We start from the raw sequence: 113656 nt of genomic DNA on the forward strand, positions 1-113656 counted from the left end.
GCCCACTCGTCCACGGCGGGCGCCGAGGGGGTGTCGGCGACGGCGACGAGCTCGATCTCGCCCTCGCGGTAGATCGCGAAGTAGACGGGGACCCCGATCTCGTCGCGCCAGTGCGCGAGGGAGTCTTCGATCTTGGTGCGACGATTCTGCAGAACTCCGCCACCGGCGAGACGCCCGGCTGCGTCGCCGAGGACGAACACACCCTTCTCACGGCGCAGATAGCCCTCGTGCGTCAGGGTGCGGAGCAGGTGGTACGCGGTGGGCAGCGGGAGTCCGGCCTCACGCGCCAGTTGCTTGGCAGGGGCCCCGTCCTCGTGGGAGCCCACGGCCTCCAATAGTCTCAGCGCTCGCTGTACCGAGCCGATCAGCGTAGGAACGGCGGACTGCGTAGCCGTGGCCAAAGGTCACCCCCAGGCGTGACGACGGGTGTCGTACACCCGCCCGCGGGGGCCGCCCCCGCGCCCGCCGCGACCTGGGAAACCGGTGGGGTCCGATGGCGGACCCGCCCGGGACAGGTGGGACATCCACGGATCAGCGCGGAAGGCTGGCCGGTTTTCCCCGGGGCGGCAGAGATTTTCCACCCTAATGGCAGCTCCCAGGCCTGACCGTGGTTTCCAGCGCCGCGTCCCTCGGCCGGGCTAACGCCCGGCCGCCCGGCCCATACCGGTCGGTAGTACGTGCTACCAGTCCTCGCGCGAGGTCGAGGAGGACATGAACTTCCGTACGACGTAGACCAGTCCACCGACGAGGGCGACGAAGACCAGCACCTTGAAGAGCAGTCCGATCACGAGCGTCGCGATGCTGGTGATCAGTCCACCGAAGACGAACAGGGCGATGACGGGTATAGCGACCCATTTCACCCACCAGGGCATCCCCGCGAGAATCTCTCGTACCGCCATCGCGCTTACCTCATCTCCGAAGAGTCCGTCCCGCGCACTCTGCGCCGGACACCTTCGATGCTAGGTGCGGCACCTGTGCCACGGGGGCTTCGGAGCCCTTGCTCTCCCCTGATCCACCCCCTAGGGGAATTCAGGCCTCCGGCGGCGAGAAGACCACCATGACTCGCAGGTCCTCGGTGATGTGGTGGAACTTGTGGGCCACCCCGGCCGGCACGTAGACGACACTGCCCCGCGCCACCTGCGTCGTCTCCATCCCCACCGTGATCGCGGCCCGCCCGCTGACGACGAAGTACACCTCGTCCTGACCGTGCGGCTGTTGGGGGTCGAGCGAGCCGGCGTCGAGCGCGTACAGACCGACGGACATGTTCCGCTCCCGCAGGAACTGAAGGTACGCGCCGTCGTTGGCGGCGCGCTCCGCCTCGAGTTCGTCCAGCCGGAATGCCTTCATCGTGCGTTCGCCCCTGCCCTTGGCCCGATCGTGTCTGCCACGATCAGACACATGATGAATTTTGTAGTCAAGACACTCGCGAACGCGGGCGCCCTGGGAGTGGCCATCTGGCTGGTCCAGGACATCACCCTGACCGGTGACAGCACCGCCAACAAGGCCTGGACGCTGATCCTCGTCGCCCTGGTTTTCGGGCTGGTGAACGTCGTGGTGAAGCCGATCGTCAAGCTGATCTCGCTTCCGCTGTTCATCCTCACCCTCGGCCTGATCACGCTGGTGATCAACGCCCTGATGCTGATGCTCACCTCCTGGCTGGCCGACAAGCTCGACCTGAGCTTCCATGTCGAGGGCTTCTGGACCGCCGTCCTCGGCGGCCTGATCATCTCCGTCGTCTCCTGGGCGCTCAACGTCGTGCTCCCCGACAGGGACTGAGTGCGCACGATGACCTACCGCGTCTGTTTCGTCTGCACCGGCAACATCTGCCGCTCGCCGATGGCCGAGTCCGTCTTCCGCGCCCGCGTGGAGGAGGCCGGCCTGGCGGACACCGTCGAGGTGGACAGCGCGGGCACGGGCGGCTGGCACGAGGGCGACGCCGCCGACCCGCGTACCGTCGCCGTCCTGGAGGACCACGGCTACGCCTCGGGGCACTCCGCACGCCAGTTCCGTGCCTCCTGGTTCCCCGCGCTCGACCTGGTCGTCGCCCTCGACGAGGGGCACCTGCGGGCGCTACGGCGGCTCGCCCCGACGCCCGAGGACGCGGCGAAGGTGCGGCTGCTGCGCTCGTACGACCCGGCGGCCGAGGACCTCGACGTGCCGGACCCGTACTACGGCGGGACGGACGGCTTCGAGGAGTGCCTTGAGATGGTGGAGGCGGCGAGCGAAGGACTGCTGGCCGCCGTACGCGAGAGTGTGGAGGAACGGGCGGTATGAGCACGGACACGTTCGACGGCGCCGATGACCTCGGCGCCGTCGGCGACGGGACACGGACGGTGCGGGCGGGACTTCCCGAGCCCGTGAAGTACGAACCGACGCTGCCGGGGCCGGTCTTCGCCGCCCACTTCCATCTGCCGGGCGACCCCACCGGCCCCTATACGTACGGGCGGGACGAGAACCCCACCTGGACCCATCTGGAACGTGCCATCGGCGAGCTGGAGGCGCCGGGGGAGCCGGGCGTCGAGACCCTCGTCTTCGCCTCGGGCATGGCCGCCATCTCCGCCGTCCTCTTCTCCCAGTTGAAGTCCGGCGACGCGGTCGTCATGCCGGAGGACGGCTACCAGGCGCTGCCGCTGCTCCACGAGCAGCTCCGGGCGTACGGGATCGAGGTCCGCACCGCGCCGACCGGCGGCGATGCCCAACTGTCCGTACTGGAGGGCGCGCGGCTGCTGTGGATCGAGACGCCCTCCAACCCGGGGCTCGACGTCTGCGACATCCGCCGTCTGGTGCGGGCGGCGCACGAGGGCGGGGCGCTGGTCGCCGTCGACAACACCCTGGCCACACCGCTCGGTCAGCGCCCCCTGGAGCTCGGCGCGGACTTCTCCGTCGCCAGCGACACCAAGGGCATGACCGGGCACGGCGACATCCTCCTCGGCCATGTCAGCTGCCGTGATCCGCTGCGCGCGGCGGAGGTACGGCGCTGGCGCAAGGTCGTCGGCGCGATCCCCGGCCCCATGGAGGCCTGGCTCGCCCACCGCTCCCTGGCCACGCTCCAGCTCCGCATCGACCGGCAGTGCTCCTCCGCACTGGCTCTCGCGGAGGCCCTGGGCAAGCGGGGTGAGGTGACCGGGCTGCGGTATCCCGGGCTGCCGGACGACCCTTCGCACACGGTGGCGGCGGCCCAGATGCGGCGCTTCGGGCCCGTGGTGTCCTTCGTGCTCCCCGACCGGGACCGGGCCGAGCGGTTCCTGGGCGGGCTGCGCCTGGTGGACGACGCGACGAGCTTCGGCGGGGTGCGCTCGACGGCCGAGCGGCGCGGGCGGTGGGGCGGCGACGCCGTTCCTGAGGGTTTCATCCGCTTCTCCGTCGGGGCGGAGGACCCCGAGGATCTGATCGCGGATGTGCTGCGCGCCCTCGACGCGGCGGAGAGGGGCGCGGTCCGCTGAGCAGGCGGCTTCCGATTCACTGAGCACGCAACCTCGGTCCGCTGAGCGCGCACGCGGAGTCGGGGCGCTCCGAGCCTCCCCCCTCGTGGCTCGGAACGCCCCGTCTTCCTTGCGCGGAGAACCGCCTGAACAAGGCTAGTTGACTCTGCGTCAGTGTCCAATCACGGTAGCGACAGAGACCTATCGACTTATTTATAGTTGGACGGTCCTGAGGCGCCGTCAGCCGACCGCCTGAGTCGAACGGCCGCACCGGCCGGGAGGGGGCGGACATGGATCTCGCCCTGCTGCGCACCTTCGTCACGGTGCACCGGGCCGGCTCCTTCACCCGCGCTGCGGCGCTTCTCGGACTCTCCCAGCCCGCTGTCACCAGCCAGATCCGCACCCTGGAGCGGCAGCTGGGCCGGCCGCTCTTCCTCAGACAGGCCCGTGGGGTCACCCCCACCACCATCGGCGACGAGCTCGCCCACCGCGCAGCCCCGCATCTGGACGCGCTCGTGGAGATCGCCGAGACCGGGCTCGACGAGGACAACGGGGTCCGCACCCTCCATCTCGCCGGGCCTCCCGAGTTCACCTCGGCGCGCGCCCTGCCCGCCCTCACCCCGCTGGTCTCCCAAGGGCTCGCCGTACGGGCCTCCTTCCCCGCCACGACGGAGGAGATCCTCGACGGTCTCGCCGCCGGCCACCACGATCTCGCCATCGCCACCGCCCGCCCGCGCGGGGGTTTCTTCGGCTCCACGCCCCTCTGCGACGAGGAGCACGTGCTGGTCGCCGCGCCGCGCTGGGCGGCCCGGCTGGCACCCGACATGCTGCTGCGCAAGGGCGCCGTGGTCCTGGAACAGCTGCCGGTGGTGGAGGTGCACGAGTCGCTGCCCTTCGTCTCCCGCTACTGGGCGGCCGTCTTCGAGACCAAGCCGGCCGCGGCCGCCACCGTCGTGGCACCCGACCTGCGGGCCGTCCTTGAATCCACCGCCGCCGGGGCGGGCCTCGCCGTCCTGCCCCGCTATCTGTGCGAAGAGGCGCTGGAGCAGGGCCGCCTGGTGGCGCTGCTCGATCCGCCGGTGCCGCCGCTGCGGACCTACTTCCTGGTCGTCCGCGCGGGGACGCTCGCCCTCCCGCACCTCGCGAGGGCCCACGAGTGGCTCCTGCGAGCCTCTGCGGACTGGTGAGTTTCAGGACACCCGCGGCGGGCCATTTTCTTCCCATGACCGAACGTCCTGTGGTCAAGCGCACCGCACGCGCCATTCTGCTCGATGGAAACGACCTCATCCTCATCAAGCGCACGAAGCCGGGGGTCGATCCCTACTGGCTGACGCCCGGTGGCGGGGTCGAGCCCTCCGACACGACCGTCGTCGAAGCCCTGCACCGCGAGGTGCACGAGGAGCTCGGCGCCAAGGTCACCGATGTGGTCCCCTGCTTCGTCGACACCGTCGAGCACATCGTCGACGGCGGTGTCTCGGGAGTGAAGGTCCAGCACTTCTTCGTCTGCCGACTCGAATCGATGGACCTCTCGCTCCGGCACGGCCCCGAGATCGACGAACCTGTGGGCGAGTACGAGATCGTCCGGGTGCCGTTCACCCGCGTGGGCATCGCGGCCGTCCACCTCGTGCCGCTCTCCCTGCGTCACTACCTGGACGGCAACATCGAGGGCGTCCGCGCCATGCACGCCCCTGACCTGGGCTAGGAGGGCGAGGTCCGCGAAACTCGGTTAAGAGGCCAGGTCCGTTGAAGCCCGGCTGGAGGCGAGGTCCGCCAGGAAGTCATGGCGGATCCGCTCCGCCGGGATGCCGATCCCCCGCAGGGTGTCCACCCCGCGCCGGATCATGCCGAGCGGGCCCGACAGATAGGCCTCGTACTCGTTCCACGGGCCGTACCGACGCACGGCGTCGGGCAGCTGCCCCTGGTCCTCGGTGACCGGCCGCACCGACAGCCAGGGGTACGTCTTCTGAAGCCGCATCATCGTGTCGATGTCGTACAGGTCGTGGTCATTGCGCGCCCCGTAGAACACCTCCACGGGGCGCCGGTCCCCGTGCTCGGCGACGTCCTCGACCAGCGCCTTGATGGGGGCTATGCCGGTGCCGCCGCCCAGGCAGAGCAGCCCGTTGTCCGTGGAGTGGTCGACGGTCATCGAGCCGGCGGGCGGCCCGAGGCGCAGGACGTCGCCGGGTCGCGCGTGGTGCACCAGGGCGTTCGAGACCCAGCCGGCCGGGACCGCCTTGACGTGCAGGGAGAGCAGTCCGTCGGGCCGTGGCGCAGAGGCGAAGGAGTAGTGCCGCCATATGCGCGGCCACCAGGGGGTCTCCAGCGTCGTGTACTGCCCGGCCAGGAAGGAGTACGGCTGGTCGGGGCGGAGGGTGATCACCGCGATGTCCGGGGTCCGCAGATCGTGGGAGACGACCTCGGCCTGCCACCAGGCGGGCGCGTGGAGCTCGTTCTCGGCCGCCGCGTCGATCATGATCTGCGAGATCGTCGTGTACGTCCGCACCCAGGCGGCCTCGGTCTCCTCGTTCCAGGTCAGGGTTGCGTACCGGACCAGCGCGCCGATCAGTGCCTCGCCGACGGCCGGATAGTGGGTCGAGTGGGTCCCGTACTTGCGGTGTCCACGGCCCAGGTTCTGGAGGTACTCGGTGAGGACCGGGACGTTGTCCATGTGCTCGGCCGCCGTCAGCAGCGCCTTGAGGAGGCGGTCGCGCTGGGTATTCATGGCCGCGGGGAACATCGCGCGCAGCTCGGGGTGGCGGACGAAGAGCAAGGCGTAGAAGTAGGAGGTCACCTTGTCGGCGACGGGGGCGATCTCGGCCAGGGTGCGGCGAACGAGGATCGCGTCGGCGGAGGGTCCTGGAGCTATCCGGGGCGGTGCCTCGCCGTCGTCGTGCACGGCCTCTTCCATCGTCTGCCTCGCCTCACGCCTGCGGCTCTTGTCGTCGCAGCTTGACAGCTTCGACCACCGGTTCGGACAGAAAGTGGAATTCTCGGGCATTACCCCGCGACTGCGGCTAGGCTGCGCTCTTTCGGACCAGGTCGTAGGCCTCCCGCAGGTCGCCCCCGGTGTAGGAGTGGCGCGAAAGACCCTCCAGGTGCCGGTCGGCGTTGACGGCCACGGCGACCGGAACGGCGGCGAAGAGCTGCGCGTCGGACATCGAGTCGCCGTAGGCCACACAGTCGGCCAGGCCCAGCCCGTACTCCGCGCAGAGTCGACGCGTGATGCTCACCTTCGCCGCCGCGTCGAGAATGCCCGGCCGGTGGATGGGCGCGGTGAACGGTACCGACGGCCAGCGGGAGCCATGGGCGGCATCGGCCCCCCAGTCGAGGAGCCGCTCGACGAAGAAGTCCGGCGACAGTGAGATGACGGCGCAGCGCCCGCCCTCGGCGTGGATGTCCGCCCAGACCTCGCGAATGCCCGCCAGCCAGGGAGCACCCTCGAAGGCGGCCGTGACCTGCTCCGGCGTGAGGGCGGACCAGAGCCCGTGGGCCTGGACCGCGAACTCGTCGGGCGTCATGCCGTCCACCAGGAAACCCCGCTCCAGGGCGGCGATCTCCTCGGTGAGACCGAGCTGGCGCGAGATCTCGATCGCGGCCGCCGACCCACGGATCAGCGTGCCGTCGAGATCGAAGAGATGGAGCCTGCCTCTGCCCGTGGAACTCGTCATGTACGCCGAGGCTAGTACGTGGGGTTACTCCCGCGGTCAGACGCGGAGCGAAGGGGCGGGACGGCACGGTGTTTCACGTGAAACATCTCCAGCGGCCCGCTCGGCGGGCACTCCTCGTCGTCCATGTCTCCGTCTCCGTGGCGTGGCTCGGGCTCAGCGTGGGACTGCTGACGCTCGGCATCACGGCCTACACGACGGGCGACCCCTCGCTCACCGAAGCCGCCTACCGGGCGATGAAGGTCTTCGCGGACTGGCTGCTCGCGCCTGTCGCCGTGGTGACGCTGGTGAGCGGACTGGTGCTCTCCCTGGGCACTCCCTGGGGACTGGCCCGGCACCGCTGGGTCTGGATCAAGTTCTGGGTCACCCTGGCCACCGCGGCCGCGACCGTCTTCGCCCTGCGTCCGGAGATCGCGCAAGCGGCGGCAGCAGGCGTGCCCGACGCGAGCCTGGTGGCGGCGCCGACGGTGTCGACGGCGGCCTATCTCTTCATGACCGCGATCTCGGTCCTGAAGCCCTGGGGGCTGACGCGCCGGGGGCGTCGGCTGCGGGTATCGGTCAGTTCCCGTAAAGCGGTGGACGGACGATCACTGCGTGAGACAGCCTGAGCGCCATGCCGACGTCGCTCCCCCCGCTCGACCAGCTCCCCATCCGGGCCCTCACCGCCGAGGACCTCACCGCCTGCGCCGATCTCTCGGCGGACCGGGGGTGGCAGCGCGAGGAGCACAAGTGGAACCTCCTGCTGACCGCGGGGACCGGCTACGGCATCGACGACCCGGACGGCAAGGGGCTCGTCGCGGCCTCGGTGGTCACCTCGTACGGCCCCGAGCTCTCCGCGATCGGCATGGTGCTGGTCGCCGAGCGCTACGCCCGCCAGGGCGTGGGGCGCCGGCTGATGCGCCATGTGATCGCGGAGGCCGGAGACACCCCGCTCACGCTCCACGCGACCCCGAACGGGCAGCCGCTCTACGAGCAGCTGGGCTTCGTCCAGACAGGCCGCGCCGAAATGCTCAGCGGCCACTTCACGGCCGCGGAGCCGGCCCCGGAGATTCCGACCCGCGCCGCCACCGCCGAGGACCTCCAGACGATCCTCCGCCTGGACACCGAGATCTTCGGCTTGGACCGCACCCACATGCTCACCCGCCTGCCTGCCTTCGCGGACCAGATCCGCGTCGCCGAGGAAGGTGGCGAGATCATCGGCTTCGCGGCGGCCTGGCCGAACATGAGCACCCATGTCGTCGGACCCCTGATCGCCCGTGACACGGCCACCGCGCAGGCCCTCGTCGCCTCCCTTGCCGCCGCCACGGACCGCCCGCTCCGCACGGACATCGACGTACGTCACACGGCCCTGGTGAGCTGGCTCAAGGCGAACGGGCTCGCGCCGATCATGTTCAACGCGGTGATGGTGCGCTCCAGGCCCGACCTTCCGGGTGACTGGAGCCGCCGGTTCGCCCCTCTGACCGTGGCAGCGGGATAAAGCCGGGGTAATTGCACACGCGGGCTTTTGCGTTCTTCGTCTACTCTGGGAGAAGCCGCTCCGGACCGAGGAGAGACCATGACCGCGACCGACCCCGCCCTCACCGCCCTCTCCCAGGGCTGGTGCGCCCTCTCGCTGCTGCACGGCAGGATCGAATCCCACATCGAGCGCGCCCTGGAGTCCCAGCACGGACTGAGCGTGCGCGAGTACTCCCTGCTCGATGTGCTCAGCCGCCAGCACAGCGGTCCGGGCGGGCACCTCCAGATGAAGCAGGTCGCGGACGCCGTCGTCCTCAGCCAGAGCGCCACCACGCGCCTGGTGACCCGCCTGGAGGACCGAGGTCTCCTCACCCGCTACCTGTGCGCCACGGACCGGCGCGGCATCTACACGGATGTCACCGAGCCCGGCATGAAGCTGCTCGCGGAGGCCCGTCCCACCAATGACGGGGCCCTGCGCGAGGCCCTCGACGAAGCGGCGAAGAACCCGGAGCTGGCCCCCCTGGTCCGCGTCGTCGAAGGCCTTCACGTTCCCGCCTGACCGGCTCGTCCGACCGGCTCCCGTCGGGGCCGGTCGGGCGAGCGGCGAGGCGTACGCTGCGCCTCATGAGCGATCTTGAGATACGGCCCGCCACCACGGGCGACCTGCCGGACATCGTCGCGATGCTCGCCGACGACCCGCTGGGCGCCCAGCGGGAGTCCCCCGACGACCTCACTCCGTACACCGCCGCCTTCGAGCGGCTGGCCCGGGACCCCCACCAGCATCTGGTGGTGGCCGTGCGGGGCGCCACGGTGGTCGGCACCCTCCAGCTCACGATCATTCCGGGGCTCTCCCGCCGTGGATCCACCCGGTCGATCATCGAAGGCGTCCGCATCCACGCGCAGGAGCGGGGCAGCGGCCTGGGAACGCAGCTCATCGAGTGGGCCGTCGAGGAGTCCCTCCGTCAGAACTGCCAACTCCTCCAGCTGACCTCCGACGCCACGCGCACGGACGCCCACCGCTTCTACGAGCGGCTCGGGTTCGAGGCCACCCATCTGGGCTTCAAGATGAACCTCTGATCGCGGGAGCGGTGGAAGGCTGCGGAGGGCCGTGGCCGAGAACGCGGCCTCGACCACGGCGTTTCACGTGAAACATCCGGGCTCAGAGCCCGCGCCACCCGGCTTCGTCCACTCCGCCCGGGACTGCGTCGCCCTGCTCGTACGGCTCCCGGGTGAAGACGAAGGACCCCAGATCGAGATGGCTCACCGAGCCGTCGGGGCGCCGCACGGCCCGGAGTGTCTCCCCCAGGTAGTAGCCGTTGAGACCGACCCACCCGCCGTCGGGCAAGGCCCGGAACGTCGCCCGCCGGCCGGGACCGCGCAGCGGTTCGAGCGTCACACTCCGATCCGCACCGAGGCGCAGCCCGAACATGTACGTCCCCCAGTACCAGGGTCCGGTCAGCTCCAGCAGCTCCTGGTCCACCTCGGCCTCAGGGAGCGGGCGCCACGGCTCGGGGAAGCGGGGCTCGGCCTCCGCCACGATCTGTACGAGTTCGCCGGCCACGGCCGCCATCTGCGGCCCTGAGGTGGCATTGGCGAGCGCGACCGCCGCGACCCCGTCCTCGACACTCACCCAGAGGCAGGCGACGAAGCCCGGCAACGATCCCGTGTGGCCGATCAACATCCGGTCGTCCCAGCGCAGCAGCTGAACGCCAAGACCGTAACCGCCCTCCCGGTCACCGGCGCCAGGCGCCACCGCCGGCGTACGCATCTCCTCGACCGAAGCCGCGCCGAGGACCCGGTCGTCGCCCTGGGCGAGGAAGCCGGCGAAGCGGCAGAGGTCCTCGGCCGTCGACCAGAGCTGACCGGCCGGCGCCATCAGCCCCAGGTCCTCGGAGGGCTCGGGCAGCATCACATCGGCCCACGGGTGCACGGCCCAGCCGCCGGCGTGCGGAGCGACCGGTCGGACGCTCGTCCGCGTCAGGCCCAGCGGTTCCAGGATCTCGATGCGCAGCGCCTCCTCCCAGGAGACCCCACGCACCGCCTCGATCAGTGAACCGAGCAGGGTGTACCCGGGGTTGGAGTAGTGGTGGCGGCGTCCCACCGGGTGGCGGAACGGCTCGCCACCGAGCACATCGGCCAACTCGGGCCGTACGGTCCCGGGCGTCCGCTCCCACCACGGCGCGGGGGCCTCCGCCGCGAGTCCGGCGCTGTGCCCGAGGAGTTGAGCGATGGTCACCTCTCCGACGCCCGTTCCCGAAAGGTGCTTGTCCAGCGGGTCGTTCAGATCGAGCAGTCCCTCGTCGCGAAGGCGCATCACCAGGACGGCGGTGAACACCTTGGTGAGGGACCCGATCCGGTACTGCGTGTCGGCGTCAGGGGCGTGCCCGTCGACACAAGTACGGGCTCCGCTCCACACCATCTTCCCGTCGCGGGCCACGGCCGCGACGAGCGAGGGCGAGCGCCCCTCGGACTGGGCGACGGCCACGCGGTGGAGCAGGGCCCGCTCGGTACTGGGCAGCAGAGCTTCGAAGGGTGAGGTCATGGACCGATCCAACGCCGCGAGCGCGCGCGAGTCGACCACATTTCCCGTCGGATACCCGCGCGGCGAGAAGCGAGTTCAGCACCGAAGCAGCCCCCTCGCTCACCGTCTCAGGGCGCGGAAGTCCGCCGACGTGTCCCACCACCGCATCCCAGGCGATGGCGTTCCCGCAGGTCAGACTCGTCTCGGCATCCCAGCATCCCTGATGCCTCGCGCCTCCTTGCCCCCGCCGTCCTGGAACGGATTGTCTGTTGCCGAGCCGGACGGAACGCCGACCGGCCGCGCATCTCCATCAGTCTCAGTACGGGGGACCCCATGAAGCTCACGCACGCCACCAAGTCGCTCCTCGCCGGCCTCACACTGGTCAGCACCCTCTCCCTGACCGCCTGCAACGGCGACACCACCGGTGCGAACGGCACGTCCTCCGCATCCCCGTCCAGCGCCACGACGGGCGGCAACGGCGGCTCGGACAAGCCCTCCAGCGGCAGCAGCACCGCAGGCACCACCGCGGGCAACAGCTCCGACGGGAGCGGCAAGAGCAGCGGCGAGGGCACCACCGCGGGCACGGGCTCCAACACCGGGAAGCCGACCGGCATCTGCCGCAGCGACGAGCTGGAGATCAGCGCCGTCGACAACACGATCGACACGTCGGAGGGCATCGTCACCGTCCAGTTCAAGAACGGCGGCGGCCGTGACTGCACCATCAACGGCTTCGCCGGCGTGGACCTGAAGACGGCGGCGGGCGACACCCTGTCCGTCGCCCGCAACGGCGACAAGCCCGTGCGCGCCGTCATCAAGGACGGCGAGTCCGCCGCCTTCAACATCACGTTCCCGGTCAACAACTCCGGCGGCTCCGGTGTGCGCGTGGCCAAGATCCTCGTCACCCCGCCCAACGAGACGAAGACCGTCACCCTCACCTGGCCCGCCGGCACCCTCCCGGTCGACAACCCGGACTCCCCCAACCGCCCGCTCCAGATCAGCCCGGTCGGCAAGGTCGGCTAGGGCCACGCCTGCCCCCTGCGTCCGGGATCGCCCGGACGCAGGGGGCACCGTCACGTCTGCGCCATGTCGACGAAGCGGGAGTAGTGGCCCTGGAAGGCCACCGTGATCGTCGCCGTCGGGCCGTTACGGTGCTTGCCCACGATGATGTCCGCCTCGCCCGCGCGCGGTGACTCCTTCTCGTAGGCGTCCTCGCGGTGCAGCAGGATGACCATGTCCGCGTCCTGCTCGATCGAGCCGGATTCACGCAGGTCGGAGACCATCGGCTTCTTGTCGGTGCGCTGCTCGGGGCCACGGTTCAGCTGGGAGAGCGCGATCACCGGCAGTTCGAGCTCCTTGGCCAGGAGCTTGAGGTTTCGCGACATGTCCGAGACTTCCTGCTGCCGGCTCTCGGACCGTTTGCCGCCGGACTGCATCAGCTGGAGATAGTCGATGACCACGAGCTTGAGCCCGGCGCGCTGCTTGAGCCGACGGCACTTGGCGCGGATCTCCATCATCGACAGGTTCGGGGAGTCGTCGATGTAGAGCGGGGCCTGGGAGACGTCCGGCATCCGTCGCGCCAGCCGGGTCCAGTCCTCGTCGGTCATGGTGCCGGAGCGCATGTGGTGCAGCGCGACCCGGGCCTCCGCCGAGAGCAGGCGCATCGCGATCTCGTTGCGGCCCATTTCGAGGGAGAAGATGACGCTGGGGAGGTTGTGCTTGATGGAGCAGGCCCGCGCGAAGTCCAGCGCGAGCGTCGACTTACCCATGGCGGGTCGGGCCGCGATGATGATCATCTGACCCGGGTGCAGACCGTTGGTGAGCTGGTCGAGATCGGTGAAGCCGGTCGGCACACCGGTCATCTCGCCACTGCGCGAGCCGATCGCCTCGATCTCGTCGAGCGCGCCCTCCATGATGTCGCCGAGCGGCAGGTAGTCCTCGGTCGTGCGCTGCTCGGTGACCGCGTAGATCTCGGCCTGTGCCGAGTTCACGATCTCGTCGACATCGCCGTCGGCCGCGTATCCCATCTGCGTGATCTTGGTGCCGGCCTCGACGAGGCGGCGCAGCACGGCGCGCTCATGGACGATCTCCGCGTAGTACGCCGCGTTGGCCGCGGTCGGTACCGACTGGACGAGCGTGTGGAGGTACGAGGCACCGCCGACGCGCGTGATCTCACCGCGTTTGGTGAGCTCCGCGCCGACCGTGATCGGGTCGGCAGGCTCGCCCTTCGCGTACAGGTCGAGGATGGCCGCGTAGACCGTCTCGTGGGCCGGCTTGTAGAAGTCGTGGCCCTTGATGATCTCCACGACGTCCGCGATGGCGTCCTTGGAGAGCAGCATGCCTCCGAGGACGGACTGCTCGGCGTCGAGGTCCTGCGGGGGTACCCGCTCGAAGCCGGACAGGCCGCCGTCCCACGGGCCGCTGTCGCTGCCGCGGTCGTGCTGGTCGTCACGGCCCCGACCCCGCCCACGGCCTTCGCCGCGGGGTCGCGCGACGGGCAGCCGGTCGCTCGGTCCGCTGTCGGCCCAGGGGTCGTCCAAGGGCTCGGGAATGCTCACCAAGCCACCTCCTCCCGTCCGCTCCGCGGACCTAGCCGTGCCACTCTTTCTTACGCCACGGCTCGGACAAACAAGAGGCTTTGACTCCGCTTCTGGCGCGTCGGGCGCCGGACCACGGTAGGCCCGCGGGCACCGTCAGCCAATCTGGTTATCCACAGGGCCTGTGGGTGAAGGACCAGATGCTGTGGAGAACCCCGCCGAACCTGTGCACGGACCGGGGGACAGCCATGTGGACAAACTCATAGCGCACCCCACAGCACCGCCCTGACCTGCACGTCTTCCGTCCACGGGCTGTGGGGGAGAAAAACTTTCCCCTCCGGACCAAGATCAGAACAAACGGCGCACACCCCAGGCTCCACGCCGAGCTTAAGTAAGGATCACTACTGCATTGCATCTCTTACCTGTGGAAGATTAGATTTGATCCCATGACCCAGGCTCCCCCGACCCTCAAGGCCGTCCGTCGGCAGCATGACCGCGAGATCGTCTCCCTCGCGCTGCCGGCCTTCGGCGCCCTCGTCGCCGAGCCACTCTTCCTGATGGTCGACAGTGCCATTGTCGGCCACCTCGGAACCCCTCAACTCGCCGGTCTCGCCATCGCCGCCGCCCTGCTCACCACTGCCGTCAGCGTCTTCGTCTTCCTCGCCTACGCGACCACGGCCGCCGTCGCCCGCCGCGTAGGAGCCGGTGACGTCAAGGCTGCCATCCGGCAGGGCATGGACGGCATCTGGCTCGCCCTCCTCCTGGGAGCAGCGGTCGTCGCGGCCACGCTGCCCACGGCCCCCTGGCTGGTCGACATCTTCGGAGCCTCCGACACGGCCGCCCCGTACGCCACCACGTATCTGCGGATCTCCATCCTGGGCATCCCCGCCATGCTTGTGGTCCTGGCCGCCACCGGTGTCCTGCGAGGCCTCCAGGACACCCGTACACCGCTGTACGTCGCCATCGGTGGCTTCACGGTCAACGCGCTGCTCAACGTGGGCCTTGTGTACGGCGCCGGGATGGGCATCGCCGGCTCGGCCTGGGGCACGGTCATCGCCCAGTGCGCCATGGCCGCCGTGTACCTCGTCGTGGTCGTACGGGGAGCAAGGCGCCACGGCGCCTCCCTGCGCCCCGACGCTGCCGGTATCCGCGCCAGCGCCCAGGCGGGCGTCCCCCTCCTCGTCCGCACGCTCTCGCTGCGTGCGGTCCTGATGATCGCCACCGCCGTCGCGGCCCGGATGGGCGATGCGGAGGTCGCCGCCCACCAGATCATCCTGTCCCTGTGGAGCCTGATGGCCTTCGCCCTCGACGCGATCGCGATCGCAGGCCAGGCCATCATCGGGCGCTACCTCGGCGCCGACGACGCCGACGGCGCCAGACAGGTCTGCCGTCGCATGGTCCAGTGGGGTGTGGTCTCCGGAGTCGTTCTGGGCGCACTCCTCGTCATCGCCCGCCCGCTCTTCATCCCGCTCTTCACCGGCGATACGACAGTTCAGGACACCCTGCTCCCGGCTCTGCTGGTCGTCGCCGTCTCCCAGCCGATCGCCGGAGTGGTCTTTGTCCTCGACGGCGTCCTGATGGGTGCGGGTGACGGCCCGTATCTGGCCTGGGCCATGCTGGTCACCCTGGCCATCTTCGCTCCGGTCGCGCTTCTCGTTCCCGTGCTCGGCGGCGGGCTCACGGCGCTCTGGTGGGCGATGACGCTGATGATGACCGTCCGCCTGCTGACCCTCTGGCTGCGTTCGCGCTCCGGCCGTTGGATCGTCACCGGCGCCACGCGGTGAATGTTTCACGTGAAACGCCGTGTTTCACGTGAAACGGCGGAAGGGCCGCACCCCGAGGGGTGCGGCCCTTCCGTACTGCTGAGAGCAGCGTTACGCGGCGACAACCTCGACGCCGAGCTTCGCGGCAACCTCGGGGTGCAGACGCACGGACACCTGGTGCGAGCCCAGGGTCTTGATCGGCGAACCGAGCTCGACGCGACGCTTGTCGACGTCGGGGCCACCCGCGGACTTGATCGCCGTGGCGATGTCGGCCGGGGTCACGGAGCCGAAGAGGCGGCCGGCGTCGCCGGAGCGAACGGCCAGACGCACCTTCACGCCCTCGAGCTTGGCCTTGATCTCGTTGGCCTGCTCGATGGTCGCGATCTCGTGGATCTTGCGGGCGCGGCGGATCTGCGCCACGTCCTTCTCGCCACCCTTGGTCCAGCGGATCGCGAAACCACGCGGGACCAGGTAGTTGCGAGCGTAACCGTCCTTGACGTCGACGACATCGCCGGCGGTGCCGAGGCCAGAGACCTCGTGGGTCAGGATGATCTTCATTTTTCGGTCACCCTTCCCTTATCGCGCGGTGGACGTGTAGGGCAGCAGCGCCATCTCACGGCTGTTCTTCACGGCCGTGGCGACGTCACGCTGGTGCTGCGTGCAGTTGCCGGTAACGCGGCGGGCACGGATCTTGCCGCGGTCGGAAATGAACTTCCGCAGCATGTTCGTGTCCTTGTAGTCCACGTACGCGGTCTTGTCCTTGCAGAACGCGCAGACCTTCTTCTTAGGCTTGCGCACAGGCGGCTTCGCCATGGTGTTTCTCCTGTGTGATCAAGAAGTTTGGGTACGAGCTGCCTTCCAGGGGAGTGCCCTAGAAGGGGGGCTCGTCCGAGTAGCCGCCGCCGCTGGAGTTTCCACCCCAGCTGCCTCCGCCGCCCTGCTGCTGGCCGCCGCCGGCCGGCGCGCTGGTCGCCCACGGGTCGTCGGCGGGAGCACCGCCACCACCCTGCTGGGCACCGCCGGAGTTTCCACCCCAGCTACCACCGCTGCCGCCCTGCTGCTGGCCGCCGCCGTAGCCACCCTGGCCACCGCGACCGGTGGTCTTGGTGACCTTGGCCGTGGCGTTCTTGAGGCTGGGGCCGACTTCCTCGACGTCCAGCTCGTAGACCGTGCGCTTGACGCCCTCGCGGTCCTCATAGGACCGCTGCTTCAGACGACCCTGCACCACGACACGCATGCCGCGCTGGAGGGACTCGGCGACGTTCTCCGCCGCCTGACGCCAGACCGAGCAGGTCAGGAACAGGCTCTCGCCGTCCTTCCACTCATTGGTCTGACGGTCGAAGGTGCGGGGGGTGGACGCGATACGGAACTTCGCGACCGCCGCACCCGACGGGGTGAAGCGCAGCTCGGGGTCGTCGACAAGATTGCCGACGACCGTGATGACGGTCTCGCCTGCCATTGGATGAACCTCTCGGCGGGATTGCTTCTGGCTGCTTACTGCTACTCGAACCCGATGACCTCTGAGCTAGATGCTCAGTGGGTCTCGGGACGGAGGACCTTGGTCCGGAGGACCGACTCGTTCAGGTTCATCTGTCGGTCGAGCTCCTTGACGACCGCAGGCTCGGCCTGCAGGTCGATGACCGAGTAGATGCCCTCGGGCTTCTTCTTGATCTCGTAGGCGAGACGACGACGGCCCCAGGTGTCGACCTTCTCGACCTTTCCGTTGCCCTCACGGACGACAGAAAGGAAGTTCTCGATCAGCGGGGAGACAGCGCGCTCCTCGAGATCGGGGTCGAGGATGACCATCACCTCGTAGTGACGCATGTGGAACCCACCTCCTTTGGACTCAGCGGCCACGGTCGTTCCGTGGCAGGAGGGTCGTGATGCGTAAGCAACGGTATCGGCCACCACTGACAAACCCCCTCGACGAGCGAGGAGGGCGTCGGGGTCCAGGGTGGACCTGGGCAGACACCGGTGCAGACCGTACAGAGTACCCGCACACCGGCTTCCGGTTGAAATCCGGTGGTGGGGGGACGCAATCTGTACACAACGGATGTCGGCGGCGCTACGATGCGCCGCCGTCCGGCAGGCACGCCAGGAGGTGCCCCATGGCACAGGCAATGCAACCCGACCCCGGACACTCCCTCCTCGCCACCGACGGCAAGCCTCACGTCCTCCAGGACACCCTGGTCGCCGTGACGCTCGTCCTCGGTGTGCTGGCCTTCATCACCGCGATGTTCCACCACCTGCACGTGCTGAGCTCCTGGGCAGGACTGCTCGGAATCCTCACGGGTGCGTTCGGCCAGTTCATCTCCGTGACGACCAGGGAGCGCTTCGCACTGATCGTCGGGCTCGGCGCCTCGGCGGTGGGCTTCTACCTCGGCATGTTCCACGGCGGCCTCGCCTGAGGCGTCCGGGTCGCACGCCGGCCCGAGGGACACGTGTCCCATCGGGGCGCTCCCCGGTCACAGTAGGCTTCGGCGCGAGAGCCGGAGCCCCTGACCGATGGGGACACACCTGCCGAGGAGCGCCCCGCATGAGCCTGACCCTGAGGACCATCAGCCGTGAGCAGCATCTGGCATTCATCCAGAGCCAGCCCGCGGCGAGCCACTGCCAGGTCCCGGCGTGGGCTGATGTGAAGACCGAGTGGCGCTCGGAGAACCTGGGTTGGTTCGACAAGTCCGGCGAACTCGTCGGCGCGGGCCTCGTGCTCTACCGCCAGCTTCCGAAGATCAAGCGCTACCTGGCCTATCTGCCCGAGGGCCCGGTCATCAACTGGTACGCCCCGAACCTCGACGACTGGCTGCAGCCGATGCTCGCGCATCTCAAGCAGCAGGGCGCCTTCTCCGTGAAGATGGGTCCGCCGGTCGTCATCCGGCGCTGGGACTCGGCCGCCATCAAGTCCGGCATCCAGGACCCGGACGTGAAGCGCCTGAAGGACGTCGAGGCCACGCACATCGAGCCGCGTGCCTTCGAAGTCGCCGACCGGCTGCGGAAGATGGGCTGGCAGCAGGGCGAGGACGGCGGCGCCGGCTTCGGTGACGTCCAGCCCCGCTATGTCTTCCAGGTGCCGCTGGCCAACCGCTCGCTCGACGACGTCCTCAAGGGCTTCAACCAGCTGTGGCGCCGCAACATCAAGAAGGCCGACAAGGCCGGTGTCGAGGTCGTCCAGGGCGGCTACGAGGACCTCGCCGAGTGGCAGCGGCTGTACGAGATCACGGCCGTCCGCGACCACTTCCGCCCGCGCCCACTCTCGTACTTCCAGCGCATGTGGACCGTCCTCAACAACGAGGACCCCAACCGCATGCGGCTGTACTTCGCCCGCCACAACGGTGTGAACCTCTCCGCCGCGACCATGCTCGTCGTCGGCGGACACGTCTGGTACTCCTACGGAGCCTCCGACAACATCGGCCGCGAGGTCCGGCCCTCGAACGCGATGCAGTGGCGGATGCTGCGCGACGCCTACGCGATGGGCGCGACCGTCTACGACCTCCGCGGCATCTCCGACTCGCTCGACGAGACCGACCACCTCTTCGGCCTCATCCAGTTCAAGGTCGGCACGGGCGGCGAGGCGGTGGAGTACGTCGGCGAGTGGGACTTCCCGCTCAACAAGCTTCTGCACAAGGCGCTCGACATCTACATGTCGCGCCGCTGACGGCCCGGGCTCCACGCCCGTAACCTCGTACGTAATCTCGTAGGTCTCGTACATACCTTTGATACACCGCAGCCACCAGAAAGGTTCCGGGCCGGCCATGGCGCTCTCCCTCTACGTCGACACCGCTCGTTGGCGAGCGCACCAGAAGTCCGTGATCGACCAGTTCCCCGGACTGATTCCGGTCTGCAAGGGCAACGGCTACGGCTTCGGCCACGAGCGGCTGGCCGACGAGGCCTCGCGGTTCGGCTCGGACATGCTCGCCGTGGGCACCACGTACGAGGCCGCGAAGATCAAGGACTGGTTCGGCGGCGACCTGCTCGTCCTCACCCCGTTCCGGCGGGGCGAGGAGCCGGTGCCGCTGCCGGACCGGGTGATCCGCTCCGTGTCGTCCGTGGACGGCGTGCACGCCCTCGTGGGCGCCCGTGTGGTCATCGAGTGCATGAGCTCGATGAAGCGCCACGGTGTCCTCGAGGAGGACCTGGGACGGCTGCACGCCGCCATCGAGGACGTACGGCTGGAGGGCTTCGCCCTGCACCTGCCCCTGGACCGCACGGACGGCACCGACGCGGTCGAGGAGGTCATCGGCTGGATGGACCGGCTGCGGGCCGCCAGGCTGCCGCTCAACACCATGTTCGTCAGCCACCTGCGGGCACAGGAGCAGGCCCGGCTCCAGCAGCAGTTCCCGCAGACCCGGTTCCGCGCGCGCATCGGCACCCGGCTCTGGCTGGGCGACCACGAGGCCACCGAGTACCGCGGCTCCGTCCTGGACGTCACCCGCGTCTCCAAGGGCGACCGCTTCGGCTACCGCCAGCAGAAGGCCGCCTCCGACGGCTGGCTCGTGGTCGTCGCCGGCGGTACGTCGCACGGGGTGGGCCTCGAGGCCCCCAAGGCGATGCACGGCGTGATGCCGCGCGCCAAGGGCGTGGCCCGCGCCGGTCTGGCGACCGTGAACCGGAACCTTTCTCCGTTCGTCTGGGCCGGCAAGCAGCGCTGGTTCGCCGAGCCCCCGCACATGCAGGTCTCGATCCTGTTCGTGCCGTCCGACGCCCAGGAGCCGAAGGTCGGCGACGAGCTGGTCGCCCATCTGCGGCACACCACCACGCAGTTCGACCGGCTCGTCGAGCGCTAGGGCCTAGTCCTCCTGCCGCTCCCCGGGCCATGCGTCCCCGGGGAGTCGGGAGACCCCCCACTCCACGCGCGGCCCCTCCACGGCCGGGGCCGCGTGCCGGGCGGGATGGGCCGCCCTGCCGCGTACGAACACGTCCTCGGCGCCGTCCAGGACGCCCCCGGAGGGGTCGTCCGAGCCGTCCTGCCGCACCACGTCCCGTTCGGGCGCCAGAATGTCGCGTACGACCATGACGCACAGGTACAGCGTGCCGAGCAGGTGCAGGACGATCGCGAAGTGGTAGCCGTCCGTCGGCAACCCCTGCTTGTTGCCGCTGGTCGTGAAGGCCAGGTACATCCAGATGCCGAGGAAGTACATGACCTCGCACGCCTGCCAGATCAGGAAGTCCCGCCAGCGCGGCCGTGCCAGGGCGGCGAGGGGGATGAGCCACAGCACGTACTGCGGCGAGTACACCTTGTTGGTCAGCACGAACGCGGCCACGATCAGGAACGCCAGCTGCACGAACCGGGGCCGGCGGGGCGCCGTCAGCGCCAGGGCCGCGAGGCCCACACCGACGAGCACCATCAGCAGCATCGTGTACGTGTTCGCGCTGCCGGGCGTGATCTGCTCACCGGAGCGCTGGCTGATCAGGAGCCAGAGGGAGCCGAAGTCGACGTTCCGCTCCTCGTTGAACGTGTAGAACTGCTTCCACCCCTCGGGCGCGAGCAGCATGACCGGCAGGTTCACCACGAGCCACGCCCCGGCCGCGCCGATCAGCGCCGTACCGAACTCCCGCCATCGCCCCGCGCGCCAGCACAGCAGGAGCACCGGCCAGAGGATCAGGAACGGATAGAACTTGGCGGCGATCGCGAGGCCGAGCAGGATGCCGAAGGCGAGCGGGCGGCGGCGTGACCACATCAGTACGGCGACGGAGGTCAGCGCCACGGCCAGCAGGTCCCAGTTGATGGTGGCCGTGAGCGCGAACGCGGGGGCCAGGGCGACCAGCAGGGCGTCCCAGGGCCGGCGGCGGTGCGTACGGGCCACGGCGACGGCCATGACGGCCGCGCAGACCATGAGCATGCCCGCGTTGACCATCCAGTAGATCTGCTCGCGGTGCACGAGGTCGCCGCCACCGGGCGTGAGCCAGGACGCGACCTCCATGAACAGCCCGGTCAGGACCGGGTATTCCAGGAACTCTATGTCACCGCTCAGCCGGTCGAAGTACGGGACCAGGCCCTCGGCGAACCCGCGTCCCACGAACAGGTGCGGGATGTCGGAGTAGCAGGCGTGGGTGTACTGCGACGTCGAGCCCCGGAACCAGGCCCAGTCGTAACAGGGGATCTTCTGCACCATGCCGAGCGCAAACATCCCGATGGCCACCAGTGCGATCACCCGCACCGGGGTGATCGCACCGGTGCCGAGAAGGGCTCGTCGGCCGACGGGCCCGCCGATCAGTTCGCTGCCCGCGGCGGCGACCTCGTCGCGACGGGTGGGGCACACCATCGCGGTGTCCTGCGGCCGGTCCTGCTGCGGACTCGTCTTGTGGAGGCTCGGCATGGGGGACATCCTGCCGTACGTCCCTGAGAAACGGAGAGGGCCGCCGTACCCGGCGCCGTACATGTCTGTACGTGCCGGATACGACGGCCCTCAGGGCCTTACCGGGCGGAGCCCGGCGGGCGGGTCAGTCGCTGCCCAGCCAGCCGTTTCCGCCGCCATTGGGTCTGCCGGTGGCGGTGTCCGTCGGGGTCGGTGACGTCGGTGTCGTCGGGGCCGTCGGTGTCCCGGTCGAGCCACCGTCCTGTCCGCCGTCCTGGCCACCGTTCTGACCGCCGTTGTCGCTGCACGGCCAGTCCCAGACGTCGCAGGTCTTGCCCGAGCTCGGCGTGCTGCTGGGCGTCGACGACGGCGTCTGCGAGGGGGTCACGGTCGCCGACGGCGACTGCGACGGGGTCTCCGTCGGCGTCGGGGTCGGGCTGGAGGCACCGCCACCGAAGACGGGCTCCGCGTCCAGGTCCTCCGGCTCGGGGAACGACTCGACCTTCATGTTCTTCAGCGCGTCGGTCATGTAGTCCTTCCAGATCTGCGAGGGGAAGGACGAACCGTGGATCTTGGGCTGGGCACCGGTACCGAACATCGACTCGAACTTGCGACCCTGCTTGGTCTCGTCGTCGTCGAAGCGGTACATGTCGATCGCGGTCGACAGGTTCGGCGTGTACCCCACGAACCAGGCGGAGTTGTTGCCATCGGTGGTACCGGTCTTGCCGGCCACGTCCCGACCAGGGATGGCGGCCTTACGGCCAGTGCCCTTCGGGTGCTCGACGACATCACGAAGGACGTCGGTCACGTTGCTGGCGATCGCCGAGGAGAAGGCCCGCTCGGTCTTCCCCTCGTGCTTGTAGATCGTCTCGCTGTTGCGCTTGACCTCCCTCACGGAGAAGGGGTCGTTGCGCTCTCCGTTGTTCGCGAACGTCGCGTACGCGCCGGCCATCCGGATCGCGCTCGGGTCGGAGATACCGAGGGAGAACGAGGGGACGTCGGCCTGGACCAGTGAGCTGTCACGCAGACCGGCCTTGCGGGCCGTGTCACGGACCTGATCGATGCCGATGTCCATGCCGAGCTGCACATAGGGCGAGTTGGCGGAGCGGATCATCGCCTCGCGCAGGCTCATGGGGCCGTAGTTGGCGTCATCGTCGTTGACCTGCAGCCACTCATCGCCCTTCTCGTTGGTCCAGACCGTGCCGTCGTATTTCTTGATCCGCAGCTCGTTCTTGCCGGAGTAGCGGCTCTTGTTCGGGTCGACGATCGTCCGGGTCGTGGAGTCCTGCTCCTCGGGCCCCTTCGGGTCCCGCACGCCGTACTCCATGGCGGCGGCCAGGACGAACGGCTTGAACGTCGATCCGACCTGCGCACCGGTCTGGTCGGCGTTGTTGGTGAAGTGCTTGGTGGCGTCCGCACCACCGTAGATGGCGACGATCTCACCGGTCTTGGGGTCGACCGAGGCACCGCCGAACTGGACGTGCGTGTCCGTCTTCGGCCGCTTCTTCGGATCGATGTGCTCGGCGTAGACCTTCTTGATGGAGTCCTCGAGCGCCTTGACCTTGTGCTTGTCGAAGGTCGTGTAGATCTGGTAGCCACCCCGGGCCATCTGCTTCTCGTCCATCCCCGGGGTGTTGTTGATGAAGTTGGCCTTGGCCGTGCTCACCAGGTAGCCGATCTGGCCGGTCAGCTGCGCGTTCTTCTTCGGCGGCTGCACCTTGGGGAAGGCCGGGTACTTCGCACGCTCCGTCGACGGGAGGTGGCCGTCCTTGACCATCTCGTCGAGGATCCACGTCCAGCGCTCCGTGGCCCGCTGCAGGTTCGCCGCTGGCGTCGCCTTGGGGTCGATCTCGGTGGAGCCGGCGGGGTCGTAGTAGGTCGCGCCCTTGAGGAGAGAGGCGAGGAAGGCGCACTCACTCGGGTTGAGGTGCTTGGAGTCCTTGGCGAAGTACGTCCGGGCCGCGGCCTGGATGCCGTAGGCACCACGCCCGTAGTACGCGGTGTTCAGGTAGCCCACCATGATGTCGGGCTTCTCCATCTCGGCACCGACCTTGATGGAGATGAAGAGCTCCTTGGCCTTACGGGACAAGGTCTGCGACTGATCGTTGAGCAGGCTGTTCTTCACGTACTGCTGGGTGATGGTGGAGCCACCCTGCGTCTGCCCGCCCTTGGCCATGTTCCAGACCGCACGGCCGATGCCCATCGGGTCGATGCCCGAGTCGTCACGGAACGTCTTGTTCTCTGCCGAGATCACCGCGTTCTGCATGGCCATGGGGATGTCGCCGATGCCGACGATCTGCCGGTTGACCTCACCGCCGGTGGCGGCCATCTGTGTCTTGTCGGACCAGTAGTACACGTTGTTCTGCGCCGTGGCGGCCTCGTCCACCTTCGGGATCGCCACCTGGGAGTACGCGAACGTCGCCGCGCCCATCAGGAGGCCGAGGAAGGCCAGGCAGAGACCCGAGACGAGCTTCCAGGAAGGCACCCAGCGGCGCCAGCCGTACTTGTTGTGGCGCGGGTAGTCGATCAGCCGCTTCTTACCCGGCGGGCGGCCACCACCGCGGCCGCGACCCGGGCCACCGCCCTGGCCGCCGCCACCGCCACCACGCCGGCCACCACCGTGACCACCGTGGCCCCCCGCGCCGCCGTCGGGCGCACGCCGACGGCTTCCGCGCTGGGCGGCACGGCGAGCTTCGGCACGCCCACCGTAGGGGCGCTCCTCTTCTCCGTACCCCGACGAAGGGGAGCCGGTGCTGACGTCCCGTCCCTGAGCCGACCGGCGGCCCATGGGCTGCTGGGCAGCGCGCCGGGCCGCCGCGCGGCCGCCACTCGGCGGCTGCGACTGCGGCATTTTGCGACGATGCTCGCTCATCGAACGACTACTCCTCGGGCAGGCGCGTACGCCTGGAAGCGGCAGTTGAGTTCCGGTCCCCCCGAAATGCGCACGGCCGGACCTCACCAAAGGCCCCTCCGTACCGCAGCCGATCACCCGGATCACTGACGCACTGCGGCGTCGCACGGTTCCCGGTGTTCTGCATGCCGCAAGACTACGCACGGCCAAAACCCACCTAGGGCCGAAGTTCACCCCAAATCAGGCAAGTCGATTGCTGTGAATTGACGATGTGACGCCGGTCACCGTGGCCCCACTTGTCGCAGCAGTGTGGCCGTTCTATCGTCTGGATGTATCGAGTCGATACATCAGCACGGCATAAGGCACCCCGAAGCAGAGGAGGGCGACGGATGAGCAGACGCTCGGGAATCCTCGAGTTCGCCGTCCTCGGCCTGCTCCGTGAAGCTCCGATGCACGGGTACGAGCTGCGGAAGCGGCTCAACACCTCGCTGGGCATCTTCCGGGCCTTCAGCTACGGGACCCTCTATCCCTGCCTCAAGACGCTCGTCGCCAGCGGCTGGTTGATCGAAGAGCCGGGCAGCGCCCCCGAGGACGCTCTCGCCGCTTCACTCGCAGGACGCCGCGCCAAGATCGTCTACCGGTTGACGGCCGAAGGTAAGGAGCACTTCGAAGAGCTCCTCTCCCACACCGGCCCGGACACCTGGGAGGACGAGCACTTCGCCGCCCGCTTCGCCTTCTTCGGCCAGACCGAGCGGGAGGTGCGGATGCGGGTGCTGGAAGGCCGCCGCAGTCGGCTGGAGGAGCGCCTGGAGAAGATGCGCGCCTCTCTGGCCCGCACGCGCGAACGCCTCGACGACTACACCCTTGAGCTGCAGCGCCACGGAATGGAGTCCGTGGAGCGCGAAGTGCGCTGGCTGAACGAGCTCATCGAGAGCGAGCGGGCGGGACGGGATCAGCGATCCGGTCCCGACGCCCACGAGGGCGCCGCTCAGCACGACAACGAATCTGGAGAAACGGGCGGCCTGCCCCGGCACGGGGGCAGTACCCGGCCGGATCCGTCCGACGACACCGCCAAGTGAATCCCTGCATCCCGCAGGGCTTCCACGATCACACAGGGAGCAACCGGAATGGGTTCGGTTCGCGTAGCCATCGTCGGCGTGGGCAACTGCGCCGCCTCACTGGTGCAGGGCGTCGAGTACTACAAGGACGCCGACCCGGCGACCAAGGTGCCCGGCCTGATGCACGTCCAGTTCGGCGAGTACCACGTCGGTGACGTCGAGTTCGTCGCCGCCTTCGACGTCGACGCCAAGAAGGTCGGCCTCGACCTCTCCGACGCCATCGGCGCCAGCGAGAACAACACCATCAAGATCTGCGACGTCCCGAACACGGGCGTCACGGTCCAGCGTGGCCACACCCTGGACGGGCTCGGCAAGTACTACCGCATGACGATCGAGGAGTCCGCCGAGACCCCCGTCGACGTCGTGCAGGTTCTCAAGGACCAGCAGGTCGACGTGCTCGTCTGCTACCTGCCCGTGGGCTCCGAGGACGCCGCGAAGTTCTACGCGCAGTGCGCCATCGACGCCAAGGTCGCCTTCGTCAACGCCCTCCCGGTCTTCATCGCCGGCACCAAGGAGTGGGCGGACAAGTTCACCGAGGCCGGTGTCCCGATCGTCGGCGACGACATCAAGTCCCAGGTCGGCGCCACCATCACGCACCGCGTGATGGCGAAGCTGTTCGAGGACCGCGGTGTCCGTCTTGAGCGCACCATGCAGCTCAACGTCGGCGGCAACATGGACTTCAAGAACATGCTCGAGCGCGACCGCCTCGAGTCGAAGAAGATCTCGAAGACCCAGGCCGTCACCTCGCAGATCCCCGACCGCGAGCTGGGCGAGAAGAACGTCCACATCGGTCCCTCGGACTACGTGGCCTGGCTGGACGACCGCAAGTGGGCGTACGTCCGCCTCGAGGGCCGCGCCTTCGGTGACGTTCCGCTGAACCTCGAGTACAAGCTCGAGGTCTGGGACTCCCCGAACTCGGCCGGTGTCATCATCGACGCGCTGCGCGCCGCGAAGATCGCCAAGGACCGGGGCATCGGTGGCCCGATCCTCTCCGCGTCCTCGTACTTCATGAAGTCCCCGCCGGTGCAGTACTTCGACGACGAGGCCTTCGCCAACGTCGAGAAGTTCATCAAGGGCGAGGTCGAGCGCTAAAGCTCTGATCCACTTCGCCGATCGAGGGTCCCCGGTCTTTCGCCCGGGGGCCCTCTTCGTATGTGAGTCTTGCTGCCATGCCCGTCGTACGTGATCTGCGCGTACTCCTGCGCCTGACGAACTTCCGCCGTCTCCTCGCCGTCCGTCTGCTCTCCCAGTGCGCCGACGGCGTCTATCAGGTGGCGCTGGCCACGTACGTCGTCTTCTCGCCCGAGAAGGAGACCTCTCCCGCCGCCATCGCCTCCGCGATGGCCGTGCTGCTCCTTCCGTACTCCCTGATCGGGCCCTTCGCCGGCGTCCTCCTCGACCGCTGGCAGCGCCGTCAGGTCTTCCTGTACGGAAATCTGCTGCGGACGCTCCTCGCCTGCAGCACGGCCGTCCTGATGCTGGCCTCCGTTCCCGACTGGCTCTTCTACGCCTCCGCCCTGTCGGTGACGGCCGTCAACCGCTTCGTCCTCGCCGGGCTCTCGGCGGCGCTGCCCCGGGTCGTGGACGACGAGCGGCTGGTCATCGCCAACTCCCTGTCCCCGACCGCCGGCACCGTGGCCGCGACGGTGGGCGGTGGCCTGGCCTTCGGGATCCGGCTGCTCTCCGAGGACTCCGACTCCGCCGTCGTCCTGTTCGGCGCTCTCCTCTATCTCTGCTCCGCCCTGGCCTCCCTGCGCATGCCCCGCGAGCTCCTGGGCCCCGACCCCGAGGTGGTCCAGCCCCGGCTGGGCGCCGCCCTCGCCTCGACGGCCCGTGGTCTCATGGACGGGCTGCGCCATCTGGCCGAGCGACGGCCCGCCGCCCGCGCGCTGGCGGCGGTGACGCTGATGCGCTTCTGCTACGGGGCGCTCACGGTGACCGTCCTGATGCTCTGCCGCTACGCCTGGAGCTCCACGGAGTCCGAGGGACTCGCGCTGCTGGGGCTCGCCGTCGCCGTCTCCGGGGCCGGCTTCTTCGTGGCCGCCCTCGTCTCGCCCTGGGCGATCGGGCGGCTCGGACCCTTCGGCTGGATGACCGCCTGCGCGGCCTCGGCAGCTGTTCTGGAACCCGCGCTCGGACTGCCCTTCGCGCAGACCCCTCTACTGATCGCGGCCTTCCTCCTGGGGCTCGCCACCCAGGGCGCCAAGATCGCGACGGACACGGTCGTCCAGATGTCCGTGGACGACGCCTACCGCGGACGGGTCTTCGCCCTCTACGACACGCTCTTCAACGTCGCCTTCGTGGGCGCGGCGGCGGTCGCAGCGCTGATGCTGCCGCCCGACGGCCGGTCCGTCCCTGTCGTCGTGATGGTCGCCGTCGTGTACGCCTCGACCGCGCTGATGCTGGGGCGCCAACGGCAGAAGGGGTGATGTTTCACGTGAAACATCACCCCTCCCTCACGCGACCTCGTCGATGTTTCACGTGAAACATCGACCGCCCCGACTCAGCCCTGGGTCGCCCACCACTCCTTGAGCGCCGCGACGGCCGCCTCGTGCTCCATCGGCCCGTTCTCCAGACGCAGCTCCAGCAGGAACTTGTACGCCTGCCCCACGGCCGGGCCGGGACGGATACCGAGGATCTCCTGGATCTGGTTGCCGTCCAGGTCGGGCCGGATCGAGTCCAGCTCCTCCTGCTCCTGGAGCTGCGCGATCCGCTCTTCCAGTCCGTCGTAGGCGCGCGAGAGAGCGCCGGCCTTGCGCTTGTTCCGTGTCGTGCAGTCCGAGCGGGTCAGCTTGTGGAGTCGCGAGAGAAGAGGACCCGCGTCCCGGACATAGCGGCGGACGGCGGAGTCGGTCCACTCACCGGTCCCGTATCCGTGGAAGCGCAGGTGCAGCTCCACCAGACGCGATACGTCCTTGATCATCTCGTTCGAGTACTTCAGGGCCGTCATGCGCTTCTTGGTCATCTTCGCGCCGACCACCTCGTGGTGGTGGAACGAGACCCGACCGTCCTTCTCGAAGCGACGGGTACGCGGCTTGCCGATGTCGTGGAGCAGTGCGGCAAGGCGCAGCACCAGGTCCGGCCCGTCCTCCTCCAGGTCGATCGCCTGCTCGAGGACGGTCAGGGAGTGCTCGTAGACGTCCTTGTGCCGGTGGTGCTCGTCGCTCTCGAGCCGCAGCGCCGGCAGTTCCGGCAGTACGTACGCGGCGAGGCCGGTGTCGACCAACAGACCCAGCCCCTTGCGGGGGTGGGCGGAGAGCAGCAGCTTGTTGAGCTCCTCACGGATCCGCTCCACGGAGACGATCTCCAGACGGCCTGCCATCTCCGTCATCGCCGTGACGACCTCGGGGGCCACCTCGAAGTCGAGCTGGGCCGCGAAGCGAGCGGCGCGCATCATGCGCAGCGGGTCGTCCGAGAACGACTCCTGCGGCGTTCCGGGGGTGCGCAGCACCCGCGCGGCGAGGTCGTCGAGGCCACCGTGCGGGTCGACGAACTCCTTCTCCGGCAGGGCCACGGCCATGGCGTTGACGGTGAAGTCACGCCGGACGAGGTCGTCCTCGATGGAGTCACCGTAGGAGACCTCGGGCTTCCGCGAGGTGCGGTCGTACGCCTCGGAGCGGTACGTCGTCACCTCGATCTGGTAGCCGCTCTTCTGGCAGCCGACCGTGCCGAAGGCGATCCCGACCTCCCAGACAGAGTCGGCCCACGGGCGGACGATCTTGAGAACGTCCTCCGGCCGGGCGTCGGTCGTGAAGTCGAGATCATTGCCGAGCCGTCCGAGCAACGCGTCCCGCACCGAGCCGCCGACCAGCGCGAGGCTGAACCCTGCGTCCTGGAATCGGACGGCGAGGTCGTCGGCGACAGGGGATACGCGCAGTAGTTCACTGACCGCGCGGCGTTGCACCTGGCTCAGTGCAGTCGGGGTGTCTTCGTTGGCGTTCGGCACAACAGAAAAGGGTACGTGCCCCGGCCCAGCGCAGCGTCCCCGTTTTCCCAGGGACCGGCCACCTTGTCCCCATCGGCTGGAGCAGTCCCCGGCACTTGCCCCCGGCGTGCCTCGTTACCATGCGTGGACACAGCAACGGGGAACCACCGACACCACTGATACGACGAGGACGGGCGAACGCGTGGCCGAGGCGGCAGACAACCAGGGGACCCTTCCCTCACCTGCCCGTCGGTGGCTGCGGCGGACGGCGTCCCTCCTTGCAGGCGCACCGCTGCTCGCAGGGCTCCTTCAGGGCGCCGTGGCCCCACCGGCTCTCGCGGCCGAGGACGCCACCGGATCACGAACCGTCGATGTGTCTCTCGACACGCTCTCGCCGAGCGCTCCGGTGGAGGGTGACACGGTCACCCTCTCCGGGACGGTGACCAACGGGGGCAAGCAGACCGTGACCGATGCCACGGTCGACGTCAGGGTCGGCCCCCGGATGACGAGCCGGAGCGAGATCGAGCAGGTCTCGGGCCGTACCGGCTACCGGCCCGGGAGCGACCCCTCTCCCCTCGGTGGTGGCTACACGGTCAAGATCCCGCGGCTGGCGGCGGGGCTCAGCCAGGAGTTCAAGCTCTCCGTACCCGTCGACAAGCTGGGACTCGACGACGCGGGCGTCTACCAGCTGGGCGTCTCCCTCTCGGGGCAGACCTCCTCGCAGCCCTCGCATCACGTGCTCGGGATCGAGCGGACCTTCCTGCCCTACCAGCCCGAGGCGGCGGAGAAGAAGACCCAGCTCACCTACCTCTGGCCGCTGATCTCCTCGGCCCATGTGTCGGCCCAGACCGGCACCGACGACCAGCAGACGCCGGTCTTCGAGAACGACGACCTGGCCGCCGAGCTCGCCCCTGGCGGGCGCCTGGACCACATGGTCACGCTGGGCAAGGAGCTCCCCGTCACCTGGGTGATCGACCCGGACCTGCTGGCGACCGTCGACGCCATGACGCGGAGCTACCAGGTCAAGGACGGCACGGGCACGGTCCCCGGTAAGAACCAGGCCGTCGCCGAGCGGTGGCTGGACGCCCTGCAGAAGGCCGTGGTGGGCCGCAAGGTCGTCGCCCTGCCCTTCGCCGACCCGGACATCGCCTCGCTCGCCCACCGCGGCAAGGACGTCCCCGGCTCCTTGAGCCACCTCCGGCCTGCGACGGAGCTGGCCGGGACGACCGTGGAGACGATCCTCCATGTGAAGCCGTCCACCGACTTCTCCTGGCCCGTGGACGGAGCGGTCGACCCCTCGATCATGGATGTCGCGACCTCGGCCGGCGCCCACAAGGTGATCGCCCGCAGCGACAGCTTCCAGGACGACCTCCCGTACACGCCGACGGCGGCTCGCCCCATCGGCGGTGGCACCACCGCCGTCGTCAGCGACGCCTATCTCTCGACGACCTTCGAGGGCGACATGCTCCCCGCGGGGAGCTCCACCCTCGCCGTCCAGGAGTTCCTCGCCCAGTCGCTCGCCGTGACCCTGGAACAGCCCGACCGGCAGCGCAGCATCGTGGTCGCGCCTCAGCGGATGCCGAGCGCTTCGCAGGCGCAGACCATGGCGACCGCGCTGCGCGGCCTTTCGGCCGGGCGCTGGACGGAGCCCCTCGATCTGATCGGGGCCGCGGCGGTGAAGCCGGACCCTGACGCCAGCACCAAGGTGCCGAGCGCTTCCCGCTATCCGCAGCAGCTGCGCAAGCAGGAGCTGCCGGTCGAGGCCTTCCGCGACATGAAGGACACCCGCGCGGATCTGGACGACTTCAAGGTCATCCTCACCCAGCCCGACCGCGTGGTGACGCCCTTCGGCAACGCCATCAGCCGCGAGATGTCCACGTCCTGGCGCGGCCAGGCCCCCGCGGCCTCCCTGTACCGGATCACGGTGCACGAGTACCTCAAGAGCCTCACCCGCGAGGTACAGCTGGTCGAGAAGTCGGACCTCACGCTCTCCGGCCGCAGCGCCACCATCCCGGTGACCGTCCAGAACAAGCTGCTGCAGGGCGTGGACGACCTCGTGCTGAGGCTGACGTCCGGCAACAGGACCCGCCTGAAGCTCGACGGTGAGGCCGTCGCCGAACTCCCCGTCAAGATCGGCGCCGGTCACAGCCAGTCCGTGAAGTTCAACGCCTCGGCCAACGCCAACGGTCCGGTGCCCATGACGGCCCAGCTGTTCACCAAGGACGGCACGCCGTACGGACAGCCCATCTCCTTCACCGTGAAGGTCTCCGAGATCACCCCGACCGTGATGCTCGTCATCGCCGGCGGCGTGCTGCTCCTCGTCGTCGCCGGAGCGCGGATGTACACCCAGCGCAAGCGCGCGGCCGCCCGGAACGCCGAAGCGGAGGCCGCGGAGGACGACGATCCCGAGCAGCCGAGTGACCCGACACCGGACACCGCCCACGAAAGCGGCGACCTGTCTGGCCCGGGTGAGAAAGTGGACCGTTGAGCGATGTCGTGGCCGGTCGGCCGGGGACGATGAGGTGGGGTAACCATGAACGCGCCGTACGACGGTGACCGCGGGCACGGCCTGGGCGGCACCGAGCCGTCCGGTGGAACGCCCGCGGCGGCCCCGGGACCCGGCGAGACGTCGGCTCCGCCACCGCAGCAGCCCGCCTCCGACCCGTACGCCCAGAGCCCGTACGCCCAGGACCCCTACGTCCAGGACGCCTACACCCACGATCCCTTTCAGGCTCGGGATCTGTCCGCGCAGGACCCGGTGACCGAGGCGCTCTACGACCGCGCCGCGCACCCCCCGCCCCCGCCGGGCACCTACCAGGAGCCGCAGCCGCTCTACCAGCAGCCCGCGGCGCCCCAGCACGCCCCGGACCCCCGGGTGTGGGCCCAGACCCCGGCCCCCGAGCCGGACGGTCCGTCGCGCCATCTGCCCTACGGCGACGACGCCCGCACGGTCCAGTTCACCGGCGTGGACGACCTCGTGACCCGGGCCGGCGACGACACGCCCGAACCGGACGCCTTCGCCCACCTCTACCGGGACCAACAGACTCCCGGCCAGGTGCCCCCGCCCGCTCCGGAGCCGAACCCCATGCCCGCCCCCGCCCCGAAGAAGTCCGGCCGCGCCTCCGGCCTGCTGAAGTCGAGCGCGGTGATGGCCGCCGGCACCCTGGTCTCCCGCCTCACCGGCTTCGTCCGCAGCCTGGTCATCACGGGCGCGCTCGGCGCCGCCCTGCTGGGTGACACCTTCACCATCGCCTACACCCTGCCGACGATGATCTACATCCTCACCGTCGGCGGCGGCCTCAACTCGGTCTTCGTCCCGCAGCTCGTCCGCTCGATGAAGAACGACGAGGACGGCGGCGAGGCCTACGCCAACCGGCTGCTGACCCTGGTCATGGTGGCGCTCGGCGCGATCGTCGTCGCCGCCGTCTTCGCCGCCCCGGTGTTGATCCGGCTGATGTCGAACACCATCGCCGACGACGCAGCGGCCAACAGCGTCGCCGTCACGTTCGCCCGCTACTGCCTGCCCACGATCTTCTTCATGGGCGTGCATGTGGTGATGGGTCAGATCCTCAACGCCCGGGGCAAGTTCGGCGCGATGATGTGGACCCCGGTCCTCAACAACATCGTCATGATCGTCACGTTCGGTCTGTTCATCTGGGTCTACGGCACCTCCGCCGAATCCCACATGGGTGTTCAGACGATCCCCGACGACGGCATCCGCCTGCTCGGCATCGGCACCCTGCTCGGCCTGGTCGTCCAGGCGCTGGCGATGGTTCCCTACCTCCGCGAGACGGGCTTCCGCTTCCGGCCCCGCTTCGACTGGAAGGGCCACGGCCTCGGCAAGACGGTCAAACTCGCCAAGTGGACCGTGCTGTTCGTCCTCGCGAACCAGGCGGGCGTCCTGGTCGTCACCCAGCTCGCCACCGCGGCCGGTGAGGCGTCCGGCAAGAACGGCGCCGGCTTCCTCGCCTACTCCAACGCCCAGCTGATCTGGGGCATGCCGCAGGCCATCATCACCGTCTCGGTCATGGCCGCCCTGCTGCCCCGCATTTCCCGCGCCGCCCACGACGACGACCCCGGCGCCGTCCGCGACGACATCTCGCAGGGCCTGCGGAATTCCGCCGTCGCGATCGTCCCGGTCGCCTTCGCCTTCCTGGCGCTCGGTGTGCCGATGTGCACCCTGCTCTACGCCTCCAGCGGCGTCCAGGCCGCCCAGGGCATGGGCTTCATCCTGATGGCCTTCGGCCTCGGCCTGATCCCGTACTCGGTCCAGTACGTCGTCCTGCGCGGCTTCTACGCCTACGAGGACACCCGGACGCCGTTCTACAACACCGTCATCGTCGCCGCCGTCAACGCGGCTGCCTCGGCGGCCTGTTACTTCGTGCTGCCGGCCCAGTGGGCCGTCGTCGGCATGGCCGCCTCCTACGGTCTGGCCTACGCGGTCGGCGTCGGTGTCGCCTGGCGCCGACTGCGCAACCGCCTCGGCGGCGACCTGGACGGCACCCACATCATGCGGACCTACGCCCGTCTCTGCCTCGCCTCGCTGCCTGCCGCGATCGTGGCCGGCGCCGTCGGCTTCGGCCTGTTGAAGCTCCTCGGCGAAGGGGCCCTCGGCTCGCTCGTGGCTCTTCTCGTCGGCGGCGCCGTCCTGCTCGGCGTCTTCTTCGTGGCCGCCAAGCGGATGCGGATCGCGGAGCTGAACTCCATGGTCGGTATGGTCCGTGGGCGCCTGGGACGGTAGGAATCCGTCCCCGCACAACCATCGTCGGCCGCCGCGTGTCGTGCATAGCGGCCGACTGTGGGCACAATTGGCATGGCTGTTGGATGTGGCGCAACGGATGGGGAGGCAGGAACGACGGTGGCGGAACGTAGCACGGCTGCCGTCGACGTGGCCGACAACAGCGGTGACGACCCGCTGACCGCCAAGGCGGACTCGGCCGCGACCGACGGGGTGGCGGAAGCGCAGGACACGGCGGAGCAGTCCGCCGAGGTCGCAGAGGACAAGGCCGGTAAGCGGCAGAACGGCGAACAGCCCTCCATCGAGACTCCCGAGCTGCACAGCGGGCACAAACTCGCCAGGCGCTACCGCCTGGAGGAGTGCGTCACTCGTCTGGACGGTTTCAGCAGTTGGCGTGCCGTCGACGAGAAGCTGAGGCGTGCCGTCGGCGTCCATCTTCTGCCGGCCGACCACCCCAGGGCCCGGTCGGTCCTCGCGGCGGCCCGCTCGTCGGCGCTGCTCGGAGACCCCAGGTTCGTCCAGGTCCTCGACGCCGTCGAGGAGAACGACCTCGTGTACGTGGTGCACGAGTGGCTTCCCGACTCCACCGAGCTGACGACGCTGCTCGCCGCCGGTCCGCTGGAGCCTCACGACGCCTACCAGCTCGTCAGCCAGGTCTCCCAGGCCATGGCCGCCGCGCACCGCGAAGGCCTGGCCCATCTCCGTCTCACCCCCAGCGCCGTCCTGCGCAGCTCCACCGGGCAGTACCGGATTCGCGGTCTGGCCGTGAACGCGGCGCTGCGTGGCATCAGCGCCGAGCGCCCTCAGCGCACGGACACCGAGGCGATCGGCGCCCTGCTCTACGCGGCGCTGACCCAGCGCTGGCCGTACGACAGTGACGCCTACGGCCTCTCCGGGCTGCCCAAGGGTGTCGGGCTGCTCGCTCCGGACCAGGTGCGCGCCGGGGTCCACCGCGGTCTGTCCGAGATCGCGATGCGCGCCCTGGCCAACGACGGCGCCACCGCCTCGCGCCAGGAGCCGCCCTGCACCACCCCGGACGAGCTCGCCAAGGCCGTGGCGGCGATGCCTCGCATCCGCCCGCCGGAGCCCGAGTTCCCCACTCCGCCGGACTACCAGCGCACCACGTACCAGCAGGGCACCTACGGTCGCCCGCAGCCCCGCCCGGGCGTCCAGGTCCCACAGCCCGTGATGGCGCCTCCGGCACCGCTGGAGAGCCGCACCGGCAGGGTCCTGAAGTGGGCCGTGTCGGCTCTCCTGATCGCCGCCCTGGGTCTGGGCAGCTGGCAGATCGCGGACCGGCTGCTCGACCAGGGCAAGAACAAGAAGGAGACCCCGCAGACCACGCAGCCGCAGGACAGCGAGGACGAGAAGCAGCCCGAGGCGGGCAAGCCGGTCACGATCGCCGGTGCGAGCGACTTCGACCCGCAGGGCGACGGCACCGAGACCCCGTCGGAGATAGGGAATGCCTTCGACGGCAACCCCTCCACGTCCTGGCAGACATCGATCTACTACGGGTACTCGAACTTCGGCAGGCTGAAGGAAGGCGTGGGCCTCGTCCTGGACCTCGGCACCGTCCAGGAGATCTCCAAGGTGGAGGTCGCCTTCCAGGGCGTCACGTCGGTGCAGCTGCGGACGGCGCCCGAGAGCGCCTCGTCCCAGCCCACGTCGGCGGACGCCTTCACCACCGTGGACTCGGACTCAGGTGCCCAGGTCGCACTCACGGCCGACAAGCCCGTGAAGACGCGCTACGTTCTGGTCTGGCTGACCGACCTGCCCGGCAGTGGACAGGGTTACCGCGGCAAGATCACGGACATCAAGATCACCAGCTGACGGCATCGGGGGAGGGGGCTCACCGTTGGACGAAGCCATAGGCAGCGGCACCAGCGACCAGGATCTTCTGGCGCGCCATGTCGCCGGCGATCCCGACGCCTTCGGTGAGCTCGTGCGGCGCCACCGCGATCGGTTGTGGGCGGTGGCCCTGCGGACCCTGGGGGACCGCGAGGAGGCCGCTGACGCCCTCCAGGACGCCCTTGTGTCCGCCTTCCGGGCCGCGCATACCTTCCGTGGGCAGTCGGCCGTCACAACCTGGCTGCACCGCATCACGGTGAACGCCTGTCTCGACCGTGCGCGCAAGGCCGCCTCGCGCAAGACCTCCCCCATGGACGACACCGCGCGTTTTGAGCAGCTCCTCGAGCCCGCCGAGTCGGCCGAGGCCCCCGCCGAGCGCCAGGACCTCCACCGAGAGCTGCTGGCCGCCCTCGCCACGCTCCCCGCCGACCAGCGAGCCGCACTGGTCCTGGTGGACATGCAGGGGTACCCGGTGGCGGAAGCCGCACGCATCCTCGATGTCCCCACCGGAACGGTGAAGAGCCGCTGTTCGCGCGGGCGGGCCAGGCTGCTGCCCATGGTCAGCCATCTGCGCGCCGACACCGTGGGTAACGAGGGCCCCGACCGGGGAAGGAACCGGACGCCGGGGACATCCGTCCCACCGGTGTCGGGGCCATCGGATACCGGACCGAATGGCCCGGCTGCTGTGAAGGGCGGAGGTGGGCGCGCGTGACTTCCACGACCGGCAAGGCCGACACAGCACAGCACCCGGACGTCTCGGAGATCTCCGACTTGACCGAGGGGCTGCTCTCCCCCTCCCGTACGGCAGCCGTCCGTCGGCATATCGAGGGCTGCTCCCTCTGCGAGGACGTCCGGACCTCCCTGGCGGAGATCCGCGGGCTGCTCGGCACCCTCCCGGGACCGCCCCGCATGCCTGCAGACATCGCCGGCCGGATCGATGCCGCCTTGGCGGCCGAGGCTCTCCTCGACGCCACCACCCCCGAAATCGGCCCCGATGTTTCACGTGAAACAACGAGCGGCCACTCCGACGCCCGCCCTTCCGCGGAGCCCGCACCGCCCACGGGCCGTCCGGCGGGCCACCCCCGCGCCACCACAGGTCCTGGCCGCCCCCGGCCCCGGCGTCGCCGGATCGCAGCCCTGGGTGCGGTCCTCGGCGCCGCAGCGCTCGGCATGAGCCTCTTCCTCACCCAGGGAGGCCTGCAGACGCTCACCGGAGACGAGTCGGCCGACAAGAGGAGCACAGCCGCGAGCGATGTCTCCAACGACCGCTTCGACGGCCGGCCGGTGGAAGCCCAGGTTCAGGACATGCTCCGGCCGGACACCTTCAAGGCTCCCGGGGAGACACAGCCAGAGTCCCTCACCGCCGAGGGCGGTGACACCCCGAACCAACGGAACACCGCCGAGTCCCTGCCTGAGTGCGTCAAGGCGGGCACCGGCCGCCCCGAGGGAGTGCTTGCCTTCCAGCGGGGCGACTACGAGGGCAAGCCTGCCTATCTCCTCCTGCTCCCGAAGGGGACCGAGGGCACTCACGTGCAGGCCTACGTCCTGGATGCCTCCTGCGCCGACAACGCCGGACAGGGCAAGGCCGAGGTTCTGCTGACGCACACCTACCCTCGCGCCTGACTCCTCGCCGTGCCGCGCGGCGGCCTCGGGAATGGTTGCCCCGTAGGATCCGTTGGGTGGGGTGAGAGTCAGGAACCTGACCGCCCCGTAGGCAGTAGGCAGTCTGCAGAGACGAGGAAGAAACCCGTGAGCGACGTCCGTAACGTGATCATCATCGGCTCCGGGCCCGCGGGTTACACCGCAGCGCTCTACACGGCGCGTGCGTCGCTGAAGCCCCTGGTCTTCGAGGGTGCCGTCACCGCCGGTGGCGCTCTGATGAACACGACCGACGTGGAGAACTTCCCCGGCTTCCGTGACGGCATCATGGGCCCCGACCTGATGGACAACATGCGCGCCCAGGCCGAGCGCTTCGGCGCCGAGCTGGTGCCGGACGACATCGTCGCCGTGGACCTGACCGGCGACATCAAGACCGTCACCGACACCGCCGGCACCGTGCACCGCGCGAAGGCCGTCATCGTCACGACCGGCTCCCAGCACCGCAAGCTCGGCCTCCCCAGGGAGGACGTGCTCTCCGGACGGGGCGTCTCCTGGTGCGCGACCTGCGACGGGTTCTTCTTCAAGGACCAGGACATCGCCGTCGTCGGCGGCGGCGACACCGCGATGGAGGAGGCCACCTTCCTGTCGCGCTTCGCCAAGTCCGTCACGATCGTCCACCGCCGGGACTCCCTGCGCGCCTCCAAGGCGATGCAGGAGCGCGCGTTCGCCGACCCGAAGATCAAGTTCGCCTGGGACAGCGAGGTCGCCGAGATCCACGGAGACCAGAAGCTCTCCGGTCTGACCCTCCGCAACACCAAGACGGGCGAGACCAGCGAGCTGGCGGCGACCGGCCTCTTCATCGCCGTGGGCCACGACCCCCGCACGGAGCTCTTCAAGGGCCAGCTGGAGCTGGACGGCGAGGGCTACCTCAAGGTCGACGCCCCGTCGACGCGGACGAACCTCGCCGGTGTCTTCGGAGCCGGTGACGTCGTCGACCACACCTACCGCCAGGCGATCACCGCCGCCGGCACCGGCTGCTCGGCCGCGCTCGACGCCGAGCGCTTCCTCGCGGCCCTCGCCGACAGCGAGAAGCTCGCCGAGACCCCTGCGGTCTGACTCCACCACCCACACCCCGCATAGTTAAGGGAGGTTGCCGTGGCCGGCACCCTGAAGAACGTGACCGACGCCGACTTCGACGAGGTCGTCCTCAAGAGCGACAAGCCCGTCCTGGTGGACTTCTGGGCCGCGTGGTGCGGTCCGTGCCGTCAGATCGCCCCGTCGCTGGAGGCCATCGCGGCCGAGCACGGTGAGATCGAGATCGTGAAGCTCAACATCGACGAGAACCCGGGTACGGCCGCCAAGTACGGCGTCATGTCCATCCCGACGCTCAACGTCTACCAGGGCGGCGAGGTCGTGAAGACGATCGTCGGCGCGAAGCCGAAGGCCGCGATCCTCCGCGACCTCGAGGGCTTCGTCCAGGCCACTGCCTGACATCCCTGTTTCACGTGAAACACGAACGGCCCGCCTCCCCTCCGGAGGCGGGCCGTTCGTCGTCCACCAGGACGGAACGAGAGAGGGCGGCCTAGAGAGGCCGCAGCGCCGGCTCCTTCTGGACGGCGCCCAGGAGCCGGTCCAGCGCCAGCTCCACGTCTTCCTTCCACGACAGCGTCGTCCGGAGCTCCAGCCGCAACCGTGGATGGGCAGGGTGCGGCCGTACGGTCTTGAAGCCCACCGCCGTGAGATGGTCGGCCGGCAGCACACAGGCCGGCTCCTTCCACCGGGCGTCCCCGAAGGCCTCGATGGCTCTGAAGCCGCGCCGCAGGAGGTCCTTGGCGACGGTCTGCACCATCATCCGGCCGAGGCCCTGTCCCTGATAGCCCGGCATGATCCAGGCCGTCATCAACTGGACCGCGTCCGCGGAGACCGGGCTCGTGGGAAAGGCCATGGACCGCGGCACATACGCGGGCGGCGCGTACAGAACGAAGCCGACGGGCACGTCATCGACATAGACCACGCGGCCACAGGATCCCCACTCCAGCAGCACCGCCGAGATCCACGCCTCCTTCTCCAACTCCGGCCGGCCCGCCTTCACCGCGGCTTCCCCGCTCACCGGGTCGAGCTCCCAGAACACGCAGGAGCGACATCGCTTGGGGAGGTCCGGAAGATTGTCCAGCGTGAGCGGTACTAGCCGACGCCCCACGGCTGTTCCCTCGCTTCCCACGGCCATCGCAGCACGGATACGACCTCCCAGAATCGTATCGATGGGGCGATCAGGGCGATACCGCTCGCAGGCAAAGGGCGGGCCGTGTTCCGGTTCTCACCGGATCACGGCCCGCCCTGAGGTCGCGGAGACACCGACGAAGGGTCAGCTCTCGTCGTCCTCGCTCTGCTCGGAGTTCACCTGATCCATCACACGTCCCTCGCCGGGCGCCAGGGAGGAGAGGATCCGGTCCAGATCGTCTATCGAGGCGAACTCGACGACGATCTTCCCCTTCTTCTGCCCCAGGTCGACCTTCACCCGGGTCTCGAAACGATCCGAGAGGCGCGAAGCCAGCTCCGTGAGTGCCGGCGAGACACGTGCTCCGGCGCGCGGGCCCTTCGGCTTGGTCGAGGCGGAGGGCTCGGAGCCCATCAGTGTCACGATCTCCTCGACCGCACGCACCGAGAGCCCCTCGGCCACGATCCGGTACGCCAGCTTGTCCTGAGCCTCCGGGTCCTCCACCGAGAGCAGCGCACGCGCATGCCCGGCCGAGAGCACACCGGCGGCGACACGACGCTGGACCGGCGGAGACAGACGCAGGAGACGCAGCGTGTTGGAGACCTGCGGACGCGACCGTCCGATCCGGTCGGCCAGCTGGTCGTGGGTGCAGTTGAAGTCCTTGAGGAGCTGGTCGTAGGCGGCAGCCTCCTCCAGCGGATTGAGCTGCGCCCGGTGGAGGTTCTCCAGGAGCGCGTCCAGGAGAAGCTTGTCGTCCTCGGTCGCCCGGACGATCGCGGGGATCCGCTCCAGACCAGCCTCACGGCAAGCCCTCCAGCGGCGCTCACCCATGATCAGTTCGTAGCGCTCGGTGGCCAGCTGTCGTACGACGACGGGCTGCAGCAGACCGACCTCCTTGATGGAGGTGACCAGCTCCGCCAGAGCGTCCTCGTCGAAGACCTCACGCGGCTGCCGCGGGTTGGGCGTGATGAAGTCCAGCGGCAGCTCGGCGAAGTGCGCGCCGGCGGGGGACTCCGTCTCCACGACCACCTCGGCCTCGACCACAGGCACCACGGAGTCCGGGGACTGCGGGCTCTGCGGAAGGGTCGCCACCTTCGCGGCGGCCACCCCCCGGTCCGAGGCGAGCGCCGGGACGGCGCCGGGCGAGGCGGACCCCGCCCCCAGACCGACAGCGGGTGCCTGCCGCTCCTGGGGAGCAGCGGGGATCAGCGCACCGAGCCCACGCCCCAACCCCCTACGTCGATCGCTCACTGGATCCCCTCCGACATGCTGTGCTGGTTGTTCTGAAGGCCCACAGGGGTGTGCTGCGGGTCGTAGTTGATGCCGACGCCCCGCAGCGCGATCTCACGGGCCGCCTCCAGATAGGAGAGCGAACCGCTGGAGCCCGGATCGTACGTGAGGACCGTCTGTCCGTAGCTCGGCGCCTCCGAGATCCGCACGGACCTCGGGATGCTGGTCCTCAGCACCTCCTCAGCGAAATGGCTGCGCACCTCGTCGGCGACCTGGGAGGCAAGCCTGGTCCGGCCGTCGTACATGGTGAGCAGGATCGTCGAGACATGCAGCGCGGGGTTGAGGTGCCCTCGCACCAGGTCGACGTTCCGCAGGAGCTGCCCCAGGCCCTCCAGTGCGTAGTACTCGCACTGGATCGGGATCAGCACCTCGGCACCCGCCACCATGGCGTTGACCGTGAGCAGTCCGAGCGAGGGCGGGCAGTCGATGAGGATGTAGTCCAGGGGCTGCTCATAGGCCTGGATCGCTCGCTGGAGCCGGCTCTCCCGTGCCACCAGCGAGACGAGCTCGATCTCCGCACCAGCGAGATCGATGGTGGCCGGCGCACAGAAGAGGCCTTCGACGTCCTGGACGGGCTGGACCACGTCGGAGAGAGGCTTGCTCTCCACGAGTACGTCGTAGATCGAAGGAACTTCGGCGTGGTGGTCGATACCGAGGGCCGTCGAGGCGTTGCCCTGCGGGTCGAGGTCGATGACCAGGACACGGGCACCATGCAGCGCCAGGGAAGCAGCAAGATTGACCGTCGTGGTCGTCTTGCCCACTCCGCCCTTCTGGTTTGCCACCACCATCACGCGTGTCTGGGCAGGCCGGGGAAGACCCTCGCCGGCACGCCCCAGCGCCTCTACTGCCAGTTGGGCAGCACGACCAATGGGGGTGTCGTCCATCGGGGGCGGTGTTTCACGTGAAACATCCTCCCCCGCCGATTCGGTTCGGGGACCGGGGACCGGATCGGTCATCGGTCCCGCGATGTTGGCGTCGGACCGCAAGGATTCACTCTCCTCGGCTTCAGGCTCGCGATGAACAGAGCCTGCCATGCTTTCGGGGTCGTGAACCAGCGAGGCCCGTGGTTCTGTGGATGAATCCACCTCTGTGGACAATCCTGTCCCCCTCGCGAGGGGTTTCGCGAGGGGTTTGCGGTCCCGGGGCGTGGCAGCCGCGCGGCCGCGGCTGATGATCCCCTGCAGCAGTGAGCGACGTTTCACGTGAAACACGATGCACTCGCCGCCGACGTAGGACCGCTCGACACTCCGAAATACGTACGTATGGCAGCTTGTACGGATCAGTTGCGCAGCGTTGACGGCTCATATGCGCCGCGTTGACGGCTTCAGCGGCGGCGATGGGCCCTGCTCGGGCGGGCGGCCTTGGCCCGCTTGGCGGCGAATCTCACACCGCCCGGGCTCTCCCCGACCTCCACCCGTACGACAGTCGAGAGCGGGTCCACGATGCCCTCGCCGACCTGGAGCACGGAGGTGGCGACCACACCGAGCTTGGAGAGCGCGGCACGGGCGCCGTCGATCTCCTCCTCGGCCGTGTCGCCCTTGAGCGCCAGCATCTCCCCGTACGGACGCAGCAGGGGAACGCCCCAGCCGGCCAGCCGGTCCAGCGGCGCCACGGCGCGCGCCGTCACGACATGGACCGGAGGGAGCTTTCCGAGCATCTCCTCGGCACGGCCCCGAACCACGGTCACATGGTTCAGACCCAGCAGCTCCACGACCTCCTGGAGGAAGTTCGTCCGGCGGAGCAGCGGCTCCAGGAGCGTGATCTTCAGATCCGGGCGCACGAGGGCGAGGGGGATACCCGGCAGTCCGGCCCCCGAGCCGACATCGCACACGGTGACGCCCTCGGGCACCACCTCGGAGAGCACCGCGCAGTTCAGCAGGTGCCGCTCCCACAGGCGGGGAACCTCGCGCGGGCCGATCAGCCCGCGCTTGACGCCGGCGTCCGCGAGGAGCTCCGCGTACCGGACGGCCTCCGGGAAGTACTCGCCGAATACCGTCCGCGCCTGTTCGGGCGCAGGGGGGAGCTCCGCTGCCTCCGTCACGGGAACCGTCCTTCCGCACCGCACCCATGGGTGCGCGCGCACTGTGGTGGCTGACTATCAGGCTGACAAGATCGGCCCCGCCTGCGAGCAGACGGGGCCGACACTGCGAGAGGGGTCAGGCAGGGAGTACGACGACGAAGCGCTGCGGCTCCTCGCCCTCAGACTCGCTGCGCAGACCGGCGGCGGCAACCGCGTCGTGCACGACCTTGCGCTCGAACGGCGTCATCGGGTCCAGCTTGACCGGGGCACCGGTCGACTTCACGTCGGACGCGGCCTTGGCGCCGATCTCGGCGAGCTCGGCACGCTTCTTGGCGCGGAAACCGGCGATGTCCAGCATCAGCCGGCTGCGGTCACCGGTCTCCCGGTGCACGGCCAGCCGGGTCAGCTCCTGGAGCGCCTCCAGCACCTCGCCGTCACGGCCGACGAGCTTCTGCAGATCACGGCCGCTCGAGTCGCTGATGATCGAGACCGCAGCCCGGTCCGCCTCGACGTCCATGTCGATGTCGCCGTCCAGGTCGGCGATGTCGAGCAGACCTTCGAGGTAGTCGGCCGCGATCTCACCCTCCTGCTCCAGGCGGGTCAGGGTGTCGCCACCCTCGGCGGCGTCGACGGCGTCGGCGGCGGAGGTAGTGCCTTCCGTCACGGATGGACTCCTTCTACTTCTTGGAGGACGGGTGCTTCGGGCGCTGCTGGCCCTTGCGCTGGCCGGACTTGGCCTGGCCGGACTTGGCCTGACGGGAACCCCCGGAGTTGGCCCGGCTCGGCCGCGTGGGCTGGTCGCCCTGCTCCGAGTCCTTGGCCGTGTCCTTGGCCTGCCCCTGCGGCTTCTTCTCCAGCGAGGGGGTGGGCTTGTCGTCGGGCTTCTCGTCCGGAGTCTCGGACTCGGCGGCGTCCTCGGCGCTCTTCGCCGTGGAGTGCTGGGCCGCGGCCTGCCGCTTCGCCTTGGTCTGGCGCTTGGGCTGCTGACGCCTGGCCGCGGTACCGCCCTCCACCTCGGCGGCGACGGTGTCGCTCTTGGCTACGGTGCCGTCGGCCTGGGCGGCGAAGCCGGCCTTGGCCAGACCGGAGAAGAAGCGACGCTCGTTCTCGTTGCGATCCGCGCCCTTGGCGACGATGGCCTTGACCACGTTCTTCCGACGACGACCGCGAACCTCACCGTGCGACCCGACGCTCTTCAGCAGGCGCTGGAGGTAGGCGTCCTGGGCCTTGCTGCCCGGGGTGGGGTTCTGGCTGATCACGTACATCTGCTGGCCCATGGTCCACACGTTGGTGGTCAGCCAGTAGACGAGGACACCGACGGGGAAGTTGATGCCCATGACGGCGAAGATCAGCGGGAAGATGTACATGAGCATCTTCTGCTGCTGCATGTACGGCGTCTTCACCGAAAGGTCGACGTTCTTCATCATCAGCTGGCGCTGCGTGTAGAACTGCGAGGCCGACATCAGGACGATCATGATCGCGGTGACGATGCGCACCGAGGTCAGCGAGGCGTCGAGAGCGGCGACGTCGGCGGCGCTGTCCGTGAAGGTGGACGCCAGCGGGGCGCCGAAGATGTGCGCCTGCCGCGCGCTGTCGAGCAGCGACTGGTTGATGACGCCGATCGTCTTGCCCTCGGCGATGTGGGAGAGCACCGCGTACAGAGCGAAGAAGAACGGCGACTGCGCCAGGATCGGAAGGCACGAGGAGAGCGGGTTGGTACCCGTCTCCTTGTACAGCTTCATCATCTCTTCGGACTGACGCTGCTTGTCGCTCTTGTAGCGCTCCTGGATCGCCTTCATCTTCGGCTGGAGCGCCTGCATGTTCCGCGTCGACTTGATCTGCTTCACGAAGAGCGGGATCAGACAGATACGGATCAGCACCACGAGGGACACGATCGACAGGCCCCAGGCCCAGCCCGTGTCAGGGCCGAAGATCGCCCCGTACAGCTTGTGGAACTGGACGATCACCCATGAGACAGGGGTGGTGATGAAGCTGAAAAAATTGGCAATCGTGTCCACTAATCAGGCTCCTTGAGCATTGGGCGGGGTCTCTGCGGCCGGGCTCGTCTCGGCGGGGGACCCGCCCTTGTCTCCGCGCAGTGCGTTCCGCAGCAGTTCATGCCAGCGCGGACGCTTGCGCGGGGGTACGTGGTCCACGCCGCCGGGCGACCACGGATTGCACCGCAGGATGCGCCAGGCGGTCAGGGCAGTGCCCTTGATCGCGCCATGCCGGTCGATGGCCGTGAATCCATAGTGGGAACACGACGGGTAGTACCGGCAGACGGGCCCGAGAAGCGGGCTGATCGTCCACTGGTACAGCTTGATGAGAGCCAGCAGCGGGTACTTCATCGCGCGCCCCCTCCCAGGAGCCGCTGAAGAGCGGCGTCAAGGTCTCGGGCCAGCTGTGCGTGATCGGCGTCACCGGCTCCGGGCAACGCCCGTACGACCACCAGGCTACCGGGGGGCAGCTCGGACAGTCGTTCGCGGACGAGATGGCGCAGGCGTCGCTTCACCTGGTTGCGTACGACCGCACCGCCCACGGCCTTGCTCACGACGAAACCCGCACGTGCCTGGGAAGCGCTCTCCCCAGGCGCGTGCGGGTCCGTTGCACCGCTGCGTAGGTGGACGACGAGGAGCGGGCGACCGGCCCGGCGCCCTCGGCGTACCGCGGTTGCGAAGTCCTCGCGCCGCCTCAGCCGATTCTCGGTAGGCAGCACGTCATGACCTGTTTAAGCGGATCAGGCGGACAGGCTCGCGCGACCCTTGGAACGGCGGTTCGCCAGGATGGCGCGACCGGCGCGCGTACGCATCCGCAGGCGGAAGCCGTGGGTCTTGGCGCGACGACGGTTGTTCGGCTGGAAGGTGCGCTTGCTCACTCGGGGGCTCCAGAAATGATTCGTAGATGGCGGGACATCGCCTGGCTGTCACCGTGCGCCCACGAGTAGCTCGCAATACGCCCGAGTGCACCGCTTCACGATCACAGACCGTGATCTTTGCCCATCGGAGGCAGGCGGCAGCAGCCATCGACAACTCGACCACGTTACGGTACGCGCGGCTACGCCATCCGGTCAAACCGACCGATCACCGGGGTCCATTGTGCACAGGCTGTGGACAACGACTTGAACGAGGTCAGCCGCCGCGACTACCGTGGCTGGACTCCTAAAACTTTTTTCCGTTCTGTCCTTACCTGTCCAGATGGACTTCGACCCACCGTCCCGAGAACCACACATTCGTGGGACCTGCGAGGAAGCGTGCCCTGTGGCTGACGTACCTGCCGATCTTGCCGCAGTGTGGCCACGCGTGCTCGAGCAACTCCTCGGCGAAGGCCAGCAGGGCATCGAGCCCAAGGACAAGCAGTGGATCGAGCGCTGCCAGCCTCTCGCACTGGTGGCCGACACCGCACTGCTCGCCGTCCCCAACGAATGGGGCAAGCGGGTCCTCGAAGGACGACTGGCTCCGCTCATCAGCGAGACCCTCAGCCGTGAGTGCGGCCGCCCGATCCGGATCGCGATCACGGTCGACGACTCGGTCGGCGAGCCGACCCCGCCCGCGCCCCCGGTCCAGCAGCAGCCGCGCTACGACGAGCGGCCGCCGGCGGATTCGTACGACAAGTACGACGGCTACGGGCACCGGCCGATGCCGGACGACGGGCTGCCCACCGCGCGCCCGGCCTACCCGGACTACCAGCAGCAGCGCCCGGACCCGGGCTCCTGGCCGCGTACCCAGGAGGACCTCTCCTGGCAGCAGCCTCGCCTCGGGGGCTACCAGGAGCGCGACCCGTACACCGGTCCGCGCCCCCAGCAGCCGCAGCAGCCCCGCTACGACGAGCGCCCGTCGGCCTACGACCAGCCGCAGCGGCCGGAGCGGGCCGAGCTCCCCGACACGCCGCGGCCGGGCACCGGCCACGGCCCGCGCCCGGGCGGCCCCGGTGGACACGGCGGGCACGGCGGTCCGATGCCGGGCCACACGGGAGGCAGCACCGGCTCGGCCCCCGGCCAGGGCTCCGGCTCCGGCGCGCCCGGCGAGCAGCACGCGCGGCTGAACCCCAAGTACCTCTTCGACACCTTCGTCATCGGTTCTTCGAACCGGTTCGCGCACGCCGCCGCCGTCGCGGTGGCCGAGGCGCCCGCGAAGGCCTACAACCCGCTCTTCATCTACGGGGAGTCGGGCCTCGGCAAGACCCACCTGCTGCACGCCATCGGGCACTACGCGCGGAGCCTCTACCCCGGCACGCGCGTGCGCTACGTGAGCTCGGAGGAGTTCACCAACGAGTTCATCAACTCGATCCGCGACGGCAAGGGCGACACCTTCCGCAAGCGCTACCGCGATGTGGACATCCTGCTCGTCGACGACATCCAGTTCCTCGCGAGCAAGGAGTCGACGCAGGAGGAGTTCTTCCACACCTTCAACACGCTCCACAACGCGAACAAGCAGATCGTGCTCTCCTCGGACCGGCCGCCCAAGCAGCTGATGACCTTGGAGGACCGGCTCCGCAACCGCTTCGAGTGGGGCCTGACCACCGATGTGCAGCCGCCCGAGCTGGAGACGCGGATCGCGATCCTGCGCAAGAAGGCGGTGCAGGAGCAGCTCAACGCCCCGCCGGAGGTACTGGAGTTCATCGCCTCCCGGATCTCGCGGAACATCCGTGAGCTGGAGGGCGCGCTGATCCGGGTGACGGCCTTCGCGAGCCTCAACCGGCAGCCGGTGGACCTGGGGCTGACCGAGATCGTCCTCAAGGACCTGATCCCCGGCGGCGAGGACTCGGCGCCGGAGATCACGGCCGGCGCGATCATGGCGGCCACCGCCGACTACTTCGGCCTCACGGTCGAGGACCTCTGCGGTTCCTCGCGCAGCCGTGTGCTCGTGACGGCCCGGCAGATCGCCATGTACCTGTGCCGTGAGCTGACCGACCTGTCGCTGCCGAAGATCGGGGCGCAGTTCGGCGGCCGTGACCACACGACCGTGATGCACGCGGACCGGAAGATCCGCGCGCTGATGGCGGAGCGCCGCTCCATCTACAACCAGGTCACCGAGCTCACCAACCGCATCAAGAACGGCTGAGAGGTTCGCTCAGCGGCGCTCAGCGCCGCTCGACACCCGCTCGAAGGGCGCCCCGGGAACGCTTCCCGGGGCGCCTTTTCGTCGTCGTCACGCCGTCGGCGGCCTCTCCGGGGGCGTTCCTGGGCGCCCTCCACACGCCTGTGCACGGCCGGGCTGTTCGATTTCGGCGCAGCGGTGGCGCGTTCTCCACAGATTGCGGGATGATCTTCCGTCCACAGGGTGGGGACTCAGGAGTTATCCGGATACCTTCCACAGGCAGGGCGGTCGGCAGGCCAACATCCCAGGTCAGAGGGGTGTGGATTTGTTGGCAACCTTGATCCACAGCTTGTGGATGAATTTTTCGTCCACAGGGCGTCCCGTCGGTTGTCCACTGGCGACCCACAGGAGTTGGTCTGTTGCCCACAGGTTCTCCACACCGCTGTCCACTGTTCGGCAACGAAACGCCCGGCGTCACCGTGTCGAGTGAAAGCCGTCACACCAAGGAGGACGGTTGGGCTGTGGGGAACACGGGTAAAGCTGGGGACAGCACTGGGGAGAAGTCCCCGTGGCCTGTGTACCGGTTGTGCAGAACTTTCGGGTGTCCACAGAACACCCCAGTTGTCCACCGGCTCCACCCACAGGGGCAGTGGACAAAAAACCGCAGCTGACCTGCGAAAACAACGTTATCCACGGTTTCCACAGGCCCTACTACTACTCCCACCTAGAGTTAGCCCGGAATCCGCTTCGAAGTGGGTCCTGTGCACAACTCGGCGCCGGAGCCTCCTCGACCTCTTGTCGCGACTTGACCCCGAGCCGCACCGAGTGTCGGCGGCGTACGTCAGACTGGTTCCCGCAGTCGACGAAGAGCCAGCAACAGCAGGAGGCGGTTCCGGTGAAGATCCGGGTGGAGCGCGATGTACTCGCGGAGGCGGTGGCCTGGGTGGCCCGCAGCCTTCCGGCCCGTCCGCCGGCGCCCGTACTCGCGGGCCTTCTGCTGAAGGCCGAGGACGGCGCGCTGAGCTTCTCGAGCTTCGACTACGAGGTCTCGGCCCGTGTCTCCGTCGAGGCGGAGGTCGAGGAGGACGGCACCGTCCTGGTCTCCGGCCGCCTGCTCGCCGACATCTGCCGCGCCCTTCCCAACCGTCCCGTCGAGATCTCCACAGACGGTGTACGGGCGACCGTGGTCTGCGGCTCCTCCCGCTTCACCCTCCACACCCTGCCTGTGGAGGAGTACCCGGCCCTGCCGGAGATGCCCACCGCGACCGGCACCGTGCCCGGCGAGGTCTTCGCCTCCGCCGCCGCCCAGGTCGCCATCGCCGCCGGCCGCGACGACACGCTGCCCGTGCTCACCGGTGTGCGCATCGAGATCGAGGGCGACACGGTCACCCTGGCATCCACCGACCGCTACCGCTTCGCGGTCCGCGAGTTCCTGTGGAAGCCGGAGTCCCCCGACGCCTCCGCGGTCGCCCTGGTGCCCGCGAAGACCCTCCTGGACACCGCCAAGGCGCTCACGAGCGGCGACACCGTCACCCTGGCGCTCTCGGGCTCCGGCAAGGGCGAGGGCCTGATCGGCTTCGAGGGCGCCGGCCGCCGCACCACCACCCGGCTGCTCGAGGGCGACCTGCCGAAGTACCGGACGCTCTTCCCCACCGAGTTCAACTCGGTCGCGGTGATCGAGACCGCCCCGTTCGTCGAGGCCGTCAAGCGCGTGGCCCTGGTGGCCGAGCGCAACACCCCGGTCCGACTCAGCTTCGAGCAGGGCGTGCTGATCCTGGAGGCCGGCTCCAGCGACGATGCACAGGCTGTGGAGCGTGTGGACGCGCAGCTGGACGGCGACGACATCTCGATCGCCTTCAACCCGACGTTCCTGCTGGACGGCCTGAGCGCGATCGACTCCCCGGTCGCCCAGCTCTCCTTCACCACCTCCACCAAGCCCGCGCTGCTGAGCGGCAAGCCAGCCGTGGACGCGGAGGCGGACGAGGCGTACAAGTACCTGATCATGCCGGTGCGCCTCAGCGGCTGACGCCCTGATCCGGGGCTTCGCCTGAGCGGCTGACCCCACAGGTGTGCACCCGGGTCCGGGCGTAGGCTCGGACCCGGGTAAACCGCACACGACGCTTAAGGAATCTCTGATGGAGCTCGGTCTCGTCGGTCTCGGCAAGATGGGCGGCAACATGCGTGAGCGCATCCGCCGCGCAGGCCACACCGTCATCGGATACGACCGCAATCCGGACCTCGCCGATGTCCACAGCCTCGAAGAGCTTGTGGGCAAGCTGAAGGGTCCGCGCGTCGTGTGGGTCATGGTCCCGGCCGGTGCCGCGACCCAGTCCACCATCGACGAGCTGGCGAACCTGCTCTCCCCCGGTGACATCGTCGTGGACGGCGGGAACTCCCGCTGGACGGACGACGAGAAGCACGCCGAGGAGCTCGCCGCCAAGGGCATCGGGTTCGTCGACTGCGGCGTCTCCGGCGGAGTGTGGGGCCTGGAGAACGGCTACGCCCTGATGTACGGCGGCTCCGCCGAGGACGTGGCGAAGGTCCAGCCGATCTTCGACGCGCTGAAGCCCGAGGGTGAGTTCGGCTCGGTCCACGCGGGCAAGGTCGGCGCCGGCCACTTCGCGAAGATGGTCCACAACGGCATCGAGTACGCGATGATGCAGGCGTACGCCGAGGGCTGGGAGCTCCTGGAGAAGGTCGACTCCGTCACCGACGTGCGCGAGGTCTTCCGCTCCTGGCAGGAGGGCACGGTCATCCGTTCCTGGCTGCTGGACCTGGCGGTCAACGCGCTGGACGAGGACGAGCACCTGGAGCAGCTCCGCGGCTACGCGCAGGACTCCGGCGAGGGCCGCTGGACGGTGGAGGCCGCGATCGACAACGCGGTGCCGCTGCCCGCGATCACCGCGTCGCTGTTCGCGCGGTTCGCGTCCCGCCAGGACGACTCCCCGCAGATGAAGATGATCGCCGCGCTGCGCAACCAGTTCGGTGGCCACGCGGTCGAGTCCAAGAAGTAATCCACAGGCTGTGCACCTCGCGGTGCACAGCAGCCGCGGGGAAGGTCGGCGCACACCATGCACGTCACGCATCTGTCGCTGGCCGACTTCCGCTCCTACGCCCGGGTCGAGGTCCCGCTCGATCCGGGCGTCACCGCTTTCGTGGGCGCCAACGGCCAGGGGAAGACCAACCTGGTCGAGGCCGTCGGCTACCTCGCCACCCTCGGCAGCCACCGCGTCGCCTCGGACGCGCCGCTCGTACGGATGGGGGCGGACCGGGCGATCATCCGCGCCGCGGTCACCCAGGGCGAGCGCTCCCAGCTGGTCGAGCTCGAACTGAACCCGGGGCGGGCGAACCGCGCCCGTATCAACAGGTCCTCGCAGGTCAGACCCCGTGACGTACTCGGGATCGTACGGACCGTGCTGTTCGCTCCGGAGGACCTGGCCCTGGTCAAGGGCGATCCCGGCGAGCGCCGGCGCTTCCTCGACGAACTGATCACGGCGCGCTCGCCGCGCATGGCGGGAGTGCGCTCCGACTACGAGCGGGTGCTCAAGCAGCGCAACACGCTCCTGAAGTCCGCGGCCATGGCGCGGCGGCACGGCGGCCGTGGCATGGACCTGTCGACGCTCGACGTATGGGACCAGCACCTGGCGCGCGCGGGCGCCGAACTCCTCGCGCAGCGGCTGGATCTGATCGGTGTCCTGCAGCCGCTCGCCGACAAGGCGTACGAGCAGCTGGCACCGGGCGGCGGACCGATCCTGCTGGAGTACCGGCCGTCCGCGCCGGGCCCCGGGCACACGCGCGAGGAGCTGTACGAGCAGCTGATCGCCGCGCTCGCGGAGGTGCGCAAGCAGGAGATCGAGCGCGGGGTGACGCTGGTCGGTCCGCACAGGGACGAGCTGGTGCTCAAGCTGGGCGATCTGCCGGCGAAGGGGTACGCGAGCCACGGGGAGTCCTGGTCGTACGCGCTGGCGCTGCGGCTCGCCTCGTACGACCTGCTGCGGGCGGAGGGCAACGAGCCGGTCCTCGTCCTCGACGACGTCTTCGCGGAACTGGACGCGCGGCGCAGGGAGCGGCTGGCCGAGCTGGTGGCCCCGGGTGAGCAGGTGCTGGTGACGGCGGCGGTGGACGACGACGTGCCGGGCGTGCTCGCGGGGGTTCGGTACGAGGTCGCGGGGGGTTCGGTGGACAGGCTGTGAGGGTTGTCAAGGCGTGAAGGCGTGAGGTTGTGAGCTCGTGAGCGAGAACCAGGATTCCCAGGGCGGTCAGGACCCGCTGCACGGTCGGGACCCCCAGGCCGCGAAGGCGCCCGAGCCCTCGGGTGTGGATCTCGCCCGGGTCGCGCTGCGCGCCGCCAAGGAGCAGGCGAAGGCGCGGGGTGCGGCGGCCCAGCAGAAGAAGCAGGCGCGGCGCGGTGGCGGGCTGCGCTCGGGCGCGCACGCCGACGGGCGGGACCCGGTCGGCCTCGGTGCCGCGATCAACCGGCTCATCACCGAGCGCGGCTGGGAGACGCCGGCGGCGGTGGGCGGGGTCATGGGGCGCTGGCCGCAGATCGTCGGCGAGGACCTGGCGAACCACTGCGTGCCGCTGAAGTACGACGACGCTCCGGACGAGCGGGTGCTCACCGTGCAGTGCGACTCGACGGCGTGGGCGACGCAGCTGCGGTTGTTGGCGCCGAGGCTGGTGGCGCGGCTGAACGAGGATCTGGGGCACGGGACGGTACGGGTGATCAAGGTCCTGGGGCCGGGGGGTCCTCGCAAGGGGTACGGGCCGCTGCGGGCGCCCGGGTCCGTGGGGCCTGGGGACACGTACGGCTGACGTTGCCTGTGCGTGCGGGCGCCCCGGGGTGCCCGCAGTGCGGGGCCCTGGCGCGGGCAGCGCGTTCGAGGGCTGTGCCCACCCTCCCCCCGACTCCGTCCCGGGGGGACCCCCACCGCCCTGCGGAACGACTGCCCACAGTGGGGGTGGATGGGCACCGCCCCCGCCGTGCCCACGCCCGGTCACAGCTCGAAGCGCTGGGTGGCCGTCAGAGCCCTTTGGAGCCCCTCCCCGGATATGGGGAGTCGTCTCGCTCCCGCTCAGGGCGGCACATGCGGACTCAGGTACCGGCAAACCCCCATTCGTGTCGGCGCTACCGGTAGACTGGTGGGTAATCCCGCCACCCTGCGGAACAAGTCGAACGACGCAGCCGCTCCCGTATGCCCGGAGAACGGCTTGTGCTGTGCCAGAAAGGGCGCTTCGTGGCCGATTCCGGCAACCCCAACGAGAACACTCCGTCCGCCAACGCTGCGTCGTACGACGCCAGCGCGATCACCGTCCTCGAGGGTCTGGACGCGGTCCGCAAGCGACCCGGCATGTACATCGGCTCGACCGGTGAGCGCGGACTCCACCACCTCGTGCAGGAGGTCGTCGACAACTCCGTCGACGAGGCCCTCGCCGGGCACGCGGACACGATCGACGTCACGATCCTGGCCGACGGCGGCGTGCGCGTCGTCGACAACGGCCGCGGTATCCCGGTCGACATGCACCCGGTGGAGAAGAAGCCGGCCGTCGAGGTCGTGCTGACGGTCCTGCACGCGGGCGGCAAGTTCGGCGGCGGTGGCTACGCCGTATCCGGCGGTCTCCACGGTGTGGGTGTGTCCGTGGTCAACGCGCTGTCCACCAAGGTCTCCGTCGAGATCAAGCGTGACGGCTACCGCTGGACGCAGGACTACAAGCTCGGTGTGCCCACCGCGCCGCTGGCCAAGCACGAGGAGGTCTCGGACTCCGGTACGACCGTGACGTTCTGGGCCGACCCGGACGTCTTCGAGACCACCGAGTACTCCTTCGAGACCCTCGCGCGCCGCTTCCAGGAGATGGCCTTCCTCAACAAGGGCCTCACCCTGAATCTGACGGACGAGCGCGAGTCCGCGAAGGCCACCGTCGGCGCCGACGACCCGGACGCGGAGGCCGCCGAGCCGACCGCGCGCACGGTGACGTACCACTACGAGGGCGGCATCGTCGACTTCGTGAAGTACCTCAACTCGCGCAAGGGCGAGCTGATCCACCCGACCGTCATCGACGTCGAGGCCGAGGACAAGGAGCGGATGCTCTCGGTCGAGATCGCGATGCAGTGGAACTCGCAGTACAGCGAGGGCGTGTACTCCTTCGCGAACACGATCCACACGCATGAGGGCGGTACGCACGAAGAGGGCTTCCGGGCCGCGCTGACGGGTCTTGTGAACCGGTACGCGCGCGACAAGAAGCTGCTGCGCGAGAAGGACGACAACCTCACGGGTGAGGACATCCGCGAGGGTCTGACGGCGATCATCTCGGTCAAGCTGGGCGAGCCGCAGTTCGAGGGCCAGACGAAGACCAAGCTGGGCAACACGGAGGCCAAGACCTTCGTGCAGAAGATCGTCCACGAGCACCTCAACGACTGGTTCGACCGGAACCCGGTCGAGGCCGCGGACATCATCCGCAAGTCGATCCAGGCGGCCACCGCGCGCGTGGCGGCCCGCAAGGCGCGTGACCTGACGCGCCGTAAGGGTCTCCTGGAGTCGGCGTCCCTCCCGGGCAAGCTGAGCGACTGCCAGTCGAACGACCCCACCAAGTGCGAGATCTTCATCGTCGAGGGTGACTCCGCCGGTGGCTCCGCCAAGTCCGGTCGTAACCCGATGTACCAGGCCATCCTGCCGATCCGCGGCAAGATCCTGAACGTCGAGAAGGCCCGGATCGACAAGATCCTGCAGAACACCGAGGTCCAGGCGCTGATCTCGGCCTTCGGCACCGGAGTCCACGAGGACTTCGACATCGAGAAGCTCCGCTATCACAAGATCATTCTGATGGCGGACGCCGACGTCGACGGCCAGCACATCAACACCCTGCTGCTGACCTTCCTCTTCCGCTTCATGCGTCCGCTGGTCGAGGCCGGTCACGTCTACCTCTCCCGCCCGCCGCTCTACAAGATCAAGTGGGGTCGCGACGACTTCGAGTACGCGTACTCGGACCGTGAGCGCGACGCCCTGGTCGAGCTGGGCAAGCAGAACGGCAAGCGGATCAGGGAAGACTCGATCCAGCGCTTCAAGGGTCTGGGCGAGATGAACGCCGAGGAGCTGCGCGTCACCACGATGGACCAGGACCACCGTGTCCTCGGCCAGGTGACCCTGGACGACGCGGCCCAGGCGGACGACCTGTTCTCGGTGCTGATGGGTGAGGACGTCGAGGCCCGGCGTTCGTTCATCCAGCGCAACGCCAAGGACGTTCGCTTCCTCGACATCTGAGTCGGTCTCAGCTGACCGTACGAAAGGACTGACGACCAGCAATGGCCGACGAGAACCCCCCTGTGACCACCGAAGACGAAGAGATGCAGGTGCTGCGGATCGAGCCCGTCGGGCTCGAGACGGAGATGCAGCGCTCGTACCTCGACTACGCGATGTCCGTCATCGTGTCGCGTGCGCTGCCCGACGTCCGTGACGGCCTCAAGCCCGTCCACCGTCGTGTGCTGTACGCGATGTACGACGGCGGCTACCGGCCCGAGAAGGGCTTCTACAAGTGCGCCCGCGTCGTCGGCGACGTCATGGGTACGTACCACCCGCACGGCGACTCCTCCATCTACGACGCGCTGGTCCGCCTCGCCCAGCCGTGGTCGATGCGGCTGCCGCTCGTGGACTCCAACGGCAACTTCGGTTCCCCGGGCAACGACCCGGCCGCCGCCATGCGGTACACCGAGTGCAAGATGATGCCGCTGGCCATGGAGATGCTCCGGGACATCGACGAGGAGACCGTCGACTTCCAGGACAACTACGACGGCCGGAACCAGGAGCCGACGGTCCTGCCGGCGCGCTTCCCGAACCTGCTGGTCAACGGCTCGGCCGGGATCGCGGTCGGCATGGCGACCAACATCCCGCCGCACAACCTGCGCGAGGTCGCGGCCGGCGCCCAGTGGGCGCTGGAGCACCCGGAGGCCACGCACGAGGAGCTGCTCGACGCGCTCATCGAGCGGATCAAGGGCCCGGACTTCCCGACCGGCGCGCTGGTCGTGGGCCGCAAGGGCATCGAAGAGGCGTACCGCACCGGTCGTGGCTCCATCACGATGCGCGCGGTCGTCGAGGTCGAGGAGATCCAGAACCGCCAGTGCCTGGTGGTCACGGAGCTTCCGTACCAGACCAACCCGGACAACCTCGCGCAGAAGATCGCCGACCTGGTGAAGGACGGCAAGATCGGCGGCATCGCCGACGTCCGCGACGAGACCTCGTCCCGTACCGGCCAGCGGCTCGTCATCGTGCTCAAGCGCGACGCCGTCGCCAAGGTCGTCCTCAACAACCTCTACAAGCACACCGATCTGCAGACGAACTTCGGCGCCAACATGCTGGCGCTCGTCGACGGTGTGCCGCGCACGCTCTCGCTGGACGCGTTCATCCGCCACTGGGTGACGCACCAGATCGAGGTCATCGTGCGCCGGACCCGCTTCCGGCTGCGCAAGGCCGAGGAGCGCGCCCACATCCTGCGCGGTCTGCTGAAGGCGCTCGACGCGATCGACGAGGTCATCGCGCTCATCCGGCGCAGCGACACGGTCGAGGTCGCGCGCGAGGGCCTGATGGGCCTGCTGCAGATCGACGAGATCCAGGCCAACGCCATCCTCGAGATGCAGCTGCGCCGGCTCGCCGCCCTGGAGCGCCAGAAGATCGTCGCCGAGCACGACGAGCTGCAGGCGAAGATCAACGAGTACAACGCGATCCTCGCCTCCGAGGAGCGGCAGCGTCAGATCGTCAGCGAGGAGCTGGCGCTGATCGTCGAGAAGTTCGGCGACGACCGCCGCTCCAAGCTGGTGCCCTTCGACGGTGACATGTCCATCGAGGACCTGATCGCCGAGGAGGACATCGTCGTCACCATCACGCGTGGCGGCTATGTGAAGCGGACGAAGACCGAGGACTACCGCTCGCAGAAGCGCGGCGGCAAGGGCGTGCGCGGCACGAAGCTGAAGCAGGACGACATCGTCGACCACTTCTTCGTCTCCACCACCCACCACTGGCTGCTCTTCTTCACCAACAAGGGCCGGGTCTACCGGGCGAAGGCGTACGAGCTTCCGGACGCCGGCCGGGACGCCCGCGGCCAGCACGTCGCCAACCTGCTGGCCTTCCAGCCGGACGAGCAGATCGCCGAGATCCTCGCGATCCGCGACTACGAGGCCGCGCCGTACCTGGTGCTCGCCACGAAGGCCGGTCTGGTGAAGAAGACCGCGCTGAAGGACTACGACTCCCCGCGCGCGGGCGGCGTCATCGCGATCAACCTCCGCGAAGCGGAGGACGGCAGCGACGACGAGCTGATCGGTGCCGAGCTGGTCTCGGCGGAGGACGATCTGCTGCTCATCAGCAAGAAGGCGCAGTCGATCCGGTTCACGGCGACGGACGACGCGCTGCGCCCGATGGGACGCGCCACCTCGGGCGTCAAGGGGATGAGTTTCCGCGAGGGCGACGAGCTGCTCTCGATGAATGTCGTCCGGCCGGGTACGTTCGTCTTCACCGCCACCGACGGTGGGTACGCGAAGCGGACCAACGTCGACGAGTACCGCGTCCAGGGTCGTGGTGGCCTCGGTATCAAGGCCGCCAAGATCGTGGAGGACCGTGGTTCGCTCGTGGGTGCGCTGGTGGTCGAGGAGACGGATGAGATCCTCGCCATCACGCTGTCCGGCGGTGTGATTCGTACGCGAGTCAACGAAGTCAGGGAGACCGGCCGTGACACCATGGGCGTCCAGCTGATCAACCTGGGCAAGCGGGATGCCGTCGTCGGCATCGCGCGCAACGCCGAGGCGGGCAGCGAGGCCGATGAGGTCGACGAGGTCGACGCCGAGGCCGAGATCGGCGAGGGCGTCGAGGTCGCGACCGCGACCGAGGCCGAGGCAGCCGAGGGCAACGAGTCCTCGGCCGGGGAGCACGAGGAGTAGAGCGTGAGTGGAGCCACGGGCGCCGATTCGGCGGCTGCCGGAGCTTCTGCTGGGGCTGGAGCGAACGGTGCCCGTGGCTCCGCCACGGACTCCCAGGGGGTTGCGGTGACGGACACCCGAGGGCCCAAGCCCTCGTACGAGACGTACAACGGGCCGCTGCCCGGCGAACGCGCGGGCGCGCAGCAGCCGAGCGGGCCGTACCACCCGCCGCAGGCGTACGGCGCTCAGGCGCCGGGCACCGGCGGTGACGGTACGACGGCCGGCGGGGCAGGCGGCACGGGAGGCGGGGTGGCAGGCGGCATGGTCGGCGGTGTGGGCGGTCAGAACGCGGGCGCCGTGCGCCGGCCGCGCACCGGGGCGCGCACCACGCCCCGTACGCGCAAGGCGCGGCTGCGGGTGGCCAAGGCCGACCCGTGGTCGGTGATGAAGGTGAGCTTCCTACTCTCCATCGCGCTGGGCGTCTGCACGATCGTGGCGGCCTCGGTGCTGTGGATGGTCATGGACGCCATGGGCGTCTTCTCGACCGTCGGCGGCACGATCAGCGAGGCGACGGGCTCGAACGAGTCCAACGGCTTCGATCTGCAGTCGTTCCTGTCGCTGCCGCGTGTGCTGATGTTCACCTCGGTGATCGCCGTGATCGACGTGGTTCTGATGACCGCCCTGGCGACGCTGGGCGCGTTCATCTACAACCTGTCGGCCGGATTCGTGGGCGGTGTCGAGCTCACGCTGGCCGAGGACGAGTGACCTGCGGGGGGCCTGTCGGAACCGATTTTGGGACTGGCCCCCACGTGCGCTAATCTTCAGGAGTCAGCGCGCGGGACACACACCGCAGAGCGCGGCGGGGCTATAGCTCAGTTGGTTAGAGCGCATCCCTGATAAGGATGAGGCCACAGGTTCAAATCCTGTTAGCCCCACAGCGACGATCGGCCCGGACGGTTCACCCGTTCGGGCCGATTGCTTTTGCCGAGACCTGCCCGACACAGGTCACCGATCGGTATCGGTCGGTGTGTAGAGTGGGCGTCAGAAGTCTCCTACGTCAACGAAAGACGAGGTCGCGCGGTGAAGAAGCTTCTCCTGGTCGCACTGGCCGCCATCGGCGGGCTCCTCGTGTACCGCCAGATCCAGGCGGATCGCGCCGAGCAGGATCTGTGGACGGAGGCGACCGACTCCGTGCCCGCAGGTTCGGGTGTCTGAGTCGCACATTGTCTGAGGGCGAAGCCCCGGTCGCGTTCGAGCGGCCGGGGCTTCGCGCTGTTTCAGGACCGTGACGCCAGCCTCTTGAGTTCACCTGAGCAAATCACTACGTTGCGAGAGCAAAGTTGAGTGATCGCGGTCAAGGGGGCATGGCATGGGAGTGCTGAGAGCGCCGAGCGGGCAGAGAGCGCTGAGCGTGCGACGAACAGCAGCAGCGGTGGCAGGCGGGGTGGTGGGGGCGTTGCTCGCCCTGCTGCTCGCGCCGGCACCGGGAGCGGCCGCGGCGGACGGGGAGGCGACCGCGGCCGCGAGCCTGGTGATGGTGCTGGATTCCTCGGGTTCCATGGGCGACGACGACGGCTCGGGACGTACGCGGATGGAGGCGGCCCGCGCCGCCGTCGGCACCGTCGTCGACGGCCTCCCCGACGGCCATCCCACCGGCCTGCGGGTCTACGGCGCCGACCGGCCCCAGGGCTGCACGGACACCCGGCTCGTCCGGCCGGTCGCACCGCTGGACCGGGCAGGGCTCAAGGCCGCCGTCGCGGCGCTGAAGCCCACCGGGGACACCCCCATCGGGCTCTCCCTCCAGAAGGCCGCCCAGGACCTGCCCAGGACCGCCGCCGGAGCCGTCGGGACCACGCGCACGATCCTGCTGATCTCCGACGGCGAGGACAACTGCGGCGACCCCGCGCCCTGCGAGGTGGCCGCACAGCTCGCCAAGGACGGGATCGGGCTGCGGATCGACACCGTCGGCTTCCAGGTGAAGGGCGCGGCGCGCGGGCAGCTGGAGTGCATCGCCGAGGCGGGCAACGGCCGTTACTACGACGCGCCCGACGCCGACGCGCTGGCCCGGCAGCTCCAGCGGGCCGCGCAGCTCTCGGCCGACGGCTACCGGCTGCGGGGCGAGCGGGTCACCGGCACCCCGACGAGCGACCGGGCGCCCGCCCTCGTACCGGGGCAGTACCTGGACAGCATCGGGCCCGGTGAGAAGCGGTACTACGCGGCCGACCTGGACGACGTGTCGACGGTGGACTTCTCGGCGACGGCCGTGCCGCAGCCCGGCGCGGCGGTGGACACCGTCGACGCCCTCGCCACCAGCCTCGTCTACGCCTCCGCCGGCGGCGAGGGCGGCTGCGCGACCAACAGCGAGATCTTCCACCAGGACGAGGGCGCCGTCCCGTTGACCTCCGCCGTCTCCCGCATCCCGACCGAGACGCGGTACTCGACGTGCGACAAGGCGGGCCGCTACTGGTTCGTGGTCGAGCGCCGGAGCAAGCCGGCGTCCGACGCGGCCCGCTGGCCGCTGGAGCTGGTCCTCGGCGTCGAGGCGCCGCTGCCTGCCGGGACGATCCCGGCACAGTCCGAGCCGGAGTACGGATCCGGCGGCAAGGACGCCGTCCTGCCCACCGGCGATCCCAGGGACGTCCGCGGCGGGACCGGCTTCAACGACGCCCGCGAGCTCGGGAGGGGCGTGTGGCGGGACCGTCTGCTGCCGTCCCAGACGCTTTGGTACAAGGTGCCGGTGGGCTGGGGACAGCAGCTGCGCTACGGCGTCGAGTTCGCCAACGAGCCGACCGTCGACGGGTCTTCGTCGTCGAACTCGTACGGCGGCACGCAGGTCTACACCCCGGCCCGGCACCCGGTGGGCGGCGGGACCGGCGAGTTCACCTCCCGGACCTCCTACAACGGGCGCCCCACGGCGCTCGGCATGGGCACGGTGCCGGTCGCCTGGACCAACCGGTACGAGAGCCACCCCAACGTCGTGCCCGTGCACACCACGGGCGGCTTCTACATCGCGGTCACCCTCGGCGCCGAGGCCGCGGAGATCGCCGAGAACCCGAGGATCGCGATGGTCCTGCGGATCGCGGTCCTCGGCGAGGAGCTCACCGGGCCCGAACACGGCGCGGCGCCGGTGGCCGTGGCGGGAAAGCCTGACAAGCGGGGCGAAACATCCGCGCACGCAGACAGCGGAGGGGCGGGCGGGGCAGGATGGACCGTCACCGAGGTCGCCGCGGCGGGCGGCGCGGCCGTCGTACTGATCGCGGGGGCCGTGTTCCTCGTGCGGCGGGTACGGGGCGGGACAGCGACGGACACGAGGAGAGGCGCGTGAAGACGCAGCGCGTGGGTACGCAGCGCGTGAGGACGCGGCGCGTGGGGGTTCGGCCTGCCCTGGGCCGGGGCGGCCGGGGCCTGGGCCGGGGCCTGACGGCGGCGGTCGGCGCGACGGTGGGCGCGGCCGTGTTCACGGCCGCGGCGCTGCCCGGCACGGCGTGGGCGGCCGGGGAGAGCCCGTACGGGTTCGACGGCGGTGCCCAGGAGATCAAGGGGGCCGCGACCAGCCTGGACGCGCAGCAGCTGAAGGCGGGTCAGAGCTACCGGGACGCCATCAAGAAGGACGGCAAGCTCTACTACCGGGTCGACCTCGACGACAAGAAGAACGCGTACGTCTCCGTGGTCGCCGTGCCGAAGTCAGGCGGCAAGGCGGAGTACGGCGACGGCATCAAGGTGACCCTGCAGGACGGCTCCGGCGCGCAGTGCGGCTACCAGGACTCCTCCTTCGAGTCGGCCACCTTCACCCGGCCCCTCACCGCGTACGCCCACCGCACGATCGAGGCCGACAGCTCCACCTGCCAGCAGGCCGGCGCGTACTACGTGCTGGTCGAGCGGACCTCGAAGGCCGTCTCCACGCCCGACGACTGGGAACTGGAGATCCGGTACCTCCCCGAGCCGGGCGTGAAGCAGACCGGCCCGACCGAACTCCCCGAGAACTGGCCCTCCACCGCGCCTCCGCCGCCGACCGGCGGGCCGCAGAAGCGGCAGGGCGGCGCGGGCTTCCACGACGCCACCTCGCTGCGGCAGGGCGAGTGGCGCGCCGACATCAAGCCCGGGCAGACGCTGTTCTACCGGGTGCCCGTCGACTGGGGGCAGCAGGTCTTCGCCAGCGCGGAGCTCGGCAGCAGCGCCACAGGCGCGACCGGGTACGTCCCCAACGCGCTGGTGCTCTCGCTCGACAACCCGGCCCGCGGCCATGTCGACCAGGACACCGTCAGCTACGACGGCAAGCCGGCGACGCTGGCGCTCGACGCGCACCGGCCGGTCGCCTTCGAGAACCGCTACTCCTCCAACAGCTACACCAACGCCATGCGGTTCGCGGGCTGGTACTACCTGACGGCGACGCTCAGTCCGGAGATCGTCAAGGAGTACGGGGACAAGCCGGTGCCGCTGACCCTGCGGGTGAACGTCACCGGCACGGCGAAGGCGGGCCCCGCGTACGACGGGGACGCCGGTCCCTTCAAGGTCACCGCCGACGACCGGGACGCGGCCGCCAGTGGGGCGAGCGGGGCCGAGGCGCAGAAGAAGGACGGCATGGTCCTGGTCGCGGCGGCCGGGATCGGCGCCGGAACGGTGCTGCTCGTCGGGCTCGGCGTGTGGACCCTCGCCGGGCGGCGACGGGCCGCGAGGGACGCGGCGGGGCAGGGCGGTTCGCAGGGGGGTCCGCCGACGGGGCCGCAGGGTGGTCCGCCGCAGTTCGGGCCGCCGACGGCCTGGTAGCGGGGGCGCGGCCGGTCAGGTCTGGGTGAGAGCCCAGATGCCGACGGCGAAGCAGACCAGCGCGAGGAACAGCACCGGGACCGCCACCTTCGGGGGCGGTCCCGGTCGCTTTGCCGGGGCCGGGCCGGGGGCCATGGTCGGGGCCGGGACCGAAGGTGTCGGCGGGGCGGGAACCTGTCCGGCCTGAGCGGTGTATTGAACAGTAGAAGCGTGGGGGAACGGCACGGCGGCCGTCGGGGTCCGGGCGAAGTCCGGGGCGGCGGCGGGAAGGGGGGAGGCCGCGTGCGCGGAGGACGTGGGGACCGGCTGCGGGGGCGGCGGGGGCAGGTGGAAGCTGCCCGTCTCGGAGGGGCTCGGCAGGGGCTGCTGCGGCTGTGCCTGAGCCTGATCGTGTGGTGGGGGCGCGGCCGGGGTCGGGGCCGGGGCCGGGTCCTGGGGGGCCGGGGCCTCGGGGCCGTTCGGGCCGAAGCCGGCGGGCAGCGGGCCGATCTGGTCGAAGACCTCGACCGGCTCCTCGTCCGGGCTCGCCTCGGGCAGCATCTCGATCGCCGCGGTCAGCGCCTTGCGTACGCCGGTGGCCGTCTTGAAGCGGGCCTGCGGGTCCGGCTGGAGCAGGCCGGCGAGGACCTGCCACAGCGGCTCGGGGATCCCCTCAGGGGCTCCCGGAGTCCCGTGCGCGATGAAGTACTCGATCAGGGCCCGGGAGTCCGGCTTCTGCCCCTGGAGCAGATAGAGGGCGACCAGGCCGACGGCGAAGAGGTCGGCCGGGAAGTCCGGCTCCGCGCCGAGCATCTGCTCGGGCGCGAAGTAACCGGGCGTCCCCACCACGTAGTTGGTCTCCGTGAGGCGGGGCTCGCCCTTGCGCATCGAGATGCCGAAGTCGGAAAGCCGCAGATGCGGTCGCCCGGTTCCGGTGACGTCGAGCAGGATGTTCGCCGGCTTGATGTCGCGGTGCACGACCCCCTCCGCGTGCACCGTGGCAAGTCCGGAGAGCAGCTGGTCCAGCAGGGTGCAGACGAAGCGCGGCGGCAGCGGGCCGTAGTCGCCGATGACGTGCGCCAGAGACCCGCCGGCCACCAGGTCCATGGTGAAGAGGACCTTGTCGTCGTCCGCGGCCCAGCTGGCCGGGGCGAGGACATGCGGGTGATCGATCCGGAGCGCCTGCTCCCGGACGAAGCGGAGCAGCGTGTGGGCGTCGCTCTGCTGGAGCACCTTGGCCGCCACATATCGGCGGCGCCGGTGGTCCCACGCACGCCAGACCGCTCCGACACCACCCCGTCCGATCGGGTCGACCAGTTCGTACCGACCAGCGAAGACCTCACCCATTGCGCTGCGCCCGCTCCCCGTCGTGCCTCGTCCGCCCGGCACCGGCTGCCGGACCGGCTGCTCTGCGTCAGTTCTGGTGCGACTCGTAGTGGGCGACCGCGTCAGCGGTGCGCCCGGCGCCGTACACCCGGAGGAACTCTGCCAGTTCCGGGTGGGCGGGGGCGAGAGAGTCGGCCGCATCGATGATGTCGCCGGCCGCCGCGACCGAGCGCAGCAGCGACTGGATCTCGCGGACCACCCGGCGCACGGTCGGCGCGCCCGAGCTGGTGGTGGTCTGGCTGGTGGCGGTGAGCACGGAGCCGCCCTGGGACTTCTTGATCTCGTCCATGCGGTCGGTGGCCTCGGCCGCGCTGACGCTGCCGTCGGCGACCTGGCCGGCGAGCTCCTGCAGGGCCTGGACGCGCTGGACGACGGCCGGGTTTCCGATCTTGGCCCGCTGGCCGCTCATCAGCTGGGAGAGCATGGGTGCCGACAGTCCGAGCACAGCGGCGAGCCGGGCCTGATTGAGGCCGAGATCGTCGATCAGGCGACGGAAGAGCGCCCCCAGCGGCTCTCCGTACCAACTGCGCTGAAGCTCGCGGGCTCTTGCCGTGGCTTCTTGCTGTACTGCGTCCATTACGTCTCCCCATCCCTAGGTTCGCCACTGCGAACCTCGATCAGCATCTTACGGAGCGTGGTCGCCGACCGGGAGTCCCAATCCTTTTGCGGGAAAGAGGGGGTGACCCGGTACTCTGTTCTCGTTCCGGGGCCTTAGCTCAGTTGGTAGAGCGCTGTCTTTGCATGGCAGATGTCAGGGGTTCGACTCCCCTAGGCTCCACCGGACAAGCCCCTCCGAACCGTGGCAACGCGGCGCGGAGGGGCTTTTCGTCTGTCCCCGTCAGGGCGCCCGTCGATTGGCCCACGATCAGGGGCCCGCAATGGACCTGCCACGCTGGGCCACCGAGCCTTAGCGTCGTGTCCATGGCGAACACCTCCTCCCCATTACGGCAGGCCTCCCGCGCTCCCCGCGCGCTGCTCCTCGCCCAGCTGAGCAACGCGATCGGTGACGGCGCCTTCTACGTCACCTCCGCCCTCTACTTCAGCCAGATCGTCGGCCTGTCCGCCGCCCGGATCGGCATCGGCCTCACCCTCGCCTGGGCCGTCGGCTCGGTCGCCGGAGTCTGGCTCGGGCACCTCGCCGACCGGCGCGGACCCCGCACCACCGCCGTCCTGCTCGCCCTCGCCACGGCGGCCGCCGTCGCCTCGTTCCTCCTCATCCGCTCCTTCGTGCCGTTCCTGGTGGCCGCCGCCGTGTACGCCACCGCCCAGAGCGGCCTCGCCGCCGCCCGCCAGGCGCTGCTCGCCGGCCTGGTCGAGCCCTCGGCCCGTACGGAGGTACTGGCCCGGTTGCAGTCCACCCTCAACGCGGGGCTCGCCGTCGGCGCCGGCCTGGGCGGGCTCGCCCTGCACGCCGGGACCCGTACCGCCTACCTGTCCGTCTTCGCCCTGGACGCCGTCGGCTTCCTGGTCTGCGCCCTGCTGCTGCGCGGACTGCCCGCCGTGGCCCCCGCCCCGACGGCCGCCGCGGGTGAGCCGCGCCTCGCGGTGCTCCGCGACCGCCCGTACGCGCTGCTCACCCTCCTGAACGCGCTGATGCTGCTGCGCCTGCCGCTGCTCAGCCTCGCCCTGCCGCTGTGGATCGTGCAGCGCACCTCGGCGCCCGGCTGGATCGTGTCGGCGCTCTTCGTCCTCAACACCGGGGTCGTGATGCTCTTGCAGGTGCGGACGGCGCGGAAGGTCACCGGTCTTCCCGAGGCCACGCGCGCGGTGGGCCGGGCCGGCGCCGTCATGCTCGCCTCGTGCGCCGTGTTCGCGGTGACCGCCGCGGGCCTCGGGCCCTGGACGACCGTGGCCGTCCTCGTCCTCGGCGCGGCGCTGCAGGTGGCCGCCGAGATGCGCCACTCCGCGGGTTCCTGGCAGATCGGGTTCGCCCTCGCGCCCGCCGGCCGGATCGGCCAGTACCAGGGCTTCTACGGAACCGGTGTCCCCGTCGCACGGACCCTCGGCCCGTTCCTGGTCACGGCGCTCCTGGTCACCTGGGGCGCGCCCGGCTGGCTGGTGCTCGGCGGGATCTTCCTGCTGGTCGGTGCGGTCACCGGGCCCGCCGTGCGCTGGGCCGAGCGGGCCCGTGCGCAGGCACCCGAGGCGCGCGGCGCGACGGAGCTGCTCGGCGCCCGTTGAGCCGGACGAGTGGTGTTCATCCGAAGAACTGCGCGGGGACGGCGTCGCTCCGGGAAATCCGGATCCGCGTCCCCATCATGAGGAATGTACGAAAAGCGCGCAATCCGAAATGAACCATCCGAGAACCTGACGAACGCCACGAACGTCACGAGCACCACGTCACGCACCACGTCACGAAAGCGAGGGGCCATGGCCACCGCCAAGGTCAAGCAGTTCTGGACCGCCTTCATCTCCGTACTCTTCGCCCTGCTCGCCTCCGTCGGCCTGGCGTCCACCGCCACCGCCGCGCAGGCTCCCGCCGTCCAGCAGCCCGAGGAGCCGGCCGCCGCGCAGACCCCCGCCGGGGCGCGCACCACCGTCGCCGTACCGGCGCAGAGGGCGGCGTATCAGTGGCCCACCACGGTCCGCGAGCGCTCGCTGCCGCCCACGATCAAGCAGCGCATCGGCGCCGAGGCCCACAACTCCTCGCCCTCCGTACGCCACCTGCGCGCCGACGCCCCGACCGAGACCACGCTCACGGACCAGACGGAGCTGTCGGGCCTTGCGCTCGCCGCGGCGGCGTAGGGCGCGGGGAGTCGAGTCGCTCCTCCCCACGTCCACCGCCGCACGCCACCCGAACGCGGAGGCAGCCCACGGTCAGCGACGCTCGTCGCGCTCCGTGTCCACCTCCACCTCGGACTCGGCATCGGCCTCGGCCGCGGCTTCGGGCTCCTTGGCCTCCACCTCAGGATCGAGAGCTCCTCGGGACGACGGTTCCGAGACACCCTCGTCGACCTCGGTAGGAGCGGGCGGTTCGACCAGCCAGTCCGGGTTGGCCTGCTTGTCCCACCACTTCCACGCACAGAAGACGCCGGCGGCCACCACGCCCAGGACAGCGAGTCCCTTGGCGAGACGTCCGGCCCTGGCACGGCGCTCGTGCTTGCGCACGAGCCTCTCGATCTCCTTCGGTGTCACCTGACCGCGTAGCGCGGCCCAGGCGGCCACCGAGCGCGATCCGGCCTCGTCGAGAACGGGACCGGTAGCGGCGACCGCGTGCTCGACACGCGGAACGGTGTAGTCGGCCGCCTGACGGGCGGCCTTGCGGGTCACCTTCGCGGCGCGTTGCGCGGCGTCGTCGACCCGCGGCGGTACATGCGGTGCGACATGGCATTCGTACTGCACACGAGCTTGCTTGCGGGCCTGCTGAGCGGCCTTCGAGACTTTCGGCGCGAGCCGGACGCGTGCCTCGTGCGCATAGCGCGCGGCCTGGTCCTTGGCCGTGCCGGCGTACTGAGCGGCCTGGTCCTTCGCCGAGTCCGCATAGGGCGCCACCACTTCCGCGGCGTGCAGGTAGCTTTCCTTGGCCGAATCGGCCGCGGCGCGCACGCTGTCCATCCGGGTCACGGGATCCTCCTACTCGGTGGTGGTGTCGGTTTTTCGCCTTTCCACCCTTTTCGAAATCATGCCTGCCAGTTCGCCGTCCGGCATGCGGGGCGGGCATCCGGGGCATGGCCACGACGCTTCCGTGCGAGGATGCGATGCGCGTCAGTGTGCAGACTTACGGGAAGGCGGACCGTGGCCGAGCAGCTCTACGCCACTCTCAGGACCAGTCGGGGTGACATCGAGATCCGGCTGCTGCCGGAGCACGCCCCGAACACGGTCAGGAACTTCACCGCACTCGCCCGGGGCGAGCGGGAGTGGACGCACCCGGCGACCGGCAAGGTCGCCGCGGACCGGCTGTACGACGGCACCGTCTTCCACCAGGTCATCGAGGGTTTCATGATCCAGGGCGGGGACCCGCTGGGGAACGGGACGGGCGGTCCTGGCTACGAGTTCGCCGACGAGTTCCACCCCGAGCTCTTCTTCGACCGGCCCTATCTGTTGGCCATGGCCAACGCCGGCCCGGGCACCAACGGCTCGCAGTTCTTCATCACGGTCGGCGCGACGACCTGGCTGAACCGCAAGCGCACGATCTTCGGCGAGGTCGTCGGCGCGAGGAGCAGGAAGGTCGTCGACGCGATCGCGTCGGTGCCGGTCAACCCGAACACCAAGCGGCCGCTGAACGACGTGGTCCTGGAGTCGGTCCTCATCGAGACCCGCTGACCCGCTGACCCGCTGATCCGTCCGACCCGCCGATCCGTCTGACCCGCGTACCGCGGATCAGGGAACCATTCCGCCCCGCCCGTCCGTATCAGGAAGGCGGGGCGCTGCCTCGCCGCCCCATCTCCTCGGGAGGGACCTCCATGGAGCCGCAGTCCGGCCTGCCGCGCTGTTACCGCCATCCGGACGTAGAGACAGGCATCCGCTGCACCCGCTGCGAGAAGCCGATCTGCCCGCAGTGCATGGTCTCGGCGTCCGTCGGCTTCCAGTGCCCGGACTGTGTACGGAACGGCTCCGGCACGGGTCACGCGCCCGACGCCAACCAGCCGCGTACGCTCGCCGGCGGCCGGGTGGCGTCCGACGGGCGCCTCGTCACCAAGATCCTCATCGCGATCAACCTGGCCCTCTTCATCGCCGTCCAGGTGGCCGGCGACAGGGTCGTGGACGAGCTGTCGCTGATCGGCTACGCGTTCAGCCCGCCGCTCGGCGAGGTGGTGGGGGTCGCGGACGGTGAGTGGTACCGGCTGCTGACCTCGACCTTCCTCCACCAGGAGGTCGCGCACTTCGTCTTCAACATGCTGGGACTCTGGGTCATCGGCGGCATCGTCGAACCGGAGCTCGGCCGGATCCGGTTCGCCGCGCTCTGTCTGCTCTCCGGACTCTCCGGTTCCGCCCTCGCCTACGCGGTGTCCGCGCCGAACCAGGCCTCGCTGGGTGCCTCCGGCGTCGTCTTCGGACTGATCGGCGCCTGGGCGGTGCTCACCCGGCGACAGCGGTACGACATGCGGCCGGTGGCCCTCTTCGTCGCCCTCTCGCTGCTGCTGACCTTCACCCGCCCCGGGATCTCCTGGGAGGCGCACATCGGCGGTCTCGTCGGCGGCGCCCTGGTGACCTACGGCCTGCTGCACGCGCCGAAGGCCCGGCGGAACCTCGTGCAGTACGGCGCCTGCGGACTGGTGCTCCTGATCGATCTGGGCATGGTCCTGTTCCGCTCGGCCGCGCTCACCTGAGCGCCGAGGGCTGTGGACGAGCTTCTCGCAAAGCTTTCCCCAGAGTTATCCACAGTGCGTGGTGGATCTTGTCCGCCTCGTGGAGAACGACGACGCCCCTCGCTCCTGAACTGGGCTTTTCCAGCGGGAGCGAGAGGCGTGGTGCGTGTGTGGCGGCGCTGCCGCAGTCACACCGGCGTCAACCTGGCCTGGGTTATCCACAGATCTTCGTAAGTTATCCAGTGCTGTGCACAACGCTGTGGATAAGTTCAGGGCAAGGCTTGACGGGCGCGTCGGGCGCCCGCTACTTCCACTGCGTGGAGACGCCGAACCCGGCCGCGATGAAGCCGAAGCCCACCACGATGTTCCAGTTGTTGATGGACTTCACCGGCAGCGTGCCGTCGGTGACGTAGAAGACGACGATCCACACGAGCCCGATCAGGAACAGCGCCAGCATCACCGGTGCCACCCAGCTGCGGTTGGTCAGCTTGATGTTGGTGGCCTGCTTGGCGGGCGGGGGCGTGAAGTCGGCCTTCTTGCGGATACGTGACTTCGGCACGAGGGACTCTCCTGTCGATGCGCTGCGTGACCGCGCAGGGAACTGTGGCTGGCGCCGGGGTGGGACGGCTGGGTGACGTAGGAGGACCACTGCGTCCCCCGGGCGTCCGTTAGCGTAGTGCTTCCACGGCACCGAAGGGGATCAGGGTACGTTGAGCAATTCTGCCGACTCTTCCTCCGGGCCGGGCCGACCCACCAGGTGGCGCCCCGTCCGGGTGCTGACCGCTGCCGTCTTCGCCCTTGCCGGGCTGATCTTCGTGACCAGCTTCAACACTGCCAAGGGTACGAACATCCGGACCGACGCGTCCCTCCTCAGGCTCTCCGACCTGATCGAGGAGCGCAGCCACAAGAACGCCGGCCTGGACGAGTCCACCGCCGCCCTGCGTGACCAGGTCGACACCCTCGCCGCCCGCGACGACGGCTCCACGAGCGCCGAGGACGCGCGGCTGCGCGCCCTGGAGACCGCCGCGGGAACCACCGAGACCTCGGGGGCGGGCCTCACCGTCACCCTGAACGACGCCCCGCCGAACGCCCAGGCGGCCCCCGGCTACCCCGAGCCGCAGGCCAACGACCTCGTCATCCACCAGCAGGACCTCCAGGCGGTCGTGAACGCGCTCTGGCAGGGCGGCGCCCAGGGCGTCAAGGTCATGGACCAGCGGCTCATCTCCACCAGCGCCGTGCGCTGCGTGGGCAACACCCTGATCCTCCAGGGCCGGGTCTACTCACCCCCGTACAAGATCACCGCCGTGGGTGACCGGGGGAAGCTGACCAAGGCGCTCGCCGATTCGCCGGCCGTGCAGAACTACCAGCTGTACGTGAAGGCCTACGGGCTCGGCTGGAAAGTCGACGAGCACAGGGCGGTGACTCTGCCCGGCTACTCCGGCACAGTGGATCTCCACTACGCGAAGCCTGTGAGCTGACTGCGGGGAGGCCCGGCCGGTGGCGGTGCGACTGATCGTCAGGACGTTCAGCGAGCTGTGCCTCACCGTCGGGACCGTGATCGTCCTCTTCGTCGTGTACGTCATGTTCTGGACCGGAGTGCAGGCCCAGAGCGCGACGGCCGGACAGATCGACACGCTGGAGCGGGAGTGGGTGGACCGGCCCGTCGCCGAAGCCGCCACGGCCGCGCCGCCCCCGGAGCCGTACAGAACAGGCCGGGGCATCGCCGTCATGTACGTCCCCCGGCTCGGCAAGAACTGGGAGTGGCCCGTCCTGGAGGGCACGTCCCCCGCCGTCCTCAAGAAGGGCCTCGGCCACTACGCCGCCACCGCCCGCCTCGGTCAGACCGGCAACTTCTCCGTGGCGGGCCACCGGCGCACGTACGGAGATCCGTTCAAGGACTTCCCCCGGCTGCGGCCGGGTGACGCGGTCGTCCTCACCGACGGCACGACCTGGTTCACGTACCGGATCGAGCGCGCCCCGTACCGGACCGTCCCCACCGACGTCGGCGTGATCGACCCCGTCCCGCGCAAGTCCGGCTTCGACGGTCCTGGCCGCTATCTCACCCTCACCACCTGCGAGCCGGAATGGGGCAGCAGCCACCGGCTGATCGCCTGGGCGCACCTCGACGCCACCCAACCTGTGACGCAGGGCAAGCCACCGGCTTTGACGCGCTGACCCCTCAACGATCCTTCGCCCCGTACTCTGGTGCCCGTAACGAACGGAAGGGGCAGTGGACGTCATGTACGGCTGGATCTGGCGGCATCTGCCGGGCAACGCGTGGGTCCGGGGGATCATCTCGCTCGTGCTCGTCCTGGGGGTCGTGTACGCCCTCTTCCAGTACGTGTTCCCCTGGGCGGAGCCTCTGCTTCCGTTCAACGATGTGACGGTGGACGGCCAGTGAGCGCGCGGATTCTCGTCGTCGACAACTACGACAGCTTCGTCTTCAACCTCGTCCAGTACCTGTACCAACTCGGCGCCGAGTGCGAAGTGCTGCGCAACGACGAGGTCGAGCTGAGCCACGCCCAGGACGGCTTCGACGGCGTCCTGCTCTCGCCGGGACCGGGCGCGCCCGAACAGGCCGGTGTCTGCATCGACATGGTGCGCCACTGCGCCGCGACCGGTGTGCCGGTCTTCGGCGTCTGCCTGGGCATGCAGTCGATGGCCGTGGCGTACGGCGGTGTCGTCGACCGCGCCCCCGAGCTGCTGCACGGCAAGACCTCGCTCGTCACGCACGAGGGCCGGGGGGTCTTCGCGGGGCTCCCGTCGCCGTTCACGGCGACGCGCTACCACTCGCTGGCCGCCGAGCCCGCGACGCTGCCGGCCGAGCTCGAGGTCACGGCCCGCACGGAGGACGGCATCATCATGGGCCTGCGCCACCGCGAACTGGCCGTCGAAGGCGTGCAGTTCCACCCCGAGTCGGTGCTCACGGAGCACGGCCACCTGATGCTCGCCAACTGGCTGGAGCAGTGCGGTGACAAGGGGGCGATCGGCAGGTCGGCGGGGCTCGCGCCGGTGGTGGGCAAGGCCGTCGCGTGACGGCGGGGTCGCCGTGGTTCCGGGCGACGAACCTGCCGGAGGACGAGCAGGAGCCCGCGCCGCCGCAGACGGAGGCGATACCGGAGTACGAGGAGACGGCGTACCCGTACCAGCAGCAGTACGCGTACGAGTACGAGCCGATACCTGAGGCCGTAGCGCCGCAGGAGGCCTACCAGGCCCCTGAGGCCGTGCCGTCGCAGGAGCCCTACGAGGCCCCGTACGAGCCTCGGGACGAGACGATGGCCCTGCGGGCCATGGAACCCGGCGGGGCGCCTGAGACGGCCGTGACGCCGCTTCCCGGCCCCGGCAGGGCCGAACGCCGGCGCGCCGCCAAGGGCAAGGGGAAGGGCCGCCGCGGCGGATCGCCGTCCGCGCCGGACTCCGAGACCCCCGACGCGCCCGCCGCACCGATGTCCCGCGTCGAGGCCCGCCGCGCGGCGCGCGCCGCGAGGGACAGCGTGGGTGTCGTCGCCAGCCGCGTCGTGGGCGAGCTGTTCATCACCTTCGGCGTCGTGATGCTGCTCTTCGTCACGTACCAGCTGTGGTGGACGAACGTACGCGCCGATCAGCAGGCGAACCAGGCCAAGGGGCAGATCGAGGACTCCTGGAACAAGGGCAGGGCGCCGGGCGCGTTCGAGCCGGGACAGGGCTTCGCGATCATGTACATCCCCAAGCTGGACGTGGTCGTCCCCGTCGCCGAGGGCATCAACAAGCCCAAGGTCCTGGACCGGGGCATGGTGGGCCACTACAGCGAGGGCAGTCTGAAGACGGCGATGCCCGCCGACAAGCAGGGCAACTTCGCGGTGGCCGGGCACCGCAACACTCACGGCGAACCGTTCCGGTACATCAACCAGTTGGAGCCCGGGGACCCGATCGTCGTGGAGACGCAGGACGCGTACTACACGTACGAGATGGCGAGCATCCTCCCGCAGACGGCGCCGTCGAACGTCTCGGTGATCGACCCGGTGCCGAAGCAGTCCGGCTTCAAGGGGCCGGGACGCTACATCACGCTGACGACCTGTACGCCCGAATTCACCAGTACGTACCGGATGATCGTGTGGGGCAAGATGGTCGAGGAACGCCCGCGCAGCAAGGGAAAGCCGGACGCGCTCCTAGGCTGAGAGCCGACGGACTTACGACCCCACACCTCAGGACGGGACGACGCAGTGTCACGTGCGCGCAACCGGATCGCCGGAGCCATCAGTGTCTTCGGTGAACTCCTCATCACCGCGGGCCTGGTGCTCGGTCTCTTCGTCGTCTACTCGCTCTGGTGGACCAACGTCCTCGCCGACCGCGCCGCCGACAAGGACGGCAACCAGGTCCGCGACAACTGGGCGGCCGGCCCCGGCGCCCTGGACACCAAGGACGGCATCGGCTTCCTGCACGTCCCGAAGATGGGCGGCGGCGAGATACTCGTCAAGAAGGGCACCGACAGCAAGACGCTGAACAACGGTGTCGCCGGCTACTACACCGACCCGGTCAAGTCGGCCCTTCCGCAGGACAAGCAGGGCAACTTCACGCTCGCGGCGCACCGTGACGGGCACGGGGCGAAGTTCCACAACATCCACAAGTTGAAGAACGGCGACTCGATCGTCTTCGAGTCCAAGGACACTTGGTTCGTCTACAAGGTCTACAAGAGCCTGCCGGAGACGACGAAGTACAACGTGGACGTCCTCCAGCCGGTCCCGAAGGAATCGGGCAAGGCGAAGCCGGGCCGCTACATCACGCTGACGACGTGCACCCCGATGTACACCTCGGACTTCCGCTACATCGTCTGGGGCGAGCTGGTCCGCACGGAGAAGGTGAACGCGGACCGCACACCGCCGGCGGAACTGCGGTAGCAACACAGGAGCGGGTCCGCGGCGGGTCCGCGGCGGGCACGCGGCAGGCACGCGGCGGGCACGCCTCAGTACGCATCAAGTACGCGAAGAGCCCCGGCATCCTTCTGGATGCCGGGGCTCTTCTCTTGCGCGTGTGCGGTGCGGCTGCCGACTAGTCGAAGAAGCCGCCGCCGTTGCCGCCGTTGCCACCGTTGTTGTCGCCGTTGCCGAACGTCTTCACGTTGATGGCCTGGTTGGGCTGGCCCACCGTGCCCGCGGGGACGTCCTGCTCCCTGATGCGGGCGTTGCCGTCGTTCGCGCCGTCCACGCTGCCGAGCGTGTAGCCGGCCGCCGCGAGCTGGGCGCGGGCCTGGTCCAGGGTCATCCCGAAGAGGCTCGGAACGGGCTGCTGATTCTGCTGCGGGCCCTTGGAGACCCTCAGCGTGATCTGGACGTCCTTCGGCTGGTTGGTGTTGCCGTTCGGCGTCATCCCGAGGACCGTGCCGAGGGGCTGCTGCGAGTCCTCGTCCTGGCGGCCGACGTTCTCGAAGCCGAGCGTCTTCAGGTCCTGGATGGCCTGGTCGACGTTACGGCCGGTGACGTCGGGAAGCAGCGACTTCGCCTGCTTCGAGACGGTGATCGTGACCTCGGAGCCCTGCTCGGCCTTGGCGCCGCCGTCCGGGCTCTGGCGCAGGACCTTGCCCGGGTCCTGGTCGGAGTCCTCCTGCTTGACGACGACCTTGAAGCCCTTGTCCTTCAGGAGCTGCTCGGCGCTCTCCTGGGACTTCTCCGTCACGTCCGGGATCTCGATCTGCGGCGCGCCCTCGGACACGACGACCGAGATCGTCTCGCCGACGGTCATCTTCGCCGTGCCGTCGGCCACGGGCGTCTGGCTGCAGATCTTGCCCTTCGGCTGCTCGCACCGCGCGGTACCCGACTGGGCGACCTTCACCTGTGCGTTCGTCGCCGAGCTCTTGGCCTCCTCGAACGTGTGGCCGACCAAGGAGGGGACCGTCACCTGCTGCGGATCTTCCTTGGTGTCGAAGATCGAGCGGCCGATGAGGATCGCGCCGACCAGGACCAGGATGCCCGCGAGGACCAGGAGGATCGTCGAGGTGTTCGACTTCTTCTGGCGGCGGCGGTCCGGGCGGTCGTCGTAGCCGTAGCCCCCGTCGTCCGCGTTCATCGGCGGAAGCATGGAGGTCTGCGGGTCGGTCTGGCGCAGGGCGGTCGTCGGCTGGTCGTCCGGGGCGTAGCCGCCGTAGCCGCTGCCGTAACCGCCGCCGTACGCCGCCGCGCCCATCGCCGCGGCCGCGGCGACGGGCTGGCCGTCGAGGCAGGCCTCGATGTCGGCGCGCATCTCGTCGGCGGACTGGTAGCGGTAGTCGGGGTCCTTGACCAGCGCCTTCAGGACGATGGCGTCCATGTTGGGCGTGATCTCGGGGTCGAAGTTGCTCGGCGGCTGCGGCTCTTCCCGTACGTGCTGGTAGGCGACCGCGACCGGGGAGTCGCCGACGAACGGCGGCCGGACGGTCAGCAGCTCGTAGAGGAGGCAGCCGGTGGAGTACAGGTCGGAGCGGGCGTCGACCTGCTCGCCCTTGGCCTGCTCCGGGGAGAGGTACTGGGCCGTGCCGATGACCGCGGCGGTCTGCGTCATGGTCATGCCCGCGTCGCCCATGGCGCGCGCGATGCCGAAGTCCATGACCTTGACCTGGCCGGTGCGCGTCAGCATGACGTTCGCCGGCTTGATGTCGCGGTGCACGATGCCGGCGCGGTGCGAGTACTCCAGCGCCTGGAGGATGCCGACCGTCATCTCGAGCGTGCGCTCGGGCAGCAGCTTGCGCCCGGAGTGCAGCAGCTCGCGGAGGGTCGAGCCGTCGACGTACTCCATCACGATGTACGGGATGGAGACGCCGGAGCCCCCGCCGGAGGCGCTGTCGTACACCATGTCCTCGCCGGTGTCGTAGACAGCGACGATCGCCGGGTGGTTGAGCGAGGCGGCCGACTGGGCCTCACGGCGGAACCGGGCCTGGAAGGACGGGTCGCGGGCGAGGTCGGCCCGCAGCGTCTTCACGGCGACGGTGCGGCCGAGCCGGGTGTCGTGGGCGAGGTAGACCTCTGCCATGCCACCACGGCCGAGCACCGAGCCCAGCTCGTACCGGCCGCCGAGGCGACGCGGCTCTTCCATAACTGATCCAGCCCTCTCCGTCTGTCCCGACCGCACCCGTGTGTGGTCCGGCGGTGTGCTGTTCGCGCAAAGGCTACCGGCCACGGGAGGGCGATCCGCCCGTGACCGCATCCTGATACCTGACCGGTACCTGGCCGGTGCCAGGCCGCAAGGTCAGCTCCTGCTCTTCAGTACCGCCTTCATCACGGCCTTGGCGATCGGGGCGGCGAGACCGCCACCGGAGATGTCCTGGCGGTCCGTACCTGCGGAGTCCTCGACGATGACGGCGACCGCGACCGGGGAGCCCTGGTCGGTCTTGGCGTAGGAGATGAACCAGGCGTAGGGACGCTTGGCGTTCTTCTCGCCGTGCTGGGCCGTACCCGTCTTGCCGCCGACCTTCACGCCGTCCATCTTGACGTCGGCGTTGCCGCCGGTGCCGTCGGTGACGACGTTCTCCATCATCTGCTGGAGCTTCTGCGCGGTCTCGGGGGAGACCGGACGGCTCATCTCCTCCGGCTCGTTCTGCTTGATCACGTCGACGCCCGGGGACTCCAGCTTGTCGATCATGTACGGCTTCATCAGCTTGCCGTCGTTGGCGATCGCGGCCGTGACCATGGCCATCTGGAGCGGGGTCGTCGCGGTGTTGAACTGGCCGATGGAGGAGAGCGCGTTCCCGCCGCGGTCCATCTTCTTGTCGTAGACGGAGGCGGCGGAGCGGACCGGGGTGAACTGCTCGGCATTGAAACCGAACTTTTCGGCCATCTCGACCATCTTGTCGCGGCCGACGTCGTCACCGAGCTTGGCGAAGACCGAGTTGCAGGAGACCTCGAGCGCCTTGTTCAGGCTGGCGTTCTCGCACCCACTGGCGTGGTTGACCATGTTCTTCGTGGAGAGCGGGATCTTGTACGGCTCCGGGGTGTCCGTCGCCGCGTTGATGTCCTTGACCTTGCCGTTCTCCAGCGCCGCGGCCGCCGTGACGACCTTGAAGACGGAGCCGGGCGGGTAGATCTCGCGCAGCGCGCGGTTCTGCTTCGGCTTGTTCTTGTCGTTCTCCAGGGCCACCCATGCCTTCTCGTCCTTGGACGAGTAGCCGGCGAAGGTCGAGGGGTCGTACGAAGGGGTGGACGCGAGCGCGAGGATCTTGCCGGTCTTGGGTTCGATCGCGACGACGGCGCCCGTCTTGTTGCCGAGGCCCTCGAAGGCGGCCTTCTGGGCGGCGCCGCTCAGCGTCGTGACGACGTTGCCGCCCTTCTTCTTGTCACCCGTGAACATCGACAGGGTGCGGTCGAAGAAGAGCCGGTCGTCGTTGCCGGTGAGGATGCCGTCCTCGATCTTCTCGATCTGGTTGGCGTCGTACGCCTGCGAGGCGTAGCCGGTCACCGGCGCCCACATCGGGCCGTCGGTGTAGGTGCGCTTGAAGCGGTAGTACGGATCCTGGGAGTCGACCGAGCCCGTGATCGGCTTGCCGTCCACGATGATGTTGCCGCGCTCGTTGGCGTACCGCTCGATCTGCACCCGCTTGTTGCGCGGGTGCGAGGTCAGCTCGTCGGCGCGGACGTACTGCAGCCAGTTGTCCCGGATGAGCAGGGCGAGGACCAGCAGGCCGCAGAAGATCGCGACCCGGCGCAGGGGCTTGTTCACGGACGGACCACCTGGGTCATCTCGGCGTCGGGGGACGGTGCGGGGGCGGGCGCCGGGCGGCGCGCGGTGTCGCTGATCCGGATCAGGATGCCGATCAGGGCCCAGTTGGCGATCACGGAGGAACCGCCGTACGCGAGGAACGGCATCGTCATACCGGTCAGCGGGATGAGCCCCATCACACCGCCGGCGACGACGAAGATCTGCAGCGCGAACGCGCCCGACAGGCCCATGGCCAGCAGCTTGCCGAAGGGGTCACGGGCCGCGAGAGCGGTGCGGACACCGCGCTCGATGATCAGGCCGTACAGCAGCAGGAACGCCATCACGCCGGTCAGACCGAGCTCCTCGCCGACGGTGGCGAAGATGAAGTCGGAGTTGGCGGCGAAGCCGATCAGGTCGGAGTTGCCCTGGCCGAGGCCCGTACCGAGGATGCCGCCGGAGCCGAAGGACATCAGCACCTGCGACATCTGGTCACAGGCGGCGGCCATGTTCGACCCCTCGGGAGCCGTCTTCAGGCATCCGAAGGGGTCGCTCCAGGCGGCCACACGGGACTGGACGTGCCCGGCGAACGAGGCCACGCCGACGGCGCCGGCGACCGACATCAGCAGACCCATGACGATCCAGCTGGTCCGCTCCGTCGCCACGTACAGCATGATCACGAACATGCCGAAGAAGAGCAGCGAGGTGCCGAGGTCGTTCTCGAAGATCAGGATGAGGAGGCTGACGGCCCAGATCGTCAGGATCGGGCCGAGGTCACGGCCGCGCGGCAGGTAGAGCCCCATGAAGCGGCGGCTGGCCAGGGCCAACGCATCGCGTTTCACCATGAGATAGCCGGAGAAGAAGACCGCCAGGACGATCTTGGCGAACTCACCGGGCTGGATCGAGAAACCGCCGACGCTGATCCAGATCTTCGCGCCGAAGACGTCCGCGCCGAGGCCGGGCACCAGCGGCAGCAGCAGCAGGACGAGCGCCGCGACCATCGAGATGTACGTGAAGCGCTGCAGGACGCGGTGGTCCTTCAGGATCAGCAGCACGCCCACGAACATGGCGATGCCGATCGCCGAGTACATCATCTGGTTCGGCGCGTCCGGGGTGAACGTCTTGTAGCGGGCGATGATGCGCGGCGACTGGTCCAGTCGCCAGATCAGCACCAGGCCCAGACCGTTCAGCAGCGTCGCGAGCGGCAGCAGCAGCGGGTCGGCGTACGGCGCGAACTTGCGCACGACGAGGTGCGCGACGGCGGCGAGCAGGCCGAGGCCGAGGCCGTAGCCGAGCATGCCGGACGGCACCTCGCCGTCGATCGCGAGGCCGACGTTGAGGTACGCGAAGACCGGGATGACGACGGCGAACGCGAGCAGCGCCAGCTCGGTGTTCCGGCGGCTCGGCGCCTCGATCGCGCCGATGGTGGTCGTGTTGGTGACAACGCTCATGGTGGTGAAAGGCCCCCTACGGGTGCTTACTGCTTGCCGCAGTTCGAGGCCAGCTTCTGCTCTTCCTCCGTGAGGGTGGGGCCCGGGGAGGGAGCGGCTGTGGTGGGCTTGTCGGATGTCGAGCCGTCGGCGGGCGGCTTGCTCGCCTGGTCGGCTGCCTTCTCGGCCGCCTCACGGCGCTGCTCGGTCTTCTTGCACGCCGAGGCCTGCAGGGAGAGCTCCGAGATCTTCGTCTCCGCCTTGCCGAGGCTGCCACCGGCGATGGTGTCCTCGACCTGCTTGCGCTGGTAGGGCGGGAGGTACTTGAGTTCGATCTCGGGGTGGTCCTTCTCCACCTCCGAGAGCGAGACCCACGCCAGGTCCTGGCTGATGCCCCGGTAGAGCGCGACGTGCTGGTCCTTGGAACCGACGTAGTACTGCGTCTGCGTCCAGCGGTAGCCGCCGTACAGACCGCCGCCGACCACCGCGAGCGCCAGGCTCAGGAAGAAGATCCGCTTCAGCCACTTGAGGCCGGTGCGCGGCTTCTCGAACTTCTCGTACTTGTCGAAGTCCTCGTCCGTGTACTGCCCGAACGAGCCCTGCGGCGGCATCCCGCCGTACCCGTGGTCGTCGCCGCTGCCGGGCGGGCCGAAGCCCTGCGGCGGGTGCCCGCCGGGCTGCTGCCGGCCCGGCGCGGTCCGGCCCAGGCCGGAGGCCCGGCCGGCCGGGGTCTGCATCGCGCCGCCGTCGGACTGCTGCACCTGGTTCTCGGCGACCGCGCCGACGATGACCGGGGTGTCGCTGAGCTGACCGGCGAGGGTGTCGCCGCCGTCGACGTCGAGGACGTCGGCGACGATCACCGTGATGTTGTCGGGGCCGCCGCCGCGCAGCGCGAGCTGGATCAGCTCCTGCACGGTCTCCTGCGGGCCCTGGTAGCTGGCGAGGGTGTCTTCCATCGTCTGGTGCGAGACGACTCCGGACAGCCCGTCGGAGCAGATCAGATAGCGGTCGCCGGCCCGGACCTCACGGATCGACAGATCCGGCTCGACATGGTCGCCGCTGCCGAGCGCACGCATCAGGAGCGAGCGCTGCGGGTGGGTCGTGGCCTCTTCCTCGGTGATCCGGCCCTCGTCGACGAGCCGCTGCACCCACGTGTGGTCCTGGGTGATCTGCGTGAGCACCCCGTCCCGCAGGAGGTACGCCCGCGAGTCGCCGACGTGCACGAGACCGAGGCGCTGACCCGTCCACAGCAGGGCGGTGAGCGTGGTGCCCATGCCCTCCAGCTGGGGGTCCTCCTCGACCATCATCCGCAGCTGGTCGTTGGCGCGCTGCACCGCGGCGCCGAGCGAGGTGAGGATGTCGGAGCTGGGGACGTCGTCGTCGAGGGTGACCAGGGTCGAGATCACCTCGGACGAGGCGACCTCACCGGCGGCCTGGCCGCCCATGCCGTCCGCGATGGCGAGCAGCCGGGGACCGGCGTAACCGGAGTCCTCGTTGCCCTCGCGGATCATGCCCTTGTGCGACCCGGCGGCGAAGCGCAGTGACAGGCTCATGCGCACCTGCCCTGTCGACGCCGCCTCGGGGTACAGCCGGTCTCGAGCCACACTGCCCACCCTCCGGTCGGGAGCCCGTGCCGGTACGCGGCACGGACCTGACGGTCCGCCGCGCGGTCCGTCGTGGGGACCGCCTCGGCCCGCTCGCTCCGCTCGCTCATTGTCGTACTACTTCCGCAGCTCGATGACGGTCTTGCCGATGCGGATCGGCGCGCCCAGCGGAATCGGCGTGGCGGTGGTGAGACGGGTCCGGTCGAGATACGTGCCGTTGGTGGACCCGAGATCCTCGACGATCCACTGGCCGTCCCGGTCCGGGTAGATCCTCGCGTGCCTGCTGGAGGCGTAGTCGTCGTCCAGCACGATCGTCGAGTCGTGGGCGCGGCCCAGCGTGATGGTCTGCCCCTGCAGGGCGACCGTCGTGCCGGTCAGCGTCCCCTCGGAGACGACGAGTTTGGTCGGGGCGCCGCGGCGCTGGCGGCCGCCGCCCCCGTTCTGCTGTCCACGCTGCTGCGGCGGCTGGGCCGCCTGGCGCGTGTTCTGCTGCGGACGGGCGTCCTGGCGGCGCGAACCGCGCTGCGTGACACGCGTGCCGAACAGGTCGCTCCGAATGACCTGGACGGCCACGATCACGAACAGCCACAGAACGGCCAGGAAACCCAGCCGCATGACCGTCAGGGTCAGCTCTGACATTGCCCCCGCTTCACCCTTCGGCTTGCCGGTAAACGATGGTGGTGCTGCCCACGACGATCCGCGAGCCGTCGCGGAGCGTAGCGCGGGTGGTGTGCTGCCCGTCCACCACGATGCCGTTGGTGGATCCGAGATCCTGGATCGTCGAGGGCGTTCCGGTCCGGATCTCGCAGTGCCGGCGGGAGACGCCGGGATCGTCGATCCTCACGTCCGCGTCGGTGCTGCGGCCAAGGACCAGAGTCGGGCGGGAGATCTGATGGCGGGTGCCGTTGATCTCGATCCACCGGCGCACCTGTGCGCCGGAGGCAGGCATGGGGCCGGGGCCACCGGCCGTGGGACGGCCGGCGGCGGGCGCCTGGCCGGGCTGGTGGCCGGGCGTGTGGGCCGGCCGCTGGCCGCCCGCGCCCGGCGGCGGGGCCGCGGGCATCGGCGGAGCGCCGGCCGGGGGGTAGCCGTAGCCGCCCGGTGCGTGGCCACCCGGGGCGGGACCGCCCGGCTGGGGGCCCGCGGAGGGGGCCTGCTGCTGTGACGAACTCGACGCGAGAGTGCGGCTGCGCACGCGGTACAGACCGGTGTCGAGGTCTTCGGCCTTCTCCAGGTGGACCTTGATCGGACCCATGAAGGTGTACCGCTGCTGCTTCGCGTAGTCGCGGACCAGGCCGGCGAGCTCGTCGCCGAGCTGGCCCGAGTACGGGCTGAGGCGCTCGAAGTCCGGCGTGCTCAGCTCGACGATGAAGTCGTTGGGGACGACGGTCCGCTCGCGGTTCCAGATCGTCGCGTTGTTGTCGCACTCGCGCTGGAGAGCGCCCGCGATCTCGACGGGCTGGACCTCGGACTTGAAGACCTTGGCGAAGGTGCCGTTGACCAGACCTTCGAGCCGCTGTTCGAAACGCTTCAGGACTCCCATGGGGCACCTCCTCCGTCGTTGTCGTCCTGGTACTGCTTACTGATCGTATCCACGCGTCGGGAAATCGGCTGGTTCCCCTTCTCTGCCCTGTGGACGAGTGTCACCTCTCACAGGCCTTCCCCACGGATCGTAGAGGCGGCCCCTGGACAGTGTCCCGCACCCGGGGAGCGAGCAGGAGGAGTGGGGCCGCGCGGTGGGGGCGGTCCGTCCTGTTCCTCCCGTTACTCGTCCACTCTTCGTCTGCTCTTCTCCTGGCCTCGCCCGTCCGTCCCCGCCTCCTTCTTCCGGCTGTCTTCCGTCCGTCTTCCGACTCGTCCTCCATCCGTCTTCCCTCTGTCTCGCGTCCGCTTCGCCGACTCTCCGGAGCCTCGGCTCCTGCCCTGTCGTGCCCTGCCCATGTGTCCCTGTTCGCTCGGGGCGGGGGTCAAACAACAGATGTGAATCCACCGTCTGCGGCGTGCTAATCTTCAGATGTCGCCAGGCGATCGCACCGAAAGGTGAGGGAGCCCGGAGCACACCCAATGCGCGGGTGGCGGAATAGGCAGACGCGCTGGATTCAGGTTCCAGTGCCCGAAAGGGCGTGGGGGTTCAACTCCCCCCTCGCGCACCAGACGGAAGCCCCGTAGGTCATCGACCTACGGGGCTTCTGCGTTGTCGTGACTTTGATGACTGTCGTGACTGTGGCTGTGACGGACGCGGTGACTGTGAGGGACGCGACGTTCGTCGCTGTGGGCCGAGACCAAAGAGAGCCGCCGGCGGGGCGGGGCGCTGCCTAAGGTGCGAGCGTGGACGCGACTTCGAAGATCAGGGCAGGGATCCGCGCCGCGTGGGACTGGTTCGCGGCTCCCGGTATGTGGTCGCGGCGCAGGACCGCCGGCGAGGTGGTGCTCGCCGTCGTGATGGGGCTGCTCGCCGCCGGCACCGAGGAACTGCTGGGCGGCGAGGGGTGGCGGCTCGCGGTGGTCGGCCTGTCGGCCGCCGTGCTGTCGGTGCTGCGCCGGCGGCTGCCCGTGGCTGTGCTCATCGTCACGGCGGCCTGCGCGCCGCTCGTGCCCGGCTTCCTCGCCCTGCTGATACTCGTCGGCTGGTCCTCGGGCCGGTACATCGCCGGAGCCGGACGGGCACTGATCGCCTACACCGTCGCGTACGTGTTCAACATCGCGGCGGGCCTGGTCGAGATATGGGACCTGCACCGGGCGCTGTCGGTCGTGTTCATGTCGACGCTCTACTTCCTGGCGACGACCCTGGCGCCCGGCCTCGCCAACCGGTACTGGACGCAGCGCAGGACCCTGCTGCACGCCCTGCAGGAGGGCAACGCCCAGCTGCTGCGCGAGCGCGCGATGGTGGTCGGGCAGGCGCGGCTTCTCGAACGGCAGCGGATCGCCCAGGACATGCACGACAGCCTCGGGCACCAGCTCGCGCTGATCGCGGTCCACACCGGCGCCCTGGAGGTCGACCGGGAGCTGACCGACCGCCAGCGCGAGGCCGTGGGGGTGCTGCGCAACGCGTCGGTGACCGCGATGCACGAGCTGCGCGAGGTCGTCGGCATCCTGCGGGACGGCGTCCACGCGGGGGCGGAGACCGCGGCCCTGCCGACGGGGGCGGGCGACACCTCGGGGCGGGCGGCGCGGGGGACCGCCGGCATCGAGGGGCTCGTCGAGGCCTCGCGGGCCGCGGGGAACCGGGTGGGGCTGAGGCGGCGCGGGGAGTACCGGCCGCTGCCGCCGGCCGCGGACCACGCCGCGTACCGGATCGTCCAGGAGTCGCTGACGAACGCCTACAAGCACGCCCCGGGCGCGCTCATCGACGTGGAGGTGCGGTACGAGCCGGACTCCCTGGTCGTGGAGATCGTCAACGAGGCGGCCGGGCAGGCCCCGGAGGACGTGGTCAGCGGCGGGCAGGGGTTGACCGGGCTGCACGAGCGGGCCCGGCTCGTCGGCGGCATCGTCCACGCGGGGCCGGTGGACGGCGGGGGGTTCCGGGTCGCCGGGATGCTGCCCTACGGGGTGGTGGAGGCAGCGCCTTTGGTCGATGCCGCCGACGACTTCCGGCAGCAGTCGACGAGGTCGCCGCTGCGCCACCGTGGTGCGGTCCCGGTCGGGCAGGCCGACTGGACGGTCACGGAACGGGAGTTGGCGATGGCGATGAGTGGGGGCAGGAGCACGGGCGGCGGGGTCGCGCTGGGATGCGGGATAGCGCTCGCGGCGCTGGTGCTGCTGCTGGTGGCGGGGGGCTTCGGCGTCTACTTCCTGGTCGGGTCCCTGGAGAAGGGCATGATCGATCCGGCCGAGTACAACGCCGTCACGGTCGGCTCGACCGAGAAGGAGGTCCGCGACAAGCTGCCGTCCGGCGACACCATCACCACCTCCGGACTGCACGGCAAGGGCCCCAAGGAGCCCGAGGGGTCGAACTGCTTGGTGCTGATGTCCTCCGAGCTGGGGAGCAGCATGGAGACCGAGCCGGTTTTCCGGTTCTGCTTCAAGGACGGCAAGCTGATCGAGAAGAAGTCGTACGAGGTCACGCGCTAGCGCTGACCCGCCCGGACCGGTAGCCGTTGGGGAGTAGCTGTGGCAGGGCAGCGCATCAGGGTCGTGATCGCCGATGACGAGCCGCTGATCAGGGCCGGGATCCGGATGATCCTCACCTCGGACGAGGACATCGAGGTGGTCGCGGAGGCGGCGAACGGCCGGGAGGCCATCGAGCACGTGCGCGCGCACGTCGCCGACGTGGTGCTGCTCGACATCCAGATGCCGGTGCTCGACGGACTGTCCGCCCTGCCGGAGCTGCGTCGGGTCGCGCCGTCGACGCGGGTGATCGTGCTGACGACGTTCGGCGAGCGGGAGAACGTACTGCGGGCCCTGGAGCACGGGGGTGCCGGGTTCCTGCTCAAGGACACGGCCCCGGCCGAGCTGATCCGCGCGGTACGGGCCGCGGCGGCGGGTGACGCGTATCTCTCGCCCGCCGCGACCCGTCACGTGGTGGAGCAGCTGGCCTCGGGCCGTGAGGTGGCGCGCGCGGAGCAGGCCAGGGGGCGGGTGGCGGCGCTGAGCGAGAAGGAGCGCGAGGTCCTCGCGCTCCTCGGCGAGGGGCTGTCCAACGCGGACGCGGGGCGCCGGCTGCACATGAGCGAGGCCACCGTGAAGACGTACGTCAGCCGGATCCTGGCGAAGCTGGGCTGCGAGAACCGGGTGCAGGCGGCGCTGCTCGCCCGCGACGCCGGGCTCTAGTCCGCGGGCTCTAGGGAGTGTCCGGAAAGTATGGTCGTCCGCCCGAAGGGCGTCGCGAGCCAGGCCAGACTTTCCGGACGCGACCTAGGGGCTGTCCGCCGTCGCTGTGCCCGCGTTGTAGCGGAGCAGGTACGAGGCGAACCGGGCGAGGTCCTCGGCCGACCAGTCCTTCAGGCGCTCCTGGTAGGCGGCATGGCGGCTCGCCTGGGTGGCCGCGAGGACGCGGCTGCCCGCCGCTGTGGGATGCAGGACCTGGACCCGGTGGTCCTCAGGGTCCGGTCGGCGCTCGACCAGGCCGAGCCTCTCCAGGCCGCCGATCTGGCGGCTGACCGTCGACTTGTCCAGCAGGTAGTGGGCGGCGAGGTCGGTGGCGCGGCAGCCCTGTCGGTCGTCGATGTGGGCGAGCAGGGTGTACGACACCAGCGGCAGATCCGGATGGAGCCGGGCGGCCGCGGCGCGGGCGCGGCGGGCGAAGGCCGTCAGCTCCCGCTGGATCGTGTCGACGGAGGCCTCACGCGGGCCGTCGGCGTCGGTCATGGTGTGCTCCGTGGGGTCGTTCACCGGTTCCGCCGTGGTGTCAGTTGTATAGTACAACCATGATTTAGGTGTACAGTGCATCCATATTCGGTTGTAAAAGCCAACCATGGAGGTGCTCGGTGTCCGCCGGACTCCCATCCGTATCCGCGTCAGCGTCCGCATCCGCGGGACCGGCGTCGACAGGGGCGCTGCGCCATGTGCTCGGACACCTGCTCACCCCGCTGCTGATGTGCGTCGGCATGGGGCTCGCCTACCTCGGCGCGTTCCATGCCCCCCAGCCCCACGACCTGCGCGTCGACGTTGTCGGCTCCGGACCTTCCGCCCAGGTCCTCGCCCAGACCCTCCACGACAATGGCGACGGCGCCCTCGACGTCCGTACCGTCCCCGACCGGGAGACCGCCGTCACCGCGCTGCGCGAGCAGACCTCCTTCGGCGCCTACCTCCCCGGCACCCACCCCGAACTGCTCGTCGCCTCCGCCTCCTCCGACACCAGCGCCATGGCCGTCGAGAAGGTCTTCACCAAGGTCGCCGCCGGACAGGACGCACCCCTGGAGGTCACCGACGTCGCCCCCGTCCCGGACGGCGACCCCACCGGACAGGGCGTCTTCTTCCTCCTGGTCGCGCTCAGCATCGGCTCGTACGCCTCCGTCGCCGTCATCGGCGGCGCCGGGGCCGTCCTGGCCCTGCGCGTCCGCGCCCTGCTCGCCACCGGAATGTCGCTCGTCGTCAGCCTCGTCGGCGCGGTCTTCGCCGGACCGATGTTCCACCTCGTCGACCGAGGACTCGGCGGCGTCTGGGCGATGTCCTGGCTGTACTCGGCCGGCATCCTGCTGATCGGCGTCGGACTCCACACCTTCCTGCGCCGCTGGACCACCCTCGGCGTGATGGTGCTGTTCGTCATGCTCAACTTCACCAGCTCCGGCGGGATCTACCGCCCCGAGCTGCAGCCCGGCTTCTTCGGCTCCCTGCACGCCTTCTGGAACGGCGCCGGCTTCGTCGAGGGCGTCCGCAGCCACGTCTACTTCGACGGCCACGCCCTGGGCGGACACCTCCTGGTCCTCGCGCTCTGGCTCCTCGCCGGAGTGGCCGTCACGGTGTGCGCGGGCCTCGCCGAGGCGCGCCGCCGCCCGGCCCCGGCAGCCCCCGCACAGGAGGAGGAATCGGAGGAGGAGATGGAGGAGGCCGTCGGGGTCTGAGCGCGGCCCGAAGCAGCCCGGACAGTTGTCCACAGGCCGTTGTCCACAGGGGAAGACGCCCCGTCGAACCCGGCGGTACCGTCATCCCCGTCGATGTTGAACAGCACAGGCAGCACGAAAACGGGGGAGGACGTCCCATGGGCGAGATCCGGGCAGCGGTACCAGGACAGCGAGGCACGGACGGCGGGCGCGTACCGCACGTGCCCGGGTTCGCCCGGCGAGCCGCCGCGGGGGTCACCGACTCCCCCAAGGAACAGGGCAAGGCCCTGCGGACGCGCGTCCCGCGCGCCACCCACGACAAGCTCGTCCCCGCCGTCGACCGACCCGACGCCGTCCGCGCCGTCGAGGACTCCAGCCGCGACCGCGTGCCGGAACTGGCACCCATACGAGTCGGACGCATGGCCGCGAGCCCCTTCGCGTTCCTGCGCGGCTCCGCCGGACTCATGGCCCACGACCTGACCGGCTCCCCCGTCACCGGTGTCGCCGCCCAGATCTGCGGCGACGCGCACGCGGCCAACTTCGGCCTCTACGGGGACGCCCGCGGCCGTCTCGTCATCGACCTCAACGACTTCGACGAGACCGTCGTCGGCCCCTGGGAATGGGACCTCAAGAGGCTCGCCACCTCCCTGGTGCTCGCCGGACGGGAAACAGGGGCGAGCGAGGACACCTGCCGCGCCGCCGCGTTCGACACCGTCGGCGCCTACCGGCGGACCATGCGCCTGCTGGCCAAGCTCCCCGCCCTCGACGCCTGGAACGCCATAGCCGACGAGGAGCTCGTCTCCCACACCGACGCCCGCGACCTGCTCGGCACCCTCGAACGCGTCTCGGCCAAGGCCCGGAACAACACCAGCGCGCGCTTCGCCGCCAAATCGACCGAGTCCGCGACCGACGCCGACGGCGGAGGCCGCCGGTTCGTGGACGCGCCGCCCGTCCTGAGCCGCGTCCCCGACGAGGAGGCGGCGGCCGTCGCCGCCGCGCTCGGCGCCTACCTGGACACCGTCTCGGAGGACCGGCTGCCGCTGCTCGCGCGGTACGCCGTCCATGACGTCGCCTTCCGCGTCGTCGGCACCGGCAGCGTCGGCACCCGCTCGTACGTGGTGCTGCTCCTCGATCACCGGGGCGAGCCGCTTGTCCTCCAGGTGAAGGAGGCACGGCCCTCCGCGCTGCTCCCGCACCTTCCGGCCGTCGGCTTCACCGTCCCGGACGCGGGGCAGCACGAAGGCCGGCGCGTGGTGCTCGGACAGAAGCGGATGCAGGTCGTCAGCGACATCCTGCTCGGCTGGACCACGGTCCAGGGGCGACCTTTCCAGGTGCGCCAGTTCCGCAACCGCAAGGGCAGCGTCGACCCGGCCGCGCTCACTCCCGACCAGGTCGACGACTACGGCCGCATGACCGGCGCGCTGCTGGCCCGCGCCCACGCCCACAGCGCCGACCCGCGCCTGATAGCGGGCTACTGCGGCAAGAGCGAGGAGCTCGACGAGGCCATCGCGTCCTTCGCCGTCGCCTACGCCGACCGCACCACGGCGGACCACACCGACCTGGTGACGGCGATACGCGACGGCCGGACAGCAGCCGAACTCGGAGTGTGACGGCCCAGGCCTGCCCGAACCCCGGGCGCCCACGGGCCACGGGGGACCGGGGGGACGGGGGCGGGGGGAGGGAGGGGGGGAGGGGCCCCCGGGGATCGTAGGCTGGTGGGGTGACGGACCGGAGCGAGGACGTGGGCGTGGACCAGGACGTGGACCCGGGCGCAGGCACGGGTACGGGCGCGGGCACCGGCACCGGCGTGGGTGAAGGTGCGGATCCGGAAGCCGCCGTGGGTGACGGTACGGGCGCCGGTGCCGACGTGGCTGATGGTGCGGGTCCCGAGGCCGCCGTGGGTGACGGTGCAGCGCCCGAGGCCGGCGTGGGTGACGGCGAGCGTCCCGAGGCCGGCGTGGGTGACCGTGCGGGGGCCGGTGGCGGTGGGGATGAGCGGCCTGAGGCTCGGTTGGAGAAGGCCGTGCGGGTGGCCGAGCAGGCGCTGATCGAGTTCGAGATCGCCGTGGAGACCTTCCGCGTCGAGGTCGACAACTTCTCCCGGCTGCACCACCAGAAGCTCGGGCCGATGTACGCGCGGCTCGACGAGCTGGACGCCCAGATCGCCGAGGCGCGCGCCGCCCTGAGCGGGGATCCGGAGGATCTGCGGCGGGCGCAGGAGGCGCGGGCGGTCGTCATGCCGATGCCCGGTGTCGAGGAGCTCTTCCACGACTGGATCGACTCCGACGGGCTCTCCCCCGAGGCCGCGGCGATGTTGACCGAGCAGCCCGTGCAGCCGCCCAAGCGGGTCCGGCCCGCCGAGGAGGCCCGGAAGCTGTATCGCGAGCTGGCCCGGCAGGCCCACCCGGACCTGGCGCGCGAGGAGGACGAGCGCAAGCGGCGCGAGGAGTTCATCACCCGGGTGAACGGGGCCTACGCGCGCGGTGACATCGCGCTGTTGCGCGAACTGTCCGCCGAGTGGGCGGCCGGTCCGGTGCCCGAGCCGGAGCGGCTCAGCGAGAGCGAGGAGCTGTACGCGCGGCTGGAGTGGCTGTCGCAGCGCAAGGAGCTGCTGACGCTGGTCGCGCGGGAGCTGGAGGAGAGCGCGATCGGCGCGATGCTGCGGATGGCGCCCGACGACCCCGATCAGCTCCTCGAGGAGATCGCCGAGCAGTTGCTCGCGCAGGTCTCCGAGCGGGAGGCGGAGCTGGCCGCGTTGGCGCGGCCGGTGCAGTAGGTTTCCACAGGGCTCGATCCCTTCGAGCCGTTCGTACGAGAGAAGGCCTGTCCCATGAACTTCGCCCCGCTCCCCTCGGTGGACGCGGCTTCCGTGCCGGCCGATGCCCTGGTGCTGGACGTCCGTGAGGACGACGAGTGGGCGGCCGGTCATGCCGAGGGTGCGCTGCACGTGCCGATGAGCGACTTCGTGGCGCGCTTCGGTGAGGTGACCGAGGCCGTGGCCGACGGGCGTCGGGCGTATGTGATGTGCCGGGTGGGTGGCCGGTCGGCTCAGGTCACGCAGTACCTGGTGCAGCAGGGGATCGACGCGGTGAACGTCGACGGCGGCATGATCGCCTGGGACGAGTCCGGTCGGCCGGTGGTGACGGAGGCCGGCGCCCCGGGGTTCGTGGCCTGATTCGGTTCCGGTCCGGGGCGTGGTCCTGGGTCTGATCAGCCGAGGGGGTGGGCGGCCAGCAGGTCGCCGAGGGCCTCTTCGTGTGCGGCGGCGGGGCCGAGGGCGAGTTCGAGCTGTTTGGCCCAGGCGTGGTAGCGGTGCAGCGGGTAGTCGGTGTCGGCGCCGAAGCCACCGTGGAGGTGCTGGGCGGTCTGCACCACGCGGCGTACGCCTTCCGAGGCCCAGATCTTGGCGACCGCGATGTCGGCGGCGGGTGGCAGGGGGCCGCCTGCTCCGGTGCTGATGCGCCAGGCGGCCTGCCAGAGGGTGACTTCCATGGCGCGCAGGTCGATGTAGCGGTCGGCGGCTTGGACGGCGACGGCCTGGAAGGTGGCCACGGGGTGGCCGAACTGTTCGCGCTTGCCGGTGTATTGGCTCGTCATGGCGAGGACGTTCTCGCCGAGGCCGAGGGCGAGCGCGCAGGTGCCGGTGGCGAGGACGCCGCGGAGCCAGTCCCAGGCGCCGGTGGTGTCGATGAGGTCGGCGGTGTCGAGGCGTACGGAGTCCAGGTGTAGTTCGGCGAGGAGTTCTCCGCTGGTGGAGAACTGTGCGGCCAGGGTGAGGCCGGGCTGGGTGCGGGGGACCAGGGCGAGGACGGTCTGTCCTTCGGTGGTGTGGGCGGGGACGGCGATCCTGTCCGCTCCGTGGGCCCAGGGGACGGCACTCTGGAGGCCGTCGAGGATCCAGTCGGTGCCGTCGCGGCGGGCGGTGACGGCGAGTTCGGCGGGGTCGTGGCCGGTGTGCCCGTTGGAGGCGGCGGTGAGGACGAGTTCGCCGCGGGCGACGCGGGGGAGGAGTTCGGCCGCGGTGCGCGGGTCGGCGTAGCGTTCGACGGCCATGGCGACCGCGCTGGTCTCCAGGAGGGGGACGCGGGCGAGGACGCGGGCCGATTCGCGCAGGACGAGGCAGAGGGCGATGGTGTCGAGTCCCGCGCCGCCGTGTTCGGGTGCGAGGACGAGGCTGAGCAGGTCGGCGCCGGCGAGGCGGGCCCAGAGGGGGCGGTCGAAGTCGTCGGCGACGGCTCCGGGGGTGAGCGCGGGGCTCGGTACGGAGTCGGGGGTGACGCCGGAGAAGACCGCCTTGGCCGCCTCGACGGCCGCCTGCTGTTCCTCGGTGAAGGTGAAGTCCACGGCCATGCCCTCCCGTTGCCTGTCTGACGGATCGTCAAGATAGAACAGGTTCTAGGGGAAGGGAATGGGTGCGGGGGGACGGTCAGCGGTCGAAGTCCAGCTCCACTTCGGAGGTGGCCGGGTGGGACTGGCAGGCCAGGACGTATCCGGCGTCGGTCTCTTCCGGTTCCAGCGCGAAGTTCCGGTCCATGCGCACCTCGCCGCCGACGAGGAAGGCGCGGCAGGTGCCGCACACGCCGCCCTTGCAGGCGTACGGGGCGTCGGCGCGGGCGCGGAGCACCGTTTCGAGGAGCGTCTCGCCTTCCTGGACGGGCCAGTTGCCGGAGCGGCCGTGCAGGGTGGCCGTCAGTGTGGCGTGGACGGGCGCGGTGGAGGTGGGGGCCGGGGCGGGTGCCGAGCCGTCGTCGACGTGGAAGATCTCCTGGTGGATCCGGGAGCGGTCGACGCCGAGTCCGCGCAGGGTGCGTTCGGCGGCGGTGACGAGGCCGAAGGGGCCGCACAGGAACCAGCCGTCGATGTCGTCGACGGGCAGCAGGGCGGGGAGCAGGCCGGTCAGTCGCTCCTGGTCGAGGCGTCCGGACGGGAGGCCTGCCTGCTGCTCTTCGCGGGAGAGGGCGGTGACGAGCTGGAAGCGGTCGGGGAAGCGGTCCTTGAGGTCGGCGACCTCGTCCAGGAACATCGTGGAGGAGGCGGTGCGGTCGCTGCGGACGAGGCAGAACCGGGCGTCCGGTTGCTGGGCGAGGAGTGTGGCCGCCATCGACAGGACCGGGGTGATGCCGCTTCCGCCGACGACGGCGGCGAAGTGGCCGGGGCGGGGCGTGAGGGTGAAGCGGCCCATGGGCTCCATGACGTCGACGGTGTCGCCGACGGCCAGTTCCTTCAGGGCGTAGGTGGAGAACTCTCCGCCGTCGACGAGTCGGATGCCGACGCGCAGGACGGGGTCCTCGCCGGCGGGGGCGGCGGGGGCGCAGATCGAGTACGTCCGGCGGATCTCCTCGCCGTCCTGTGCGGTGCGGCGCAGGGCGAGGTGCTGGCCGGGGGTGTGGCGGTAGGCGTCGCGCAGCTCGGCCGGGACGGCGAAGGTGACGGCGACCGAGTCGTCGGTGAGCTGCTCGACCTCGCTCACCCGGAGCGGGTGGAACCCGGCCCGTCCGGAGCCTGAGGACACCATCTACAACTCCTTGAAGTGGTCGAACGGTTCGCGGCAGGCCGTGCAGCGGCGCAGTGCCTTGCACGCGGTGGAGGAGAAGCGGCTGAGCAGCTCGGTCTCGGTGGAGCCGCAGTGCGGGCAGCGGATCGCCAGGGTGAGGGCGACGGGGCCGCCGGCCGGGCCCTGGGGGCGGGGCGGGGCGATGCCGAACTCGGCGAGCTTGCGCCGTCCTTCGTCGCTGATGTCGTCGGTGGACCAGGCGGGTGCGAGGACGGTGACGACGGAGACGTCGGGGATGCCGTGTTCGTGCAGGGCGTGCTCGATGTCGGAGGACATCGCCTCGATGGCGGGGCAGCCGGTGTATGTCGGGGTCAGTTCGACCTCGACGCGGCCGGGGCCGAGGATCTGGACACCGCGCAGGACGCCGAGTTCGCCGAGGGTGAGGACGGGCAGCTCGGGGTCGGGGACGGCGCCGGCGATCCGGCTCAGCTCCCGCTCCAGGGCGGTCGTCTCCTGGCGAGTCGTCCTGGTCGTCCCGGTCAGATCGGTCGTGCCGGTCAGATCGGGCGTGGTGGTCACCATGTCGCCCCCGGGTGGCTGCGGTGCAGATGCTGCATCTCGGCGAGCATCCGTCCGAAGGGCTCGGTGTGCAGGCCCTGTCGGCCGGCTCCCGCGCGCCAGCCGCCGGTGTGGGGGCCGCTCGGGAGGGTGAGGGTGGCCTTGTCGAGGACGGTGGTGACGGAGTCGAGCCAGGCGGCCCGCAGGGTCTCGTGGTCCACGTCGAGGCCGGTGACGGGCTGGAACAGCTCGCCGGTGTAGCGCCAGAGGGCGTCGCAGGCGCGCTGCATGCGGTCGTGGCTCTCGGGGGTGCCGTCGCCGAGGCGGAGGGTCCAGTGCTCGGCGTGGTCCTGGTGGTACGCGACTTCCTTGACGGCCTTCGCCGCGAGCCCGCTCAGGGGGCCGTCCCCGGCCGCCAGCTGTCCGTAGAGGAGCCGCTGGTAGGTGGAGAAGTAGAGCTGGCGGGCGATGGTGTGGGCGAAGTCGCCGTTGGGCTGTTCGACGAGCTGGGTGTTGCGGAAGGCGCGTTCCTCGCGGAGGTAGGCGAGTTCGTCCTCGTCCCCGACGAGGGAGAGCAGGACGCGTGCCTGGCCGAGGAGGTCGAGCGCGATGTTGGCGAGGGCGACCTCTTCCTCCAGGACGGGTGCGTCGCCCGCCCACTCCCCCAGGCGGTGGGAGAGCACGAGGGCGTCGTCGCCGAGCGCCAGGGCGGCTTCGGCGATCGCGGCGGTGTCGGTGGTCCCGCTCACAGGTGCTTCACCCCCTCGGGGATCTCGTAGAAGGTCGGGTGGCGGTAGGGCTTGTCCGCCGACGGTTCGAAGAACGGGTCCTTCTCGTCGGGCGAGGAGGCGGTGATCGCGGTGGAGGGCACCACCCAGATCGAGACGCCTTCGTTGCGGCGGGTGTACAGGTCGCGGGCGTTGCGCAGCGCCATCTCGGCGTCCGGCGCGTGCAGGCTGCCGGCGTGGGTGTGGGACAGTCCGCGGCGCGAGCGCACGAACACCTCCCACAGAGGCCATCCGTCGGTGGTCATGCCCGTGCCTTCCCGTGCTTGTCGGCGTATGCCGCGGCTGCTTCTCTGACCCAGGCTCCGTCCTCGTGGGCCCGGCGGCGCCGGTCGAGCCGCTGCTCGTTGCAGGGGCCGTTGCCCTTGAGGACGTCCTGGAACTCGGCCCAGTCGATGGGGCCGAAGTCGTAGTGCCCCCGCTCCTCGTTCCACCGCAGGTCCGGGTCGGGGAGGGTGAGTCCGAGGGCCTCGGCCTGGGGGACGGCGATGTCCACGAACCGCTGGCGCAGCTCGTCGTTGGAGTGCCGCTTGATCTTCCAGGCCATGGACTGGGCGGAGTGCGCCGATGCGTCGTCCGGCGGGCCGAACATCATCAGCGAGGGCCACCACCAGCGGTTCACCGCGTCCTGCGCCATGGCGTGCTGGGCCTCGGTGCCCTGGGAGAGGGCGAGGAGGGCTTCGTACCCCTGCCGCTGGTGGAAGGACTCCTCCTTGCAGATACGGACCATCGCGCGGGCGTACGGGCCGTAGGAGCAGCGGCAGAGCGGGACCTGGTTGGTGATGGCGGCGCCGTCGACGAGCCAGCCGATGGCACCGACGTCGGCCCAGGTCAGCGTGGGGTAGTTGAAGATCGAGGAGTACTTCTGGCGGCCGGCGTGGAGCTTGTCGAGGAGCTCGTCGCGGCTGGTGCCGAGGGTCTCCGCCGCGCTGTACAGGTACAGACCGTGGCCGGCCTCGTCCTGGACCTTGGCCATGAGGATCGCCTTGCGGCGCAGCGAGGGCGCGCGGGTGATCCAGTTGGCCTCCGGCTGCATGCCGATGATCTCGGAGTGCGCGTGTTGGGCCATCTGGCGGACGAGGGAGGCCCGGTAGGCGTCCGGCATCCAGTCTCGGGGCTCGATGCGCTCGTCGGCGGCGACGGCGGCGTCGAACACCGCCTCGTAGGCCGCCTGCGCCGCTGCCTCGGCCGCAGCCGTGGCCGTGTCCGGCGCGCCCTGCGCTGCCGTCCGTGCCTTCTGTGCGTCCGCGGTCACTGCGGTCGCTGCCGTCCCTGCGGTCATCGGACCCCCTACCGACCGATCGTTCGGTTGAATGACTTCAATGGTCGGTCGGCGGCCCGTATGGTGTCAACCCTGTGGATGACCGAGGGTGGACGGATCGGGGATCGGGGCGGGATGGAAGCGCACGTCGACGAGGACGCACACGAAGAGCAGCCACCGCCGGGACCGGCGCCACAGGACGGTCGCGGCCAGGGCGTCGGGATCGCCTCCCTCTCCCTTCCGTACCAGGTCGTCGCGGCGGTCGCACTCGCCGGAGTCGCGGTCTTCACCTGTGTCCACCTCGCGATGGTGTTCCTGCACGTCGCGCCGTCGAACACGCTGACCAAGCAGCACGGTGAAGCGGTCGACGAGTGGATCTACCCCGAGTTCGAACAGAACTGGAAGCTCTTCGCCCCCAACCCGCTCCAGCAGAACGTCTACGTCCAGGTCAGGGCCGAGATCGTCGGCGCGAGCGGCGCCGAGCGCACCACCGGCTGGATCGATCTGACCGCGCAGGACGCCGAGGCGATCCGCGGCAGCCTCGTGCCCAGCCACGCCGAACAGAACGCGCTCCGCCGGGCGTGGGACTTCTACTCGAACACCCACACCGACGACCATCGGCCCAACGGTCTGCGCGGCCGGCTCTCCGAGAGCTACATCCGCCGGATCGTCATGCTCCGCCTCGACAGGGAGAACCTCGACGGCACGGTGGAACGGATCCAGCTCCGCTCCGTCACGCGCGCCGTTCCCGCCCCGCCGTGGAGCACCGAGAAGACGGACACGGACCCCGTCCGCCGGGTGCTGCCGTGGTGGAAGGTGAGCGCCGCCGATCTGCCGGGAGCGGCCAGGGACGACCGCACGGAGGCGGGCCGGTGAATCGATCATCCACACCCCCGACATCCACACCCCCGAACGCCGAGAACGCCGTCTCCGCGCCCCGCGAGCCGTTCGACCGGCGGCTCGCGCGGGGCGTCCAGCGGGTCACGGCCTCGGCCCTCGGGCCGTACCAGACCGCGATCGTCCGCATCGGCTTCTCGCTCACCTGGCTGCTCTTCCTGCTGCGCGAGCTGCCCCACCGGCATGAGCTCTACGGCCCCGACGGCTCCTGGGCGTGGGGGCTGGCCCGCCAGCTGATCGCCCAGAACGACGCGTTCACGGTGCTGATGTGGTCGGACAGCGCCTTCTGGTTCGAGACCGTCTACGTGCTCGCCCTACTCTCCGCCCTACTGCTGCTGCTCGGCTGGCGCACCCGTGCCATGTCGGTGGTCTTCATGGTCGGTGTGCTGTCCATGCAGAATCGCTCCGTCTTCGTGGGCGACGGCGGGGACAACGTCATCCACCTCGCCGCGATCTACCTCGTCCTGACCCGCTGCGGTCAGGTCTGGTCCCTGGACGCCCGCCGGGCCGCGCGCGAGGCGGAGCGCGCGGCCGAGGGGGCAGGGGCGCCCCGGCGGGACATCGTCGGGCCCCTGCTGTGGACGGTGCTCGGCGGCCTGCTGCTCGCCGCCACGTACTACTCCGACACCAACGGCTCGGCCTGGCTGCTGGTGCTGCTGTGGGTGCTGTGGCTCGGGCAGGCGCTGTGGTGGCTGGTGTGCCGCTACGCGCCGGGCGAGCCGCGCACCCTCCTCGATGTCCTCGCCAACCTCACGCACAACGCCGCGCTCGTCGTGATCATGGCCGAGGTCTGTCTGATCTACGCGACGGCCGGCTGGTACAAGATCCAGGGCTCGCGCTGGCAGGACGGGACCGCGCTCTACTACCCGCTCCAGCTGGACTACTTCGCGCCCTGGCCCGTCCTGTCCGATCTGCTGGGCTCCAGCGGAGTGATGGTGATGGTGCTGACCTACGGCACCGTGCTGATCCAGGTCGCCTTCCCGTTCGCGCTGTTCAACCGCAAGGTCAAGAACGTCCTGCTGGTCGCGATGATGCTGGAGCACGCCGGCATCGCCGTGCTCCTCGGGCTCCCCCTCTTCTCGCTGGCGATGATCTCCGCGGACGCGGTGTTCCTGCCGACGGCGTTCCTGGTGTGGCTGGGCGTGCGGGTGGGGCGCGGCAAGGACCGGCTGCTGTCCCGGCCGCGCGGAACGGTGCCCGACCAGCGCCGTACGGGTGAGGAGGCGGCCCCCCGTACCCTCGTGGGGTGAGCACCGCTGAACAGTCCGAGCCGATCCAGTACGACGAGGGGTACGCCCCCGAGGTCGGTGTGGGGCCGCATCCGCTGCCCTGGCCGGACGGCGAGCGCTACGACCCCGAGCTGCTGGCCGGCGGGGATCGGCGCAACGTCGTCGACCGGTACCGGTACTGGACGCGGGAGGCGATCGTCGCCGACCTGGACACCCGGCGGCACGATTTCCATGTCGCGGTCGAGAACTGGGGCCACGACTTCAACATCGGGTCGGTGGTGCGGACCGCCAACGCCTTCCTGGCGAAGGAGATCCACATCGTCGGCAGGCGGCGCTGGAACCGGCGTGGGGCGATGGTCACCGACCGCTACCAGCACGTACGCCACCACCCGGACACCGAGTCGCTGACGGCGTGGGCGGCGGCCGAGGGCGTGCCGATCATCGGCATCGACAATCTGCCGGGCGCCGTGCCGCTGGAGCGGACCGTCCTGCCACGCCGCTGTGTGCTGCTCTTCGGCCAGGAGGGCCCGGGCCTCACCGAGGAGGCCCGGAACCACGCGGAGATGGTCTGCTCGATCGCCCAGTTCGGCTCGACCCGTTCGATCAACGCGGGCGCCGCCGCCGCGATCGCGATGCACGCCTGGGTACAGCGGTACGCCGAGATCACCCCGGGCGCCTGACCGGGCAGCTGACCGGGCGCGGTCTCGCGAAGGCCCGGCTCGCGAAGGCCCGGCTCGCGGAGGCCCGGCTCGCGGAGGCCCGGAGGCCCCCGCGAGCGCCATGGGTCACGCCTGGCGGCGGACCTCCACCACACGGAAGCGGTTGGCGACGAACGCTCCGTCGCACAGGGCCGCGTTCGCCGCCGGGTTTCCGCCGGAACCGTGGAAGTCGGAGAACGCCGCCGTCTGGTTGACGTACACCCCGCCCGTCAGGTTCAGCGAGAGCTGGGCCGACTCCTCGAGGCAGACCTCCTCGATCGCGCGCTCGGTCTCGGGCGACGTCGTGTACGCCCCGACCGTCATCGCACCCTTCTCGCGGACCGTGCGCCGCAGCAGCTCCAGCGCGTCGGCCGTCGAGTCGACGGAGACGGCGAAGGAGACCGGGCCGAAGCACTCGGAGAAGTAGGCCGCCTCCGGGTCCGGCTTCGAGCCGTCCAGCTTGACGATGACCGGCGTACGGACGACGGCGTCCGGGAAGTCCGGGTTCGCCACCTCGCGGGAGGCGAGCGCCACCTCCCCGAGGCCCGCGGCGGCCTCCAGGCGCGCCTTCACATCCGGGTTGACCAGGGCGCCGAGCAGGGCGTTGGCCCGGGCGTCGTCGCCGAGGAGGCCGCCGACGGACGCCGCGAGGTCGGCGACGACCTCGTCGTACGACTTGGGGCCCGCGTCGGTGGTGATGCCGTCGCGGGGGATCAGCAGGTTCTGCGGGGTGGTGCACATCTGGCCGCTGTACAGGGACAGGGAGAACGCCAGGTTGGAGAGCATTCCCTTGTAGTCGTCGGTGGAGTCGACGACGACCGTGTTGACGCCGGCCTTCTCCGTGTAGACCTGGGCCTGGCGGGCGTTGGCCTCCAGCCAGTCGCCGAAGGCGGTGGAGCCGGTGTAGTCGATGATCCGGATCTCGGGGCGGACCGCCAGGGTCTTGGCGATGCCCTCGCCGGGCCGCTCGACGGCCAGCGCGACCAGGTTCGGGTCGAAGCCGGCCTCGGCGAGGACCTCGCGGGCGACGCGGACGGTCAGAGCCAGCGGGAGGACGGCGCGGGGGTGCGGCTTGACCAGGACGGGGTTGCCGGTGGCCAGGGAGGCGAAGAGGCCCGAATATCCGTTCCAGGTGGGGAAGGTGTTGCAGCCGATGACGAGCGCGATGCCGCGCGCGACAGGGGTGAACGCCTTGGTCAGCTCCAGCGGGTCACGCTTGCCCTGCGGCTTGGACCAGTCGGCGGCGCCGGGGGTGCGGGTCTGCTCCGCGTACGCGTACGCCACGGCCTCCAGGCCGCGGTCCTGGGCGTGCGGGCCGCCGGCCTGGAACGCCATCATGAAGGCCTGGCCGCTGGTGTGCATGACGGCGTGGGCGAACTCGTGGGTGCGGGCGGAGATCCGGGCGATGATCTCCAGGGAGACCAGGGCGCGGACCTCGGCGCCGGCCTCGCGCCAGGCGGCCATGCCGGCGCGCATCGCGGGCAGCAGCACGTCGATGTCGGCGTGCGGGTACTCGATGCCGAGCGCCGGGCCGTACGGCGAGGTCTCGTCGCCGGTCCAGCCGTCCGTGCCGGGCTGGTCCAGCTCGAAGCGGGTGTTCAGCAGGGCCTTGTACGCCTCCAGGCCGGCGGCGGCGTCCAGCGAGCCGTTCTCGCCGTAGGCCTTGGGGTGCTCGGGGTGCGGCGACCAGTAGGCGCGCGTGCGGATGGTGTCGAGTGCCTGGTCGAGTGTGGACCGGTGCTTCTCGGCCAGAGCGTCGGTGGTCAGCTGAGCGGCGGCCATTGCGGGACCAACTCCTCGTCGAGCTAGATCGGTTCGGCGCGTGTGACGCCTGCGCGGAGCCTCCACGACGGGTGGTCGTGGAAGACGGGTGGGCAGGGACGAGCGGACAGAGTTAGAGTAACCGAACGATCGGTCGGGACAAGGGGGTCTGTCGAAGCTGTGGACAACCCATCGGGGAGGATCAGTCGTATGACCGCCAATGTGAGCGACTCCGCGCCGGACGCCGCCCCGGCCACGGCCCCGGATTCCGGTGCCGAAGCCCTCGACCGGAGCCGTACCGTCGCCGTCGTCGGCACGGGAACGATGGGCCAGGGAATCGCGCAGGTCGCCCTGGTCGCAGGGCATCCCGTACGGCTCTACGACAGCGCCCCCGGGCGGGCCGAGGAGGCCGTGGCCGCCCTCGCCGCCCGCCTGGACCGGCTGGTGGAGAAGGGACGCCTCGACGCGGCCGGACGCGACGCCGCCGTGGCCCGGCTGCACGCCGCGGCCGAGCTCACCGAGCTGGCCGACGCCGCGCTGGTCGTCGAGGCGATCGTCGAGCATCTCCCGGTCAAGCAGCAGCTGTTCGCCGGCCTGGAGAAGATCGTCGGCGACGACACCCTCCTCGCCACCAACACCTCCTCCCTCTCCGTCACCGCGATCGCGGGAGGGCTGCGACTGCCGGGCCGGTTCGTCGGACTGCACTTCTTCAACCCGGCGCCGCTGCTGCCGCTCGTCGAGGTCGTCAGCGGCTTCGCCACCGACGCATCGGCCGCCACGCGCGCGTACGAGACCGCCAAGAGCTGGGGCAAGACGCCGGTCCGCTGCGCCGACACCCCCGGTTTCATCGTCAACCGGATCGCCCGCCCCTTCTACGCGGAGGCGTTTCGGGTGTACGAGGAGGGCGCGGCCGACCCCGCCACCATCGACGCGGCCCTGCGCGAGAGCGGCGGCTTCCGGATGGGCCCGTTCGAGCTGACCGACCTCATCGGCCAGGACGTCAACGAGGCCGTCACCCGGTCCGTCTGGGACTCCTTCTTCCAGGACCCCAGGTTCACCCCCTCGCTCGCCCAGCGCCGCCTGGTCGAGTCTGCGCGGCTCGGCCGCAAGTCGGGGCACGGATGGTTCCCGTACGGGGACGGCGCGCCGGCCCCCGAGCCGCACACCGCGCCGCCCGCCGAGGCGCCGGCCTCGGTCACGGTCCAGGGGGACCTGTACCAGGCGCGGGCGCTGGTGGGGCTCTTCGAGAAGTCCGGGATCGCCGTCGAGCGCGCCGAGGACGCCGTGCCCGGCTACCCGGGCTGGATCGAGCTGCCCAGCGGGACCCGGCTCTTCCTCGCCGACGGGACCGCCGCCGACGACGCCGAGATGCCGGTGATCCACATCGACCTGGCGCTGGACTTCGCCACCTGCGAGCGGATCGTGCTCGCGCCGGCGGCGACCGTGGAGGACGCCTCCCTCCGGGAGGCCATCGGCCTCTTCCAGGCCGCCGGCAAGAAGGTCAGCGTCATCCGGGACATCCCCGGCATGATCGTCGCCCGTACGGTCGCGATGCTCGCCGACTTCGCGTACGACGCCGCCACGCGCGCGGTGGCGGACGCCGACGACATCGACACCGCGATGCGGCTCGGCGTGAACTACCCGCGCGGGCCCCTCGCCTGGGCCGAGGAGCTCGGCGCGGGCTGGGTCCTGGAGACGCTCTCCAACCTCCACGAGGAGTACCCGACGGGCCGCTACGCCCCCTCGCAGGCCCTGCGCCGCCGCGTCGCCGCCGACCAGGCCGCTGCCGACCGGCGCGACCGGGACGCCGTCGGTGAGGAGGGCTCGGCATGACGACCGCGAAGCGTGACACGTACACCCCCGAGACGCTGCTCTCCGTCGCCGTGGGCGTCTTCAACGAGCGCGGCTACGACGGCACCTCCATGGAGCACCTCTCGAAGGCCGCGGGGATCTCCAAGTCCTCGATCTACCACCATGTCGCGGGCAAGGAGGAGCTGCTGCGCAGGGCCGTCAGCCGCGCGCTCGACGGGCTCTTCGGGATCCTCGACGAGCCGGGCGCCGGGCGCGGGCGGGCCATCGAGCGGGTCGAGTACGTCACCCGGCGCACCGTCGAGGTGCTGGTGGCCGAGCTGCCGTACGTGACGCTGCTGCTGCGGGTCCGGGGGAACACGGACACCGAGCGCTGGGCCATGGAACGGCGCAGGGAGTTCGACCACAGGGTGGCCGACCTGCTGAAGGCGGCCGTGGCCGACGGGGATCTGCGGGCCGACGTGGACATCAAGCTCGCCACCCGGCTGCTCTTCGGCATGATCAACTCGCTGGTGGAGTGGTACCGGCCCCTGCCGGGCGCCCACGCCGAGCCGGAGCAGCTCGCCGACACCGTCGTCCACCTCGCCTTCGACGGGCTGCGGACGGCCCGCTGAGGCCCTTGGCGGGGGCCGTGGGCGTTGGCGGTGCCCCTTGGCCTTGGCCCGGGAATCCGGACCCCCGACCCCGGACCCTCAGTGGTCCGGGTCGAGGTCCGTCTCCTCGAAGACCAGCAGCGTGCGGGTGGAGAGCACCTCCGGGATGGACTGGAGCTTGGTCAGGACCAGCTCGCGCAGCGTCCGGTTGTCCGGCGTGTGCACCAGCAGGAGGACGTCGAAGTCTCCGCTGACCAGCGCGATGTGCGCGGCGCCCGGCAGCGCCTGGAGCTGCTCGCGCACGGTGCGCCAGGAGTTCTGGACGATCTTGAGCGTGATGTACGCCGAGGCGCCGTGGCCCGCGCGCTCGTGGTTGACCCGGGCGCTGAAGCCGCGGATCACGCCGTCGTCGATCAGCCGGTTGATCCGCGCGTAGGCGTTGGCCCGGGACACATGGACCCGTTCGGCCACGGAGCGTATCGACGCGCGACCGTCCGTCTGCAGGATGCGCAGGATGTCCCGGTCGATCGCGTCGAGCGGGCGCGCAGGCGGGCCCTGCGGCACTCCCGCCGGGCTCTGGGCCAAGGCTTGCTCCCAGCCGTCGGCCATTTGTTCATCCTGCATGTCCCCCCGCCTCTCATCCATGGACGACATGACTCCATCCCAGGCTGTGGAGAACCGATTGTCCACAGGCTGAGGGTGCCTGTAGCCAAAATGCCTCCACGACCGAACAATCGGTAGGTGAGGCGCACCACATTCGCGCCGCCCGCCTTCGGGTCTTATGCCCGCTCCCACGAGGAGGTGGACTCGTTGCAACAGCGCAGTTCGACAGTCCAAGAGCCGCCCGGTGCCGCGACCGCCTACCGGCCCACCCCGCCGCCGGCGTGGAAGCCACGCACCGACCCCGCCCCGCTGCTGCCCGACGCCGAGCCCTTCCGGGTCCTCGGCACGGACGCGGTCGCCCAGACCGACCCCGAGCTGCTGCGGCGGCTCTACGCGGAGCTGGTGCGCGGCCGTCGGTACAACACACAGGCCACGGCGCTCACCAAGCAGGGCCGCCTGGCCGTCTACCCGTCGACCACCGGGCAGGAGGCCGCCGAGGTCGCGGCCGCACTGTGCCTGGAGGAGCGGGACTGGCTCTTCCCGTCGTACCGCGACACCCTCGCGGCCGTCGCCCGCGGCCTGGACCCCGTGCAGGCGCTGACACTGCTGCGCGGTGACTGGCACACCGGGTACGACCCGCGGGAGCACCGCGTCGCGCCGCTGTCCACGCCGCTCGCCACCCAGCTCCCGCACGCGGTCGGCCTGGCCCACGCGGCCCGGCTCAAGGGCGACGACGTGGTCGCCCTCGCCATGGTCGGCGACGGCGGCACCAGCGAGGGCGACTTCCACGAGGCGCTGAACTTCGCGGCCGTCTGGCAGGCCCCGGTGGTCTTCCTCGTGCAGAACAACGGCTTCGCGATCTCCGTACCCCTCGCCAAGCAGACCGCGGCCCCCTCGCTGGCCCACAAGGCCGTCGGGTACGGCATGCCGGGCCGGCTCGTCGACGGCAACGACGCCGTCGCCGTCCACCAGGTGCTGACCGAAGCCGTGGCACGCGCGCGGCGAGGCGGCGGACCGACGCTGGTCGAGGCCGTCACGTACCGGATCGACGCCCACACCAACGCCGACGACGCGACCCGCTACCGCGGGGACAGCGAGGTCGAGGCCTGGCGGGCGCACGACCCGATCCTGATCCTGGAGCGGGAGCTGACGGAGCGCGGACTGCTCGACGAGGACGGCAGGCGCGCGGCGGCCGAGGCGGCCGAGACGATGGCGGCGGCGCTGCGCGAGCGGATGAACGCCGAGCCGGTCCTGGACCCGATGGATCTGTTCGCGCACGTCTACGCCGAGCAGACGGCACAACTGCGCGAGCAGGCGGCGCAGCTGCGGGCCGAGCTCGACGCCGAGAGCGAGGCGTGATGACCACCGCGCAGAAGACGGCCGAGAAGAAGGCCGCGGCCAAGCCCGCCACCATGGCGCAGGCGCTCCAGCGGGCCATGCGCGACGCGATGGCCGAGGACCCGACCGTCCACGTCATGGGCGAGGACGTCGGCACGCTCGGCGGCGTCTTCCGCGTCACCGACGGGCTCGCCAAGGAGTTCGGCGAGGACCGCTGCACGGACACCCCGCTGGCCGAGGCCGGCATCCTCGGCACGGCCGTCGGCATGGCGATGTACGGGCTGCGACCGGTCGTCGAGATGCAGTTCGACGCCTTCGCCTACCCGGCGTTCGAGCAGCTGATCAGCCACGTCTCCCGGATGCGGAACCGCACGCGGGGCGCGATGCCGATGCCGCTGGTGATCCGTGTGCCGTACGGCGGAGGGATCGGCGGTGTCGAGCACCACAGCGACTCCTCCGAGGCGTACTACATGGCGACGCCGGGTCTCCACGTCGTCACCCCGGCCACCGTCGAGGACGCGTACGGGCTGCTGCGGGCGGCGATCGCCTCCGACGACCCCGTCGTCTTCCTGGAGCCCAAGCGGCTCTACTGGTCGAAGTCCGACTGGCGCCCCGAGGCGCCGACGCCGGTGGAGCCGATCGGCAAGGCCGTGGTCCGGCGCGCCGGCCGCAGCGCCACGCTGATCACGTACGGGCCGTCCGTGCCGGTCTGCCTGGAGGCGGCCGAGGCCGCGCAGGCCGAGGGCTGGGATCTGGAAGTCGTCGATCTGCGCTCGCTGGTGCCGTTCGACGAGGAGACGGTCTGCGCGTCGGTGCGGCGCACCGGGCGCGCGGTCGTCGTCCACGAGTCGCCCGGGTTCGGCGGGCCGGGCGGGGAGATCGCGGCGCGCGTGAGCGAGCGCTGCTTCCACCACCTGGAGGCGCCGGTCCTGCGGGTCGCCGGGTTCGACATCCCGTACCCGCCGCCGATGCTGGAGCGGCACCACCTGCCGGGCGTGGACCGGATCCTCGACGCGGTGGCGCGCCTGCAGTGGGAGGCGGGGAACTGATGGCCCAGGTCCTTGAGTTCAAGCTGCCCGACCTCGGCGAGGGGCTGACCGAGGCGGAGATCGTGCGCTGGCTGGTCGACGTCGGCGACGTCGTCGCCATCGACCAGCCGGTCGTGGAGGTCGAGACCGCCAAGGCCATGGTGGAGGTGCCGTGCCCGTACGGGGGTGTGGTGACCGCCCGCTTCGGCGAGGAGGGCACCGAACTGCCGGTCGGGGCACCGCTGCTGACGGTCGCGGTCGGCGGGACGGCGGGGTCGGAGTCGGCGCCGGCGCCGGCGTCCGCGACGGTCGCGGGCGGCGCTTCGGCGGCGGACGCGGCCTCGGCCGAGTCCTCGGAGTACTCCGGCAACGTGCTCGTCGGGTACGGCACGGCGGGACCTGCGGCCAGGCGTCGCCGGGTGCGGCGCGAGAGCCCGGCGGCTCCGGCCGCCGCTCCGGCCCCGGTGCCGGCTTCGGTGCCGGCTTCGGTCCAGGCTTCCGTGCCGACCGCGGCCCCGGCCGCCCCCGAGGGGCCCCTGCCGGTGATCTCGCCGCTCGTGCGGAAGCTGGCCCGGGACAAGGGGCTCGATCTGCGGGAGGTACGGGGGTCGGGCCCGGACGGCCTGATCCTGCGGGCCGACGTGGAGTCCGCCCTGGCCGCCGCCGAGACGGCCGCCGTCGGAACGGCCGCCACGCGTCCGGCTCCGGCCGTGGCCGCGGGCACCGGCGTGGCCGTCGGTGAGCGGGTGCCGCTGCGCGGTGTCCGTGGGGCCGTCGCCGACAAGCTCTCCCGCAGCCGTACGGAGATCCCGGACGCGACCTGCTGGGTGGACGCCGACGCGACCGAACTGATGGCGGCGCGCGCCGCGATGAACGCGGCCGGGGGCCAGAAGATCTCGCTCCTCGCGCTCCTCGCCCGCATCTGCACCCACGCGCTCGCCCGCCACCCGGAGCTCAACTCCACGGTGGACATGGCGGCGCGGGAGATCGTCCGGCTGCCGTCCGTGCACCTCGGGTTCGCGGCGCAGACCGAGCGCGGTCTGGTCGTTCCGGTCGTCCGGGACGCGGGCACGCGGACGGCGGAGTCGCTGACGGAGGAGTTCGCGCGGCTGACGGAGTCGGCGCGGAAGGGGACGCTGACGCCGGCGGACCTGACCGGCGGGACGTTCACGCTGAACAACTACGGGGTGTTCGGGGTCGACGGCTCCACGCCGATCATCAACCACCCGGAGGCGGCGATGCTCGGGGTGGGCCGGATCATCCCCAAGCCGTGGGTCCACAACGGCGAACTGGCGGTCCGCCAGGTCGTCCAGCTGTCGCTGACCTTCGACCACCGGGTCTGCGACGGAGGCACGGCGGGCGGTTTCCTCCGCTACGTCGCGGACTGCGTCGAACACCCCGCGGTGTTGCTTCGCACGCTCTGACCCGCGGGGGTCTCTGGGGCCGCCGGGCCTGACGGGGCGCGCCCACCGATGCCCCCGGGCCCGGCACGCGCGTCCCTCAGGGCCGGGCCCCCGCGTCCCCCAGGCTGGCACGCGCCGGTAGCGCCGGGCCCCGCGTCCCCCAGGCTGGCACGCGCCGGTAGCGCCGCGCCCTGACGGCCCCCGCCGTCCCCGGCGGCCCGGCGCCGCCGCCGTCCCCCGTCTCCTTCCCTGAGACGGCTGGGGGCTCTTGGGGCGGGTGCGGCTCATACTGCTGGGGTGACGACCTTGTATGACGCCGTCGTGCTCGCCGGCGGGGCCGCCAAGCGGCTGGGTGGGGTGGACAAGCCCGGGGTGCGGGTCGGAGGGCGTGCCCTGCTCGACCGTGTGCTCGCCGGATGCCGGGGCGCCGGGCGCACCGTGGTCGTCGGAGGGCGGCGGGCGACCGTGAGGCCCGTGGTGTGGGCCAGGGAGGAGCCGCCCGGCGGGGGACCCCTGGCCGCGCTCGACGCCGGGGTGCGCGAGGTCGCGGCCGAGGACGTGCTCGTCCTCTCCGCCGACCTGCCGTTCCTCGACGAGGGGACCGGCCGCCGGCTTCTGGACGCCCTGGCCGCCGCGCCCGACGCCGACGCGGCCCTCCTGGTCGACGCCGACGGCCGCGACCAGCCGCTCGTCGCCGCCTACCGCACCCAGGCCCTCCGCCGTGAGCTGGCTCACCTCACCACCGCGCACGGCACCCTCTCCGGGCTCCCGCTGCGTCTGCTCACCCAGGGACTGCGGGTCGTCCGGGTCACCGCAGGCCCCCTCGCCTCCTTCGACTGCGACACCTGGGAGGACATCGCCGCGGCCCGGGCCCGGATCAGGGAGCATGGGACCGTGCTGGACGAATGGATCACCGCAGTCAAGGACGAGCTGGGCATCGAGATCGACGTCGACACCGGCGTGCTGCTCGATCTGGCCCGGGACGCCGCCCACGGCGTCGCGCGCCCCGCCGCGCCTCTGACCACCTTCCTGGTCGGGTACGCGGCGGCGAAGGCAGCCGCCGAGGGCGCCTCCGGCGGCCCCGAGGCCGTCGCGGAGGCGTCCCGTAAGGCCGCCGCCCTCGCCAACCGCTGGGCCGCCGAAGCGGAGCGGGACGCCGTCGCGGAGCGCAACACCCAAGCGGAGCGCAACACCGATGCGCCACGGAACGCCGATGCGCCGCGGGACGCGACCGGATGACGCCTCACGACGAAGGCGACGACGACGGCGTCGATGAGGTCCTCGCCCTCGTCGCCCCGCAGCGCGGCGCGGAGCCCCGGCCCGCCCACGCCCCCGACGAACCCCACCGCGCCACCGTCTGGCCCGCCGCGCGGGCCGTCGCAGCCCGCGCCGGGGCCACCGTGGGCGCCACGCACCCACCCCTCCGTACGCCCCTCGACCAGGCCCTGGGCCAGGTGCTCGCCGAGCCGCTCCGCGCGCTCACCGATCTGCCGTCCTTCGACACCTCGGCCATGGACGGCTGGGCGGTCGCAGGGCCCGGCCCCTGGGAGATCCGCGCGCAAGGCGCCGTCCTTGCCGGCCACGCCCCCGCCGCCCCGCTGGAGGACGGCACCGCCGTACGGATCGCCACCGGCGCCCGCGTACCGCCCGAGACCACGGCGGTCATCCGCAGTGAGCACGCCCGCACCGACGCGAGCGGCCATCTGCACGCGCTGCGCGAGGTCGTGCCCGGCCAGGACATCCGCCCCCGAGGCCAGGAATGCCGCGTCGGTGACCGGCTGCTGCCCGCCGGGACCCAGGTGACCCCCGCCGTCCTCGGCCTCGCGGCCGCCGCCGGGTACGACGAGCTGCCGACCCGGGCCCGGCCCCGCGTGGAGGTCCTCGTCCTCGGCGACGAGCTGCTGACCGCCGGACTCCCCCACGACGGGCTGATCCGGGACGCCCTCGGCCCCATGCTCGGTCCCTGGCTGAACGCGCTGGGCGCCGAGGTGCTCGCCACCCGACGGATCGGCGACGACGCCGACGCCCTCCTCGCGGCCGTCACCGGCTCCCCCGCCGATCTGGTGATCACCACCGGCGGCACGGCCTCGGGCCCCGTCGACCACGTCCACCCCGTGCTCGCCAAGGCGGGAGCGACCCTGCTCGTCGACGGGGTGAAGGTCCGCCCCGGCCACCCGATGCTGCTCGCGCGCCTCGACGCCGACCGCCATCTCGTCGGGCTGCCGGGCAACCCCCTCGCCGCGGTCTCGGGCCTGCTCACCCTGGCCGAGCCGCTGCTCCGCGCCCTCGCGGGGACGCCGCCGGCGCCGCCGTACCGGGTCCCCATGGCGGACGAGGTGCAGGGCCATCCCCACGACACGCGGCTCGTCCCGGTCGTCCACCGCGACGATCAGGTCGTTCCCCTGCGCTTCCACGGGCCCGCGATGCTCCGGGGGATCGCGGCGGCGGACGGCATGGCCGTCGTCCCGCCCGGTGGGGCGCGGCCCGGTGACGCCCTGGAGATCCTCGACCTCCCCTGGGCGGGTTCCCTGTCCGCCTTCGGCCCCCTCCCCTCGCCGGGTTCCTCCCTCGCCGCGTCGGGTCAGGGAGAGGCGGAAGTGCGAAAGGAGGGTGTTTCACGTGAAACTTCCCAGCCGTGACGTCATGGCCCGCCACGCGGACGAGAAGGTGTCCCCCAGCCGGATCCGGATGCCCCGCCGTGTCGTCGAGAAGCCCATACGGCAGGTCGCCAGGCGCCTGCTGATGGCCCTGGGTGTGCTCGCCCTCACGACGGTCATCGTCTACATCGATCGCGACGGCTATCACGACAACGCCAACGGGACGCTCGACTTCCTCGACTGCGCCTACTACGCGACGGTCACGCTCTCCACCACCGGGTACGGCGACATCGTCCCGTACAGCGATACGGCGCGGCTGGTCAACATCCTGCTGGTCACGCCGCTGCGCGTGCTGTTTCTGATCATCCTGGTCGGCACCACTCTCGAGGTCCTCACGGAGCGGACCCGGGAGGAGTGGCGGCTGAACCGCTGGAGGTCCACCTTGCGTGAGCACACCGTCGTCGTCGGCTTCGGCACCAAGGGCCGTTCCGCGATCCAGACCCTCTGCGCGACCGGACTGCGCAAGGACCAGATCGTCATCGTCGACCCGTCCACCAAGGTGATCGAGACGGCGAACGCGGACGGATTCGTCGGCGTGGTCGGCGACGCGACCCGCAGCGATGTGCTGATCCGCGCCGAGGTGCAGAAGGCACGTCAGATCGTCATCGCCACCCAACGCGACGACACCGCCGTCCTGGTGGCGCTCACCGCCCGGCAGCTCAACAGGGGCGCGAAGATCGTCGCCGCCGTACGGGAGGAGGAGAACGCGCCGCTGCTGCGCCAGTCCGGCGCGGACGCCGTGATCACCAGTGCCAGCGCCGCCGGTCGGCTGCTCGGCCTCTCTGTGCTCAGCCCCAGCGCCGGCACGGTGATGGAGGACCTGATCCAGCAGGGCTCGGGCCTCGATCTGGTGGAGCGGCCGGTCATAAAGTCCGAGGTGGGCAAGAACGTACGGGAGACCGAGGACCTCGTGGTCAGCGTGTTGCGCGGGCACCGGCTGCTCGGTTACGACGATCCGGCCGCCAGCCCGCTGCAGTTGACGGACCGTGTGATCACCATCGTGCGCGCGGCGCCCGTCACGCCACTGTCGACGCCGCCCGAGTAGCCTCGCCGCCATGCATGCGATCACGATTCCGGAACCCGGCGGCCCCGAGGCCCTCGTCTGGGCCGAGGTGCCCGATCCCGTGCCCGCCGAGGGCGAGGTCCTCGTCGAGGTGGTGGCGAGCGCCGTCAACCGTGCCGATCTGCTCCAGCGCCAGGGCTTCTACGACCCGCCGCCGGGCACATCTCCGTACCCCGGCCTCGAATGTTCGGGCCGGATCGCCGCGCTGGGCCCGGGGGTCTCGGGCTGGTCGGTCGGCCAGGAGGTGTGCGCGCTGCTGGTGGGAGGCGGGTACGCGGAGAAGGTCGTCGTCCCCGTCGGCCAGCTGCTGCCGGTACCGCAGAGCCTGGACCTCGTGACGGCCGCGGCGCTGCCCGAGGTCACCTGCACGGTCTGGTCCAACGTCTTCATGATCGCCCATCTGCGGCCCGGCGAGACGCTGTTGGTGCACGGCGGTGCGAGCGGCATCGGCACGATGGCGATCCAGCTCGCCAAGGCGGTCGGCGCGAGGGTGGCGGTCACCGCGGGCGGCCCGGAGAAGCTCGCGCGCTGCGCCGAGCTGGGCGCGGACATCCTGATCGACTACCGCGAGCAGGACTTCGTCGAGGAGCTCCGCAAGGCCACGGACGGCGCCGGTGCGGACGTGATCCTCGACATCGTGGGAGCGAAGTACCTGGAGCGCAATGTGAACGCGCTCGCGGTCAACGGCCGGCTGGCCGTGATCGGTCTGCAGGGCGGTGTGAAGGGCGAGTTGAACCTCGCCGCGCTGCTCTCCAAGCGGGCCGCGATCACGGCGACCACGCTGCGCGGCCGCCCGCTGCACGAGAAGGCGGCCATCGTCGCCGCGGTGCGCGAGCACGTCTGGCCGCTGATCGACTCCGGCACGGTACGTGCGGTGGTCGACCGTACGGTGGAGATGCGGGACGCCGCCGAGGCGCACCGCGCCCTGGAATCCGGCTCCCACGTCGGCAAGGTCCTCCTCCTGGCCCCCAAGCCGGCCTGACGACAGGCACCCAAGCCGGCCTGACGACAGGCGCCCAAGCCTTCCTGAGGCCGCGGGCCCAAGCTCGGCTGAAGACACACGTCCGAGGCCGCCTGAAGCCGGCCTCCCCACTACACGTAAGGGCCCGGCACACCCACGGTGTGCCGGGCCCTTACGCGACGCCGGAAGCCCTACAGGTACGGGCCCGAGCGGACCGCGTGGCCGCGGCCGTGCTCGTCGTCATCGTCGGACGGCGCGCCCGGAGGCAGCGCACGCCGCATCTGCTCCAGTTGGGCGCGGGCCGCCATCTGCTGGGCGAACAGCGCCGTCTGGATGCCGTGGAAGAGGCCTTCGAGCCATCCCACCAACTGGGCCTGCGCGATCCGCAGTTCCGCCTCGGACGGAATCGCCTCGTCGGTGAACGGCAGGGAGAGCCGCTCCAGTTCCTCGACCAGTTCGGGCGCGAGCCCGTCCTCCAGCTCCTTCACGGAGCTCGCGTGGATGTCCTTGAGCCTGACACGGCTGGCCTCGTCGAGAGGAGCCGCCCGTACTTCCTCCAGGAGCTGCTTGATCATGCTGCCGATGCGCATGACCTTCGCAGGCTGCTCGACCATTTCCGTCACCGGGACCTCGCGGGATTCGTCGTCACCCTGAGCGCCGCCGAGTGCCATCCCGTCCTGTCCCACGATGAGGACCTGGGGAGTCTCTTGCGACCGTTCATTCCTCGGCATCTCCATGCCGCCATTCTCTCGCACACGTGCCTCACCACACGGTGTGCCCCTGGAGAAGGGTGATCCACCCTTCTCCAGGGGCACAGGAAGACAACGATCGATCAGGCTGCTTCGCGGCGGGCCAGGGCCCCGCGGGAGCGGGTCACCAGGGCCGCCAGGAGCGCGGCACCGAGCGGTACGGCGACCAGCAGGGCCGCGAGCGTCTCCCAGGGGACGACGATCGGGACGTACGGGACGTCCTGCGTGCCGCCCCAGCCCTGGTCGAGGGCCTCCTGGTAGAAGCGCAGCTCCTGGCGTTCCTCGGTGAGCCGCAGGCCCATGGCCGGCAGCACACCGGCCGCGGACCCGAGGATCACACCCATCGCGGCGACCACCCCGCACTGGAAGCCACTGAGCGTGCGACGGACCCGCGGGGGCGCGCCGACGGCGGACAGCGTCTTCAGATCGGCCTCGGCGTCGGCCTGCGCGAGGCCGGTGGCGATGCCCGCGGCGCCGATGGTGACGAGTCCGGCGAAGACGGTCAGCGCGAGGAGCACGATGCTGGTCTTGCTGACGAACCCTTCCTCCACGTGGAGCGAGACATCGCTGCCGATCTTGGCGAGCTCCCCGTCGAGCTTCTGACGCTGCTCGGCGCTGGGCAGCGCGTCGGTGGCGAAGAACGAACCGAGCGGCACCGCGGTGAAGCCGGCCGCCTTGGCGGCTTCGGGGCTGATCAGCGCCCGCACGCCGTAGGCGTTCTGCCCGGTCACCAGGTGGGCGGGGAGGGTCTTGACCTCGCCGGGGATCGGCTTGCGCTCCTGGTCGGCGAGGTTCGCCTTCTTGTTGTCGGCGATCACCTTGATGGCGATCGTGCCGGTCTTGTCGATCGGGGCCTTGGCGAAGGAGACGATCTTCCCCTCGGCGAGGGCCTTCTGCGCGCCCGCGTCCGTGATGCCGAGGACCTTCAGGAGCGAGGCGTCGCCGACGATCAGACCACCTTCGACGAAGACGCCGCCGGGCAGATCACCGCCGCTGTTCTCCACGCAGCGCCAGTCCTTGGCGAGCTTGCGCCGC

The 113656-nt window shown here is 70.2% G+C and carries 108 protein-coding genes and 3 tRNA genes (2 of these 111 running past the window's edge); 66 read left to right on the forward strand and 45 right to left on the reverse strand.

Annotation, left to right across the window (positions count from 1 at the left end; translation table 11 throughout):
* The 3 genes from ACGFYP_RS08345 to ACGFYP_RS08355 form a co-directional block, all read right to left on the reverse strand.
* A protein-coding gene (locus ACGFYP_RS08345) for an IclR family transcriptional regulator (protein ID WP_393487969.1) crosses the window boundary here: on the reverse strand, nt 1-401 show its 5' portion. The gene continues 370 nt to the left of window position 1, outside the view; 401 of the gene's 771 nt are visible here — the first part of the coding sequence; its start codon is at nt 399-401; its stop codon lies off the left edge, out of view.
* Between the two features lie 279 nt (nt 402-680).
* Nucleotides 681-899 carry a DUF5326 family protein gene (locus ACGFYP_RS08350; protein ID WP_361957650.1) on the reverse strand — a complete coding sequence of 73 codons (219 nt, stop codon included), beginning with the start codon at nt 897-899 and terminating at the stop codon, nt 681-683.
* A gap of 130 nt (nt 900-1029) precedes the next feature.
* Nucleotides 1030-1347 (reverse strand): cupin domain-containing protein, encoded by a 318-nt coding sequence (locus tag ACGFYP_RS08355; protein ID WP_361957647.1) that lies wholly within the window; start codon nt 1345-1347, stop codon nt 1030-1032.
* A 51-nt stretch (nt 1348-1398) separates the two neighbouring features.
* Here ACGFYP_RS08355 and ACGFYP_RS08360 point away from each other — a divergent pair, with 51 nt between their 5' ends.
* From ACGFYP_RS08360 to ACGFYP_RS08380, 5 genes are all read left to right on the forward strand, one after another.
* Nucleotides 1399-1776, forward strand: coding sequence for a phage holin family protein (locus tag ACGFYP_RS08360; RefSeq protein WP_393487973.1), 378 nt, complete (start codon nt 1399-1401; stop codon nt 1774-1776).
* 9 nt (nt 1777-1785) lie between these two features.
* Nucleotides 1786-2274, forward strand: a complete 489-nt coding sequence (locus ACGFYP_RS08365; protein ID WP_393487975.1) for a low molecular weight protein-tyrosine-phosphatase — start codon at nt 1786-1788, stop codon at nt 2272-2274.
* Nucleotides 2271-3443, forward strand: a complete 1173-nt coding sequence (locus tag ACGFYP_RS08370) for a cystathionine gamma-lyase (RefSeq protein WP_393487979.1) — start codon at nt 2271-2273, stop codon at nt 3441-3443. The genes ACGFYP_RS08365 and ACGFYP_RS08370 overlap by 4 nt, the downstream gene beginning before the upstream one ends.
* 269 nt (nt 3444-3712) lie before the next feature.
* Nucleotides 3713-4609, forward strand: coding sequence for a LysR family transcriptional regulator (locus ACGFYP_RS08375; RefSeq protein ID WP_361957638.1), 897 nt, complete (start codon nt 3713-3715; stop codon nt 4607-4609).
* Nucleotides 4610-4644: 35 nt separating this feature from the next.
* Nucleotides 4645-5124: an NUDIX domain-containing protein gene (locus tag ACGFYP_RS08380; RefSeq protein WP_393487982.1), complete on the forward strand. Its 480-nt coding sequence runs from the start codon at nt 4645-4647 to the stop codon at nt 5122-5124.
* A 24-nt stretch (nt 5125-5148) separates the two neighbouring features.
* On the opposite strand, the gene ACGFYP_RS08385 is transcribed toward ACGFYP_RS08380, so the two are convergent.
* Both ACGFYP_RS08385 and ACGFYP_RS08390 read right to left on the reverse strand, forming a co-directional pair.
* Nucleotides 5149-6420: a globin domain-containing protein gene (locus ACGFYP_RS08385; protein ID WP_393487984.1), complete on the reverse strand. Its 1272-nt coding sequence runs from the start codon at nt 6418-6420 to the stop codon at nt 5149-5151.
* A 16-nt stretch (nt 6421-6436) separates the two neighbouring features.
* Nucleotides 6437-7090 (reverse strand): HAD-IB family phosphatase, encoded by a 654-nt coding sequence (locus tag ACGFYP_RS08390; protein WP_361957632.1) that lies wholly within the window; start codon nt 7088-7090, stop codon nt 6437-6439.
* A gap of 77 nt (nt 7091-7167) precedes the next feature.
* Here ACGFYP_RS08390 and ACGFYP_RS08395 point away from each other — a divergent pair, with 77 nt between their 5' ends.
* The 4 genes from ACGFYP_RS08395 to ACGFYP_RS08410 all read left to right on the forward strand — a co-directional run bounded on the left by ACGFYP_RS08395 (nt 7168) and on the right by ACGFYP_RS08410 (nt 9619).
* The gene (locus ACGFYP_RS08395) at nt 7168-7695 is read left to right on the forward strand and encodes a DUF2269 domain-containing protein (protein WP_393487987.1); all 528 of its coding nucleotides are present in this window, start codon (nt 7168-7170) and stop codon (nt 7693-7695) included.
* Between the two features lie 5 nt (nt 7696-7700).
* The gene (locus tag ACGFYP_RS08400; protein ID WP_393487989.1) at nt 7701-8564 is read left to right on the forward strand and encodes a GNAT family N-acetyltransferase; all 864 of its coding nucleotides are present in this window, start codon (nt 7701-7703) and stop codon (nt 8562-8564) included.
* A gap of 78 nt (nt 8565-8642) precedes the next feature.
* Nucleotides 8643-9101 (forward strand): MarR family transcriptional regulator, encoded by a 459-nt coding sequence (locus ACGFYP_RS08405; protein ID WP_361957623.1) that lies wholly within the window; start codon nt 8643-8645, stop codon nt 9099-9101.
* 65 nt (nt 9102-9166) lie between these two features.
* Entirely contained in the window at nt 9167-9619 is a 453-nt protein-coding gene (locus ACGFYP_RS08410) for a GNAT family N-acetyltransferase (RefSeq protein ID WP_393487992.1), read from the forward strand.
* Nucleotides 9620-9701: 82 nt separating this feature from the next.
* Here the strand turns inward: ACGFYP_RS08410 and ACGFYP_RS08415 are convergent, their stop codons facing one another.
* Nucleotides 9702-11084, reverse strand: a complete 1383-nt coding sequence (locus ACGFYP_RS08415; protein ID WP_393487994.1) for a serine hydrolase domain-containing protein — start codon at nt 11082-11084, stop codon at nt 9702-9704.
* Nucleotides 11085-11396: 312 nt separating this feature from the next.
* On the opposite strand from ACGFYP_RS08415, the gene ACGFYP_RS08420 reads away from it, so the two are divergent.
* Entirely contained in the window at nt 11397-12083 is a 687-nt protein-coding gene (locus ACGFYP_RS08420; RefSeq protein ID WP_393487996.1) for a DUF4232 domain-containing protein, read from the forward strand.
* A 50-nt stretch (nt 12084-12133) separates the two neighbouring features.
* Here the strand turns inward: ACGFYP_RS08420 and dnaB are convergent, their stop codons facing one another.
* On the reverse strand, nt 12134-13618 hold the full coding sequence (gene dnaB / locus ACGFYP_RS08425; protein ID WP_393487998.1) for a replicative DNA helicase: 1485 nt from the start codon (nt 13616-13618) through the stop codon (nt 12134-12136).
* A gap of 425 nt (nt 13619-14043) precedes the next feature.
* Between dnaB and ACGFYP_RS08430 the strand changes: the two genes are divergently transcribed.
* A complete protein-coding gene (locus tag ACGFYP_RS08430; protein ID WP_393488000.1) occupies nt 14044-15381 on the forward strand; it encodes an MATE family efflux transporter in 1338 nt (445 codons plus the stop codon).
* Between the two features lie 90 nt (nt 15382-15471).
* Here the strand turns inward: ACGFYP_RS08430 and rplI are convergent, their stop codons facing one another.
* The 4 genes from rplI to rpsF form a co-directional block, all read right to left on the reverse strand.
* Entirely contained in the window at nt 15472-15918 is a 447-nt protein-coding gene (gene rplI, locus ACGFYP_RS08435) for a 50S ribosomal protein L9 (protein WP_361960248.1), read from the reverse strand.
* A gap of 18 nt (nt 15919-15936) precedes the next feature.
* Nucleotides 15937-16173, reverse strand: a complete 237-nt coding sequence (gene rpsR / locus ACGFYP_RS08440) for a 30S ribosomal protein S18 (RefSeq protein ID WP_005315025.1) — start codon at nt 16171-16173, stop codon at nt 15937-15939.
* A gap of 58 nt (nt 16174-16231) precedes the next feature.
* Nucleotides 16232-16819: a single-stranded DNA-binding protein gene (locus ACGFYP_RS08445; RefSeq protein ID WP_361960246.1), complete on the reverse strand. Its 588-nt coding sequence runs from the start codon at nt 16817-16819 to the stop codon at nt 16232-16234.
* A 74-nt stretch (nt 16820-16893) separates the two neighbouring features.
* Nucleotides 16894-17184 (reverse strand): 30S ribosomal protein S6, encoded by a 291-nt coding sequence (rpsF, locus tag ACGFYP_RS08450; protein WP_004950685.1) that lies wholly within the window; start codon nt 17182-17184, stop codon nt 16894-16896.
* Nucleotides 17185-17468: 284 nt separating this feature from the next.
* Between rpsF and ACGFYP_RS08455 the strand changes: the two genes are divergently transcribed.
* The 3 genes from ACGFYP_RS08455 to ACGFYP_RS08465 all read left to right on the forward strand — a co-directional run bounded on the left by ACGFYP_RS08455 (nt 17469) and on the right by ACGFYP_RS08465 (nt 20144).
* Nucleotides 17469-17768, forward strand: coding sequence for a hypothetical protein (locus ACGFYP_RS08455; protein ID WP_361960243.1), 300 nt, complete (start codon nt 17469-17471; stop codon nt 17766-17768).
* 128 nt (nt 17769-17896) lie between these two features.
* Entirely contained in the window at nt 17897-19015 is a 1119-nt protein-coding gene (locus ACGFYP_RS08460) for a peptidoglycan bridge formation glycyltransferase FemA/FemB family protein (RefSeq protein WP_361960240.1), read from the forward strand.
* 97 nt (nt 19016-19112) lie between these two features.
* The gene (locus ACGFYP_RS08465) at nt 19113-20144 is read left to right on the forward strand and encodes an alanine racemase (RefSeq protein WP_361960237.1); all 1032 of its coding nucleotides are present in this window, start codon (nt 19113-19115) and stop codon (nt 20142-20144) included.
* A 3-nt stretch (nt 20145-20147) separates the two neighbouring features.
* On the opposite strand, the gene ACGFYP_RS08470 is transcribed toward ACGFYP_RS08465, so the two are convergent.
* From ACGFYP_RS08470 to ACGFYP_RS08480, 3 genes are all read right to left on the reverse strand, one after another.
* Complete coding sequence (locus ACGFYP_RS08470) at nt 20148-21677, reverse strand: glycosyltransferase family 87 protein (RefSeq protein WP_393488007.1); 1530 nt, start codon at nt 21675-21677, stop codon at nt 20148-20150.
* Nucleotides 21678-21801: 124 nt separating this feature from the next.
* A complete protein-coding gene (locus tag ACGFYP_RS08475) occupies nt 21802-24186 on the reverse strand; it encodes a transglycosylase domain-containing protein (protein ID WP_393489114.1) in 2385 nt (794 codons plus the stop codon).
* Nucleotides 24183-24362, reverse strand: a complete 180-nt coding sequence (locus ACGFYP_RS08480; RefSeq protein WP_393489217.1) for a hypothetical protein — start codon at nt 24360-24362, stop codon at nt 24183-24185. The genes ACGFYP_RS08475 and ACGFYP_RS08480 overlap by 4 nt, the downstream gene beginning before the upstream one ends.
* Nucleotides 24363-24896: 534 nt before the next feature.
* Between ACGFYP_RS08480 and ACGFYP_RS08485 the strand changes: the two genes are divergently transcribed.
* From ACGFYP_RS08485 to ACGFYP_RS08495, 3 genes are all read left to right on the forward strand, one after another.
* The gene (locus tag ACGFYP_RS08485; RefSeq protein WP_393488009.1) at nt 24897-25586 is read left to right on the forward strand and encodes a helix-turn-helix transcriptional regulator; all 690 of its coding nucleotides are present in this window, start codon (nt 24897-24899) and stop codon (nt 25584-25586) included.
* A 48-nt stretch (nt 25587-25634) separates the two neighbouring features.
* Nucleotides 25635-26717, forward strand: coding sequence for an inositol-3-phosphate synthase (locus ACGFYP_RS08490; protein ID WP_361960229.1), 1083 nt, complete (start codon nt 25635-25637; stop codon nt 26715-26717).
* A 77-nt stretch (nt 26718-26794) separates the two neighbouring features.
* Nucleotides 26795-28054, forward strand: coding sequence for an MFS transporter (locus ACGFYP_RS08495; protein WP_393488013.1), 1260 nt, complete (start codon nt 26795-26797; stop codon nt 28052-28054).
* Between the two features lie 74 nt (nt 28055-28128).
* Here the strand turns inward: ACGFYP_RS08495 and ACGFYP_RS08500 are convergent, their stop codons facing one another.
* Nucleotides 28129-29571 (reverse strand): CCA tRNA nucleotidyltransferase, encoded by a 1443-nt coding sequence (locus tag ACGFYP_RS08500; protein WP_393488015.1) that lies wholly within the window; start codon nt 29569-29571, stop codon nt 28129-28131.
* A gap of 181 nt (nt 29572-29752) precedes the next feature.
* Between ACGFYP_RS08500 and ACGFYP_RS08505 the strand changes: the two genes are divergently transcribed.
* The 7 genes from ACGFYP_RS08505 (at nt 29753) to trxA (ending at nt 39226) form a co-directional block, all read left to right on the forward strand.
* Nucleotides 29753-32038: a DUF6049 family protein gene (locus ACGFYP_RS08505; RefSeq protein ID WP_393488017.1), complete on the forward strand. Its 2286-nt coding sequence runs from the start codon at nt 29753-29755 to the stop codon at nt 32036-32038.
* Nucleotides 32039-32083: 45 nt separating this feature from the next.
* Nucleotides 32084-34291: a murein biosynthesis integral membrane protein MurJ gene (murJ, locus tag ACGFYP_RS08510; protein ID WP_393488019.1), complete on the forward strand. Its 2208-nt coding sequence runs from the start codon at nt 32084-32086 to the stop codon at nt 34289-34291.
* Between the two features lie 117 nt (nt 34292-34408).
* Entirely contained in the window at nt 34409-36118 is a 1710-nt protein-coding gene (locus ACGFYP_RS08515) for a protein kinase family protein (protein WP_393488021.1), read from the forward strand.
* Nucleotides 36119-36143: 25 nt separating this feature from the next.
* Nucleotides 36144-36848, forward strand: a complete 705-nt coding sequence (gene sigM / locus ACGFYP_RS08520) for an RNA polymerase sigma factor SigM (RefSeq protein WP_393488023.1) — start codon at nt 36144-36146, stop codon at nt 36846-36848.
* Nucleotides 36845-37759 (forward strand): hypothetical protein, encoded by a 915-nt coding sequence (locus tag ACGFYP_RS08525; protein ID WP_393488025.1) that lies wholly within the window; start codon nt 36845-36847, stop codon nt 37757-37759. Before sigM ends, ACGFYP_RS08525 begins: the two co-directional genes overlap by 4 nt.
* Nucleotides 37760-37885: 126 nt before the next feature.
* Nucleotides 37886-38851: a thioredoxin-disulfide reductase gene (gene trxB, locus ACGFYP_RS08530; RefSeq protein WP_361960207.1), complete on the forward strand. Its 966-nt coding sequence runs from the start codon at nt 37886-37888 to the stop codon at nt 38849-38851.
* 39 nt (nt 38852-38890) lie between these two features.
* Nucleotides 38891-39226 carry a thioredoxin gene (gene trxA, locus ACGFYP_RS08535; RefSeq protein WP_361960204.1) on the forward strand — a complete coding sequence of 112 codons (336 nt, stop codon included), beginning with the start codon at nt 38891-38893 and terminating at the stop codon, nt 39224-39226.
* A gap of 91 nt (nt 39227-39317) precedes the next feature.
* Here trxA and ACGFYP_RS08540 read toward each other — a convergent pair whose 3' ends face one another.
* From ACGFYP_RS08540 to rpmH, 9 genes are all read right to left on the reverse strand, one after another.
* Complete coding sequence (locus ACGFYP_RS08540) at nt 39318-39935, reverse strand: GNAT family N-acetyltransferase (protein ID WP_361960201.1); 618 nt, start codon at nt 39933-39935, stop codon at nt 39318-39320.
* Between the two features lie 165 nt (nt 39936-40100).
* Nucleotides 40101-41204, reverse strand: a complete 1104-nt coding sequence (locus ACGFYP_RS08545) for a ParB/RepB/Spo0J family partition protein (protein ID WP_393488030.1) — start codon at nt 41202-41204, stop codon at nt 40101-40103.
* On the reverse strand, nt 41201-42277 hold the full coding sequence (locus ACGFYP_RS08550; RefSeq protein WP_361960195.1) for a ParA family protein: 1077 nt from the start codon (nt 42275-42277) through the stop codon (nt 41201-41203). Before ACGFYP_RS08550 ends, ACGFYP_RS08545 begins: the two co-directional genes overlap by 4 nt.
* A 290-nt stretch (nt 42278-42567) precedes the next feature.
* Nucleotides 42568-43308 carry a 16S rRNA (guanine(527)-N(7))-methyltransferase RsmG gene (rsmG, locus tag ACGFYP_RS08555; RefSeq protein ID WP_361960275.1) on the reverse strand — a complete coding sequence of 247 codons (741 nt, stop codon included), beginning with the start codon at nt 43306-43308 and terminating at the stop codon, nt 42568-42570.
* A gap of 91 nt (nt 43309-43399) precedes the next feature.
* A complete protein-coding gene (locus ACGFYP_RS08560; RefSeq protein WP_393488033.1) occupies nt 43400-43927 on the reverse strand; it encodes a protein jag in 528 nt (175 codons plus the stop codon).
* A gap of 13 nt (nt 43928-43940) precedes the next feature.
* Complete coding sequence (gene yidC / locus ACGFYP_RS08565; RefSeq protein WP_393488036.1) at nt 43941-45281, reverse strand: membrane protein insertase YidC; 1341 nt, start codon at nt 45279-45281, stop codon at nt 43941-43943.
* Nucleotides 45282-45284: 3 nt separating this feature from the next.
* Nucleotides 45285-45611 carry a membrane protein insertion efficiency factor YidD gene (gene yidD / locus ACGFYP_RS08570; RefSeq protein ID WP_315893804.1) on the reverse strand — a complete coding sequence of 109 codons (327 nt, stop codon included), beginning with the start codon at nt 45609-45611 and terminating at the stop codon, nt 45285-45287.
* Nucleotides 45608-45979, reverse strand: coding sequence for a ribonuclease P protein component (gene rnpA / locus ACGFYP_RS08575; RefSeq protein ID WP_361960184.1), 372 nt, complete (start codon nt 45977-45979; stop codon nt 45608-45610). The genes yidD and rnpA overlap by 4 nt, the downstream gene beginning before the upstream one ends.
* Before the next feature lie 21 nt (nt 45980-46000).
* Complete coding sequence (rpmH, locus tag ACGFYP_RS08580; RefSeq protein WP_005482975.1) at nt 46001-46138, reverse strand: 50S ribosomal protein L34; 138 nt, start codon at nt 46136-46138, stop codon at nt 46001-46003.
* 382 nt (nt 46139-46520) lie between these two features.
* On the opposite strand from rpmH, the gene dnaA reads away from it, so the two are divergent.
* From dnaA to ACGFYP_RS08640, 12 genes are all read left to right on the forward strand, one after another.
* The gene (gene dnaA / locus ACGFYP_RS08585; protein ID WP_361960181.1) at nt 46521-48323 is read left to right on the forward strand and encodes a chromosomal replication initiator protein DnaA; all 1803 of its coding nucleotides are present in this window, start codon (nt 46521-46523) and stop codon (nt 48321-48323) included.
* A gap of 871 nt (nt 48324-49194) precedes the next feature.
* Nucleotides 49195-50325 (forward strand): DNA polymerase III subunit beta, encoded by a 1131-nt coding sequence (gene dnaN / locus ACGFYP_RS08590; protein ID WP_318208253.1) that lies wholly within the window; start codon nt 49195-49197, stop codon nt 50323-50325.
* 109 nt (nt 50326-50434) lie between these two features.
* Nucleotides 50435-51313 carry a phosphogluconate dehydrogenase (NAD(+)-dependent, decarboxylating) gene (gnd, locus tag ACGFYP_RS08595; protein ID WP_361960178.1) on the forward strand — a complete coding sequence of 293 codons (879 nt, stop codon included), beginning with the start codon at nt 50435-50437 and terminating at the stop codon, nt 51311-51313.
* A 57-nt stretch (nt 51314-51370) separates the two neighbouring features.
* Nucleotides 51371-52492: a DNA replication/repair protein RecF gene (gene recF, locus ACGFYP_RS08600; protein WP_393488047.1), complete on the forward strand. Its 1122-nt coding sequence runs from the start codon at nt 51371-51373 to the stop codon at nt 52490-52492.
* Nucleotides 52493-52568: 76 nt separating this feature from the next.
* The gene (locus ACGFYP_RS08605) at nt 52569-53111 is read left to right on the forward strand and encodes a DUF721 domain-containing protein (protein ID WP_393489121.1); all 543 of its coding nucleotides are present in this window, start codon (nt 52569-52571) and stop codon (nt 53109-53111) included.
* A 398-nt stretch (nt 53112-53509) separates the two neighbouring features.
* Nucleotides 53510-55555 (forward strand): DNA topoisomerase (ATP-hydrolyzing) subunit B, encoded by a 2046-nt coding sequence (gyrB, locus tag ACGFYP_RS08610; protein WP_361960172.1) that lies wholly within the window; start codon nt 53510-53512, stop codon nt 55553-55555.
* 41 nt (nt 55556-55596) lie between these two features.
* Complete coding sequence (gene gyrA / locus ACGFYP_RS08615) at nt 55597-58218, forward strand: DNA gyrase subunit A (protein ID WP_393488049.1); 2622 nt, start codon at nt 55597-55599, stop codon at nt 58216-58218.
* A 105-nt stretch (nt 58219-58323) separates the two neighbouring features.
* On the forward strand, nt 58324-58962 hold the full coding sequence (locus ACGFYP_RS08620) for a DUF3566 domain-containing protein (protein WP_393488051.1): 639 nt from the start codon (nt 58324-58326) through the stop codon (nt 58960-58962).
* A 96-nt stretch (nt 58963-59058) separates the two neighbouring features.
* Nucleotides 59059-59132, forward strand: a tRNA-Ile gene (locus ACGFYP_RS08625).
* Nucleotides 59133-59277: 145 nt separating this feature from the next.
* Nucleotides 59278-59412, forward strand: a complete 135-nt coding sequence (locus ACGFYP_RS08630) for a DLW-39 family protein (RefSeq protein ID WP_003958712.1) — start codon at nt 59278-59280, stop codon at nt 59410-59412.
* A gap of 154 nt (nt 59413-59566) precedes the next feature.
* Nucleotides 59567-61522 carry a VWA domain-containing protein gene (locus tag ACGFYP_RS08635; protein WP_393488054.1) on the forward strand — a complete coding sequence of 652 codons (1956 nt, stop codon included), beginning with the start codon at nt 59567-59569 and terminating at the stop codon, nt 61520-61522.
* A gap of 41 nt (nt 61523-61563) precedes the next feature.
* Complete coding sequence (locus ACGFYP_RS08640) at nt 61564-62964, forward strand: hypothetical protein (protein WP_393488056.1); 1401 nt, start codon at nt 61564-61566, stop codon at nt 62962-62964.
* Between the two features lie 15 nt (nt 62965-62979).
* Here the strand turns inward: ACGFYP_RS08640 and ACGFYP_RS08645 are convergent, their stop codons facing one another.
* Together ACGFYP_RS08645 and ACGFYP_RS08650 are read right to left on the reverse strand one after the other, a co-directional pair.
* Nucleotides 62980-64290 carry a protein kinase gene (locus ACGFYP_RS08645; RefSeq protein ID WP_393488058.1) on the reverse strand — a complete coding sequence of 437 codons (1311 nt, stop codon included), beginning with the start codon at nt 64288-64290 and terminating at the stop codon, nt 62980-62982.
* Between the two features lie 67 nt (nt 64291-64357).
* Complete coding sequence (locus tag ACGFYP_RS08650) at nt 64358-64906, reverse strand: DNA-binding protein (protein WP_361960156.1); 549 nt, start codon at nt 64904-64906, stop codon at nt 64358-64360.
* 128 nt (nt 64907-65034) lie between these two features.
* On the opposite strand from ACGFYP_RS08650, the gene ACGFYP_RS08655 reads away from it, so the two are divergent.
* The 3 genes from ACGFYP_RS08655 to ACGFYP_RS08665 all read left to right on the forward strand — a co-directional run bounded on the left by ACGFYP_RS08655 (nt 65035) and on the right by ACGFYP_RS08665 (nt 67074).
* Nucleotides 65035-65107, forward strand: a tRNA-Ala gene (locus tag ACGFYP_RS08655).
* Nucleotides 65108-65250: 143 nt separating this feature from the next.
* Entirely contained in the window at nt 65251-66510 is a 1260-nt protein-coding gene (locus tag ACGFYP_RS08660) for an MFS transporter (protein WP_393488061.1), read from the forward strand.
* A 189-nt stretch (nt 66511-66699) separates the two neighbouring features.
* On the forward strand, nt 66700-67074 hold the full coding sequence (locus tag ACGFYP_RS08665; RefSeq protein ID WP_361960150.1) for a DUF6344 domain-containing protein: 375 nt from the start codon (nt 66700-66702) through the stop codon (nt 67072-67074).
* 72 nt (nt 67075-67146) lie between these two features.
* Here the strand turns inward: ACGFYP_RS08665 and ACGFYP_RS08670 are convergent, their stop codons facing one another.
* Nucleotides 67147-67893, reverse strand: a complete 747-nt coding sequence (locus tag ACGFYP_RS08670) for a DUF5324 family protein (protein ID WP_393488064.1) — start codon at nt 67891-67893, stop codon at nt 67147-67149.
* A gap of 171 nt (nt 67894-68064) precedes the next feature.
* Between ACGFYP_RS08670 and ACGFYP_RS08675 the strand changes: the two genes are divergently transcribed.
* Both ACGFYP_RS08675 and ACGFYP_RS08680 read left to right on the forward strand, forming a co-directional pair.
* The gene (locus ACGFYP_RS08675) at nt 68065-68592 is read left to right on the forward strand and encodes a peptidylprolyl isomerase (RefSeq protein ID WP_393488066.1); all 528 of its coding nucleotides are present in this window, start codon (nt 68065-68067) and stop codon (nt 68590-68592) included.
* A gap of 140 nt (nt 68593-68732) precedes the next feature.
* Nucleotides 68733-69599: a rhomboid family intramembrane serine protease gene (locus ACGFYP_RS08680; protein ID WP_361960141.1), complete on the forward strand. Its 867-nt coding sequence runs from the start codon at nt 68733-68735 to the stop codon at nt 69597-69599.
* Between the two features lie 283 nt (nt 69600-69882).
* On the opposite strand, the gene crgA is transcribed toward ACGFYP_RS08680, so the two are convergent.
* The gene (crgA, locus tag ACGFYP_RS08685; protein WP_137988265.1) at nt 69883-70137 is read right to left on the reverse strand and encodes a cell division protein CrgA; all 255 of its coding nucleotides are present in this window, start codon (nt 70135-70137) and stop codon (nt 69883-69885) included.
* A gap of 151 nt (nt 70138-70288) precedes the next feature.
* Here crgA and ACGFYP_RS08690 point away from each other — a divergent pair, with 151 nt between their 5' ends.
* Genes ACGFYP_RS08690 through ACGFYP_RS08715 form a run of 6 tightly spaced genes read left to right on the forward strand, consistent with a single transcriptional unit; the run spans nt 70289 to nt 74455 of the window.
* Complete coding sequence (locus ACGFYP_RS08690; RefSeq protein WP_393488070.1) at nt 70289-71056, forward strand: DUF881 domain-containing protein; 768 nt, start codon at nt 70289-70291, stop codon at nt 71054-71056.
* Nucleotides 71057-71075: 19 nt separating this feature from the next.
* Nucleotides 71076-71753, forward strand: coding sequence for a class E sortase (locus ACGFYP_RS08695; protein WP_393488072.1), 678 nt, complete (start codon nt 71076-71078; stop codon nt 71751-71753).
* Between the two features lie 55 nt (nt 71754-71808).
* Nucleotides 71809-71979 (forward strand): hypothetical protein, encoded by a 171-nt coding sequence (locus tag ACGFYP_RS08700; protein ID WP_361600656.1) that lies wholly within the window; start codon nt 71809-71811, stop codon nt 71977-71979.
* The gene (locus ACGFYP_RS08705) at nt 71976-72614 is read left to right on the forward strand and encodes an aminodeoxychorismate/anthranilate synthase component II (RefSeq protein WP_393488075.1); all 639 of its coding nucleotides are present in this window, start codon (nt 71976-71978) and stop codon (nt 72612-72614) included. Before ACGFYP_RS08700 ends, ACGFYP_RS08705 begins: the two co-directional genes overlap by 4 nt.
* Nucleotides 72611-73735: a class E sortase gene (locus tag ACGFYP_RS08710; protein ID WP_393488078.1), complete on the forward strand. Its 1125-nt coding sequence runs from the start codon at nt 72611-72613 to the stop codon at nt 73733-73735. The genes ACGFYP_RS08705 and ACGFYP_RS08710 overlap by 4 nt, the downstream gene beginning before the upstream one ends.
* Nucleotides 73736-73780: 45 nt before the next feature.
* A complete protein-coding gene (locus ACGFYP_RS08715) occupies nt 73781-74455 on the forward strand; it encodes a class E sortase (RefSeq protein ID WP_393488082.1) in 675 nt (224 codons plus the stop codon).
* A gap of 151 nt (nt 74456-74606) precedes the next feature.
* Here the strand turns inward: ACGFYP_RS08715 and pknB are convergent, their stop codons facing one another.
* The 6 genes from pknB to ACGFYP_RS08745 form a co-directional block, all read right to left on the reverse strand.
* Nucleotides 74607-76622, reverse strand: coding sequence for a Stk1 family PASTA domain-containing Ser/Thr kinase (pknB, locus tag ACGFYP_RS08720; RefSeq protein ID WP_393488085.1), 2016 nt, complete (start codon nt 76620-76622; stop codon nt 74607-74609).
* A gap of 153 nt (nt 76623-76775) precedes the next feature.
* Nucleotides 76776-78242 carry a penicillin-binding transpeptidase domain-containing protein gene (locus tag ACGFYP_RS08725; RefSeq protein ID WP_361960120.1) on the reverse strand — a complete coding sequence of 489 codons (1467 nt, stop codon included), beginning with the start codon at nt 78240-78242 and terminating at the stop codon, nt 76776-76778.
* The gene (locus tag ACGFYP_RS08730) at nt 78239-79669 is read right to left on the reverse strand and encodes an FtsW/RodA/SpoVE family cell cycle protein (RefSeq protein WP_361960117.1); all 1431 of its coding nucleotides are present in this window, start codon (nt 79667-79669) and stop codon (nt 78239-78241) included. The genes ACGFYP_RS08725 and ACGFYP_RS08730 overlap by 4 nt, the downstream gene beginning before the upstream one ends.
* A 26-nt stretch (nt 79670-79695) precedes the next feature.
* Complete coding sequence (locus tag ACGFYP_RS08735) at nt 79696-81201, reverse strand: Stp1/IreP family PP2C-type Ser/Thr phosphatase (protein ID WP_393488090.1); 1506 nt, start codon at nt 81199-81201, stop codon at nt 79696-79698.
* Nucleotides 81202-81369: 168 nt separating this feature from the next.
* Complete coding sequence (locus tag ACGFYP_RS08740) at nt 81370-81891, reverse strand: FHA domain-containing protein (protein WP_361960111.1); 522 nt, start codon at nt 81889-81891, stop codon at nt 81370-81372.
* Nucleotides 81892-81901: 10 nt separating this feature from the next.
* The gene (locus tag ACGFYP_RS08745) at nt 81902-82795 is read right to left on the reverse strand and encodes an FhaA domain-containing protein (protein WP_393488093.1); all 894 of its coding nucleotides are present in this window, start codon (nt 82793-82795) and stop codon (nt 81902-81904) included.
* 523 nt (nt 82796-83318) lie between these two features.
* Here ACGFYP_RS08745 and ACGFYP_RS08750 point away from each other — a divergent pair.
* The 3 genes from ACGFYP_RS08750 (at nt 83319) to ACGFYP_RS08760 (ending at nt 86022) form a co-directional block, all read left to right on the forward strand.
* Nucleotides 83319-83405, forward strand: a tRNA-Leu gene (locus ACGFYP_RS08750).
* Between the two features lie 241 nt (nt 83406-83646).
* Nucleotides 83647-85323: a sensor histidine kinase gene (locus tag ACGFYP_RS08755; protein WP_393489124.1), complete on the forward strand. Its 1677-nt coding sequence runs from the start codon at nt 83647-83649 to the stop codon at nt 85321-85323.
* Between the two features lie 39 nt (nt 85324-85362).
* The gene (locus ACGFYP_RS08760) at nt 85363-86022 is read left to right on the forward strand and encodes a response regulator (RefSeq protein WP_393488096.1); all 660 of its coding nucleotides are present in this window, start codon (nt 85363-85365) and stop codon (nt 86020-86022) included.
* An 84-nt stretch (nt 86023-86106) separates the two neighbouring features.
* Here the strand turns inward: ACGFYP_RS08760 and ACGFYP_RS08765 are convergent, their stop codons facing one another.
* Nucleotides 86107-86559 (reverse strand): MarR family winged helix-turn-helix transcriptional regulator, encoded by a 453-nt coding sequence (locus ACGFYP_RS08765; protein WP_393488099.1) that lies wholly within the window; start codon nt 86557-86559, stop codon nt 86107-86109.
* Nucleotides 86560-86756: 197 nt separating this feature from the next.
* Here ACGFYP_RS08765 and ACGFYP_RS08770 point away from each other — a divergent pair, with 197 nt between their 5' ends.
* From ACGFYP_RS08770 to ACGFYP_RS08785, 4 genes are all read left to right on the forward strand, one after another.
* Entirely contained in the window at nt 86757-87755 is a 999-nt protein-coding gene (locus tag ACGFYP_RS08770; protein WP_393488101.1) for a hypothetical protein, read from the forward strand.
* 137 nt (nt 87756-87892) lie between these two features.
* Nucleotides 87893-89344: a DUF2252 domain-containing protein gene (locus ACGFYP_RS08775; RefSeq protein ID WP_393488105.1), complete on the forward strand. Its 1452-nt coding sequence runs from the start codon at nt 87893-87895 to the stop codon at nt 89342-89344.
* 317 nt (nt 89345-89661) lie between these two features.
* Nucleotides 89662-90510 (forward strand): hypothetical protein, encoded by an 849-nt coding sequence (locus ACGFYP_RS08780; RefSeq protein WP_393489128.1) that lies wholly within the window; start codon nt 89662-89664, stop codon nt 90508-90510.
* Between the two features lie 54 nt (nt 90511-90564).
* A complete protein-coding gene (locus tag ACGFYP_RS08785) occupies nt 90565-90909 on the forward strand; it encodes a rhodanese-like domain-containing protein (RefSeq protein ID WP_393488107.1) in 345 nt (114 codons plus the stop codon).
* Nucleotides 90910-90944: 35 nt separating this feature from the next.
* Here the strand turns inward: ACGFYP_RS08785 and ACGFYP_RS08790 are convergent, their stop codons facing one another.
* The 6 genes from ACGFYP_RS08790 to paaA form a co-directional block, all read right to left on the reverse strand.
* Complete coding sequence (locus ACGFYP_RS08790; RefSeq protein WP_393489132.1) at nt 90945-92078, reverse strand: acyl-CoA dehydrogenase family protein; 1134 nt, start codon at nt 92076-92078, stop codon at nt 90945-90947.
* 82 nt (nt 92079-92160) lie between these two features.
* Complete coding sequence (locus tag ACGFYP_RS08795; protein ID WP_393488109.1) at nt 92161-93249, reverse strand: 2Fe-2S iron-sulfur cluster-binding protein; 1089 nt, start codon at nt 93247-93249, stop codon at nt 92161-92163.
* The gene (paaD, locus tag ACGFYP_RS08800) at nt 93250-93810 is read right to left on the reverse strand and encodes a 1,2-phenylacetyl-CoA epoxidase subunit PaaD (protein WP_393488111.1); all 561 of its coding nucleotides are present in this window, start codon (nt 93808-93810) and stop codon (nt 93250-93252) included.
* Nucleotides 93804-94535 carry a 1,2-phenylacetyl-CoA epoxidase subunit PaaC gene (gene paaC, locus ACGFYP_RS08805; protein WP_361960084.1) on the reverse strand — a complete coding sequence of 244 codons (732 nt, stop codon included), beginning with the start codon at nt 94533-94535 and terminating at the stop codon, nt 93804-93806. Before paaC ends, paaD begins: the two co-directional genes overlap by 7 nt.
* Nucleotides 94532-94819 (reverse strand): 1,2-phenylacetyl-CoA epoxidase subunit PaaB, encoded by a 288-nt coding sequence (paaB, locus tag ACGFYP_RS08810; protein ID WP_019887914.1) that lies wholly within the window; start codon nt 94817-94819, stop codon nt 94532-94534. Before paaB ends, paaC begins: the two co-directional genes overlap by 4 nt.
* Nucleotides 94816-95853, reverse strand: coding sequence for a 1,2-phenylacetyl-CoA epoxidase subunit PaaA (gene paaA, locus ACGFYP_RS08815; protein ID WP_361960081.1), 1038 nt, complete (start codon nt 95851-95853; stop codon nt 94816-94818). The genes paaB and paaA overlap by 4 nt, the downstream gene beginning before the upstream one ends.
* Before the next feature lie 114 nt (nt 95854-95967).
* Here paaA and ACGFYP_RS08820 point away from each other — a divergent pair, with 114 nt between their 5' ends.
* Genes ACGFYP_RS08820 through ACGFYP_RS08830 form a run of 3 tightly spaced genes read left to right on the forward strand, consistent with a single transcriptional unit; the run spans nt 95968 to nt 98638 of the window.
* On the forward strand, nt 95968-96708 hold the full coding sequence (locus tag ACGFYP_RS08820) for a DUF5819 family protein (protein WP_393488115.1): 741 nt from the start codon (nt 95968-95970) through the stop codon (nt 96706-96708).
* The gene (locus ACGFYP_RS08825; RefSeq protein ID WP_393488117.1) at nt 96705-97979 is read left to right on the forward strand and encodes an HTTM domain-containing protein; all 1275 of its coding nucleotides are present in this window, start codon (nt 96705-96707) and stop codon (nt 97977-97979) included. The genes ACGFYP_RS08820 and ACGFYP_RS08825 overlap by 4 nt, the downstream gene beginning before the upstream one ends.
* The gene (locus tag ACGFYP_RS08830) at nt 97976-98638 is read left to right on the forward strand and encodes a TrmH family RNA methyltransferase (protein ID WP_393488120.1); all 663 of its coding nucleotides are present in this window, start codon (nt 97976-97978) and stop codon (nt 98636-98638) included. Before ACGFYP_RS08825 ends, ACGFYP_RS08830 begins: the two co-directional genes overlap by 4 nt.
* A 105-nt stretch (nt 98639-98743) precedes the next feature.
* Here the strand turns inward: ACGFYP_RS08830 and paaN are convergent, their stop codons facing one another.
* On the reverse strand, nt 98744-100438 hold the full coding sequence (gene paaN / locus ACGFYP_RS08835) for a phenylacetic acid degradation protein PaaN (RefSeq protein WP_393488122.1): 1695 nt from the start codon (nt 100436-100438) through the stop codon (nt 98744-98746).
* A gap of 189 nt (nt 100439-100627) precedes the next feature.
* On the opposite strand from paaN, the gene ACGFYP_RS08840 reads away from it, so the two are divergent.
* Together ACGFYP_RS08840 and ACGFYP_RS08845 are read left to right on the forward strand one after the other, a co-directional pair.
* Nucleotides 100628-102250 (forward strand): 3-hydroxyacyl-CoA dehydrogenase, encoded by a 1623-nt coding sequence (locus tag ACGFYP_RS08840; RefSeq protein WP_393488124.1) that lies wholly within the window; start codon nt 100628-100630, stop codon nt 102248-102250.
* On the forward strand, nt 102247-102840 hold the full coding sequence (locus ACGFYP_RS08845; protein WP_361960063.1) for a TetR/AcrR family transcriptional regulator: 594 nt from the start codon (nt 102247-102249) through the stop codon (nt 102838-102840). The genes ACGFYP_RS08840 and ACGFYP_RS08845 overlap by 4 nt, the downstream gene beginning before the upstream one ends.
* 78 nt (nt 102841-102918) lie before the next feature.
* On the opposite strand, the gene ACGFYP_RS08850 is transcribed toward ACGFYP_RS08845, so the two are convergent.
* The gene (locus ACGFYP_RS08850; RefSeq protein WP_361670691.1) at nt 102919-103428 is read right to left on the reverse strand and encodes an Lrp/AsnC family transcriptional regulator; all 510 of its coding nucleotides are present in this window, start codon (nt 103426-103428) and stop codon (nt 102919-102921) included.
* 192 nt (nt 103429-103620) lie between these two features.
* On the opposite strand from ACGFYP_RS08850, the gene pdhA reads away from it, so the two are divergent.
* The 7 genes from pdhA to ACGFYP_RS08885 all read left to right on the forward strand — a co-directional run bounded on the left by pdhA (nt 103621) and on the right by ACGFYP_RS08885 (nt 111893).
* Complete coding sequence (pdhA, locus tag ACGFYP_RS08855; RefSeq protein ID WP_393489136.1) at nt 103621-104781, forward strand: pyruvate dehydrogenase (acetyl-transferring) E1 component subunit alpha; 1161 nt, start codon at nt 103621-103623, stop codon at nt 104779-104781.
* Nucleotides 104781-105809, forward strand: coding sequence for an alpha-ketoacid dehydrogenase subunit beta (locus tag ACGFYP_RS08860; protein WP_361960057.1), 1029 nt, complete (start codon nt 104781-104783; stop codon nt 105807-105809). The genes pdhA and ACGFYP_RS08860 overlap by 1 nt, the downstream gene beginning before the upstream one ends.
* Nucleotides 105809-107212 carry a dihydrolipoamide acetyltransferase family protein gene (locus ACGFYP_RS08865; protein WP_393488127.1) on the forward strand — a complete coding sequence of 468 codons (1404 nt, stop codon included), beginning with the start codon at nt 105809-105811 and terminating at the stop codon, nt 107210-107212. The genes ACGFYP_RS08860 and ACGFYP_RS08865 overlap by 1 nt, the downstream gene beginning before the upstream one ends.
* Before the next feature lie 276 nt (nt 107213-107488).
* Nucleotides 107489-108430, forward strand: coding sequence for an NTP transferase domain-containing protein (locus ACGFYP_RS08870; RefSeq protein ID WP_393488129.1), 942 nt, complete (start codon nt 107489-107491; stop codon nt 108428-108430).
* On the forward strand, nt 108427-109830 hold the full coding sequence (locus tag ACGFYP_RS08875) for a molybdopterin molybdotransferase MoeA (RefSeq protein WP_393488132.1): 1404 nt from the start codon (nt 108427-108429) through the stop codon (nt 109828-109830). The genes ACGFYP_RS08870 and ACGFYP_RS08875 overlap by 4 nt, the downstream gene beginning before the upstream one ends.
* 4 nt (nt 109831-109834) lie before the next feature.
* Nucleotides 109835-110893 (forward strand): potassium channel family protein, encoded by a 1059-nt coding sequence (locus ACGFYP_RS08880; RefSeq protein ID WP_393489139.1) that lies wholly within the window; start codon nt 109835-109837, stop codon nt 110891-110893.
* A 10-nt stretch (nt 110894-110903) separates the two neighbouring features.
* On the forward strand, nt 110904-111893 hold the full coding sequence (locus ACGFYP_RS08885; protein ID WP_393488134.1) for an NAD(P)H-quinone oxidoreductase: 990 nt from the start codon (nt 110904-110906) through the stop codon (nt 111891-111893).
* Nucleotides 111894-112063: 170 nt separating this feature from the next.
* Here the strand turns inward: ACGFYP_RS08885 and ACGFYP_RS08890 are convergent, their stop codons facing one another.
* On the reverse strand, nt 112064-112609 hold the full coding sequence (locus ACGFYP_RS08890; protein WP_393488137.1) for a bacterial proteasome activator family protein: 546 nt from the start codon (nt 112607-112609) through the stop codon (nt 112064-112066).
* Nucleotides 112610-112704: 95 nt separating this feature from the next.
* Nucleotides 112705-113656: the end of an ABC transporter permease gene (locus ACGFYP_RS08895; protein ID WP_393488140.1), read on the reverse strand. It continues 1916 nt past the right edge of the window; 952 of the gene's 2868 nt are visible here — the last part of the coding sequence; its start codon lies beyond the right edge, outside the window; its stop codon occupies nt 112705-112707.

Source organism: Streptomyces sp. NPDC048370, from assembly GCF_043200825.1.
GTDB lineage: Bacteria > Actinomycetota > Actinomycetes > Streptomycetales > Streptomycetaceae > Streptomyces.

What these genes read in the sequence shown, in the direction of transcription:
- ACGFYP_RS08350 (WP_361957650.1), bottom strand. Translation starts at nt 899, where the DNA reads ATGGCGGTACGAGAGATTCTCGCGGGGATGCCCTGGTGGGTGAAATGG.
- ACGFYP_RS08355 (WP_361957647.1), bottom strand. Translation starts at nt 1,347, where the DNA reads ATGAAGGCATTCCGGCTGGACGAACTCGAGGCGGAGCGCGCCGCCAAC.
- ACGFYP_RS08360 (WP_393487973.1), top strand. Translation starts at nt 1,399, where the DNA reads ATGATGAATTTTGTAGTCAAGACACTCGCGAACGCGGGCGCCCTGGGA.
- ACGFYP_RS08365 (WP_393487975.1), top strand. Translation starts at nt 1,786, where the DNA reads ATGACCTACCGCGTCTGTTTCGTCTGCACCGGCAACATCTGCCGCTCG.
- ACGFYP_RS08370 (WP_393487979.1), top strand. Translation starts at nt 2,271, where the DNA reads ATGAGCACGGACACGTTCGACGGCGCCGATGACCTCGGCGCCGTCGGC.
- ACGFYP_RS08375 (WP_361957638.1), top strand. Translation starts at nt 3,713, where the DNA reads ATGGATCTCGCCCTGCTGCGCACCTTCGTCACGGTGCACCGGGCCGGC.
- ACGFYP_RS08380 (WP_393487982.1), top strand. Translation starts at nt 4,645, where the DNA reads ATGACCGAACGTCCTGTGGTCAAGCGCACCGCACGCGCCATTCTGCTC.
- ACGFYP_RS08385 (WP_393487984.1), bottom strand. Translation starts at nt 6,420, where the DNA reads ATGCCCGAGAATTCCACTTTCTGTCCGAACCGGTGGTCGAAGCTGTCA.
- ACGFYP_RS08390 (WP_361957632.1), bottom strand. Translation starts at nt 7,090, where the DNA reads ATGACGAGTTCCACGGGCAGAGGCAGGCTCCATCTCTTCGATCTCGAC.
- ACGFYP_RS08400 (WP_393487989.1), top strand. Translation starts at nt 7,701, where the DNA reads ATGCCGACGTCGCTCCCCCCGCTCGACCAGCTCCCCATCCGGGCCCTC.
- ACGFYP_RS08405 (WP_361957623.1), top strand. Translation starts at nt 8,643, where the DNA reads ATGACCGCGACCGACCCCGCCCTCACCGCCCTCTCCCAGGGCTGGTGC.
- ACGFYP_RS08410 (WP_393487992.1), top strand. Translation starts at nt 9,167, where the DNA reads ATGAGCGATCTTGAGATACGGCCCGCCACCACGGGCGACCTGCCGGAC.
- ACGFYP_RS08415 (WP_393487994.1), bottom strand. Translation starts at nt 11,084, where the DNA reads ATGACCTCACCCTTCGAAGCTCTGCTGCCCAGTACCGAGCGGGCCCTG.
- ACGFYP_RS08420 (WP_393487996.1), top strand. Translation starts at nt 11,397, where the DNA reads ATGAAGCTCACGCACGCCACCAAGTCGCTCCTCGCCGGCCTCACACTG.
- ACGFYP_RS08430 (WP_393488000.1), top strand. Translation starts at nt 14,044, where the DNA reads ATGACCCAGGCTCCCCCGACCCTCAAGGCCGTCCGTCGGCAGCATGAC.
- rplI (WP_361960248.1), bottom strand. Translation starts at nt 15,918, where the DNA reads ATGAAGATCATCCTGACCCACGAGGTCTCTGGCCTCGGCACCGCCGGC.
- rpsR (WP_005315025.1), bottom strand. Translation starts at nt 16,173, where the DNA reads ATGGCGAAGCCGCCTGTGCGCAAGCCTAAGAAGAAGGTCTGCGCGTTC.
- ACGFYP_RS08445 (WP_361960246.1), bottom strand. Translation starts at nt 16,819, where the DNA reads ATGGCAGGCGAGACCGTCATCACGGTCGTCGGCAATCTTGTCGACGAC.
- rpsF (WP_004950685.1), bottom strand. Translation starts at nt 17,184, where the DNA reads ATGCGTCACTACGAGGTGATGGTCATCCTCGACCCCGATCTCGAGGAG.
- ACGFYP_RS08455 (WP_361960243.1), top strand. Translation starts at nt 17,469, where the DNA reads ATGGCACAGGCAATGCAACCCGACCCCGGACACTCCCTCCTCGCCACC.
- ACGFYP_RS08460 (WP_361960240.1), top strand. Translation starts at nt 17,897, where the DNA reads ATGAGCCTGACCCTGAGGACCATCAGCCGTGAGCAGCATCTGGCATTC.
- ACGFYP_RS08465 (WP_361960237.1), top strand. Translation starts at nt 19,113, where the DNA reads ATGGCGCTCTCCCTCTACGTCGACACCGCTCGTTGGCGAGCGCACCAG.
- ACGFYP_RS08470 (WP_393488007.1), bottom strand. Translation starts at nt 21,677, where the DNA reads ATGCCGAGCCTCCACAAGACGAGTCCGCAGCAGGACCGGCCGCAGGAC.
- ACGFYP_RS08485 (WP_393488009.1), top strand. Translation starts at nt 24,897, where the DNA reads ATGAGCAGACGCTCGGGAATCCTCGAGTTCGCCGTCCTCGGCCTGCTC.
- ACGFYP_RS08490 (WP_361960229.1), top strand. Translation starts at nt 25,635, where the DNA reads ATGGGTTCGGTTCGCGTAGCCATCGTCGGCGTGGGCAACTGCGCCGCC.
- ACGFYP_RS08495 (WP_393488013.1), top strand. Translation starts at nt 26,795, where the DNA reads ATGCCCGTCGTACGTGATCTGCGCGTACTCCTGCGCCTGACGAACTTC.
- murJ (WP_393488019.1), top strand. Translation starts at nt 32,084, where the DNA reads ATGAACGCGCCGTACGACGGTGACCGCGGGCACGGCCTGGGCGGCACC.
- ACGFYP_RS08550 (WP_361960195.1), bottom strand. Translation starts at nt 42,277, where the DNA reads ATGGCAGGCTCTGTTCATCGCGAGCCTGAAGCCGAGGAGAGTGAATCC.
- yidD (WP_315893804.1), bottom strand. Translation starts at nt 45,611, where the DNA reads ATGAAGTACCCGCTGCTGGCTCTCATCAAGCTGTACCAGTGGACGATC.
- gnd (WP_361960178.1), top strand. Translation starts at nt 50,435, where the DNA reads ATGGAGCTCGGTCTCGTCGGTCTCGGCAAGATGGGCGGCAACATGCGT.
- recF (WP_393488047.1), top strand. Translation starts at nt 51,371, where the DNA reads ATGCACGTCACGCATCTGTCGCTGGCCGACTTCCGCTCCTACGCCCGG.
- gyrA (WP_393488049.1), top strand. Translation starts at nt 55,597, where the DNA reads ATGGCCGACGAGAACCCCCCTGTGACCACCGAAGACGAAGAGATGCAG.
- ACGFYP_RS08635 (WP_393488054.1), top strand. Translation starts at nt 59,567, where the DNA reads ATGGGAGTGCTGAGAGCGCCGAGCGGGCAGAGAGCGCTGAGCGTGCGA.
- ACGFYP_RS08645 (WP_393488058.1), bottom strand. Translation starts at nt 64,290, where the DNA reads ATGGGTGAGGTCTTCGCTGGTCGGTACGAACTGGTCGACCCGATCGGA.
- ACGFYP_RS08650 (WP_361960156.1), bottom strand. Translation starts at nt 64,906, where the DNA reads ATGGACGCAGTACAGCAAGAAGCCACGGCAAGAGCCCGCGAGCTTCAG.
- ACGFYP_RS08660 (WP_393488061.1), top strand. Translation starts at nt 65,251, where the DNA reads ATGGCGAACACCTCCTCCCCATTACGGCAGGCCTCCCGCGCTCCCCGC.
- ACGFYP_RS08665 (WP_361960150.1), top strand. Translation starts at nt 66,700, where the DNA reads ATGGCCACCGCCAAGGTCAAGCAGTTCTGGACCGCCTTCATCTCCGTA.
- ACGFYP_RS08680 (WP_361960141.1), top strand. Translation starts at nt 68,733, where the DNA reads ATGGAGCCGCAGTCCGGCCTGCCGCGCTGTTACCGCCATCCGGACGTA.
- pknB (WP_393488085.1), bottom strand. Translation starts at nt 76,622, where the DNA reads ATGGAAGAGCCGCGTCGCCTCGGCGGCCGGTACGAGCTGGGCTCGGTG.
- ACGFYP_RS08730 (WP_361960117.1), bottom strand. Translation starts at nt 79,669, where the DNA reads ATGAGCGTTGTCACCAACACGACCACCATCGGCGCGATCGAGGCGCCG.
- ACGFYP_RS08735 (WP_393488090.1), bottom strand. Translation starts at nt 81,201, where the DNA reads ATGAGCCTGTCACTGCGCTTCGCCGCCGGGTCGCACAAGGGCATGATC.
- ACGFYP_RS08740 (WP_361960111.1), bottom strand. Translation starts at nt 81,891, where the DNA reads ATGTCAGAGCTGACCCTGACGGTCATGCGGCTGGGTTTCCTGGCCGTT.
- ACGFYP_RS08745 (WP_393488093.1), bottom strand. Translation starts at nt 82,795, where the DNA reads ATGGGAGTCCTGAAGCGTTTCGAACAGCGGCTCGAAGGTCTGGTCAAC.
- ACGFYP_RS08755 (WP_393489124.1), top strand. Translation starts at nt 83,647, where the DNA reads ATGTGGTCGCGGCGCAGGACCGCCGGCGAGGTGGTGCTCGCCGTCGTG.
- ACGFYP_RS08765 (WP_393488099.1), bottom strand. Translation starts at nt 86,559, where the DNA reads ATGACCGACGCCGACGGCCCGCGTGAGGCCTCCGTCGACACGATCCAG.
- ACGFYP_RS08775 (WP_393488105.1), top strand. Translation starts at nt 87,893, where the DNA reads ATGGGCGAGATCCGGGCAGCGGTACCAGGACAGCGAGGCACGGACGGC.
- ACGFYP_RS08785 (WP_393488107.1), top strand. Translation starts at nt 90,565, where the DNA reads ATGAACTTCGCCCCGCTCCCCTCGGTGGACGCGGCTTCCGTGCCGGCC.
- ACGFYP_RS08795 (WP_393488109.1), bottom strand. Translation starts at nt 93,249, where the DNA reads ATGGTGTCCTCAGGCTCCGGACGGGCCGGGTTCCACCCGCTCCGGGTG.
- paaD (WP_393488111.1), bottom strand. Translation starts at nt 93,810, where the DNA reads ATGGTGACCACCACGCCCGATCTGACCGGCACGACCGATCTGACCGGG.
- paaB (WP_019887914.1), bottom strand. Translation starts at nt 94,819, where the DNA reads ATGACCACCGACGGATGGCCTCTGTGGGAGGTGTTCGTGCGCTCGCGC.
- paaA (WP_361960081.1), bottom strand. Translation starts at nt 95,853, where the DNA reads ATGACCGCAGGGACGGCAGCGACCGCAGTGACCGCGGACGCACAGAAG.
- ACGFYP_RS08820 (WP_393488115.1), top strand. Translation starts at nt 95,968, where the DNA reads ATGGAAGCGCACGTCGACGAGGACGCACACGAAGAGCAGCCACCGCCG.
- paaN (WP_393488122.1), bottom strand. Translation starts at nt 100,438, where the DNA reads ATGGCCGCCGCTCAGCTGACCACCGACGCTCTGGCCGAGAAGCACCGG.
- ACGFYP_RS08840 (WP_393488124.1), top strand. Translation starts at nt 100,628, where the DNA reads ATGACCGCCAATGTGAGCGACTCCGCGCCGGACGCCGCCCCGGCCACG.
- ACGFYP_RS08845 (WP_361960063.1), top strand. Translation starts at nt 102,247, where the DNA reads ATGACGACCGCGAAGCGTGACACGTACACCCCCGAGACGCTGCTCTCC.
- ACGFYP_RS08850 (WP_361670691.1), bottom strand. Translation starts at nt 103,428, where the DNA reads ATGGCCGACGGCTGGGAGCAAGCCTTGGCCCAGAGCCCGGCGGGAGTG.
- ACGFYP_RS08860 (WP_361960057.1), top strand. Translation starts at nt 104,781, where the DNA reads ATGACCACCGCGCAGAAGACGGCCGAGAAGAAGGCCGCGGCCAAGCCC.
- ACGFYP_RS08865 (WP_393488127.1), top strand. Translation starts at nt 105,809, where the DNA reads ATGGCCCAGGTCCTTGAGTTCAAGCTGCCCGACCTCGGCGAGGGGCTG.
- ACGFYP_RS08875 (WP_393488132.1), top strand. Translation starts at nt 108,427, where the DNA reads ATGACGCCTCACGACGAAGGCGACGACGACGGCGTCGATGAGGTCCTC.
- ACGFYP_RS08880 (WP_393489139.1), top strand. Translation starts at nt 109,835, where the DNA reads ATGGCCCGCCACGCGGACGAGAAGGTGTCCCCCAGCCGGATCCGGATG.
- ACGFYP_RS08885 (WP_393488134.1), top strand. Translation starts at nt 110,904, where the DNA reads ATGCATGCGATCACGATTCCGGAACCCGGCGGCCCCGAGGCCCTCGTC.
- ACGFYP_RS08890 (WP_393488137.1), bottom strand. Translation starts at nt 112,609, where the DNA reads ATGGAGATGCCGAGGAATGAACGGTCGCAAGAGACTCCCCAGGTCCTC.